The sequence below is a fragment of the Acidovorax soli genome (genome assembly GCF_014207955.1).
GTDB lineage: Bacteria > Pseudomonadota > Gammaproteobacteria > Burkholderiales > Burkholderiaceae_C > Acidovorax > Acidovorax soli_A.
This window is the reverse complement of the sequence record NZ_JACHLK010000008.1, coordinates 1-112,868: the sequence shown is the minus strand read 5'-3', so window position 1 is coordinate 112,868 and position 112,868 is coordinate 1. Positions and strand designations below refer to the sequence as shown.

The 112,868-nt window shown below is 68.6% G+C and carries 102 protein-coding genes (1 of these 102 running past the window's edge); 44 read left to right on the top strand and 58 right to left on the bottom strand.

Annotated elements, in window-relative coordinates; translation table 11 throughout:
- Nucleotides 1-324, bottom strand: partial view of an ATP-dependent DNA helicase RecG gene (gene recG / locus HNP48_RS19825; protein WP_184860217.1) — the beginning only. 1,800 nt of this gene lie to the left of the window's left edge; the window shows 324 of its 2,124 coding nt (coding positions 1-324); its start codon is at nt 322-324; its stop codon lies off the left edge, out of view.
- Between the two features lie 99 nt (nt 325-423).
- On the opposite strand from recG, the gene HNP48_RS19820 reads away from it, so the two are divergent.
- Both HNP48_RS19820 and queA read left to right on the top strand, forming a co-directional pair.
- A complete protein-coding gene (locus HNP48_RS19820) occupies nt 424-1,713 on the top strand; it encodes an HD-GYP domain-containing protein (RefSeq protein WP_184860215.1) in 1,290 nt (429 codons plus the stop codon).
- A gap of 85 nt (nt 1,714-1,798) precedes the next feature.
- Nucleotides 1,799-2,920 carry a tRNA preQ1(34) S-adenosylmethionine ribosyltransferase-isomerase QueA gene (gene queA, locus HNP48_RS19815; RefSeq protein ID WP_184860213.1) on the top strand — a complete coding sequence of 374 codons (1,122 nt, stop codon included), beginning with the start codon at nt 1,799-1,801 and terminating at the stop codon, nt 2,918-2,920.
- Here the strand turns inward: queA and HNP48_RS19810 are convergent.
- From HNP48_RS19810 to HNP48_RS19790, 5 genes are all read right to left on the bottom strand, one after another.
- Nucleotides 2,907-3,236, bottom strand: coding sequence for a hypothetical protein (locus HNP48_RS19810; RefSeq protein WP_184860211.1), 330 nt, complete (start codon nt 3,234-3,236; stop codon nt 2,907-2,909). The two genes, queA and HNP48_RS19810, sit on opposite strands and share 14 nt — an antisense overlap.
- A 298-nt stretch (nt 3,237-3,534) precedes the next feature.
- Entirely contained in the window at nt 3,535-3,780 is a 246-nt protein-coding gene (locus HNP48_RS19805; RefSeq protein ID WP_184860209.1) for a helix-turn-helix transcriptional regulator, read from the bottom strand.
- A gap of 59 nt (nt 3,781-3,839) precedes the next feature.
- Nucleotides 3,840-4,409, bottom strand: a complete 570-nt coding sequence (locus HNP48_RS19800; RefSeq protein WP_184860207.1) for a DUF2975 domain-containing protein — start codon at nt 4,407-4,409, stop codon at nt 3,840-3,842.
- Between the two features lie 105 nt (nt 4,410-4,514).
- Nucleotides 4,515-6,125 carry a gamma-glutamyltransferase family protein gene (locus tag HNP48_RS19795; protein WP_184860205.1) on the bottom strand — a complete coding sequence of 537 codons (1,611 nt, stop codon included), beginning with the start codon at nt 6,123-6,125 and terminating at the stop codon, nt 4,515-4,517.
- Nucleotides 6,126-6,133: 8 nt separating this feature from the next.
- Nucleotides 6,134-7,117 (bottom strand): tripartite tricarboxylate transporter substrate binding protein, encoded by a 984-nt coding sequence (locus HNP48_RS19790; RefSeq protein WP_184860203.1) that lies wholly within the window; start codon nt 7,115-7,117, stop codon nt 6,134-6,136.
- Nucleotides 7,118-7,281: 164 nt separating this feature from the next.
- Between HNP48_RS19790 and HNP48_RS19785 the strand changes: the two genes are divergently transcribed.
- Nucleotides 7,282-8,193, top strand: coding sequence for a LysR family transcriptional regulator (locus HNP48_RS19785; protein WP_184860202.1), 912 nt, complete (start codon nt 7,282-7,284; stop codon nt 8,191-8,193).
- Nucleotides 8,194-8,226: 33 nt separating this feature from the next.
- Here HNP48_RS19785 and HNP48_RS19780 read toward each other — a convergent pair whose 3' ends face one another.
- On the bottom strand, nt 8,227-8,943 hold the full coding sequence (locus HNP48_RS19780; RefSeq protein WP_184860200.1) for a Crp/Fnr family transcriptional regulator: 717 nt from the start codon (nt 8,941-8,943) through the stop codon (nt 8,227-8,229).
- Between the two features lie 105 nt (nt 8,944-9,048).
- Here HNP48_RS19780 and HNP48_RS19775 point away from each other — a divergent pair, with 105 nt between their 5' ends.
- Nucleotides 9,049-11,103, top strand: coding sequence for an alkyl/aryl-sulfatase (locus tag HNP48_RS19775; RefSeq protein WP_184860198.1), 2,055 nt, complete (start codon nt 9,049-9,051; stop codon nt 11,101-11,103).
- Here the strand turns inward: HNP48_RS19775 and HNP48_RS19770 are convergent.
- From HNP48_RS19770 to trpE, 9 genes are all read right to left on the bottom strand, one after another.
- Nucleotides 11,097-11,801, bottom strand: a complete 705-nt coding sequence (locus HNP48_RS19770; protein ID WP_184860195.1) for a uracil-DNA glycosylase — start codon at nt 11,799-11,801, stop codon at nt 11,097-11,099. The genes HNP48_RS19775 and HNP48_RS19770 overlap by 7 nt on opposite strands.
- 17 nt (nt 11,802-11,818) lie before the next feature.
- A complete protein-coding gene (trpC, locus tag HNP48_RS19765) occupies nt 11,819-12,619 on the bottom strand; it encodes an indole-3-glycerol phosphate synthase TrpC (protein WP_184860193.1) in 801 nt (266 codons plus the stop codon).
- Nucleotides 12,620-12,718: 99 nt separating this feature from the next.
- On the bottom strand, nt 12,719-13,192 hold the full coding sequence (locus tag HNP48_RS19760; protein WP_184860191.1) for a hypothetical protein: 474 nt from the start codon (nt 13,190-13,192) through the stop codon (nt 12,719-12,721).
- A gap of 138 nt (nt 13,193-13,330) precedes the next feature.
- On the bottom strand, nt 13,331-13,885 hold the full coding sequence (locus tag HNP48_RS19755) for a hypothetical protein (protein WP_184860189.1): 555 nt from the start codon (nt 13,883-13,885) through the stop codon (nt 13,331-13,333).
- A 35-nt stretch (nt 13,886-13,920) separates the two neighbouring features.
- Complete coding sequence (gene trpD / locus HNP48_RS19750) at nt 13,921-14,952, bottom strand: anthranilate phosphoribosyltransferase (RefSeq protein WP_184860186.1); 1,032 nt, start codon at nt 14,950-14,952, stop codon at nt 13,921-13,923.
- Nucleotides 14,953-14,977: 25 nt separating this feature from the next.
- Complete coding sequence (locus HNP48_RS19745) at nt 14,978-15,646, bottom strand: LysE family translocator (protein WP_184860184.1); 669 nt, start codon at nt 15,644-15,646, stop codon at nt 14,978-14,980.
- Nucleotides 15,643-16,227, bottom strand: coding sequence for an aminodeoxychorismate/anthranilate synthase component II (locus tag HNP48_RS19740; RefSeq protein WP_184860182.1), 585 nt, complete (start codon nt 16,225-16,227; stop codon nt 15,643-15,645). Before HNP48_RS19740 ends, HNP48_RS19745 begins: the two co-directional genes overlap by 4 nt.
- Nucleotides 16,224-16,583: a chorismate mutase gene (locus HNP48_RS19735; RefSeq protein ID WP_184860180.1), complete on the bottom strand. Its 360-nt coding sequence runs from the start codon at nt 16,581-16,583 to the stop codon at nt 16,224-16,226. The genes HNP48_RS19740 and HNP48_RS19735 overlap by 4 nt, the downstream gene beginning before the upstream one ends.
- A complete protein-coding gene (gene trpE, locus HNP48_RS19730; protein ID WP_184860178.1) occupies nt 16,580-18,079 on the bottom strand; it encodes an anthranilate synthase component I in 1,500 nt (499 codons plus the stop codon). Before trpE ends, HNP48_RS19735 begins: the two co-directional genes overlap by 4 nt.
- Before the next feature lie 367 nt (nt 18,080-18,446).
- Between trpE and HNP48_RS19725 the strand changes: the two genes are divergently transcribed.
- Together HNP48_RS19725 and HNP48_RS19720 are read left to right on the top strand one after the other, a co-directional pair.
- Nucleotides 18,447-19,037, top strand: a complete 591-nt coding sequence (locus HNP48_RS19725) for a chalcone isomerase family protein (protein WP_184860176.1) — start codon at nt 18,447-18,449, stop codon at nt 19,035-19,037.
- Between the two features lie 231 nt (nt 19,038-19,268).
- Nucleotides 19,269-20,921: a methyl-accepting chemotaxis protein gene (locus HNP48_RS19720; RefSeq protein WP_184860174.1), complete on the top strand. Its 1,653-nt coding sequence runs from the start codon at nt 19,269-19,271 to the stop codon at nt 20,919-20,921.
- A gap of 7 nt (nt 20,922-20,928) precedes the next feature.
- On the opposite strand, the gene HNP48_RS19715 is transcribed toward HNP48_RS19720, so the two are convergent.
- From HNP48_RS19715 to HNP48_RS19705, 3 genes are all read right to left on the bottom strand, one after another.
- Nucleotides 20,929-21,645: a phosphoglycolate phosphatase gene (locus HNP48_RS19715; RefSeq protein WP_184860172.1), complete on the bottom strand. Its 717-nt coding sequence runs from the start codon at nt 21,643-21,645 to the stop codon at nt 20,929-20,931.
- Between the two features lie 76 nt (nt 21,646-21,721).
- Entirely contained in the window at nt 21,722-23,188 is a 1,467-nt protein-coding gene (locus tag HNP48_RS19710; protein WP_184860631.1) for a hypothetical protein, read from the bottom strand.
- A gap of 53 nt (nt 23,189-23,241) precedes the next feature.
- A complete protein-coding gene (locus HNP48_RS19705) occupies nt 23,242-24,579 on the bottom strand; it encodes an SPFH domain-containing protein (protein WP_184860170.1) in 1,338 nt (445 codons plus the stop codon).
- Between the two features lie 230 nt (nt 24,580-24,809).
- Between HNP48_RS19705 and HNP48_RS19700 the strand changes: the two genes are divergently transcribed.
- The 3 genes from HNP48_RS19700 to HNP48_RS19690 all read left to right on the top strand — a co-directional run bounded on the left by HNP48_RS19700 (nt 24,810) and on the right by HNP48_RS19690 (nt 28,368).
- Nucleotides 24,810-25,505: a response regulator transcription factor gene (locus HNP48_RS19700; RefSeq protein ID WP_184860168.1), complete on the top strand. Its 696-nt coding sequence runs from the start codon at nt 24,810-24,812 to the stop codon at nt 25,503-25,505.
- 168 nt (nt 25,506-25,673) lie between these two features.
- Nucleotides 25,674-27,821, top strand: a complete 2,148-nt coding sequence (locus HNP48_RS19695; RefSeq protein WP_184860166.1) for a HAMP domain-containing sensor histidine kinase — start codon at nt 25,674-25,676, stop codon at nt 27,819-27,821.
- Nucleotides 27,822-27,978: 157 nt separating this feature from the next.
- A complete protein-coding gene (locus HNP48_RS19690) occupies nt 27,979-28,368 on the top strand; it encodes a hypothetical protein (protein ID WP_184860164.1) in 390 nt (129 codons plus the stop codon).
- 135 nt (nt 28,369-28,503) lie between these two features.
- Here HNP48_RS19690 and rpe read toward each other — a convergent pair whose 3' ends face one another.
- Nucleotides 28,504-29,184, bottom strand: a complete 681-nt coding sequence (rpe, locus tag HNP48_RS19685; protein ID WP_184860162.1) for a ribulose-phosphate 3-epimerase — start codon at nt 29,182-29,184, stop codon at nt 28,504-28,506.
- A gap of 29 nt (nt 29,185-29,213) precedes the next feature.
- Between rpe and apaG the strand changes: the two genes are divergently transcribed.
- The 5 genes from apaG to HNP48_RS19660 all read left to right on the top strand — a co-directional run bounded on the left by apaG (nt 29,214) and on the right by HNP48_RS19660 (nt 35,444).
- Entirely contained in the window at nt 29,214-29,621 is a 408-nt protein-coding gene (gene apaG, locus HNP48_RS19680) for a Co2+/Mg2+ efflux protein ApaG (RefSeq protein ID WP_184860160.1), read from the top strand.
- Entirely contained in the window at nt 29,618-31,603 is a 1,986-nt protein-coding gene (locus tag HNP48_RS19675) for a site-specific recombinase (protein ID WP_184860158.1), read from the top strand. Before apaG ends, HNP48_RS19675 begins: the two co-directional genes overlap by 4 nt.
- A gap of 331 nt (nt 31,604-31,934) precedes the next feature.
- Complete coding sequence (locus HNP48_RS19670; RefSeq protein ID WP_184860156.1) at nt 31,935-33,194, top strand: cation:proton antiporter; 1,260 nt, start codon at nt 31,935-31,937, stop codon at nt 33,192-33,194.
- A complete protein-coding gene (locus tag HNP48_RS19665; RefSeq protein WP_184860154.1) occupies nt 33,191-34,315 on the top strand; it encodes a YbdK family carboxylate-amine ligase in 1,125 nt (374 codons plus the stop codon). The genes HNP48_RS19670 and HNP48_RS19665 overlap by 4 nt, the downstream gene beginning before the upstream one ends.
- A 136-nt stretch (nt 34,316-34,451) precedes the next feature.
- Nucleotides 34,452-35,444, top strand: a complete 993-nt coding sequence (locus HNP48_RS19660) for a tripartite tricarboxylate transporter substrate binding protein (RefSeq protein ID WP_184860152.1) — start codon at nt 34,452-34,454, stop codon at nt 35,442-35,444.
- 127 nt (nt 35,445-35,571) lie between these two features.
- Here HNP48_RS19660 and HNP48_RS19655 read toward each other — a convergent pair whose 3' ends face one another.
- Both HNP48_RS19655 and HNP48_RS19650 read right to left on the bottom strand, forming a co-directional pair.
- Entirely contained in the window at nt 35,572-36,837 is a 1,266-nt protein-coding gene (locus HNP48_RS19655) for a glycerate kinase (RefSeq protein WP_184860150.1), read from the bottom strand.
- Nucleotides 36,838-36,888: 51 nt separating this feature from the next.
- Entirely contained in the window at nt 36,889-37,977 is a 1,089-nt protein-coding gene (locus HNP48_RS19650; RefSeq protein ID WP_184860148.1) for a tartrate dehydrogenase, read from the bottom strand.
- A gap of 114 nt (nt 37,978-38,091) precedes the next feature.
- Between HNP48_RS19650 and HNP48_RS19645 the strand changes: the two genes are divergently transcribed.
- Nucleotides 38,092-39,021: a LysR substrate-binding domain-containing protein gene (locus tag HNP48_RS19645; RefSeq protein WP_184860146.1), complete on the top strand. Its 930-nt coding sequence runs from the start codon at nt 38,092-38,094 to the stop codon at nt 39,019-39,021.
- Between the two features lie 16 nt (nt 39,022-39,037).
- Here the strand turns inward: HNP48_RS19645 and HNP48_RS19640 are convergent, their stop codons facing one another.
- Nucleotides 39,038-39,223 carry a hypothetical protein gene (locus tag HNP48_RS19640; protein ID WP_184860144.1) on the bottom strand — a complete coding sequence of 62 codons (186 nt, stop codon included), beginning with the start codon at nt 39,221-39,223 and terminating at the stop codon, nt 39,038-39,040.
- A 159-nt stretch (nt 39,224-39,382) separates the two neighbouring features.
- Between HNP48_RS19640 and HNP48_RS19635 the strand changes: the two genes are divergently transcribed.
- A complete protein-coding gene (locus HNP48_RS19635) occupies nt 39,383-40,270 on the top strand; it encodes a LysR family transcriptional regulator (protein ID WP_260420302.1) in 888 nt (295 codons plus the stop codon).
- Between the two features lie 21 nt (nt 40,271-40,291).
- Here the strand turns inward: HNP48_RS19635 and HNP48_RS19630 are convergent, their stop codons facing one another.
- Nucleotides 40,292-47,278, bottom strand: coding sequence for an ExeM/NucH family extracellular endonuclease (locus HNP48_RS19630; RefSeq protein WP_184860141.1), 6,987 nt, complete (start codon nt 47,276-47,278; stop codon nt 40,292-40,294).
- A gap of 196 nt (nt 47,279-47,474) precedes the next feature.
- On the opposite strand from HNP48_RS19630, the gene thiL reads away from it, so the two are divergent.
- The 3 genes from thiL (at nt 47,475) to HNP48_RS19615 (ending at nt 49,259) form a co-directional block, all read left to right on the top strand.
- Nucleotides 47,475-48,431 (top strand): thiamine-phosphate kinase, encoded by a 957-nt coding sequence (thiL, locus tag HNP48_RS19625; protein WP_184860139.1) that lies wholly within the window; start codon nt 47,475-47,477, stop codon nt 48,429-48,431.
- Between the two features lie 109 nt (nt 48,432-48,540).
- A complete protein-coding gene (locus tag HNP48_RS19620) occupies nt 48,541-48,744 on the top strand; it encodes a YgaP-like transmembrane domain (RefSeq protein ID WP_184860136.1) in 204 nt (67 codons plus the stop codon).
- Complete coding sequence (locus tag HNP48_RS19615; RefSeq protein ID WP_184860134.1) at nt 48,741-49,259, top strand: RNA polymerase sigma factor; 519 nt, start codon at nt 48,741-48,743, stop codon at nt 49,257-49,259. Before HNP48_RS19620 ends, HNP48_RS19615 begins: the two co-directional genes overlap by 4 nt.
- Nucleotides 49,260-49,533: 274 nt before the next feature.
- Here the strand turns inward: HNP48_RS19615 and HNP48_RS19610 are convergent, their stop codons facing one another.
- On the bottom strand, nt 49,534-50,460 hold the full coding sequence (locus HNP48_RS19610; protein ID WP_184860132.1) for a LysR family transcriptional regulator: 927 nt from the start codon (nt 50,458-50,460) through the stop codon (nt 49,534-49,536).
- A 192-nt stretch (nt 50,461-50,652) separates the two neighbouring features.
- Between HNP48_RS19610 and ggt the strand changes: the two genes are divergently transcribed.
- On the top strand, nt 50,653-52,326 hold the full coding sequence (gene ggt / locus HNP48_RS19605) for a gamma-glutamyltransferase (RefSeq protein WP_184860630.1): 1,674 nt from the start codon (nt 50,653-50,655) through the stop codon (nt 52,324-52,326).
- Nucleotides 52,327-52,356: 30 nt separating this feature from the next.
- Here the strand turns inward: ggt and HNP48_RS19600 are convergent, their stop codons facing one another.
- Nucleotides 52,357-53,505, bottom strand: a complete 1,149-nt coding sequence (locus HNP48_RS19600) for a branched-chain amino acid ABC transporter substrate-binding protein (protein WP_409362570.1) — start codon at nt 53,503-53,505, stop codon at nt 52,357-52,359.
- Between the two features lie 180 nt (nt 53,506-53,685).
- Here HNP48_RS19600 and HNP48_RS19595 point away from each other — a divergent pair, with 180 nt between their 5' ends.
- On the top strand, nt 53,686-54,039 hold the full coding sequence (locus HNP48_RS19595) for a hypothetical protein (RefSeq protein ID WP_184860128.1): 354 nt from the start codon (nt 53,686-53,688) through the stop codon (nt 54,037-54,039).
- A 35-nt stretch (nt 54,040-54,074) separates the two neighbouring features.
- Here HNP48_RS19595 and HNP48_RS19590 read toward each other — a convergent pair whose 3' ends face one another.
- Nucleotides 54,075-55,043, bottom strand: a complete 969-nt coding sequence (locus HNP48_RS19590; protein ID WP_184860126.1) for a TRAP transporter substrate-binding protein — start codon at nt 55,041-55,043, stop codon at nt 54,075-54,077.
- Between the two features lie 385 nt (nt 55,044-55,428).
- Between HNP48_RS19590 and HNP48_RS19585 the strand changes: the two genes are divergently transcribed.
- On the top strand, nt 55,429-57,213 hold the full coding sequence (locus HNP48_RS19585; RefSeq protein ID WP_184860124.1) for a pectate lyase: 1,785 nt from the start codon (nt 55,429-55,431) through the stop codon (nt 57,211-57,213).
- Between the two features lie 9 nt (nt 57,214-57,222).
- Here the strand turns inward: HNP48_RS19585 and HNP48_RS19580 are convergent, their stop codons facing one another.
- Nucleotides 57,223-58,401 (bottom strand): Acg family FMN-binding oxidoreductase, encoded by a 1,179-nt coding sequence (locus tag HNP48_RS19580; RefSeq protein ID WP_184860122.1) that lies wholly within the window; start codon nt 58,399-58,401, stop codon nt 57,223-57,225.
- 20 nt (nt 58,402-58,421) lie between these two features.
- Complete coding sequence (locus HNP48_RS19575; protein ID WP_184860120.1) at nt 58,422-59,426, bottom strand: NAD-dependent epimerase/dehydratase family protein; 1,005 nt, start codon at nt 59,424-59,426, stop codon at nt 58,422-58,424.
- 119 nt (nt 59,427-59,545) lie between these two features.
- Here HNP48_RS19575 and HNP48_RS19570 point away from each other — a divergent pair, with 119 nt between their 5' ends.
- The gene (locus HNP48_RS19570; RefSeq protein WP_184860118.1) at nt 59,546-60,430 is read left to right on the top strand and encodes a LysR family transcriptional regulator; all 885 of its coding nucleotides are present in this window, start codon (nt 59,546-59,548) and stop codon (nt 60,428-60,430) included.
- A 21-nt stretch (nt 60,431-60,451) separates the two neighbouring features.
- Nucleotides 60,452-62,419 carry a right-handed parallel beta-helix repeat-containing protein gene (locus HNP48_RS19565; protein WP_184860627.1) on the top strand — a complete coding sequence of 656 codons (1,968 nt, stop codon included), beginning with the start codon at nt 60,452-60,454 and terminating at the stop codon, nt 62,417-62,419.
- A 7-nt stretch (nt 62,420-62,426) separates the two neighbouring features.
- Here the strand turns inward: HNP48_RS19565 and HNP48_RS19560 are convergent, their stop codons facing one another.
- The gene (locus HNP48_RS19560; protein WP_184860116.1) at nt 62,427-63,833 is read right to left on the bottom strand and encodes an esterase-like activity of phytase family protein; all 1,407 of its coding nucleotides are present in this window, start codon (nt 63,831-63,833) and stop codon (nt 62,427-62,429) included.
- A 204-nt stretch (nt 63,834-64,037) separates the two neighbouring features.
- Between HNP48_RS19560 and HNP48_RS19555 the strand changes: the two genes are divergently transcribed.
- The 5 genes from HNP48_RS19555 to HNP48_RS19535 all read left to right on the top strand — a co-directional run bounded on the left by HNP48_RS19555 (nt 64,038) and on the right by HNP48_RS19535 (nt 69,364).
- Nucleotides 64,038-65,672, top strand: coding sequence for a DUF4139 domain-containing protein (locus tag HNP48_RS19555; protein WP_260420301.1), 1,635 nt, complete (start codon nt 64,038-64,040; stop codon nt 65,670-65,672).
- A gap of 38 nt (nt 65,673-65,710) precedes the next feature.
- On the top strand, nt 65,711-66,184 hold the full coding sequence (locus HNP48_RS19550) for a phosphatidylglycerophosphatase A (RefSeq protein WP_184860626.1): 474 nt from the start codon (nt 65,711-65,713) through the stop codon (nt 66,182-66,184).
- Nucleotides 66,181-66,669, top strand: coding sequence for a CinA family protein (locus tag HNP48_RS19545; RefSeq protein ID WP_184860112.1), 489 nt, complete (start codon nt 66,181-66,183; stop codon nt 66,667-66,669). The genes HNP48_RS19550 and HNP48_RS19545 overlap by 4 nt, the downstream gene beginning before the upstream one ends.
- A gap of 88 nt (nt 66,670-66,757) precedes the next feature.
- Nucleotides 66,758-67,249: a nuclear transport factor 2 family protein gene (locus tag HNP48_RS19540; protein WP_184860110.1), complete on the top strand. Its 492-nt coding sequence runs from the start codon at nt 66,758-66,760 to the stop codon at nt 67,247-67,249.
- Between the two features lie 243 nt (nt 67,250-67,492).
- Nucleotides 67,493-69,364: a patatin-like phospholipase family protein gene (locus HNP48_RS19535; RefSeq protein ID WP_184860108.1), complete on the top strand. Its 1,872-nt coding sequence runs from the start codon at nt 67,493-67,495 to the stop codon at nt 69,362-69,364.
- A 2-nt stretch (nt 69,365-69,366) separates the two neighbouring features.
- Here the strand turns inward: HNP48_RS19535 and HNP48_RS19530 are convergent, their stop codons facing one another.
- Both HNP48_RS19530 and HNP48_RS19525 read right to left on the bottom strand, forming a co-directional pair.
- On the bottom strand, nt 69,367-70,863 hold the full coding sequence (locus tag HNP48_RS19530; RefSeq protein ID WP_184860106.1) for a SulP family inorganic anion transporter: 1,497 nt from the start codon (nt 70,861-70,863) through the stop codon (nt 69,367-69,369).
- A gap of 108 nt (nt 70,864-70,971) precedes the next feature.
- Nucleotides 70,972-71,823: a UPF0149 family protein gene (locus tag HNP48_RS19525; protein ID WP_184860104.1), complete on the bottom strand. Its 852-nt coding sequence runs from the start codon at nt 71,821-71,823 to the stop codon at nt 70,972-70,974.
- 138 nt (nt 71,824-71,961) lie between these two features.
- Between HNP48_RS19525 and HNP48_RS19520 the strand changes: the two genes are divergently transcribed.
- The gene (locus HNP48_RS19520) at nt 71,962-73,701 is read left to right on the top strand and encodes an FMN-binding glutamate synthase family protein (protein WP_184860102.1); all 1,740 of its coding nucleotides are present in this window, start codon (nt 71,962-71,964) and stop codon (nt 73,699-73,701) included.
- Nucleotides 73,698-74,540: a lipopolysaccharide kinase InaA family protein gene (locus HNP48_RS19515; RefSeq protein ID WP_260420300.1), complete on the top strand. Its 843-nt coding sequence runs from the start codon at nt 73,698-73,700 to the stop codon at nt 74,538-74,540. Before HNP48_RS19520 ends, HNP48_RS19515 begins: the two co-directional genes overlap by 4 nt.
- Before the next feature lie 9 nt (nt 74,541-74,549).
- Here HNP48_RS19515 and HNP48_RS19510 read toward each other — a convergent pair whose 3' ends face one another.
- From HNP48_RS19510 to HNP48_RS19500, 3 genes are read right to left on the bottom strand one after another with little or no spacing between them, the layout of a single operon-like run.
- A complete protein-coding gene (locus HNP48_RS19510; RefSeq protein WP_184860100.1) occupies nt 74,550-75,029 on the bottom strand; it encodes a putative toxin-antitoxin system toxin component, PIN family in 480 nt (159 codons plus the stop codon).
- Nucleotides 75,019-76,311, bottom strand: a complete 1,293-nt coding sequence (locus tag HNP48_RS19505; protein ID WP_184860098.1) for a class I SAM-dependent RNA methyltransferase — start codon at nt 76,309-76,311, stop codon at nt 75,019-75,021. Before HNP48_RS19505 ends, HNP48_RS19510 begins: the two co-directional genes overlap by 11 nt.
- A 22-nt stretch (nt 76,312-76,333) precedes the next feature.
- The gene (locus HNP48_RS19500; protein WP_184860096.1) at nt 76,334-76,777 is read right to left on the bottom strand and encodes a thioesterase family protein; all 444 of its coding nucleotides are present in this window, start codon (nt 76,775-76,777) and stop codon (nt 76,334-76,336) included.
- A gap of 186 nt (nt 76,778-76,963) precedes the next feature.
- Here HNP48_RS19500 and HNP48_RS19495 point away from each other — a divergent pair, with 186 nt between their 5' ends.
- From HNP48_RS19495 to HNP48_RS19485, 3 genes are read left to right on the top strand one after another with little or no spacing between them, the layout of a single operon-like run.
- Entirely contained in the window at nt 76,964-77,452 is a 489-nt protein-coding gene (locus HNP48_RS19495) for a glutaredoxin domain-containing protein (protein WP_184860094.1), read from the top strand.
- Nucleotides 77,453-77,460: 8 nt separating this feature from the next.
- Nucleotides 77,461-78,009: a hypothetical protein gene (locus HNP48_RS19490; protein ID WP_184860092.1), complete on the top strand. Its 549-nt coding sequence runs from the start codon at nt 77,461-77,463 to the stop codon at nt 78,007-78,009.
- Between the two features lie 3 nt (nt 78,010-78,012).
- Nucleotides 78,013-78,387 (top strand): VOC family protein, encoded by a 375-nt coding sequence (locus HNP48_RS19485; protein WP_184860090.1) that lies wholly within the window; start codon nt 78,013-78,015, stop codon nt 78,385-78,387.
- On the opposite strand, the gene HNP48_RS19480 is transcribed toward HNP48_RS19485, so the two are convergent.
- From HNP48_RS19480 to argS, 6 genes are all read right to left on the bottom strand, one after another.
- The gene (locus HNP48_RS19480) at nt 78,388-79,989 is read right to left on the bottom strand and encodes an RNA polymerase factor sigma-54 (RefSeq protein ID WP_184860088.1); all 1,602 of its coding nucleotides are present in this window, start codon (nt 79,987-79,989) and stop codon (nt 78,388-78,390) included.
- 66 nt (nt 79,990-80,055) lie between these two features.
- Nucleotides 80,056-80,823 carry an LPS export ABC transporter ATP-binding protein gene (gene lptB, locus HNP48_RS19475; protein ID WP_311773843.1) on the bottom strand — a complete coding sequence of 256 codons (768 nt, stop codon included), beginning with the start codon at nt 80,821-80,823 and terminating at the stop codon, nt 80,056-80,058.
- An 11-nt stretch (nt 80,824-80,834) separates the two neighbouring features.
- On the bottom strand, nt 80,835-81,482 hold the full coding sequence (gene lptA, locus HNP48_RS19470) for a lipopolysaccharide transport periplasmic protein LptA (protein ID WP_184860083.1): 648 nt from the start codon (nt 81,480-81,482) through the stop codon (nt 80,835-80,837).
- Between the two features lie 110 nt (nt 81,483-81,592).
- Entirely contained in the window at nt 81,593-82,249 is a 657-nt protein-coding gene (locus HNP48_RS19465) for a thiol:disulfide interchange protein DsbA/DsbL (RefSeq protein WP_184860081.1), read from the bottom strand.
- Nucleotides 82,250-82,337: 88 nt separating this feature from the next.
- Entirely contained in the window at nt 82,338-82,988 is a 651-nt protein-coding gene (locus tag HNP48_RS19460; protein ID WP_184860079.1) for an SPOR domain-containing protein, read from the bottom strand.
- Nucleotides 82,989-83,000: 12 nt separating this feature from the next.
- Nucleotides 83,001-84,710 (bottom strand): arginine--tRNA ligase, encoded by a 1,710-nt coding sequence (gene argS, locus HNP48_RS19455; RefSeq protein WP_184860076.1) that lies wholly within the window; start codon nt 84,708-84,710, stop codon nt 83,001-83,003.
- Nucleotides 84,711-84,930: 220 nt separating this feature from the next.
- Between argS and HNP48_RS19450 the strand changes: the two genes are divergently transcribed.
- Nucleotides 84,931-85,284: a PsiF family protein gene (locus HNP48_RS19450; RefSeq protein WP_184860074.1), complete on the top strand. Its 354-nt coding sequence runs from the start codon at nt 84,931-84,933 to the stop codon at nt 85,282-85,284.
- Between the two features lie 70 nt (nt 85,285-85,354).
- Here HNP48_RS19450 and HNP48_RS19445 read toward each other — a convergent pair whose 3' ends face one another.
- Both HNP48_RS19445 and HNP48_RS19440 read right to left on the bottom strand, forming a co-directional pair.
- On the bottom strand, nt 85,355-85,801 hold the full coding sequence (locus tag HNP48_RS19445) for a DUF2214 family protein (RefSeq protein WP_184860072.1): 447 nt from the start codon (nt 85,799-85,801) through the stop codon (nt 85,355-85,357).
- Nucleotides 85,802-85,954: 153 nt separating this feature from the next.
- Nucleotides 85,955-87,319: a dicarboxylate/amino acid:cation symporter gene (locus HNP48_RS19440; RefSeq protein WP_184860070.1), complete on the bottom strand. Its 1,365-nt coding sequence runs from the start codon at nt 87,317-87,319 to the stop codon at nt 85,955-85,957.
- A 261-nt stretch (nt 87,320-87,580) separates the two neighbouring features.
- On the opposite strand from HNP48_RS19440, the gene HNP48_RS19435 reads away from it, so the two are divergent.
- A complete protein-coding gene (locus HNP48_RS19435; RefSeq protein ID WP_184860068.1) occupies nt 87,581-90,253 on the top strand; it encodes a PAS-domain containing protein in 2,673 nt (890 codons plus the stop codon).
- Nucleotides 90,254-90,260: 7 nt separating this feature from the next.
- On the opposite strand, the gene HNP48_RS19430 is transcribed toward HNP48_RS19435, so the two are convergent.
- Together HNP48_RS19430 and HNP48_RS19425 are read right to left on the bottom strand one after the other, a co-directional pair.
- Nucleotides 90,261-90,905 carry a response regulator transcription factor gene (locus HNP48_RS19430; RefSeq protein WP_184860066.1) on the bottom strand — a complete coding sequence of 215 codons (645 nt, stop codon included), beginning with the start codon at nt 90,903-90,905 and terminating at the stop codon, nt 90,261-90,263.
- A gap of 53 nt (nt 90,906-90,958) precedes the next feature.
- Nucleotides 90,959-91,891, bottom strand: coding sequence for a LysR family transcriptional regulator (locus HNP48_RS19425; protein ID WP_184860064.1), 933 nt, complete (start codon nt 91,889-91,891; stop codon nt 90,959-90,961).
- 171 nt (nt 91,892-92,062) lie between these two features.
- Between HNP48_RS19425 and HNP48_RS19420 the strand changes: the two genes are divergently transcribed.
- Complete coding sequence (locus HNP48_RS19420; RefSeq protein ID WP_184860062.1) at nt 92,063-94,279, top strand: malate synthase G; 2,217 nt, start codon at nt 92,063-92,065, stop codon at nt 94,277-94,279.
- A gap of 59 nt (nt 94,280-94,338) precedes the next feature.
- On the opposite strand, the gene HNP48_RS19415 is transcribed toward HNP48_RS19420, so the two are convergent.
- From HNP48_RS19415 to kynU, 5 genes are all read right to left on the bottom strand, one after another.
- A complete protein-coding gene (locus HNP48_RS19415; RefSeq protein ID WP_184860060.1) occupies nt 94,339-95,454 on the bottom strand; it encodes a porin in 1,116 nt (371 codons plus the stop codon).
- A 183-nt stretch (nt 95,455-95,637) separates the two neighbouring features.
- Nucleotides 95,638-96,774 (bottom strand): branched-chain amino acid ABC transporter substrate-binding protein, encoded by a 1,137-nt coding sequence (locus HNP48_RS19410; protein ID WP_184860058.1) that lies wholly within the window; start codon nt 96,772-96,774, stop codon nt 95,638-95,640.
- A gap of 26 nt (nt 96,775-96,800) precedes the next feature.
- On the bottom strand, nt 96,801-98,465 hold the full coding sequence (locus tag HNP48_RS19405) for an LVIVD repeat-containing protein (RefSeq protein ID WP_184860056.1): 1,665 nt from the start codon (nt 98,463-98,465) through the stop codon (nt 96,801-96,803).
- 14 nt (nt 98,466-98,479) lie between these two features.
- Nucleotides 98,480-99,535: a porin gene (locus HNP48_RS19400; protein ID WP_184860054.1), complete on the bottom strand. Its 1,056-nt coding sequence runs from the start codon at nt 99,533-99,535 to the stop codon at nt 98,480-98,482.
- A 47-nt stretch (nt 99,536-99,582) separates the two neighbouring features.
- On the bottom strand, nt 99,583-100,872 hold the full coding sequence (kynU, locus tag HNP48_RS19395; RefSeq protein WP_260420298.1) for a kynureninase: 1,290 nt from the start codon (nt 100,870-100,872) through the stop codon (nt 99,583-99,585).
- A 105-nt stretch (nt 100,873-100,977) separates the two neighbouring features.
- Between kynU and HNP48_RS19390 the strand changes: the two genes are divergently transcribed.
- On the top strand, nt 100,978-101,448 hold the full coding sequence (locus tag HNP48_RS19390; protein WP_184860052.1) for an Lrp/AsnC family transcriptional regulator: 471 nt from the start codon (nt 100,978-100,980) through the stop codon (nt 101,446-101,448).
- A gap of 147 nt (nt 101,449-101,595) precedes the next feature.
- Here HNP48_RS19390 and HNP48_RS19385 read toward each other — a convergent pair whose 3' ends face one another.
- The 3 genes from HNP48_RS19385 to HNP48_RS19375 are packed head-to-tail and all read right to left on the bottom strand — an operon-like array spanning nt 101,596 to nt 103,888.
- Nucleotides 101,596-102,012 (bottom strand): RidA family protein, encoded by a 417-nt coding sequence (locus HNP48_RS19385; RefSeq protein ID WP_311773840.1) that lies wholly within the window; start codon nt 102,010-102,012, stop codon nt 101,596-101,598.
- Nucleotides 102,009-102,917, bottom strand: coding sequence for a dihydrodipicolinate synthase family protein (locus tag HNP48_RS19380; RefSeq protein WP_184860051.1), 909 nt, complete (start codon nt 102,915-102,917; stop codon nt 102,009-102,011). Before HNP48_RS19380 ends, HNP48_RS19385 begins: the two co-directional genes overlap by 4 nt.
- A gap of 41 nt (nt 102,918-102,958) precedes the next feature.
- Nucleotides 102,959-103,888 carry an alpha/beta hydrolase gene (locus HNP48_RS19375; protein ID WP_184860049.1) on the bottom strand — a complete coding sequence of 310 codons (930 nt, stop codon included), beginning with the start codon at nt 103,886-103,888 and terminating at the stop codon, nt 102,959-102,961.
- Between the two features lie 92 nt (nt 103,889-103,980).
- On the opposite strand from HNP48_RS19375, the gene HNP48_RS19370 reads away from it, so the two are divergent.
- On the top strand, nt 103,981-104,394 hold the full coding sequence (locus HNP48_RS19370) for a VOC family protein (RefSeq protein ID WP_184860047.1): 414 nt from the start codon (nt 103,981-103,983) through the stop codon (nt 104,392-104,394).
- Between the two features lie 12 nt (nt 104,395-104,406).
- On the top strand, nt 104,407-105,336 hold the full coding sequence (locus HNP48_RS19365) for a 2-hydroxyacid dehydrogenase (RefSeq protein ID WP_311773839.1): 930 nt from the start codon (nt 104,407-104,409) through the stop codon (nt 105,334-105,336).
- A 64-nt stretch (nt 105,337-105,400) separates the two neighbouring features.
- On the opposite strand, the gene HNP48_RS19360 is transcribed toward HNP48_RS19365, so the two are convergent.
- The 5 genes from HNP48_RS19360 to HNP48_RS19340 all read right to left on the bottom strand — a co-directional run bounded on the left by HNP48_RS19360 (nt 105,401) and on the right by HNP48_RS19340 (nt 109,624).
- Entirely contained in the window at nt 105,401-105,952 is a 552-nt protein-coding gene (locus HNP48_RS19360; protein WP_184860043.1) for a VOC family protein, read from the bottom strand.
- A 39-nt stretch (nt 105,953-105,991) separates the two neighbouring features.
- Nucleotides 105,992-106,918, bottom strand: a complete 927-nt coding sequence (locus tag HNP48_RS19355; RefSeq protein WP_184860041.1) for a fumarylacetoacetate hydrolase family protein — start codon at nt 106,916-106,918, stop codon at nt 105,992-105,994.
- A 43-nt stretch (nt 106,919-106,961) separates the two neighbouring features.
- Entirely contained in the window at nt 106,962-107,918 is a 957-nt protein-coding gene (locus HNP48_RS19350) for a tripartite tricarboxylate transporter substrate binding protein (protein WP_184860039.1), read from the bottom strand.
- Nucleotides 107,919-108,022: 104 nt separating this feature from the next.
- The gene (locus HNP48_RS19345; RefSeq protein WP_184860037.1) at nt 108,023-108,607 is read right to left on the bottom strand and encodes a malonic semialdehyde reductase; all 585 of its coding nucleotides are present in this window, start codon (nt 108,605-108,607) and stop codon (nt 108,023-108,025) included.
- Between the two features lie 246 nt (nt 108,608-108,853).
- Nucleotides 108,854-109,624 carry a GntR family transcriptional regulator gene (locus HNP48_RS19340; protein ID WP_184860035.1) on the bottom strand — a complete coding sequence of 257 codons (771 nt, stop codon included), beginning with the start codon at nt 109,622-109,624 and terminating at the stop codon, nt 108,854-108,856.
- A 150-nt stretch (nt 109,625-109,774) separates the two neighbouring features.
- Here HNP48_RS19340 and HNP48_RS19335 point away from each other — a divergent pair, with 150 nt between their 5' ends.
- The 4 genes from HNP48_RS19335 to HNP48_RS19320 all read left to right on the top strand — a co-directional run bounded on the left by HNP48_RS19335 (nt 109,775) and on the right by HNP48_RS19320 (nt 112,652).
- Nucleotides 109,775-110,023, top strand: coding sequence for a cysteine-rich CWC family protein (locus HNP48_RS19335; RefSeq protein ID WP_184860033.1), 249 nt, complete (start codon nt 109,775-109,777; stop codon nt 110,021-110,023).
- 41 nt (nt 110,024-110,064) lie between these two features.
- Complete coding sequence (locus HNP48_RS19330) at nt 110,065-110,253, top strand: 4-oxalocrotonate tautomerase (RefSeq protein WP_007850839.1); 189 nt, start codon at nt 110,065-110,067, stop codon at nt 110,251-110,253.
- A 120-nt stretch (nt 110,254-110,373) separates the two neighbouring features.
- A complete protein-coding gene (locus HNP48_RS19325; protein ID WP_184860031.1) occupies nt 110,374-111,864 on the top strand; it encodes a DHA2 family efflux MFS transporter permease subunit in 1,491 nt (496 codons plus the stop codon).
- Between the two features lie 20 nt (nt 111,865-111,884).
- On the top strand, nt 111,885-112,652 hold the full coding sequence (locus HNP48_RS19320; protein WP_184860029.1) for a class II glutamine amidotransferase: 768 nt from the start codon (nt 111,885-111,887) through the stop codon (nt 112,650-112,652).
- Nucleotides 112,653-112,868 lie beyond the last annotated feature (216 nt).

The window sequence follows — 112,868 nt, the reverse complement described above, 5'->3', positions numbered from 1 at the left end:
GCGCGCCCCCACGGCCAGGGTTTTCTGGTGCGAGGGGTAGAAACTGAAAAAGCGCAGTTCGCAGGAGCCTGACGCGTCCTCGACCTGCACCAGCAACTGGCGGCGCGGGCGCAACTGCACCTCGCTGGCGGTCACGGTGGCCTCGATCTGCACCATCTGGCCATCGCGTGCGCTGGACAAGGGTGTGATGCGGGTTTCATCCTCGTAGCGCAGCGGCAGGTGCAGGGCCAGATCGATGTCGCGCACGAGGCCCAGCTTGTGCAGTGCCTTTTGCGCAACGCTGGCGGTGGAGGCTGCCCTAGGAGCGGCGGGCGTGGTGTTCAAGGGTTATCCGAAAAGACGAAGGATTCATGGGCCAAAAAGGCTAACATGGTTACCGTTTCTTACCTGGTTTCGGCAGCCCCGGCGATCTGGACAGTTTCCATGCTCAAACGCATCAGCATTCAGCATCTCACGTTGGGGATGTACCTGCACGATTTTTGCGGCTCGTGGATGGACCACCCCTTCTGGCGGGCCAAGTTCGTCCTGAAGGAGCCCAAGGACTTGGCGCGCATCAAGAGCACGTCCATCGAGGAAGTGTGGATCGACACCTCCAAGGGCCTGGACGTGGCGGCCGGCGTGCGCTCCGTCTCGCGCGAGGAGGCGGACATCCAGGTCGAGACGGATTTCAGCCTGCTGGAGAACCTGCCGCCCCTGGTGGTGGATCCCCCGCCGCCGCCAGCCCCGGCCCGGCGCCAGTCCCGCGGCAAGGCCCCGGCCAGCATGCACAACGAACTGCTGGCCGCCGCCACGATCTGCGGAGAAGCCAAGCAGGCCATGGTCTCCATGTTCCGCGAGGCGCGCATGGGCAAGGCCGTGAACCCGGAGAATGCGCGCGGCCTGGTGGAGGAGATTTCCGACTCCGTCACGCGCAACCCGGGCGCGCTGATCAGCCTGGCCCGGCTCAAAACGGCCGACGACTACACCTACATGCATTCGGTGGCCGTCTGCGCCCTCATGGTGGCGCTGGCCAAGCAGATCAACCTCAATGAAGAGCACACGCGCAGCGCCGGCATGGCGGGATTGCTGCACGACCTGGGCAAGGCGGCCATTCCCCTGGCCGTGCTCAACAAGCCGGGCAAGCTCACCGACGCCGAATTCGCCGTGGTCCAGAGCCACCCGGCCCAAGGCTATGACATGCTCAAGGAAGGCGGGGCCGTGGAGGACGCGGTGCTCGACGCCTGCCGCCACCACCACGAGAAGATGGACGGCTCGGGCTATCCTGACAAGCTCAAGGGCGACCAGATCAGCCTGATCGCGCGCATGACGGCCATCTGCGACGTCTACGACGCCATCACCTCCGACCGCCCCTACAAGTCGGGCTGGGACCCGGCCGAGTCGCTGCGCCGCATGGCTGAGTGGACCAAGGGGCATTTCGATCCGCGCCTGTTCCAGGCTTTCGTCAAGAGCATCGGCATCTACCCGGTGGGCTCGCTGGTGCGGCTGACCTCCGGGCGCATCGGCGTGGTGACCGAGCAGGGAGCGCAGTCGCTGACCTCGCCCAAGGTCAAGGTCTTTTTCTCGACCAAGTCGGGCATGCGCATCCCGCCCGACATGGTGGATCTGGCCGTTCCGGGCACCACGGAGAAAATCGTGGCGCGCGAGGACCCCGAGAAATGGAAGTTTCCGGACCTCAACGAACTGTGGTCCGGATTTTCGGGGCAGGCCTGGTAGGCGCCAGGGAACGGCCCCAGGGCGTGGGAAAATAACGCCCCTGTTTGTTTCCACCTTGGTACGGGCCCGTCCGGCCCTCAAGCACATGACCGTTCCCAGCACGCCCGCGGCCCCGCGCCATTTCACGCTCAGCGACTTCGATTTCTCGCTGCCCCCCGAACTCATTGCCCAGCACCCCGCCGCGGAACGCAGCGCCTCGCGCCTGCTGGACGGTCGCGCCGCCGAGCCGGTGGACCGCATCTTCCACGAACTGCCCGGCCTGCTGCAGCCCGGTGACCTGCTGGTGTTCAACGACACCCGCGTGGTCAAGGCGCGCATCTTTGGCGAAAAGGCCAGCGGCGGCAAGCTGGAGCTGCTGATCGAGCGCGTGCTGCTGGGCAACGAGGTCGTGGCCCACATGAAGGTCAGCAAGAAGCCCCTGCCCGGTGCCGTGGTGCACATGGCGGGCGGCCTGCACGGTGGAGGCTTCAACGCCACGCTGCTCTCGCGCTGGCCGGGCGAGGACGGCCCGCTGTTCCGCTTCGCGCTCGAAGGGCCGGCCGGCGAGACCCCGCACGAGCTGATGGAGCGCCATGGCCACCTGCCGCTGCCGCCCTACATCGAGCGCCAGCAGAACGCCGACCACGACCCCGATGCGGCCGAGGACGCCCAGCGCTACCAGACCGTGTTCGCACGCGCACCCGGTGCCGTGGCGGCCCCGACGGCGGCCCTGCACTTCGACGAAGGTGTGCTGGCCGCCCTGGCCGCGCGTGGCGTGGAGCGCGCGAGCGTCACCCTGCACGTGGGTGCCGGCACCTTCCAGCCCGTGAAGACCGAGAACCTGGCCGAGCACCAGATGCACAGCGAGTGGTACGAGGTGCCGCTGGCCACGCTGGCGGCGCTGGAGCGCTGCCGCCAGCGCGGCGGGCGCGTGGTGGCTGTGGGCACGACCACCGTGCGCACCCTCGAGTCCTGGGCACGCAGCGGCCAGGCCTCGGGCGACACCAACATCTTCATCACGCCGGGCTTTTCCTTCCAGGTGGTGGACCTGCTGCTCACCAACTTCCACCTGCCCAAGAGCACGCTGATGATGCTGGTGAGCGCCTTCGCGGGCTACGAGCGCATCCGCGCCATCTACCGCCACGCCATCGCGCAGCAGTACCGCTTCTTCAGCTACGGCGACTCGATGCTGCTGGAACGCGAACGTACGCCGCTCAGCAATTCGTGACCGCTGCGATGCGGGGCGCGGCGCCCACCTCGGGCAGCCGGTTGGCCGACGGCAGGCGCACGCAGTAGACGCCCGCCTCGCTCTCCACCCGGGTCACCCGGCCCGTGGCGTGGTTCTGCCACTCCTGCTCGGACATGGTGCCCAGGGCCCGTGGCGCCGGGCTTGCCGCCAGCGCGGCGGCCGCTGGCGTGCCGTGGCGGCGCTGCCATTCCCGCTCCTGGCGTGCGGCACGGGCCACTTCCTCCGGGCTCCAGCGCACGGCGGGCGCCTCGCGGGCATCCGAGGCGGCGGGCAAGGGAGCGGGAAGGGCCACCATGCCGGGCCCTGTGCCTTCGGGCAGCGCCAGCACAACGGGCGGGGACGCACTGCGGACTTCGCGAGCAGGGCCTGAGAGCGGCTTGGCCCCTGGCGCTTCTGCCCGGGCCACCGGCGCCTCGACCGGCGGGGCGGATGGTGGCGCAGTGATCCAGAGGACTTGCATAGATTGCCGGGGCTGTGGCACGGGTGGGCGCCCGGCCCGTTCCGGTGCGACCAGCCACCACAGCGCCGCGCCATGCAGCAGCAGCGAAGCCGCCACGGCACTGCCCAGGCGCCAGCGGCCCGGGCGAAGGCGCTCAGGACGTGGCCGCGTCGCCATCATCGGCAGCACCGCCCTCCTGCTCCACCCAGACCAGCAGGTCACCGGGCTGGCATTGCAGGTAGTCGCAGATGGCGGCCAGGGTCTCGAAGCGCACGCCCTTGACCTTGCCGCTCTTGAGCAGCGAGAGATTGGCCTCGGTGATGCCGACATGCGCCGCCAGGTCGCGCGACTTCACCTTGCGGCGCACCAGCATCTCATCGAGCGTGACGACGATGGGCATGGCGGCCACCTTTCCGGCGCATGCCCTGGAATTTGAAACGGCACGGAGCCCCTGCGCACTCAGACAAACGCATGCGACTCCTCTTGCAGGCGCTGGCCCTCGGCCATCACATGGGCCAGCAGCAGCATCATCAGGCCCACAATGAGCACGCTCATCTCGAACGAACCCACCGACAGCGCCACCTGCCCGCCGCGCTGGCCCGAGGCCAGCCAGGACAGCAGCGCGGTCACCGCCGCGCCATGCACCAGCGAGGCCACGCACATCGCGATGAAGCCCCAGCCCACGCCGCGAAAGCCGCGCACCACAGCGGGGCCGAAGACCTCGCCGCGCAGGAAGGCGCTGCAGATGCGGTGCAGACACCACACGGTGAACAGCATGGCCGCCGTGGGCAGGCACTCGATGGCCAGCCCGAGCAGGCGCCAGGTCGCGTCGATCTGCACCGGCGCACCGATGCCGACCTGCAGTGCCTGCGCGGGCAGCAGCATCTGCGCCAGGCCGCCCGGCTCGCCCCGCCCCAGCAGCAGCCAGCGCGCCACGGAAAAGCACACGCCCGCCAAGGCGCACAACAGGGTCAGCGCGTGCAGGCCACGCGACAGGCGCCGGAACGCCGGGCTCTGGATGGATGCCATGGTGCTTGCCTCATGTTTTCTGTAAAACAATAATAATATTCTGCCATACAGAAATCAGCAAAGGCAAGCGCCGGCCCTGGCACGGGCCGGCACGGGACGGACCGGTCAGAAAGCGACCGCGTGCCCGTCCTTGCGTGGGTCGGAGCCGGCGACATAGCTCTCGCCCTGGCGCAGCACCAGTTGGGCGCCGCCGAAGGCAAAGACGCCATTGCCCTCTTCCACCGAGACTTCATGGCCGCGCGCACGCAGGGCCGCGACCACGGCGGGGTCGAAGGCCGGCTCCACCGCCACGCCCTTGCCGCCCGTCACGCGCCAGCGCGGTGCGTCGGCTGCGGCCTGGGGGTTCTGGCCGTAGCGCAGCACGCGCAAGGCCATCTGCAGGTGGCCCTGGGACTGCATGGGCCCCCCCATCACGCCGAAGGCCATTTGCGGCGTGCCGTCGGCATGCATGGCAAAGGCCGGGATGATGGTGTGCGAGGGGCGCTTGCGCGGCGCCACCTCGTTGGCGTGGCCGGGCGCCAGGGTGAAGCCGTGGCCGCGGTTCTGCAGGCTGATGCCGGTGTCCGGCACGACCACGCCCGAACCGAAGCCCATGTAGTTGGACTGGATGAACGAGACCATCATGCCCGAGGCATCGGCCGCAGCCAGGTACACCGTGCCGCCGGGGCGCGGCGCTCCGTGGCCAGGGTCGCCAGCCTGTTCGGCATCGATCAGCGCGGCGCGCTGGCGCAGGTAGTCGGCATCGAGCAGGTCGCGCGGCGTCACCTTCTGCATGGCATCGATGTCGGCGTTGTACTCATGCAAGTCGGCCAGCGCGAGCTTCATGGCCTCGATGCTGGCGTGCACCGTGTCCACATGGTCCAGAGGCTGGCCACCGATGCCACGGGATTCGAGCATGCCCAGCGCCATCAGCGCGGCGATGCCCTGGCCGTTGGGCGGGATCTCGTGGACCACCGAGTCACCGAAGCGCTGGCTCACCGTGCCCACCCAGTCGGCCTGGTGCGATGCGAGATCGTCCTCGGTCATGGCGCCGCCGTGGGCGCGGGCGTGCGCCACCATCTGGCGTGCGAGTTCACCACGGTAGAAGGCTTCACCCTCGGTCTGGGCGATCAGCTCCAGCGTGCGCGCATGGGCCTCGCTGCGGAAGATCTCGCCGGCCCGTGGCGCGCGGCCGCCGGGCATGAAGCATTCGGCAAAGCCTGGTTGGGCGCCGAGCTTGGCGGCACCCAGAGCCCACAGGCGGGCAATGGTGGGCGAAACGGGGAAGCCGTTGCGTGCGTAATCGATCGCGGGTTCGGCCAGTTTCGCAAAGGGCAGCTTGCCCATGCGCTTGGACAGTGCCACCCAGGCCGAGACGGCGCCAGGCACGGTGACAGCGTTCCAGCCCGTCTCGGGCAGGCCGCCGCGCTCGGCGAAGTAGGCCGGGTTCCAGGCGGCGGGCGAACGGCCCGAGGCATTGAGGCCATGCAGTTCCTTGCCGTCCCAGACGATGGCAAAGCCATCGCTGCCGATGCCGCAGCCCGTGGGCTCGACCACGGTGAGCGCCATGGCCGCGGCGATGGCCGCGTCCACGGCATTGCCACCAGCCAGCAGCATGCGCAGGCCGGCCTGCGCGGCCAGGGGCTGCGAGGTGGAGACCACATTGCGGCCCATCACCGCGCTGCGGTTCGATGCGTAGGGAAGGGCCCAGTCCAGGCCCATGGTCGGTGCAGTCATCGGATAGCTCACTCCAGGGAGATTTTGTGCTGGCGGATCACGGTGGCCCAGCGGGCACTGTCGGCCTGCACCATGGCCGCGAACTTGGCAGGCGTGCCGGGTGCGGCGGGCTCCACGCCAAGCTTGGCCAGGCCTTCGACTACTTCGGACGATTGCATGGCCTTGGCGAAGGCCTTGTGCACGCGGTCCACCAGCTCCGGCTTGGCGCCGGCAGGCAGGTAGACACCGAACCAGGTCACCGAGGAATAGCCGGGCAGGCCCGATTCGGCCATGGTGGGCAGCTCGGGCGCGAGCGAGCTGCGCTTTTCGCTGGTCACGGCCAGGGCACGCAGGCGGCCGTTCTTGACGTGCGGCATGCCCGTGGGCAGGGAGTCGAACAGCACATGCGTCTGCCCGGCCACGAGGTCGGGGATGGCCAGGGCCGTGCCCTTGTAGGGCACATGCGTCATCTCCACACCCGCCTGGGCGCTGAAGGCGGCGGCGTTCAGGTGCACGATGGTGCCGTTGCCGCTGGTGGCGTAGTTGAGCTTGCCGGGGTTGGCCTTGGCGTAGGTGATGAGTTCGCCCACGGTTTTCACGGGCAGGGAGTTGGTGACCAGCAGCACGCTGGGTGCGTCGGCCAGGTGGGCGACGGGCGTGAAGTCCTTGCGCGCGTCGTAGGCCAGGCGCGGCATCAGGTGGGGCGAGATGGCGTGCGTGCTGCTGGTGGTCAGCAGCAGGGTGTAGCCGTCGGGCTGCGCCTTGGCGGCCTCGGCCGAGCCGATGGTGCCACCCGCGCCGGGGCGGTTGTCCACCACCATCTGCTGGCCCAGGTCCTGGGCCACGCGCTGCGCGACCACGCGGGCCACGAGGTCGGTGGCGCCACTGGCGGGGAAAGGAACGATCATGCGCACCGGCCGGTCGGGCCACTGGGCCTGGGCGTGCGCGCCCACCGACCATGCCGCAAACCATGCCAGGCCCAACAGGCCACGGCGCAGGGACGAAAGACGCATACAAAGCACTCCAGAAAGGAAAGGGGACACCGCCAAAACAGGCTTCATCTTAGGAATGTGGCAGTCGTATGACCACCACCAAATCAGCAAATGGCTTTGCCGTAACAGCAAAGCGCTTCGGTTTTTGAGATGATTGGCGGCAAACCGACCTTACAGCCCCTCCCATGCGCGCCCAGCTCCTGCAAGACACCGCCCTGCGCTACTTCCTCGAAGTGGCGCAGAGTGGCTCGCTGACCGAGGCCTCGGCGCGGTTGCACGTGGCCGCCTCGGCCTTGAGCCGGCAGATCGCGGGATTGGAGTCGCAGTTGGGCATACCGCTGTTCGAGCGGCATCCGCGCGGCATGGTGCTCACGGCGGCCGGCGAGATCCTGGCCACGCATGCACGGCGCACCGTGCTCGATGCCGAACGCGCCCTGGGCGAGATCGGCGCACTGCAGGGCCTGCGCGCGGGCCAGGTGCGGCTGGCCACCTCGGATGCCTTCGCCAACGAGCTGGTGCCGCGGCTGTGCGTGGAGTTCCAGCGCACGCATGCAGGCATCCAGTTCGAGGTGCAGTCCCTGCCCACGGCCCAGGTGCCCGATGCGGTGCGCAGCGGAACCGCCGACATCGGCCTGTGCTTCAGCCGTGCGCCGCACAAGGACATCGAGGTGGCCTACCGCCAGACCGCGCCGGTGCTGGCCCTCGTGCCGCCGGGCCACCCCCTGGCCGATGCCGCAAGCGTGACCCTGGCCCGCATGGGCCAGTACCCGCTGGCCCTGCCCCCGCCCGAGACCACCATCCGCCAGATGGTCGACATCGTCTGCAGCCGCCAGGGGCTGCAGCTCACGCCGGTGCTGGTGAGCAACCATGCCAAGACCATGCTCAACTTCGTGGCGAACGGAGGGGGGCTGTCGGTGTCCAGCGAAATCGCGGCGCGCCACCTGGTGGCCGCAGGGGCCATCGTGGCCCTGCCCATCAGCGACCAGGGCATGGACCTGCGCGACCTGGAGCTGCAGACACTGGCGGGCCGCAGTCTGCCGGTGGCGGCGCAGGCTTTTCTGGACCTGCTCAAGGAACGGCTGCCGGGGCGCTGGTAGCGCCCCCTTGCAAGGCCACCCTCCTGCGGTCGGTCAGAACCGCTCGGCGCACAGTGCCTGCCATTGCAGGATCTCGATCTCGCCCCGCTGCACGCGCAGAATGCCCCGGGCCTGCAGGCCCTGCAGCAGCTGGTTGACCGTCTGGCGCGAGATCGACAGCATCAGCGCCAGTTGCTCCTGTGTGACCTGCAGGCGGGGCTGGGCCGGCGCGTCGGCCACGCGCTCACCATAGCCGCGCGCCATGGCCACGATGCGGCGCGCCAGCCGCTGGGGCGCCGGCAGCAGGGCCAGGTCCTCGAGCGCGGCAAAGGCGGCGCGCATGCGCCCCGACATCAGCACACCCAGGTCATGCCAGTGGGCGGGGTGCCCGTGCAGCCACTCCAGCAGCGGCGGGCGCGGCACCTGCAGCACCACACACGGCTCCACCGCATGGGCATCGTGGGTGCGGGGCGACCCATCGAACAGCGCGATTTCGCCGAACCAGGTGCCGGGCCCCATGAGGGTGAGCAGCGCCTCGCGCGCGTGCTCGCTCTGCCCGCCCACGCCGGAAAAGCCGATGGCGCCTTCCACCACGGCGAACAGCCCGCCTTCCAGCGCATCGCCACGCAGAAACAGCGCTTCGCCGCTTTCCAGCCGGCGCGGGTGGGCCAACGCCACCAGTTGGTCTGCGAAGGCCGGCGCCAGCGCGCTGAACCAGCGGCCCTCGCGCAAAGCAGGCAGGTAGGCGGCGGCAGAGGGGGACAGATCCATGGCGGAGGGGCAGCGGGCTAAAAATCGGTGTCGGCTGGCCGACAGACGCCCGCAGACCGGCTGCGTATTTTCCCCTCTCCCGCCATCCTCTGGAGACACCATCGCATGCGCACTGCCCCCCATTCCACCGCCCCAGGCACCCGCCTGCTGTCCACGCTGGCCAGCGCTGCCCTGCTGGCCGCCTGCACCACCGCCCCCGTGCCGGAAGCCGCCCCCGGTGCATCCGCGGCCCGGCAAGCCACCACCGCCACGCGAGCGGCCCAGCAGGCCGCATTGGCACGGCTGCCACGCAACGACGCGCAGGCGATGGAAGACGCTCGGCGCGGGCTGATTGCGTCGGCCGACGCCTTGACCGTGCGCAATGCCCAGGGCCGCCCCATCTGGGCCATGCAGGACTACGCCTTCCTCGCGCAGGAGACCGCACCGGACACGGTGCATCCGGCCCTGTGGCGCCAGGCCCAGCGCAACCGCGTGAGCGGCCTGTTCCAGGTGACCGAGCGGCTGTACCAGGTGCGGGGCCTGGACCTGTCGAACATGAGCATCCTGGAGGGCGATACCGGCCTGATCGTGGTGGACCCGCTGATGTACACCGAGACCGCGCAGGCCGCCATGGCGCTGTACTACCAGCACCGGCCACGCAAGCCGGTGGTCGCGGTGGTGTACTCGCACAGCCATGTGGACCACTTCGGCGGCGTGCGCGGTGTGGTGCGCCAGGAGGACGTGGATGCCGGGCGCGTGCAGGTCATCGCCCCCGCAGGCTTCATGGCCGAGGCCGTGGGCGAGAACGTGATCGCCGGCCATGCCATGGGCCGGCGCGCGCTCTACCAGTTCGGCATGCTGCTGCCGCGCAACGCGCAAGGCCAGGTGGATGCCGGGCTGGGCAAGGCGGGCGCACCCGGCACGCTGGGCCTGATTGCGCCCACGCGGCTGATCGACAAGCCCCATGAGACCCTGCACATCGACGGCATCGACATCGAGTTCACGCTCACCCCCCATGCCGAGGCCCCAGCCGAGATGGTCATGTACTACCCGCAGCTCAAGGTGCTGAACATGGCCGAGCTGGCGGTGCATACCCAGCACAACCTGCTGCCCATGCGCGGTGCCCAGGTGCGCGATGCGCTGGGCTGGTCCAGGCACCTGAACATGGCCCTGCACCGTTATGGCAGCCAGGCCGAGATCCTGATCGCACAGCACCACTGGCCCGTGTGGGGCCAGGCGCGGCTGCGCGGATCACTGGCGCGCCAGCGCGACACCTACAAGTACCTGCACGACCAGACGGTGCGCTGGATGAACCACGGCTACGTGGGCTCCGAGATCGCCGAGATGCTGCAGTTGCCCGACTCCCTGGCCGAAGACGGTGCCACCCACGCGTTCTACGGCCACCTCAAGCACAACGTGCGCGCCGTGTACCAGCACTACCTGGGCTACTACGAAGGCAACCCGGCACAGCTCGAAGCGCTGCCGCCCGCGGCCGCGGCAAAGAAGACGGTGGAGTACATGGGCGGGCCCGAGGCCGTGCTGCGCCGTGCCCAGGCCGACTATGTGCGCGGAGACTACCGCTGGGTGGCGCAGGTCGCCTCGCAACTGGTGTTTGCCGAGCCGACAAACCAGGCCGCGCGCCAGCTGGCCGCCAACGCCTATGAGCAACTGGGCTACCAGATGGAATCGGCCACGGCGCGCAACGCCTTCCTGCAGGGGGCGGCGGAACTGCGCCAGGGCGTGCCGCAACTGCCCCGCCCGGGCGCCGCATCGCGCGACCTGGTGCGCAACCTGCCCTTAGAGATGTTTTTCAACTACCTCGCCGTGCGCCTGGACGCCGACAAGGCCCGGGGCCAGCACATCGTGCTCAACTGGATCTTCACGGACACCGGCGAGCAGGTGGCCCTGAACCTGGAGAACAGCGCCCTTACCCAATCGCCCGGCCTGGCGCCTGGCGCCAATGCCACGGTGCGGCTGGGCCGCGCCACACTGGACGCCATCGCCGGCCAGCAGACCACCCTGCCTGAGGCCATGCGCTCAGGCCAGCTGAAGATCGAGGGCGACGCCGGCAAGGTGGCGGCCCTCATGGGCATGCTGGACCGCTTCGAGAGCGTGTTCCCCATCGTGGAACCACGCCCGGAACGCGCTGCCGCCTCCGGCCGGCCGGCGGCGCCTCAATAGCCGTGCTGGGCGCGGAAGTCCCGCGCCTTGCCGAAGTGCCCATTGCCGATGAAAGGCACGGGCGGGCGCAGGGCCGACAGCGGCGAGGGGTGGTTGGAGGTGAGCACCAGGTGCCCGCGGTCGGCCGGGATCCAGGCGCGCTTGGACTGGGCATGCGAGCCCCAGAGCATGAACACCACCGGGCGCTCGCCCTCGGCCACATGGCGGATCACGGCGTCGGTCAGCTCCTCCCAGCCCTTGCCGGAGTGGCTCGCGGCCTGGCCCTCTTCGACCGTGAGGCCGGTGTTGAGCAACAGCACGCCGTTCTTGGCCCATTTGACCAGGCTGCCGCCGGGCTCGGGCCAGGCGGGGAAGGCGGTGCCCAGGTCGCGCTGCATCTCCTTGAAGATGTTGCGCAGCGAGGGCGGCAGCTGCACGCCGGGTGCGACGGAAAAGGCCAGCCCCTCGGCCTGGCCGCGGCCGTGGTAGGGGTCCTGGCCGAGGATGACCACGCGCACCTGCTCGGGCGGGGTCAGTTCCAGCGCGCGCAGCGGCTTGGGCGGAAAGATGGCGGCGCCCGCATCCAGGCGCGTCTGCAGGTAGGCCCGCAGTGCCTGGCCGCGGGCACCGGCGAAGAAGGCATCGACCAGCGGTTGCCAGCCGGCGGCCACGGGCCAGTCGGCCGGATCGGCGCTTTGCAGTTGGGTGGCGTCGGTCATGGGCAGCCTGCAGCGGATCAGGCGAACAGCTTGGCCAGGGCCTCGCCGGGTTCCTTGGCGCGCATGAAGGCCTCGCCCACGAGGAAGGCGTTCACGCCCGCGTCGCGCATGGTCTTCACATCGGCCGGCGAGAGGATGCCGGACTCGGTGACCAGCAGGCGGTCGGCCGGCACGTTCTTTTGCAAATCCAGCGTGGTCTGCAGCGAGACCTCGAAAGTGCGCAGGTTGCGGTTGTTGATGCCCACGAGCGGGGTCTTGAGCTGGAGGGCGCGGTCCAGCTCGGCGCCATCGTGCACCTCGACCAGCACGGCCATGTCCAGGCTGCGTGCGATGGCCTCGAAATCGGCCATCTGCGCATCGTCCAGGCAGGCCGCGATCAGCAAAACGGCGTCGGCGCCCATGGCCCGCGATTCGTAGATCTGGTAGGCATCGACCATGAAATCCTTGCGCAGCACGGGCAGCTGGCAGCTGGCGCGCGCCTGCTTGAGGTAGTCCACGCTGCCCTGGAAGAACTGCTTGTCGGTCAGCACGGAGAGGCAGGCCGCGCTCACCGTGCCGTCGCCATCGGCATAGCTCTGGGCAATGTCGGCGGGGATGAAGTCGGCGCGCAGCACGCCCTTGCTGGGGCTGGCCTTCTTGACCTCGGCGATCACGGCCGCCTGGCCCCGGGCGATCTTGGCGCGCAGCGCGCCCTCGAAGTCGCGCGTGAGCACACGGCTCTCGGCGTCGGCGCGCATCGCCGCCAGGGGCATGCGCTTGATCGCGGCGGCGACTTCTTCGTGCTTGACGGCCACGATCTTGTTGAGGATGTCACTCATGGAAAAACCTTCACGAAAAATTCAAACTGGCCATGCCAAAAATACACCACGAAGATTTCGGCACACAAGAGACCAGCATCGGCGCGGCACCGCCCCTCGCTACCGGCCTTGCACTGGCTCGAAATTCCGAAGACCAAGACGACGGTTCAAATGCTCCAAGCATTGATCAACCAATGCTTGTTCCCGCCTGGAACCCCACAGCAACGTCACGCGCGTCAAGAGAATCTTCCTGCCCACTGGCCCAGGATGCAGTATCAGGCGACAAGTGAATGTCGGACTCTTCGCTGTTGCAAAGAACTCCCAGCTTAAACGGCACCCTTCATGCAGAACGAGAGTGTCTTGCATTTTCAGGCCCCAAGGCGTGAGCGTGCGGCGTTGAAAATCCAATATCCAGCCCCGCGACTGGTTGCGCCGGAATTGATGTCGCAGTGCGATGGTTGCGCAGCCAACCAAAACCACACCAACGGACCAGAAAATGCTCCAGAGATACTGCGCCCGCAAATCCAGCGTCATCATCACCGTGGCCAGCGCCACCAATATTGACATGCCGCAAAACGGTACACCGATCGTCAACTCAGCAAGGCTACTGCCCCCGATGCTCAACGGGAGCCACGCCCTGGGTCGCTGTTCGATCAAGGCCACCCAGGCGGACAAACGGCGCAGACGTTCGAGCCCAGGAGAAGGTTTGCCAGTCACAACAAGCCCTCTGACTCAACGGGCAGGTACCAACCGGCCACCTGAACGCCGAATCCCGAGGCGTTCCACCAATTCATCCACGCACCGGTCAAGGGAGTCCATCTGCATGGACAGCGTTTCGGAATCGGAGGACTGCAGTTCCACCGCGCACAGGGTCGCTATCGGACCCGCCGCTTTGTGGCGGAACTCGACTTCGCAGGACAGTACACCGTGGTCCGGAGGGCCGGGAATGATGCCGATGGAATGTGCAAGGTCCAGTGAAATGACCGAACCGCCTCGCGCCGGCTGCAGCGTACGCTGGGTCATGTCCAGCAACCATTGCACCCGGTACGTGAAGTGCCGCACCTGCCACCAGCACATTCCCAGGCCGCTGGCAACGACCAGCGCAATGCACCACCACGCGTTGGCGATCGAGGGTTGCAGGACGAGGAGCACAACATAGCCCATCCCCCAAACGTACAGGATGTTCCATGGAGGAGCCCATGCGGGCCTCTGGTGCACTCGCTCGGGCAGGCACAGGCAGGCGTCCTCCTTCACGGCAGCCGCTAGATCATTGACGTTCCGCAACATGCGGTGCCCTTGTGCCGCCATGCGTGCTACGGCGATCAGGCCGCCAGCGCGTGCGTGCGCGTAACCAGCTGCTCCAGGCGCGCCAGCGCGGCGCCCGAGGCGATTGCGGCACGCGCCTTCTGCAGGCCGTCGGCGATGGAACTGGCCACATTGGCAGCGTACAGCGCCGCACCGGCGTTCAGGCAGACGATGTCCTGCGCGGCGCCGGGCTCACCCTTGAGCACGCCGATCAGCATCTCGCGCGACTGCTCGGGGGTGTCGACCTTGAGCGCACGGTTGCTGGACATGGACAGGCCGAAGTCCTCGGGGTGGATCTCGTACTCGGTGATCTGGCCGTTCTTCAGTTCGCCCACCAGCGTGGCGGCGCCCAGGCTGACCTCGTCCATGCCGTCGCGGCCATAGACCACGAGCGCATGCTCGGCGCCCAGGCGCTGCAGCGCGCGCACCTGGATACCGACCAGGTCGGGGTGGAACACGCCCATGAGGATGTTGGGCGCGCCGGCCGGGTTGGTCAGCGGGCCCAGGATGTTGAAGATGGTGCGCACGCCGAGTTCGCGGCGCACAGGCGCCACGTTCTTCATGGCCGGGTGGTGGTTGGGCGCGAACATGAAGCCGATGCCGACCTCGGCGATGCATTGCGCGATCGCCTCCGGCGTCAGGTTGATGTGGATGCCCAGGGCCTCCATCACGTCGGCGCTGCCGCTCTTGCTCGATACGCCACGCCCGCCGTGCTTGCTGACCTTGGCGCCGGCCGCTGCGGCCACGAACATGGAGCAGGTGGAGATGTTGAAGGTGTTGGCCCCGTCGCCGCCGGTGCCCACGATGTCCACCAAGTGCGTGCTGTCGGGCACGTGGACCTTGGTGGAGAACTCGCGCATGACCTGCGCGGCGGCCGTGATCTCGCCGATGGTTTCCTTCTTCACGCGCAGGCCGGTGATGATGGCCGCGGTCATGACGGGCGAGAGTTCGCCGCTCATGACCATGCGCATCAGGTGCAGCATCTCGTCATGGAAGATTTCGCGGTGCTCGATGGTGCGCTGCAGCGCTTCCTGGGGGGTGATGGACATGGTGAAAGTCTCCGTCTCGTCGTTGTCAGGGGGCTGGGCGGTCAGAGAACGCCAGCTTGAGGCCGAAGCCGATGAACATCGCCCCGGCGATGCGGTCGAGCCAGTGCATGCCGCGCTGCACTGCGCCCACGCGGCGCGCCATCCAGCCCGCGGCCAGGGCCCAGCCCACGTTGACAGGAATGGCGTTGAGGTTGAACAGCACCCCGAGCAGCACGAAGGCCAGGGCCTTGCTGTCCGTGCCCGGTGCAATGAACTGCGGCACGAAAGCCAGGAAGAAGATGGCGACCTTGGGGTTGAGCACATTGGTCCAGAAGCCGCCCATGAACACGCTGCGCAGCGACACGGCCGCGGCCGGCGCTGCCTGTGCCGCTGCGATGGCGGCGCCGCTGCCACCGTCGCCCGAGGCCTTGGCGAACAGCATGCGCACACCCATCCACAGCAGGTAGGCAGCCCCCACCCACTTGAGCACGGTGAAGGCCGTGGCCGACGCGGCCAGCAGCGCGCCCACGCCCACGGCGGCCGCAAAGATGTGCACGAAGCAGCCGGTGGTGATGCCCAGGCCCGCCACGATGCCCGCGCGCGTGCCCGAGCGCAGCGCGTTGGAGACGATGTAGAGCACGTCGGGCCCCGGCGTCAGATTGAGCAGCCAGCCGGCCGCGATGAACATGAGCAGTTGGTGGGTCTCGATGATCATGCCCGCGGCTCCAGGAAGTTCTTGAGCATGGCGTGGCCGTGCTCGGTGAGGATGCTCTCGGGGTGGAACTGCACGCCCTCGATGTCCAGGGTCTTGTGGCGCACGCCCATGATCTCGCCGTCGTCAGTCCATGCGGTCACGGCCAGCACCTCGGGGCAGGTGGCACGCTCGATGGACAGCGAGTGGTAGCGATTGACCGTGAACTGCTCGGGCAGGCCCGCGAAAACACCTTGCTGCGTGGTGGTGATGACGCTGGTCTTGCCGTGCATGAGCTGCTGCGCACGCACGATGGTGCCGCCAAAGGCCGCGCCGATGGCCTGGTGGCCCAGGCACACGCCCAGGATGGGCAGCTTGCCCGCGAAGTGCTGGATGGCAGCCACCGAGATGCCGGCCTCGGCCGGCGAGCAGGGGCCGGGCGAGATCACCAGCCGGTCGAGCTGGCCGGCGGCCAGGCGGGCGGCGATCTCGTCCACGGTGATCTCGTCGTTGCGGTGCACCTCGACCTCGGCACCGAGCTCGCCGAAGTACTGCACGATGTTGTAGGTGAAGCTGTCGTAGTTGTCGACCATCAAGAGTTTCATGCTGCGCTCCCTGCGGTCTGTGCGGCCGCGTCGCTGGCGTGCCCGGCGCGCAGGCGCACGAACTCGCGGTGTTCATAGGCAATGGAGGCTTCCATGACGCCCCGGTAGATGGCTTCCAGCACGTCAGGCTGGCCGCCCTGGGCCAGGGCCCGATCACGCACGCGGTCCACGATGGCCTGGATGCGCGCTTCGTCACGCACCTCTGTGTCGGCCTGCTTGATGCGCGCGGCCTGGGTCATGTAGCCCGTGCGCTGCACCAGGAGCGGCACGAGGATGTCGTCGAGCGCGTCGATCTCGCGGCGCACATCGGCCATGGTGGTGCAGTGCTGCACCTGCTCAATGCTGCGGCCGCTCATTCCAGGCCCTCCTCGACGAGTTCGGCGGCGCGCAGCAGCGCGCGGGCCTTGTGCTCGGTTTCCTTCCATTCGAGTTCGGGCACCGAGTCGGCCACCACGCCGGCGGCGGCCTGCACATAGAGCGTGCCGTTCTTCACAATGCCGGTGCGGATGGCGATGGCCACGTCCATGTCGCCCGCATAGCTCAGGTAGCCGCAGGCGCCGCCGTACAGGCCGCGCTTGGTGGGTTCGAGCTGGTCGATGAGTTCCATGGCATGCACCTTGGGCGCCCCGGTGAGCGTGCCCGCGGGGAAGGTGGCCTTGAGCACGTCGATGGCGGTCATGCCCTCGTTGAGGATGCCTTCGACGTTGCTCACGATGTGCATCACGTGGCTGTAGCGTTCCACCGCAAAGGCCTCGGTCACCTTGACGGTGCCGGTCTTGGCGATGCGTCCGATGTCGTTGCGCGCCAGGTCGATCAGCATCACGTGCTCGGCGCGCTCCTTGGGGTCGTTGGTGAGCTCGACCTCGGCCGCCTTGTCCTTCTCGGGCGTGGCGCCGCGCGGGCGCGTGCCGGCCAGCGGGCGGATGGTGATCTTCTGCCCGTCGGGCGTGCCCTCCTGGCGCACCAGGATCTCGGGGCTGGCGCCCACCACGTGGAAGTCGCCGAAGTCATAGAAGTACATGTACGGCGACGGATTCAACGAACGCAGCGCGCGGTACAGCGACAGCGGGCTTTCGGTGTAGCGCTTGTGGATGCGCTGGCCCACCTGCACCTGCATGAAATCGCCCGCGGCGATCAGCTCCTTGGCGCGGTCCACCGCGGCCAGGTAGTCGGCCTTGGCGAAATCGCGCTGGGCGGGGTGGCTCTCGGTGGGCTTGACCACGGGGGCGCTCACCGAGTACTTGAGCTGCTCCTTGAGCTCGCGCAGGCGCTTCTTGGCCTTGGCATAGGCCTCGGGCGTAGCCGGGTCGGCGTAGACGATGAGGTAGAGCTTGCCCGAGAGGTTGTCGATGACGGCCAGTTCCTCGCACTGCAGCAGCAGGATGTCGGGGCAGCCCAGGGTGTCAGGTGGGCAGGAGTTTTCGAGCTTTTTCTCGATGTAGCGCACGGCGTCGTAGCCGAAGTAGCCGGCCAGGCCGCCACAGAAGCGCGGCAGGCCGGGCCGCAGCGCGACCTTGAAGCGCTTTTGGTAGGCGGCGATGAAGTCGAGCGGGTTGCCCTCGGCGGTTTCGACCACTTGGCCGTCGGTGACGACCTCGGTGCGCGCCGCGGCGCCGAAGCCGCTGGCGCGCAGCAGGGTGCGCGCCGGCAGGCCGATGAAGCTGTAGCGCCCGAAGCGCTCGCCCCCCACCACGGATTCGAGCAGGAAGCTGTGCTTGCCGCCCTCCTTGGTGCGCGCCAGCTTCAGGTAGAGCGAGAGCGGGGTTTCCAGGTCCGCAAAGGCTTCGGCCATGAGCGGAATGCGGTTGTAGCCTTCGCCGGCCAGGCTTTTGAATTCGAGTTCAGTGATCACGGGGAGTGCTCCCAGCTGTCACAGCGCGTGAAATCCCGGCCGAATCGGCACACAAGGGGGCGCTGCGGTTCATTCAATCGGCCCCGAGAAAGGGCCACGGGTGCACGCTGGGGCCAACTGCCCAGGTGCCATCAGGCGTTCAGGCGAGCAGGCGTACGCCAGGGCCAGGCTCCCCGGTCGCTGCAACCTGTGATGAACACGTGGTGAATGAACATGGGCCAAAGTGTAGCAAAGGTCTTGGCGCTTTCGGTTTTTTCCCATGCAATCACCATGATGGACCACTCGAAAACCCTGTTGCAGCCGCGGGCCGACCTTGCAACAATTGGAAACGAACGACCGTTCTATTTTAAGAACCGAGGAGACAAGCATGAACCTGATGGAGCGATGCGCTGCATTCGCCGCCGCATGCCTGCTGGCGGGTGCCGCGGTGGCCCAGCCGATCACCGTATCCAACGTCAAGTACGAGGAAACCACCCAACTGGCCGACAGCACCCTGCAGCTCAATGGCGCCGGTGTGCGCTACAAGGCCGTGTTCAAGGTCTACACCGCCGGCCTCTACCTTGAGAAAAAGGCAGGCACCCCGCAGGAGGTCGCGGCACAGAAAGGCCCCAAGCGCATGAGCATCACCATGCTGCGCGAGATCGACTCCACCGAGCTGGGCAAGCTGTTCTCGCGCGGCATGGAGGACAACATGGACCGGGCCGCTTTCTCCAAGCTGATCCCCGGCGTGATGCGCATGAGCCAGATCTTCTCGGACCACAAGAAGCTGGTTGCGGGCGACCAGTTCCAGGTGGACTGGATCCCGGGCACGGGCACGGTGATCACGGTCAAGGGCAAGCCCCAGGGCGAGCCCTTCAAGGAACCCGAGTTCTTCAACGCCCTCTTGGGCATCTGGCTGGGCAATGCGCCGGCGGACTGGAAGCTCAAGGACGCGCTGCTGGGCAAGCCCGCCGCCTGAACCCGCGCCCCCTGCCCTCTTCCTTTCGGGAAAGCCCTAGCCGTTTCTGTCACCCGCCAGACACGGCGCCTGCCAGCCGCAGGCGTAACCTTTCAAGACCCGGCAGCCTGTGCGCGCACCACCGCAGCACGCCATGCGCCGGGCATTCTCCGCGCTACCCGCGCCCAGGAGCGACCCACCGGCCCCGTGCCTTCCGCCCCGCATCTTCGTTCGCGCCTGACTGACCACACCATGAAACACGCCAAGCTCTCCATCGGCCTGCGCCTGGGCCTGTCCTTCTCGGCCATCCTGCTCATCACCGCCCTGATCGCCGCCACCGGCATGTGGCGCATCGCCAGCTTGAACAGCGCCAGCGAACGCGTGGCCACCCAGGAAATTGAACAGCAGACCCTGGTCGAGAACTGGGCCGCCGACATCCGCCTGAACTGGGTGCGCACCGAGGCCTTCCTCAAGGCCATCGACCGCGACTACATGGACAAGCTCACGGTCGACACGCAGGCCACGGCCAAGGGCATCGAGACCAGGGTCCAGCGCATCGAGGCCCTGGTGCAGGGCGAGAAGAACCGCGCGCAGCTGGCGACCATCGCCGCGGCCAGCAAGGCCTACAACGACAAGCTCGCCGAGATCCGCGAACTGCACCGCGGCGGTGAACCCAATGTGCCCACGCTGGTGGACAAGGACCTGCGCCCCCTGGCAGACCAGTACCTCAAGGCACTGGACGACCTGCGCACGGCCATGGCCACCCAGTTGGCTGCGAGCCAGAGCGATACCGGTGCGCTGGCCCAGGCCAGCCAGGTGCTGCTGGGCGTGGGCACGCTGATCGCGGTGGCGCTGGGCGCGCTGCTGGCCTTCACGGTCACGCGCTCCATCGTGCGGCCCGTGCAACTGGGCAAGCAGGCGGCCGAGAGCATTGCCGATGGTGACCTGACCCACCCCATCACCGCCACGCGCAACGACGAGACCGGCCAGTTGCTGCAGGCCCTGGCGGCCATGCAGGAGCGGCTGGCCACCATCGTGGGCAATGTGCGCCACAGCGCCGAAGGCGTGGCCACCGCCAGTGCCGAGATTGCCTCGGGCAACAACGACCTGTCGGCACGCACCGAACAGCAGGCCTCGGCCCTCGAAGAAACCGCCGCCTCGATGGAAGAACTGGGCTCCACCGTGCGCCAGAACGCCGACAACGCGCGCCAGGCCAACCAGCTCGCGATGAGCGCATCGACCGTGGCCGTGCAGGGCGGCCAGGTGGTGGCCGAGGTGGTGGACACCATGAAGGGCATCAACGACAGCAGCAAGAAGATCGCCGACATCATCAGCGTGATCGACGGCATCGCCTTCCAGACCAACATCCTGGCATTGAACGCCGCCGTGGAAGCGGCCCGCGCGGGCGAGCAGGGCCGCGGCTTTGCCGTGGTGGCTGGCGAGGTGCGCAGCCTGGCCCAGCGCAGCGCCGAGGCCGCCAAGGAGATCAAGGGCCTGATCGGCACCAGCGTGGAGCGCGTGGAACGCGGCAGCGCCCTGGTGGACAAGGCCGGCGCCACCATGAACGAGGTGGTGGCCTCGATCCGCCGCGTGACCGACATCATGGGCGAGATCAGCGCCGCCAGCAGCGAGCAGAGCTCGGGCGTGGGCCAGGTCGGCGAGGCCATCACGCAGATGGACCAGGCCACGCAGCAGAACGCGGCACTGGTAGAGCAGAGCGCCGCCGCCGCGGACAGCTTGAAGACCCAGGCCGGCCAGTTGGTGGAGGCAGTGGCCGTGTTCCGCCTCGGCGCGGGCCATGCGGATGCAGCAACCCAGGCCGTGCCGATCGGTGCGCCGCGCGCAGCCGCCAGCAATGCCGCGCGCCTGCTGCCGGCCAGCGGTCAACGCCGCATCGCGGCCTGAAGAAACATCAGGCGCTGGCGGCCGCGAACTCCGCCAGCGCATCCACAAAGCCATCGGCATCCACGGCCCGCACGGCCTGGCCGTGGTTGTAGCCATAGGTCACAAGCACCACGGGGCAGCCGGCGGCACGCGCGGCCTGCGCATCGTTGCTCGAATCGCCCAGCATCAGCGTGCGCGCGGGCGTCGTGCCCAGGGCCTCGCAGGTCTTGAGCAGGGGCAGCGGATCGGGCTTCTTGCGCGCAAAGCTGTCGCCGCCGAAAACCTGTGCAAAGTAGCCATCGAGCCCCTTGGCCTGAAGCAGCGGCACGGCAAAGTCCGTGGGTTTGTTGGTCAGACAGGCCAGGCGCAGGCCCGCCGCCTGCAGCGCCTGCAGGCCCGCCACCACGCCGGGGTAGACCTGCGCGTACTGGCCATTGATGGCCAGGTAGTGCTTCTGGTAGCTGGCCCAGGCCGCGGGGTACAGCACCTCGACCTGCGCTGCATCGACCGCCTGGCCCTGCGATGCCAGCACATGGGCCAGCACCGAGCGCAGCAGGTGTTCCGAGCCCTTGCCCACCATGTGCTCGATGGCCTGGGCACCGATGGCCGGCAGCGCCAGCTCGCGCAGCATGCGGTTGAGTGCCTCGGCAAAATCCCCGAGCGTGTCCACCATGGTGCCGTCCAGATCCACGATGGCGGCATCCACGCGGGACAACAGGGCGGACAGAGGGGACGTTGCGGACATGCGGAGGGCTCCTTGTGTTACAGACGAAGAAAGGCCGGGCGTGGTGGCCCGGCCTGCCTGGATTTTAAAGCGTGGGTTACCGCAAGCTCAGGGTCTGGCGCTTCCACGCCGGGTCCTGCCAGCGCTGGAACAGGGGCAGTGCAGCCACATCGCCGGTCACGCGCTCGGTGGCCAGGCCTTCCAGGCGCACGATCTCGAAGCTGCGGCGGTAGCGGCCCTGGCCACGCGCCTCGCGCGCCACCAGCATCTGCTGGCCGCCAGGCACCCAGCCGGCCCATTCGGCCACACCGGTTTCGGGCGCGGTGGCGGCCGGGGGCAGCACGTCGACCAGCCAGCCTTCGGCGGTCTTGCGCATCACCCACAGCTCGCGCCAGCCTTCCAGGGGCTGCACGGCCAGGGACACGGCTGTGCCCTCGCGGTTGATGCTGGCCGAGCCGGCCCAGACCACGCCGTAGGTGCAGCGGCGCAGCAGTGGGGCCTTGGCGCCTTTTTGGGCATCGACCAGCAGCACACAGGTCTCGCCGGGAGCACCGGCCTCGGTCACGATGCCGGGGCGGCTGCCCTGGGCCGGGGGCAGGCTGGCAGGTGCCAGGGCCCAGCGCACGGCACTGACCCGCATGGCGGCGTCGTTGTAGGCGGGCTGGTCTTCATCGGGCAGGTCGTTCTTCGCGACACCGGCGAACTCGGCCAGCGCGCGCGATGCGGCTGCGGCGCTGGCAGGACCGGCGGCGTCCTTGCGCGCCTGCTGGAAGGCCAGGGCGCTCCACACGCTGGCGCGGCGCATCTGGATGCGGTTGCGCACATAGGAAGGCAGGCCGGCCACGTCCACGCGTTCGAGCACCTCGGACTGCCATTCCTGCACGCGCGCCCGTTCGTGCGCCGGCAGGTCGGGGTTCACGCACTCGGGCCGCGTGAGGGCCAGGGCGGCGCGGGCGCGCTGCTCGGCATCGGCCACGGGCATGGCCAGCACGCGGCGGAAGGCCTCGCCGTCGTAGCAGACCTGCATGCGGCCTTCGACCTCGTAGGTGGTGAAGCGCACGCCGTAGCCATTGGCCACATCGAGGTGGGCCGACAGCGTGGCCCCCGAGGCCTTGCCGGGCGTGGCGGCCGAGGCACGGCGTGCCAGGCGGTCGGCCAAGGTGCCCAGTGCATCGAAGGCCTGGGCGCCCTGCTCGCCGGCCAGCGCTTTGGCTGGGGCGGCCTGCAGGTAGGCGGCGGTGATGCCGATGCCCAGGGCCTCGGCACCGGGGGTGTCGCGCACAAAGCGCAGCACAGAGAGCAGGGCCGGCGCTTCGGCCTCGCCCTCGGCCACACGGCGCACTTCGCTGGTGCGGATGAAGCCGCCACGCTCGCGCTTGTGGTCCCAGACCTGCAGGTAGTCGAGGCGCTCGCCGCGCACTTCGAGCACCTCGCCCTGCCACAGGGCGGATTGCTGCTGGGCCGATTCGCGCGGTGCGGCGCGCAGCACGGCCTGGTCCTGCACGACGATGGCATTGCCCAGGCTGCTGGCGGGCGGTGGTTGCACCGCAGCGGTGGCGACCATGGTGGCAGCCGAAGCGACGGCCGCGACGAGGGTCAGGGTGGTGCGGTTCATGTTCATTGCTCCGTGGCTTGGGCGGCGGCGGTGTCGTCGGCACCGGTGTTGGCCTGGGCGGCGACGGCCTGGGCATTGCGGTTGCCGCCCAGCAGCGCGGCACCGATGAAGTCGCCGTTGGTCGGTGGGGGCGCGATGATGACCTGGATCTTGTCCGAGAGCTTGTCGGCCAGCGTCTTCTGGATCAGCAGCGGGTGGCGCGTGACCAGCGCGCCCTCGCGCGCCATCTGCTCGGCATTGACCTTGCCGATGCGGTCCATGCGGAAGGCCTCGGCCTCGGCCAGCTTCTGGCGCGCGTCGGCCTCGCCGTTGGCTTCGATGCGGCGGGCCTGGGCCGCGCCCTCGGCGGCCTTGACGCGGGCCACGCGCTCGGCCTCGGCTTCCAGCTGGCGCTGCTCGATCTGGCGCTGCTTGAAGGGCAGCACATGCTTCATGGCTTCTTCCTGGGCGCGGGCGGCGATGACCTGCTCGCGCGCGGCGGCCTCGGCGGCCACTTCGCGGCGCACCTTTTCGGCGCTGGCGTCCAGTTCGGTCTCCTTCACGCGCTTGTCCTTGAGCTCCAGCGTGTAGCGCATCTTCTCGGAAGCCAGCTCCTCGGCCAGCAGGCTGTCCATGCCGCGGCGGTATTCGGCGGGCAGGTCGACCTTGCCGATCTGCACATGGCGCAGCAGCACGCCGTCGGCAGCCAGGCGGGTGCGCAGCTCGGTCTCGATGATCTGCTGGATCTCGGCGCGCTTGGTGGAGAAGATCTCGCGCACCGTGTAGCGGGCGAACACCTTGTAGATCAGGCCCTGCACGGCGGGCTCGACGATCTCGGCCCCCACGTTGTCGGGCAGGCTGCCCGAACGCGAGGCCACCGTGGCCGGGTCGAGCGCATAGCGCACGCCCAGGTCCAGGCCGAAGGACAGGCCCTCGACCGACTGCAGCGGCGCGCCGCCGTTGGCCTGGCGCATCTGCTCGGGGCGGTAGGTCTGGTCACGCAGCGAGAACACGCGCACGCTGTGCAGGCCGGGCAGCACCCAGACGCTGCCATCGCGCCACTGGGTGACGGAGCCGGTGAACTGGTTCACGCGCACGCCGAGCTCGCCCTGGTCCAGGTGCTGCACGGGCGGGTTCCGGTAGACCATGGCACCCGCCGCCACCACGGCCGCGCCTGCGGCCAGGCAGGCCAGGGTGCGGCCCGAAACGCTGGGCAGGCGGCGCGGGGTGGCAGCGGCAGGCGCGGTGTCGATGGTGTCCTGCACGGCGGCGTCCAGTGTGGGGTCGGTGGGGTCGATGGGCTCGACCGGTGCGGCGTTGCGGCGCAGGGCGCGGATGATGCGGTTCCAGGTGGCTTTCATGGTGTTTCCCTCGTCAGTTCGGTGCGGTTGGTGTCTGCTCTGCGGCACCGGATTTCCGTGCTGCATTGGTGACCAATTCTTCGCATCCGCCCCGGAAGCAACAATGCGGCGGCCGCGCCAAAGCGCTCACGGCGGCCGTGCAAACGTTCCGCCCCCGGAAGAAAAACTCACACCGCCCGCCGCAGGGGGCCCGGATAATCCGTGCAGGACCACTCTTGCCCCTCAGCGCCATGACCCGCATCGCCGTGATCGAAGACGACCTGCCCACCAGCAACCAGCTGGCCGGCTGGATCCGCAGTGCGCGCAGCGGCATCGTGATCGACCAGTGGTTCACCCGCGACGAGGCCGAGGCCGCGCTGGCGCGCGAGCACTACGACGCGGTGGTGCTGGACATCGAGCTCGGTCGCGAGCGCCATGCGGGCGTGGCCCTCATCAACGCCATCAACAAGCTGCGCCAGGGCACGCCGGTGCTGGTGGTCTCGGCCATGCCGGCGGCCATCTACCGCAGCATCATGAAGGCGCTGGACGCCTGGGACTACCTGCAGAAGACGACCTTCGAGGAGGCCGATTTCATCGAGACCTTCCTCGACATCCTGCGCACCACGCAGGCGGCCACACCGGCCGCTGCCACCGCGGCCCCTGGTGATGCACTGGTGCTGGACCCGCTGTGGCAGCGCAGCCCCACCTGGCGCGGCGAGCGCATCAACCTGCCGCTCACGGCGCAGCGCATCCTGGCCACGCTGCACCAGCGCAGCGGCGAGGTGGTCTCCTACGACGAGCTGTTCGAGGTGGTCAAGAGCGGGCGCAACCGCGACAACGTGCGCAAGCACGTGAGCACCATCCGCGAGGCGCTGCGCGAGGTGGATCCGGGCTTCGAGGGCATCGAGAACGTACCCATGCGCGGTTTCCGCTGGGTGGCGAAATGAGACACCCCCCTGAGCGGCTGCGCCGCTTCCCCCCGCTCTCGCATTGCTGCGCAATGCGGGCAGGGGGACGCCGCCAGCGCGGCGGTGCGGCCCTTGCGCGGCGGCCCTGGCCTGGGCCGCGCCAGTTTCATCCGCTGCGTGCGGCGTTTTGCACGGTGGAAAATTGAAATGAAGCGCCTGCTGCGCCCCGGCCTGGAAATGCCCCGGCTCGAAATGCCGCGCCTGGGCCTGCCGGCCTTTCGCCTGCGCATCCTCGTGCGCAGCGTGTTCATCCTGCTGGCCGTGGCTACCGTGGCGCTCAGCGTGGTGCTGCTGCGCGAGGAGAAAGAGCGCGCCTGGCAGAGCTACCAGCACGGCTTTCAGCGCAGCCAGGCCGAGGTGATGGCGCGGTTGCGCCACCCCTCGGGGCAGCTGGCGCTGCTCAACTCGGCCAGCCTGGGCCAGGGCGCCACGCCGCTGGCCCCGCTGCTGCTGCCCTATTCGGCCATCGACTTCGACGACCAGAACAAGGCCCAGCAGGCGGTGGAGATGGCGGGCTGCTCGGTGCAGTACCCCGATGGCGCCTCGGTCTGCGCGGCCATCGGCAACAACCCGTATGCGGGCGGTTTCATCTACATCGTGGGCAGCTTCTATGCGGGTGAGCTGGCGGGCCGCGAGCGCGGCGCGCTGGACCTGGCGGCCGTGCACCGCGCGCGCGTGACGCTGGACATGCGCGGCACCACCAGCCGCTGGGTCGCGCCCTTCGAGGCCATGGCGCCGGCATCGGGCACGGCCGCCGGCACCCTGCCCGGCGCGCGCGGGCGGCTGACTGGTTTCGTGGACGCGGGCGGCGACCTGCTCGACGCCCGTGCGCGCCCGGTGCGCGATTTCCGCGGCTGGCTCTGGCAGAACGGCCAATGCCGCGACCTGGCAGGCGCGGTGCCCGACTGCCAGCGCCGAACCTTCTATTCCATCCGCCTGCCGGTGGAGCTGTTCCGCGAAGCCCTGTTCCGCAAGGACCAGCGCCTGGTCTGGCCGCCCGAGGACCTGGGCAGCATGCGCGTGCGCGTGGAAATGCAGGCCCCCGGCGAGGGCCCATCCCTGTTCGACAGCAACGCACCCGGCGCGCAGCCCAGTGCATCGCTCACGGACGTGACGCGCAGCCTGCTGCCCGGCGAGAAGGTGCAGGTGCGCAAGATGGGCGAGGGCGAAGAGCGTGCGCTCACCTTCAAGGGCACGGAGCTGCAGGCCGAGCCCTCGTCGCCCTGGCTGATCCGCCTGGTGAGTTGGCTGCCGCTGGACGCGCCCGATGCGCACGCCACGCCTTCGGGCCTGGACATCCTCGACACCCCCACGGGCAACTACGTGGTCACCTTCACCGGCAACCTGCGCGGGCTGGAACAGGGCCTGGCCGCCGTGGCCACGCGCATGTCCTGGTACCTGGGCGCCATGCTGACCGCGATCGCGCTGGCCTGGCTGATCGTCGAGGTCGGGCTGCTGCGCCGCGTGACCGCCCTCACCCGCCGCGCGGCCGCCGTGTCCTACAACGTGCAGGACGGGCACATCGGCCCGCGCCTCGGTGATCTGGATGTGTCGGACCTGCGCGGCTCGGACGAGCTGGGCATCCTGGCGGGCGGCCTGGCCGACCTGCTGCAACGCGTGAAGGACGATATCCAGCGCGAGCAGCTGCGCGCCCAGCAGGAGCGCGACATGTGGCACGCCGTGGGCCACGAGATCATGTCGCCGCTGCAATCGCTGATGGTGCTGCACGGCGGGCCCGGCGACCCAGGGCACCGCTATGTGCAGCGCATGCAACAGGCCGTGCATGTGCTCTACGGCACGGCCTCGCCGGCCGAGGCGCTGCAGGCGGCCGATGTGCCCCAGGGCCGGCTGGACCTGGACGCCTTTTTGCGCCACGTGGCGGACAACGCCCACTTCGCGGGCATCGCCCAGGTGGTGTACGAGGGGGGCAACACCCCCGTGGTGGTGCGCGCTGACGAGTTCGCGCTGGAGGATGTGGTGACCCACATCCTGCGCAATGCCGACCGCTACCGCCCTGCGGGCACGGCCATTACGCTCACACTCACGGCGTCGGAGTCCACGGCCAGCGCCACGCTGCACAACGTGGGGGCCACGATTGCCGAAGACCTGCTGGAGCGCATCTTCGAGCTCGGGGTGTCTGACCCCGACCTGCCCACGCCCGTGGGCGAGGGCGAACACCGGGGCCAGGGGTTGTTCGTGGCCAAGACCTACATGGCCAAGATGGGCGGCACCATCAATGCACGCAACACGGCCGACGGGGTGGCGTTCATCCTGACGTTCCAGCGGCTGGGCTGAAGTCCAGCGACAAGGCTTTGGCGCCAGGGCGGACGGTGCCGGGCGGCGCTGTCCGACAGTGCGCGGGGGGACCGGGGGCTACGCTGCACCCATACCGTTCGCACCCTGGCATGGGTGCCTCCCCCACCTGTCGCGCTCGTCGCAAGGAGCCTTTTCCATGAAACGCTTTGCCTTTGCCGCCCCCGCCCTCACCGCCACCCTGCTGGCCCTGTCCACCGCTGCCATCGCCCAGGTGCCGGCCAGCGATGCCCGGGCCCGCTACGAGCAGGAACGCCAGAAGTGCCACACCAACAACACCCAGGACAGCCTGGCCACCTGCCTGCGCGAAGCCACCAATGCGCTGGATGCCTCGCGCAAGGGCCAGTTGAGCGACCCCGGCCCGATCGCTGCCGCCAACGGCACCGACCGCTGCAATGCCTTCCAGAGCGCGCAGGAGCGCTCGGAATGCGTGCGCCGCGTCGAGAGCAGTGCCGTGAGCGGCTCGGTGGCCGGCGGCGGTGTGCTGCGCGAGTCCACGACCACCACCATCATCGTCCCAGCGCAGTGAGCGCGACGGTTGAAACTGGCACACGCGAGGCCAGTGCTCCCGCGCAAGGGCCGCCCCGCCGCGAGGGCGGCGTATCCAGCACTGGCGCTGGGAGCGTCCCCCTTCCAGGGGGAAGGCGCGAAGCGACTCAGGGGGTTACTTAAGTTCTACGCGCATGGCGTCGATGACGCCCTTGTAGTCGGGCTTGCCGAAGATGGCGCTGCCTGCCACGAAGGTGTCGGCCCCCGCATCCGCCACCCGGCGGATGTTGTCCGTCTTGATGCCGCCGTCGACTTCCAGGCGGATGTCCTTGCCCGAGGCGTCGATGCGTCGACGCACGTCCTCGATCTTGCGCAGGGCCGAATCGATGAAGCTCTGGCCACCGAAGCCGGGGTTCACGCTCATGATGAGGATCAGGTCGATGTCGTCGATCACCCAGTCCAGCACATCCAGGGGCTGGGCCGGATTGAACACCAGTCCGGGCTTGACGCCCTTGCTGCGGATGGCCTGGATGCTGCGGTGCACATGGGCCGAGGCATCGGGGTGGAAGCTGATGTAGTCGGCGCCGGCATCGGCAAAGGCGGCGGCCAGGGCGTCCACGGGCTCGATCATCAGGTGCACATCCACCGGAACGGCGGTTCCGTCAGCGGTCTTGGCATGCGGCTTGAGCGCCTGGCACACCATGGGGCCGAAAGTGAGGTTGGGCACGTAGTGGTTGTCCATCACGTCGAAGTGGATCCAGTCCGCTCCGGCGGCAATGACGTTGCGCACTTCTTCGCCCAGGCGGGCAAAATCGGCGGAGAGGATCGAGGGGGCTATGCGGAAAGGTCGGCTCATGCACCGATTGTCGCAGTTACCATTCGCCCATGCCAAAGTACCAGTTTGACGTGCAGGTGCAGCCCGAGTACCTGCCGGAGCAATCCGCGCCGGAGACGGGGGTGTTCAGCTTCGCCTACACCATCACCATCACCAACGCCGGGGAGGCCCCTGCGCAGCTGATCTCGCGCCACTGGATCATCAGCGACTCGCGCGGCCACACCGAGGAGGTCAAGGGCCTGGGCGTGGTGGGGCACCAGCCCCTGCTCAAGCCGGGTGAATCCTTCCAGTACACCAGCGGCTGCCGGCTGCGCACGGCCAGCGGCACCATGCATGGCACCTTCCACTGCGTGGGTGAGGAGGGTGAGCCCTTCGACACCCCGATCGACCTGTTCATGCTGGAGGCCATCCAGCAGGGCCCCTCGGGCCAGCCGCTGTCGGGCCGGGTGCTGCATTGAGCCGCACGCCCGACCTGGCCAGCATCCTGGCGCAACTGGACCCGGCCGCCGACACGGCCCAGCGCCACCTGTGGCTGATCGGCCTGCTCGGCTGGGTGCGCGGCAAGCGCGACTCCGTGCCGGGCGCCATCGCACGGCTGCAGCTCTTTCTGGACGCGGCCGAAGCCCGCCCCGAGGTGCAGGCCAGGCTCCAGGCCTGGTGGGCGGCGCTGGTGGACACGGTGGACATCACCACCTTGCTGGCCGACTTCGGCTTTGCGCCGCGCACGGCGCTGGCCAGCGAGGTGGCCGAGCGCCTGCGCACCAAGCTGCTGCCGGCCAGCCCCGAGACCATCGATGCGTCGGAACTGTTCATGCTGGCCCTGCCCGGGGAGTTCGATGCGCAGTGGGTGGCGGCGCTCGAGGAAGCCCAGCTCGCGCGCCTGGTGCGCCTGCTGGCCCCCACGGACACGGGCGGCGCCTCGCGCTGGCACAAGGCGCTGCTCGATGCCATCACCTACTGCGCGGGGCAGATCCTCTCGACCGGCTTTGCGCCCGAGCTGCGCCTGCGCATGAGCGAGGCGGCGCGCGAGTCCCAGCCCTTCCACGCGCTGATCCACGACGTGGAAAGCCTGCGTGTGGAGGTACTGCATGGCCTGCGCACACCCGAGCGGCTCGACGCCGCGGTGCAGCGCCTGCGCGATCGCCTGGAGGCCTGCCGCGCCGCGGCCGCCACGGTCTACACGCATTTCGAGGACAACGGCATCTCGGTGGGCCTGGTGTTCCGCCTGCGCCAGCTGCGCGAGCGCATCCTGCGCGTGCGCCTGCTGCTCGACTGCCTGCTGTCGCCCCAGCCCGCGCTGACGGCCGCCAGGCTCATGGCCAGCCTGGTGCTGGTGGGGCAGGAGCGGCGCAGCCTGCGCGCGCTGTTCGCCTCCAACTCGTCGCTGCTCGCGGCCAAGGTGGCCGAGCGCAGCGCCGAGACGGGCGAGCACTACATCACCCGCACGGGCGCCGAGTACCGCTCCATGGTGCAGAAGGCCGCGGGCGGCGGGGCCCTGATGGCCTTCACCACGCTGGCCAAGTTCGGCCTGTATGCGCTGGCACTGTCGGCCTTCTGGGGTGGCTTCTGGGCCGGCGTGAACTACGCCGTGACCTTCGTGTTGATCCAGCTGCTGCACCTCACGGTGGCCACCAAGCAGCCCGCGATGACGGCACCGGCCATGGCGGCCAAGCTCAAGGAGCTCGGGGCCAGCGATGCCATCGAGTCCTTCGTGGACGAAATCACGCACCTGGTGCGCTCGCAGGTGGCGGCTGTGCTGGGCAACGTGCTGGTGGTGTTTCCAGCCGTGCTGGCGCTGGCCTGGCTGATCGCCCAGGCCACCGGCGCACCGGCCATCACGCACCGGCAGGCCGAGCATGTGTTCGAGTCGCTGCACCTGCTCGGGCCCTCGCTGTTCTTCGCCGCTTTCACCGGGGTGCTGCTGTTCGTGGCCAGCATCATCGCGGGCTGGACCGAGAACTGGTTCGTGCTGCACCGGCTCGATTCGGCCATGCGCTACAACCCGCGCATCACAGGCCTGCTGGGCCAGGCCCGTGCAGCGCGCTGGGCCCAGTTCCTGCGCGAGAACATCTCGGGCTTTGCGGCCAACATCTCACTGGGCTTCATGCTCGGCCTGGTGCCCGCGATCGCGGGCTTCTTCGGCCTGGGGCTGGATGTGCGCCATGTGACCCTGTCCACCGGGCAGATCGGCGCAGCCCTGGCCTCGCTGGGCCCGCCCACACTGCACATGCCTGCCTTCTGGTGGGCCGTGGCGGCCATTCCGTTGATCGGTGCACTCAACGTCACGGTGAGCTTCTACCTCGCGTTCAGCGTGGCACTGCGTGCGCAGAACGTGAGCGGCGTGGACCGCTCGCGCATCTACGCCGCCATCCGCCAGCGGCTGCGCTCGGCCCCCTTGAGCTTCTTCATGCCGGGGCGGGGACGTTCGGCAACCGGCTGAAACACACGGACACCGGGCGCCCACAGCTTCTTACAAAGCTCGAAACTGTCCTACAAGAAGCCGCTGCAGCGGCAGTTAAATTAGGCGCACCCTGGCAGACCACGGTGCTTCGGCAAAACCGAAGCGGATCCTGTGGCCTTTGCCGGGTACGTTAAGGTAACGGCGCACCAGCGGCGCTCCGCTGGGTCATGGCTGTGCACCACGCCGCGCCGCACGGATGTGATCTGGCCGGTAGCGCACGGCATGCCACCACCTTCGCCGTGGCGCCATGCCGCACAAGAATCAACCCGCGGGTGCCTCCGGTGCCCGCGCCATGCAGGGGTCACATGACATGAATGAAATCCTGAGCTTCTGGGCGCAATGGCTGCGCCCCTCGGCCGGGCTCCCCACGGTGCAATGGTCCCTGCTGCTGGCCGTGGCCGCGGTGGCGGGCTACCTGTGCCAGCGCCACACGGGCCTGCCCAAGGTGGTGGGCTACTCGCTGGTGGGCACGGCCGCGGGCCTGGCCGGCTTCAGCGGCGCGCTGTGGCCACTGCAGGGCATCGGCCTGTTCCTGCTGGAGCTGGGCATTGCGCTGGTGCTGTTCGAATGCGGCGGGCGCATTCCGCTGCGCTGGTTCCGCCACAACCCCATGGTGCTGGTGCAGAGCATCGCCGAGTCGGTGCTGACCTATTTCGCCGTGTACTGGGTGCTGGTCTGGCTCAACCAGCCCACGCAGGTCGCAGGCCCCCTGGCCCTGGTGGCGCTGGCGGCTTCGCCGGCCGTGCTCACCCGCGTGGTGGCCGACACGCGGGCCGCCGGACCGGTGACGGAGCGCGCCATCGTGCTCGCCACCCTGTCCACCCTGTACGCACTGACCCTGGGCAGCGCCCGGGCCGAGCAGATCAACCGCCAGAGCCTGACGCTCATCGACACCATGTACCCGGTGATCGTGGTGCTCGGCGTCTCGGTGGTGGTGGCGGCCGCGCTGGCGCTGGTGATGCGCATGGCGCTGCGCTTCATGAGCCCCACGAGCGAGAACACCTCCATGCTGCTGCTGGCGCTGATCGCGGCCGGCACGGCCGTGGCCGCGCACATGGGCGGCTCGGCCCCGCTGGCCGCGCTGCTGGGCGGCATCCTGCTCAAGCAGGTCAACCCGCGCCCCTGGGCCTGGCCCCGGCAACTGGGCAATGCGTCCTCGCTGCTCACCATGCTGATGTTCGTGCTGGTCTCCACCGTGGCCGCGCAGGCCGACTGGAGCGGCCCGGTAGCCGGCGTGGTGCTGGCCCTGATCGCCGTGCGCCTGGTGGCCAAGGTGCTGGGCGTGGCACTGGGCAACGTGGGCAGCGGCGCGAGTTGGCGCCAGGCCCTGTGGGTGGGCGGCGCGATGACGCCCATGTCGTCCATCGCCCTCCTCATCGCCTCGCAGTTCGTGGTGGCATCGGCGTCCACCGGCCACCTGATTGCCCGTGTGGCGCTGCCCGCCATCCTGCTCATGGAGGTGCTGGGCGCCGTGATCGCCACCGTGGCCATCTACCGTGCGGGCGAAAGCTCGAAACCCTGGGCACCACTGTCGGGTAACGCCGCCAGCAGCAACGGAGACACCGCGTGAGCCTTGAAGCCTTCAACCATTCCGAACCGCTGACCTTGGGCGTCGAGCTGGAGCTGCAGCTCGTCAACACCAACGACTACGACCTCGCGCCCTATGCCGAGGACATGCTGCGCCTGATGCACAAGACTCCGCTGCCCGGCAGCGTGGTGCCCGAGATGACGAACAGCATGATCGAAGTCTCCACGGGCATCTGCCACTCGGCCAGCGAGGTGCTGGGCCAGCTCACGCCGATCCGCGATGCGCTGGTGAAAAGCGCCGACAAGCTCAACATCGCCGTGGTGGGGGGCGGCACGCACCCCTTCCAGCAGTGGCACGAGCGGCGCATCTACGACAAGCCGCGCTTTCGCGAGCTGTCGGAGCTGTACGGCTACCTGTCCAAGCAATTCACCATCTTCGGCCAGCACGTGCACATCGGTTGCCCCGATGCCAATGCCGCGCTGCTCATGCTGCACCGCATGTCGCGCTACATCCCGCACTTCATCGCGCTGTCGGCGTCGAGCCCCTATGTGCAGGGGCAGGACACGGCCTTCGACTCGGCGCGGCTGAACTCGGTGTTCGCCTTCCCGCTGTCAGGCCGCGCGCCATTCGCGCTGACCTGGGAGGACTTCACGGCCTACTTCGACAAGATGACGCGCACCGGCGTGGTCAAGAGCATGAAGGACTTCTACTGGGACATCCGCCCCAAGCCCGAGTTCGGCACCATCGAGATCCGCGTGTTCGACACGCCGCTGACCATCGAGCGTGCCGCCGCGCTGGCGGGCTATGTGCAGTCGCTGGGTGCCTGGTTCCTCGCGGACCAGCCCTTCATGCCCGAAGAGGACGATTACCTGGTCTACACCTACAACCGCTTCCAGGCCTGCCGCTTCGGCATGGATGCCGTGTACGTGGACCCCTCCACCGGCGACCACATGCCGCTGCGCGAGCACATCATGATGACCATGGACAAGATCGCCAGCCATGCCGCCATGCAGGGCGCGGCCAATGCCATGCACATGCTGCGCACCGAGACCGAGGCCGGCCAGAACGACGCACGCTGGCTGCGCGAACGCCAGCGCGAGGAACAGCTGCTGGCCGAAGTCAGCCGCCAGGCGGCGCAGCGCTTTCGCGGCGCGCCGGCCTGATTCTTCACCTCCAGTTAAAGGCGGGTTAACTTCCCGCCCGCGCGCCAGGAACCTGTGACTTCATGATGGTGCCATGCACCGCAGCAACCGACTGCGGGCTTCCCCACCCGGGGAAACACCACCAGGAGACAGGACCATGACCACCCCTCTTCGCTCGTGCGGGGCGCTGACGGCACTCGCCGCCGCCACGTTCGCCCTGGGCCTTGCCGCCCCGTTCACCGCATCTGCCCAGGCCTGGCCCGGCAAGCCCATCAGCCTGGTCGTGCCCTTCCCGCCCGGCGGCAGTTCCGACGTGCTGGCCCGCGCGCTGACGGACCGGCTCGGCCAGGCCCTGGGCCAGCCCGTGATCGTGGAGAGCCGGCCGGGTGCCGGTGCCACGCTGGGTGCGGACTATGTTTCCAAGGCCAAGGCGGACGGCCACACCCTGCTCATGGGCGCGGTGCACCACACCATTGCCACCAGCGTGTACCGCAAGCTGCCCTACGATTTCGAAAAGAGCTTCGCGCCCATCACCACGGTGGCGCTGGTGCCCAACGTGCTGGTGGTGAACGCCAAGTCCACCGCCACCGATGTGAAGGGCGTCATCGCCCTGGCCAAGGCCGCGCCGGGCAAATTCTCGTATGGGTCCAACGGCAACGGCACGGTGCAGCACCTGATCGGCACGCAGTTCGCAAGCCTGGCCGGCGTGGACCTGCTGCACGTGCCCTACAAGGGCAGTGCGCCGCTGACCACCGACCTGCTGGGCGGCCAGATCGACGTGTCGTTCGACACCCTGACCCCGGTGCTGCAGCACATCAAGGCGGGCAAGCTGCGCGCCGTGGCGGTGACCACGGGCAAGCGCTCCACCACCCTGCCCGAAGTACCCACGCTTGCGGAATCGGGCATGAGGGATTTCGACCAAGGCACCTGGTTCGGCATCCTGGCGCCGGCCGGCACACCCAAGGAAGTGGTCACGCGGCTGAACACCGAGCTCGTGAAGATCATCCAGTCGCCCGACTTCAAGAAGCGCATGGAGGAGATCGGCGCCGAGCCCATCGGCAACACGCCCGCCGAGATGGAAGCACAGATCCGCAACGACACGGCCAAGTACGCCCGACTGGTGAAGGAGGCAAAGGTCGCGATCGATTGAGAACGTGTCTACGGTCTTTTCGCGGCCCTGAAAAGACCGTAAACACGTTCTGCGGCGCACGGGAACCGGGCGCCTTGCCGCATCCACCGCACAGGGTGGCAGGCTCTCACAGGGCCAGCCCCCTGTTTCACTCGATGAGGATCGCGCGGAAGTCGTTGACGTTGGTGAGCGTGGGCCCGGTCACCAGGGCATCGCCCAGGGCCCCGAAGAAGCCATGGCCATCGTTGTCGTCCAGCCTGTCGCGGGCGTTCATGCCCAAGGCGCGGGCGCGCGCGAGCGTATCGGGCGAGAGCGTGGCGCCAGCGATCTCCTCCTGGCCGTCCACCCCGTCGGTGTCGCCGGCCAGGGCGTGGATGCCGGGTTCACCATCGAGGGCCAGCGCCAGGGCGAGCAGGAACTCCACATTGCGCCCGCCACGCCCCTGGCCGCGCAGGGTCACGGTGGTCTCGCCGCCCGAGAGCAGCACACAGGGCGCGGCCACCGGCTGTCCGCGCCGCGCCACCTGCAGCGCGATACCCGCATGCACCTTGGCCACGTCACGCGACTCGCCTTCGATGGCATCGCCCAGGATATGGGCCTGCCAGCCGGCCTCGCGTGCCACCGCGGCCGCAGCCTCCAGCGCCATCTGCGGTGTGCAGACAAAGTGGGTCTCGATCGCGGGGAGATCGGTATCGCCGGGTTTGGGCGTTTCGCCCGCGCCGCTGGCCAACAGGTCGAGTGCGGCCGGTGGCATAGCGATGCCGTAGCGGCGCACGATGGAAAAGGCATCGGCACAGGTGCTCAGGTCCGGCACCGTGGGGCCGGAGGCGATGTCGGCCGGGTCGTCGCCCGGCACGTCCGAGAGCAGCAGGTTCACCACGCGCGCCGGTGCGCAGGCACGCGCCAGCCGCCCGCCCTGGATGGCCGAGAGGTGGCGCCGCACGCAGTTCATCTCGGCAATGCTGGCGCCGCTGGCCAACAGGCTGCGGCCAATGGCCTGCTGGTCGGCCAGCGTGATGCCGGGCAGGGCCAGCGGCAGCAGCGCGGAGCCGCCACCGGAGATCAGGCACAGCACCAGGTCCTCAGCCGTGAGGCCGGCGACCTGGGCCAGCATGCGGCGCGCGGCGGCCTCGCCCGCTGCGTCGGGCACAGGGTGCGCGGCTTCGAGGATCGCTATGCGCTCGCAGGGCACGGCGTGGCCGTAGCGTGTGACGACCAGGCCCGACAGCGGGCCGGGCCAGTGGTCCTCCACCGCGCGGGCCATGGCGGCCGAGGCCTTGCCCGCGCCGATGACCACCAGCCGCCCCAGGGGCGGTGCAGGCAGGTGTGGTGGAACGCACAGCGCCGGCTGGGCGGCGGCCACTGCGGCCGCAAACATGCGGCGCAGCAGCGCCTGCGGGGGTTCCCCGTTCATCGTCGTACTCCCATTTCGGCGGCGTGCTGCCGCCCCTTGTCACAAGCCTTGTCACGCGGCCTTGCGTTCAGGCTGTGCAGCCAGGTGCGCGCAGACAGCGGCCGTCACCTGGGCCGTGGTCGCCGTGCCGCCCAGGTCGCGGGTGTGCAGGGCCGGGTCGGCCGTCACGGCTTCCACGACCGCCATCACCCGCCGGGCCGCGGCCTGCTCACCCAGGTGCTCGAGCAGCATCACCACCGACCAGAAGGTGCCCACCGGGTTGGCCAGGCCCTGGCCCATGATGTCGAAAGCCGAGCCATGGATGGGCTCGAACATCGAGGGATAGCGGCGCTCGGGGTCGATGTTGCCGGTGGGCGCGATGCCCAGGCTGCCGGCCAGCGCGGCGGCCAGGTCGCTCAGGATGTCGGCATGCAGGTTGGTGGCGACGATGGTGTCCAGCGTGGCCGGGCGGTTGACCATGCGCGCCGTGGCGGCGTCGACCAGTTCCTTGTCCCACTTCACGTCGGGGAACTCCTGGGCGATCTGCACCGCGATCTCGTCCCACATCACCATGGCATGGCGCTGGGCGTTGCTCTTGGTGACCACGGTGAGCAGCTTGCGCGGCCGCGACTGGGCCAGGCGGAAGGCAAAGCGCATGATGCGCTCGACCCCGGCGCGCGTCATCATCGACACGTCGGTGGCCGCCTCGATGGGATGGCCCTGGTGCACGCGCCCGCCGACGCCGGCGTACTCGCCCTCGGAGTTCTCGCGCACGATGACCCAATCGAGGTCGCGCGGGCCGCAGCGCTTGAGCGGGCCATCGATGCCCGGCAGGATGCGCGTGGGCCGCACGTTGGCGTACTGATCGAAGCCCTGGCAGATCTTCAGGCGCAGGCCCCAGAGCGTGATGTGGTCGGGGATGTGCGGGTCGCCGGCCGAGCCGAACAGGATGGCGTCCTTGCCGCGCAGAGCGTCCAGGCCGTCGGCGGGCATCATCACGCCGTGGGCGCGGTAGTAGTCGCCGCCCCAGCCGAAGTCCTCGAACTCGAAGCGGAAGGCCGATTGCGTGGCCGCCAGGGCCTGCAGCACCTGCTGGCCGGCGGGCACGACCTCCTTGCCGATGCCGTCGCCGGGAATGGTGGCGATCTGGTATGTCTTCATGGCGTGTCTCCGTGCATGGTTTCAATGGATGGAGCAACTGTAGGAACTCGACAACCCTTCTGCACACCCTTACATTCAAACCACCGTTAACCTGAATTCAACAATGGGGGTGCCATGGGCAAGGGAATCCAGCCGGCCGACCTGGGCTTCTTCTCGGCACTGGCCAGTGCCGGCAGCCTGAGCGCCGCCGCGCGCGAGATGGGCATCACCACGCCCGCCGTGAGCAAACACCTGGCGCTGATGGAAGCCCGCCTGGGCGTGGCACTGGTGAACCGCACCACGCGGCGCATGGGCCTCACGCCCGAGGGCGAGCTCTACCTGCAGAGCGCCCGGCGCATCCTGGCCGAGATCGATGGCATGGAAGAGCTGCTCGGCGTGTCCAAGGCCGTGCCCAAGGGCTTGCTGCGCGTGAACGCCACGCTGGGTTTTGGCCGCAGCCATGTGGCGCCGCTGATCTCGAAGTTCGTGCGCAAGTACCCGGAGCTGGAGGTGCAGCTGCAACTGTCGGTCAACCCGCCCGCGCTGACCGAGGATTCGTTCGACGTCTGCATCCGCTTCGGCGCACCGCCCGATGCGCGCGTGATCGCCCGGCACCTGGCGCCCAACCGCCGGCTGCTGTGCGCATCGCCCGCCTACCTGTCACGCCATGGCATCCCCAAGGTGCCCAACGACCTCACCAAACACAACTGCATCGGCATCCGCCAGGGCGAGGAGGCCTTTGGCGTGTGGCGGCTGTCGAACGGGCGCGGCCGCAGCGTCAATGTCGAGGCCGTCAAGACGCGCGGCAACCTCACCACCAACGACGGCGAGATCGCCGTGAACTGGGCGCTGGACGGCCACGGCATCCTGATGCGGGCCGAGTGGGACATCGGGCGCTACCTGCACAAGGGCCGCCTGGTGCAGGTGCTGCCCCAGTATTTCACGCCCGACGCGGACATCTATGCCATCTACCCCCAGCGCCACCAGATGGCGGCCCGGGTGCGGGCCTTCGTGGATTTCGCGGCCCAGGCGTTCAGCCAGCAGGCGGGCACCGTCCAGGGGTAGCCGGCGGCAGGGCAGATCAGGCGCGCCGGGCCGGGGCCCGGCCCCACCACCGGCGGATGGCGCCCAGTGAACGCACCCCGGCACGCCACAGCACGCCCGGGACACTCCACAAGGCCTCGTTGCGCAGCCGGTGTGCCTGCTGCACCACCGCCTTCTTGCGGCGCAGATGGCCGGACAGACTCCACTCTTCGTGCAGCGGCATGGCGCCCCTCCTTTCCTAGATGCGGTGACTGTAGGAAAGCCCGCACTCCCCGGAAACAGCCCGGCCTGCAAGGGCGTTTTGCACGGGCTGCAAAGCCGGCAGCGTGCCGGGGCCGCGCCCGCTACCATTGGCACGATGCGCGATATCCGCTTTGAAGACATGCACCTCTTCGTCCGCGTGGCGGACCTCGGTTCGCTCTCGGCCGTCGCGCGCGAGCGCGATGTGCCCGTGAGCCAGGTATCGCGCACGCTGGCGCGCATCGAGACCGCCTGCAATGCGCGGCTGATCCACCGCTCCACGCATGGCCTCACGCCGACCGCCGAGGGGCTGACCTTTCTCGAATACTGCCGGCGCCTGACCAGTACCCTGGACGAGCTGGAGGGCGAGTTCGCCAGCCACCAGGGCGGGCAGGCCAGCGGCTCGGTGCGCGTGGCCGCGAGTTCGGTGGTGGCCGAACACCTGCTGATCCCCAGCTTCGATAGCCTGCAGCAGGCGCACCCGCAGCTGCGCGTGGAGCTGGTGGTGGACGACCGCATGGCCGACATGGCGCGCGACGGCATCGACATCGCCATCCGCACCGGCCCGCCCACCAGCGACACGGTGGTGGCCCGACCGCTGGGCACCCTGGTGCGCCGGCTCTACGCCACGCCGGCCTACCTGCAGGCCCACGGCACGCCACGGCACCCCGACGAACTGCACCGCCACCGGCTCATCACCAACAGCGCGGTGGCGCAGCTCAACCGCTGGCCCTTCATCGTCGATGGGGAGCCGCGCGTGGTGGTGGCCGATGGGCACTGGCGCTCAGGCAGCACCGGCATCACGGCGCGCCTGGCCCTGCAGGGCCTGGGCATTGCGCGGCTGGCCACGCTGGTGGCCGAGCCGCTGGTGCAGCAAGGCGTGCTGGCGCCCGTGCTGCGCGACTGGGTGGATGAGCAGCCCTCGCCCATCCACGCCATCACGCTCACGCGCCGCCACCGCCTGCCCAAGATCAAGGCCTGCATCGACCACTGGGCACAGTGGTTCGCCAGCGGCAGCGCCCTGGCCTGAGCCGGCCAGGGCGCGTTCCGGTCACAGGAATGCAGCGGCGTCCAGGGACTGCACCACGCCCACCAGCTCGGCCAGGCCTTCCGTGGCAATCGGCAGCTTGGCCACGGCCGCGAGGAAGGCCCCCTGCGTGGCATAGGCCTTGCCCGGACCGATCAGCGACGCGAACTCCTGCACCTGCTGGGCCGTGGGGGCCACGCCCGTGACGCTCTGGAACAGGAAGTTCACCAGGCCATCGTTGCCGATGCCGGGAGCCAGCGCGTCGATGAGGGTCTGCGCCAGGGCATCCAGGCCGTTGATGCTGTCGGCCTTGTGCACCCACTGGCTCAGCACCAGGGTGTCCGGCTTCTGGCCGAAGAGGGTGTAGGCCAGGGCCAGCATCTGGCCGGTCTTGCCACCTTCGCTGGTGGCCGTGGGCAGGGCCACATCAAAGGCGAACAGGCTGCCCTGCAGCTCCACGCGCTCCACGCCCCTCATCGTGACCGGGCCCGTGGGGGTGTTGATCACCACCTTGCCGCTGCTGTCCTGGCTGATGCCCAGGCGCAGCACATCGGCCAGCGTGGCCGAGACCACGACCGTGTCCACACCGCTGCCACCGGTCACCGTGTCGGCACCACCGCCAGTGACCACGCGGGTCAGGGGCAGGTTGGGCACGACGATGGTGTCGCTGCCGGTGGAGCCCTGCAGCGTGGCCGGCTGGCCCGGCGCCGTGGGCGGGGTGACGGGAATGGTCGGCGTGGTGGGCGTGCCACCACCACCGCCGCCGGAGGCGGGCGTGCTGCCCAGGTTGAGCCCGATCAGGATCGGGTTGTGGTCGCTCGAACGGTAGGGGTCGGCGTTGAAGTAGCTGGCGTCCTGCGCATCGTTCTTGTTCTCGAGGTTGTAGTCGAGGATGGCCGGCTCCTCGGCATTGATGCCCCATTTGTATGTGCCCGTGACCTGGCTGCCCAGGCTGCCACTGGCCAGCGCATGGTCGAGCGAGCCCCACAGACCGTCGAACGAATACGAGTTGCCCGTGGACACCTTGGTGTAGCCGTTGGCGGCAAGCTTGGTGATCGGGTCTTCCTTGCCATAGGCATTGAAGTCGCCGACCAGCAGCACGTCGCTGTCGGTGGTACCCGTGGGCTTCGTGGCCAGCCAGGCCGACAGGTCCTCGGCCGCCTTCACGCGCGCCAGGTTGTTGGCCCCTTGGCCGTCGCCGGTATCGGGATCGAGCACGCTGCCCTTGGACTTGAAGTGGTTCACCACCACGGTGAACTGCTCGCCGTCGGCATTCGCCTTGAAGGTCTGCGCCACGGGCACGCGGTTGCCGTAGGTGGCCGAGAACGCGGTGTACACGCTCGGGCCGGCCACGGCCGCCTGGCCCACCGGCGTGACCTTGGCGGGCTTGTAGACGATGGCGACCATGATGGCATCGCCACCCGCCGTCGCAGCGTCCCCGGGGGCGGCACCGTTGTTGTAGGGTGCCTTGATGTAGGCATAGGTGCCAGCGCCGGCCTTGGCGTTGAGGGCGTCCACCAGCGAGTCGAGCGCACTGGTACCGTCGCCGAAGCCGTTGTTCTGCACCTCCATCAGGCCCAGCACGTCGGCATCCAGGCCCACCAGGTTCTCGACCACCTTGGCCTGCTGGCGTGCCAGCTCCGCAGCATCGGTCGCGCCGCGGCCCGACTGGGTGGAGCCATCGGGCGTGGTGAAGCTGCCCGTGCCCAGGGTCGTGAAGTAGTTGAGCACGTTGGCCGACGCGACCTTGATCTCCGCATTGCGGATCTCGGTCGGGATGCTGGCCGTGGTGGGGCGCGCATCGCCCGTGAAGTTCACGCTCTGCGTGGGCTGCACGCGGTAGCTGGTCTCGTGCGTGGCAGCGGCGGTGTCCACGAACTGGTCCACGATGCCGGTCACGCTGGCCACGCTGTCGCCTGCGCGCAGCGTGTTCGTGGCCGACAGCGGCTGGCCGCCGCGGCCGATGTGGCTGGTGGGGTTCTGCGTGCTGCTCAGGTCGTCCAGGATGATCTGGTCCTTCTTGAGGTCGGCCAGGTAGGCCGTGTTGCCCGCCACGCTGGGGGCGTTGTGCTCGGTGTACTGCTGCTGGATGGCGTCCGAGGTCAGCGTGACCTGGCCGTACTGGCCCAGGTTGTAGTTGTCGGTGACTACCAGCTTGCCGCCGTTGGCGGTGCCGGACTGCACGGTGACCAGCATGCCTTCGTAGGCTTCCCAGCTCACGGCGCTGGCCACGGGCAGGGTCACCACGGTCGCGGCGGGCAGGCCGGCATCGGCTTGCACCAGGGTGAAGTCGGTCGGCACGGTCAGCTGGGTCTGGCCCTTGTAGTCGGCCACGGTGCCCTTGATGCGGACCTTGTCGCCAATGCTGTTGGCGTCCAGGCCGGCGATGGGCGTGCCACCGTAGTAGACGAAGATGCCTTCGGAGGTGCTGGCATCGCCGTCGTAGTCGGCAGCCTCTTCCTGCACGTAGAAGCCCTGCAGGTTGGGCGCATAACCCGTCACGATGCCTTCGATGGTGACCGCGTTGCCCATCAGCAGCGCGGTGTCGCTGCTGCCCTGGATCTCGTGGATCTTCGTGATCGGCGCCTCGTCGGTACGGACCAGACCCTGGGCCGTTCCGCCGCCCACGATGGTGGTGCCGGTGGCGCCCGACAGCGTGACCGTGAAGCCCTCGTCCTGCTCGATGCTGGTGTCGCCCTGCACGTTGACGGTGATGGTCTTGGTGGTCTCGTTGGCCGCGAAATTGACGGTGCCCGATGGCAGGTTGCCGCCCGCAAAGTCATCGGCACCGGCCTGCGCCGATCCAGATCCGGTCACGGCCCAGTTCACGGACGCCGTGCCCGACTTGTCGCCTGCGCGCGTCACGGTGAAGGTGTAGGCCGTGCTGCCGCTGTTGCCCTCGGGCTTGGCGGCGTCGGTCGCGGCGATGGAGACCACCGAACCGGCATAGCTTTCGATCTTGAAGTCGTCCACCTGCCACTGCGAGGCGCTCTTGTTCGCCGACGAGGCGTACTGGAAGGCGAAGTACACGTTGGTACCGCTGATGCCCGACAGGTCGATCAGGCCCGAGGGCGTGGTCACCTGCGAGTTGGCGGCCGGGTGGGCGAAGCTGAGCTCCGTCCAGGTGGCCAGCGTGGGGTCGCCCGTGCCGCTGTAGTTGCTGGACACCATGAGCTTGAGCTGCTGGGCCGGATCGGCGAGGCCGGCATCGGCATAGCGCGTCCAGGTCGTGAAGCTCAGGAACTCGGCGCCGGTGTCATTGAGGTTGAAGGCCTTGGAGATCAGCCAGTCGTTGGCCGCCACCGTGCTGTTGTAGCCGTTGATGCTGGCCTTGCCGCTGCTGTACAGCCAGTTGACCGCGGCCGCGCTGTCGGCGTCCTTGCTGAACACGGTGAACTCGTTGAAGCCGGCCTGGCTGTCGAAGGCCTGGGTGTAGCTGGGCGCGGCGCCGGCCGGCACGGCCGGGGCGCTGGTCAGGCCTGGCGAGCCGATGTTGGCCGGCGTGCCGGTCTGGGCGAAGGCGCCCAGCTGGCCCACCACGGCCGCCTTGTAGGTCGGGTTGGTGGTGGACACGCCGTCCCAAACGGCCGAGGCCGTGGCCGTGCCTCCGAAGGCCACACCCGCGTGCTCGGCACCGGCCACCGTGCCACCGCCGGTTTTGGCCATGGGGGCCACCGTGGTGCCGCCGTTGGTGAAGGCCGTGCCGCTGTAGTTGATGGCCGTGGCCACCTGGCCGTTGGCATCCAGGATCACCACGCCATCGCCCTTGCCCAGGCCGGGGCCGCCCACGGCCACGACGGCGGTGCTGGCGTCCAGCCCCCAGGCGGCCTTGAAGGCGGTGGGGTCGGTCACTTCGCCGGCCACCACCAGCTTGCCGCCCGCGGGGATCTTGGTGCCGTTGGCAAAGGCACCGAGCTTGGTCGGGTCGGCGGCCGAGTCGGTCCACTTCCAGCCCGACAGATCGATCTCGGTGCTGCCGTAGTTGTAGAGCTCGAAGAAGTCGCCGGGCGTGGCGTTGGAATTGACTTCGGTGATCAGCAGCTTGGGCTGGGCCACCACCAGGGTGCCGGGGGAACCGATGTTGGCGGGTGTGCCGGTCTGGGCAAAGGCGCCCAGCTCGCCCACCACGGCCGCCTTGTAGGTCGGGTTGGTGGTGGACAGGCCATCCCACACGGCCGATGCCGTGGCCGTGCCGCCAAAGGCCACGCCGGCGTGCTCGGAGCCCGTTACCGCGCCGCCGCCGGTCTTGGCCATGGGGGCGATGCTGGTGCCGTTGTTGGTGAAGGCCGTGCCGCTGTAGTTGATGGCGGCCGCCACCTGGCCACTGCCGGTCAGCACCACCACGCCATCGCCCTTGCCCAGGCCGGGGCCGCCCACGGCCACGACGGCGGTGTTGGCGTCCAGCCCCCAGGCGGCCTTGAAAGCCGTGGCATCGGTGACCTCGCCGGCGACGACCAGCTTGCCGCCGGCCGCGATCTTGGTGCCGCTCGCAAAGCTGCCGAGCTTGGTGGGGTCGGCTGCGGAGTCGGTCCAGGTCCAGCCCGACAGGTCGATCTCGGTGCTGCCGTAGTTGTAGAGCTCGAAGAAGTCGCCGGGCGTGGCGTTGGAGTTGACCTCGGTGATCAACAGCTTGGGCAGCGGGGCCGCCGAGGTGGTGAAGTTCAACTGCGCGTTGCCCGACAGGCCGGCCCAGGCGTTGCCGTAGTGGTCCTGGAGGGTGCCGGCCGCGGCCTCGACGTAGTAGGCGGTGCCCACGTCCAGGTCGCTTGCGGGGTTGATGGTCACGGTGTTGAAGGCCACCGTGACCTGGGTCGTGTCGGTCGCGGCGATGGTGGCCACCACGCTGTTGTCGCTGAGCTTCTTGATCACGAAATCGCCCGTGCCACGCGCCACGCCTTCGTTGAAGCGCAGCACGATGTCGGCGGCCTTGCCCACGCTGCCGGCGTCGTCCGCCGGCGTGCTGCTGGCCAGCACCGGGCCAGTGCTGTCGCTGACATTGCCGCCGATCTGCACCCAGTTGCCCACGAACTTCTGCTGCGCGGCCGGCAGGTCCTTGGACGCCGTGGCGCCGCCCCAGGTGCTGTCGCCATTGTCCTGCAGCAACTGCACCAGGGTGCCCTGGGCCGTGCTCTGCACGTCGACGATGCTCTCGAAGCTGCCGCCCGTGCCGTCGCGCAGGGCGTCGAGGTTCACGTCCAGCTCGGTGGGGGTGGTGCCCACGCCATCCCAGCGGAACAGGCGGAAGTCGTTCGTCACTTCGGTGCTGGCGCCGCCCGAAGGACCGGCCAGGATCAGGTAGGTGCCGTCGCCCGCCTTTTCGATGGAGCGGATGCCGCGGCCGCCGAGGTTGAGTTCATGGACGGCGCTCACGTTGGGAGCAGCGCCGCCGGAGGCGTCCACCAGCCCGGCCACGGCCAGCTCCAGCACCACGGCCTTGTCGCGTGTGTTGGCATCGGTCTGCGGCGCGCGGAAGGCCACCAGCAGCTTGGTACCGTCCTGCGAGGCGGTCATGCCTTCGATGGAGAAGCCGTTGACGTTCTCGGGGATCACGCCGGTCGACGAGGCCGCGAAGCCGAAGTAGTTGGCCCCCTTGCCGTGGACATTGCCCTGGTCCCAGGCCACCAGTTGGTCTTCGAGGCCGCCGTGCTTGCCCAGGTAGGTGAACTGCGTGTCGGCGCCCGTGCCGGTGATCTTCACGGCCAGGATGTATTCGCGGTTGTTCTGCTCCGCGCCGCTCTTGTTGTTGCTGTGCGAACCCGTGAAATAGAAGGTGTCGCCGATGCGGGTACCGGCTTCCAGGTCCAACTCGCCGCCGTTGCCAAGGACTGCAGAGTAGTTCCACTCCTTGACGGCCGCCCCGCCTTCGCGGTGGTAGACGCGCAGCACGCTGGCCTCGTCGTCGCCCACTACCATCCAGTTGGCGTCGAGCGCGAGCGCGGCCGAAGCGTCGGAGCTGCCCACCGTGGTGCCGGCGTTGGGCGTGAAGGTCTGCGCGCTGCCAGCAGCTCCCGGTTCAGCAAAGTCGATCTGGAGGTTGCTCTTGGTGGCGTTGGTGACGGCGGCGGCCGAGCCACCGGTGAAGGCACCATCGGCAAAGGTGACGGTCAGGTTGTTGACGTCGCTGGCGTGGCTGGTGGCGGTGCCCGTGAAGCCCAGTTCGGCCGTGGTGGCGCTGGTGCGCGTGAGCACGGCCGTGAGGCCGGCGGGCACATTGCCCACGGTGGCGGCGGACAGCAGGCTGGCACCGTCGGTACCCGTGAAGGTCTCCCCGGTCAGCGTGATGGTGATCTTGGAGGCCGCCGACAGCTGGCCGTCGAAGGCCTGGGACTCGTTGAGGGAGCCGCTGTAGGCCAGGCCAGCGCCCACGGGCGCGGCGGCGGACGAGGTGACCGAGAGGTCGTCAATACCGATCCACTCATCGTTGCCCACTGCATTGGCCGTGATGAAGCGCAGCTGCAGCTGGGCAGCGCCATTGGCGGCAGCGGGCAGCGTGACGCTCATGGGCGTGTCCAGCGTGAGCGACGGCCCGCTGGAGGCATCGGCCAGGTAGGCCGCCGGCAGGTTGATGAAGTCGCCGGTGTTGCCCACGCGGTACTGCAGTGCCACAGCCTGTGCGGCATTGTCGGTGGTGGCATCGATGTCGCGCAGGGTGTAGCTCACCACGATGTCCTGGCGGCCCGTGGCATCGAGGTGCACCACGATGTGGGGCGCGTCGGCCGTGCCCGAACCCTGGAGCGCCACCGTCGGGTTGGCCAGGGTGCTGAAGACGCCCACGGCGCCCGTGGTGCTGGCCGTGTTCGCGTCCAGCAGGGTGGCGCTCTGGGGCGTGGCGCTGCCGTTGGCCAGCAGGGTCTGCGGATCGGTGCCCGTCGCCGTGGTGAGGTCATCACCGCGGTAGCCCACGACGGACGGCACGCCACTCCAGTCGTTGGCCGCCGTGATCAAGGAGCCAAGGTTGGTCCAGTTCTGGGAAAAGTTGCTGCTCGACAGGGCGTGGTAGACGGTGGTCATGCTCGTTTCCTCCGCGGGAGGCGGGTGGGTGGGAAGGGAAGGCGCGGGCGAAAGCGGGGTTTCGCCGCGCGGTTGCGGGGGTGGCCTCTGGGCTCGGGGCGAGCCGGGCACGAAGCGGTGACTCTAGGCAGCCTGTGTTGCAGAGATATGTCACACCAGCGTGGCGAATGCGAATGACCCACGCCACAATCGCCCCATGGGTGAATTCGATCTGATCGCACGCTATTTCACGCGGCCCGTGCGCCGCGCCGCGCTGGGCGTGGGGGACGACTGCGCACTGCTGGCGCCCGCACCGGGCATGCAGCTGGCCGTCTCCAGCGACATGCTGGTGGAGGGCCGCCACTTCTTTGCCGATGTGGACCCCGAGGCCCTGGGACACAAGGCGCTGGCGGTGAACCTGTCGGACCTGGGCGCCTGCGGTGCCCGGCCGCTGGCCTTCACGCTGGCACTGTCTTTGCCGCGCGTGGACGAACCCTGGCTGGCGGGCTTCTCGCGCGGGCTGCTGGCCCTGGCCGACAGCCATGGCTGCGAGCTGGTGGGCGGCGACACCACGCAGGGCCCACTCAATCTCTGCATCACCGTGTTCGGCGAAGTGCCTGCCGGCCAGGCCCTGCTGCGCAGCGGTGCGCGCGCGGGCGACGACATTTACGTGAGCGGCACGCTGGGCGACGCGCGGCTGGCGCTGGAAGCGCTACTGGGCCACCAGCAGATCGCCCCCGACCTGCTGGCCGCCACGCGCCAGAGGCTGGAGCGCCCCACCCCGCGCGTGGCCCTGGGCCTGGCGCTGCGTGGCGTGGCCAGCAGCGCCATGGACCTGAGCGACGGGCTGCTGGGGGACCTGTCCCACATCCTCCAGGCATCGCGCGTGGGAGCACGCATCGATACCTCACTCACCTCGGCCCTGATGGCGCACCGCAATGCCGTGGCAGACCCCGAACTGCTGCGCCAGTGCACCCTGGCCGGCGGCGACGACTATGAGCTGGCCTTCACGGCGCCGCCCGTGCAGCGCGCAGCCGTGGCGGCCGCTGCGCAGGCCAGCCAGACCCCCGTGGCACGCATCGGGGTGATCGAGGCGGAGCCCGGCCTGCGCCTGGTGGACGGGCAAGGCCGGCCGGTGGAAAACCGCTACGCCTCGTTCGACCACTTTGGCTGAGAACTTTTTTTCACGCGGCATGAATCCTTTGGCCACAGAGCCCGCTCTTGTCAGGGAAGGCGCCCCGTGCCGGCGCCTTCGCCTTCAAGATCCAAGGAGCTTTGCCGCCATGCTGTACCGCAAGAACATCACCCGCCCCGAAAGCCTGCTGCGCATCGTCGCCGGGCTGGCCCTCCTCGCCGCCAGCCTGGGCTGGCTGGGTTTCACGCCGCTTGGCCTGGTGCTGGCCGCCTCGGGTGCCACCGGCATCCTCACCGGCGTCTTCGGTTACTGCCCTGCCTGCGCCATGGTGGGCCGAAAGCCTGTGGAATGACCACCGTCGCCCAGCTGCTGCCTGCCGCGCGCGCGGGCGATACCAAGGCCATGGAGCGCCTGCTGGCGCTGGCGCGCCCGGACATCCGCCGCTATGCGCTGCGCCACTGCGCGGCCACCACGGCCACCGACGACGTGGTGCAGGAGGCGCTGATCATCGTCTACCGCCGCGTGGGCGCGCTGCGCGAGGTGGCGGCCTTTGGCGGCTGGGTCGTGCGCATCGTGCAGCGGCTGTGCATGCGCCCGGCCCTGGCCTGGCTGCGCGGCGAGCCGCTGGCGCAGGTGGAGGACCACATGGCCTGGTCGCACCGGCCCGATGACGAACTGCGCCACGACCTGGCCCTGGCCATCGATTCGCTACCGCCCCTGTACCGCGAGGCGCTGCTGCTGCGCGACTTCGAGGAGCTCACCATCGAGGAGATGGCCCAGCGCCTTGGCACCACGCGCGAGGCCGCCAAGAGCCGGCTGCACCGCGCGCGCAGCCTGGTGCGAGAGTACCTGACCCCGCCTGCGTAGCCGGTATCCGTTATCCATTGCGCTGCGCACCACCCGCGAGGCATGAAACTGGCGCGGCCAAGGCCAGTGCCCCCGTGCAAGGGCCGCCAAGCCGCGTAGGCGGCGCTTCGCTTGCGTGCACCGGGGGCGTCCCCCTCCCGACTCGCGCAGCAAGTCGAGAGCGGGGCTGAGGGCCGCGGCTCCAAGCCTGCCTGCGCAGGCTTGGACGTGCCCGAAGGGTGGCCGCCTCTGGCGGACACACCGAGGCGCGAAGCGACTCAGGGGGTGTTTCACTTCAGAAGGGCCGCCCTTCGGCGAAGTGGCGCTCGTCCAGCGCATCCGCCACGAAGTCCCGCACCCAGGTCGTGAGCTGTGACGGGCTGCGCCCCGCCAGCGACACCAGGGCGATGGGCACGCTGAACTCGGTGATCAGCGGGTGCACGGCCAGCACCGCCATTTCACCGCGCAGCACCCAGGGGTGCGCGGCCTCGCGCACACCGAGAAACACAGCGTCGCTGCGGGCGCACACGTCCAGCAGGGTTTCCAGCTGCTCGCACTCCACGGTGGTGTGCTGGCGCAGGTCCAGGTCCACGCCGTGGCTCTCCTGCACCCAGCGCACGGCCTCATCGGAGATCGAGGTGTTCAGCGTCGGGTAGGCCAGCAGGTCCTTGAGCGTCACCCGCTCCAGCCGCTGCAGCGGATGCCCCACGCGGCACACGGCGCTGCCGTGCAGGTGGCCCAGGGTCTCGGCCTGCAGGTGCGGGCTGGAGGGGAAGGAGCGTGCGTCGACGATGGCCAGGTCCATCTGCCGCTCATGCAAGGCCCCCACGAGCGCATCGCCCGAGCCATGGCGCACCTGCAGGTGCAGGCGCGGGAAGTGCTCCACCACATGCTGGATGAAGCCGCGCGACAGCGTGGCCCAGGGGCCGGCCCCGAAGCCGATGCGCAGCAGGCCTTCGGGGCCGATGTCCTCGGCCGCCACGCGGTGCAGCTCGTCCATGTCCTTGAGCAGGCGGCGTGCCCGCTGCACCACCATCTCGCCCTTGGCCGTGAGCGCAAAGGGTTTGCGCCGGCGGTCGATCAGCACCGCGCCCAGTTCCTCTTCAAGTGCCTGGATGCTCTTGCTCAGCGCGGGCTGGGTCAGGTGCAGGTTCTCCGCCGCGCGGCTGAAGGAGCCGGTCGTGGCCAGCTCGGCGAGGTGTTCGAGTTTTCTCGAGTCCATGAGTGTTTGGAATGCCGGCCCAAAAAACGTTTCATTGGACGCTCCGGCTGCACGTCCCTAGAGTCCGTAGCGCCCCCGCCCACGGGGCATTTCGGACACAAAACCATCATACGAGACACGAAAGCAGGAGACTGTGTGAACAGCGATATTTTGATTTCCCGGCGCAGCCTGATCGCGTCGGCTGCGGCCAGCATGGCCCTTTCCGCCTGCGGCAGCGGCAGCGGCAGCGGCAGCGACGATGGGGCCCGGCTCGATGGCGGCGCCATCGCGTCGAGCGACAAGTACAGCTCGGAGGCCGGCAAGGCCATCCTGCAGGCAGGCGGCAACGCGGTGGACGCGGCCGTGGCCATCGCCTTCGTGCTCGCAGTGACCTACCCCGAGGCCGGCAACATCGGCGGCGGCGGCTTCATGAACATCTTCATCGAGGGCAAGCCCTACTTCGTGGACTACCGCGAGATGGCGCCCGCAGCCGCCACCAGCGACATGTACACGCGCTTCAAGACGGCCGACGGCAAGCAGGACCCGCTGAGCAGCCTGTGGGGCGCCCAGGCCGCCGGCGTGCCGGGCACCGTGCGCGGCCTGTACGAGGCACACCAGCGCTTTGGCCGCCTGGCCTGGAAGGACGTGCTGGCGCCGGCCATCGACCTGGCGGACAAGGGGCATGTCGCCTCCAAGGCCGAGGTCTTCTGGCGCGACTACGCCATCACCAACTTCGGATCGTCGGGCTACCCTGCGAACCTGATGGAGTACTTTGGCACCATGCGCGAAGGCCAGCTGTTCCGCCAGGCCGAGTTGGCCGAAACCCTGCGCCGCATCGCGGCCAACGGATCGGACGAGTTCTACAAGGGCCGCACGGCGGACCTGATCGTCGCTGCGATGACGCAGGACGGCGGCCGCGGCATCATCACCAAGGCCGACCTCGCCAACTACAAGGTGGTGTGGCGCAACCCCCTGCCCATCGAGTGGAACGGCATGACGGTGTACACCGCACCGCCGCCCAGCTCCGGCGGCATCGCCCTGGGCCAGTTGCTGGGCATGAAGGCCGCGCTGCGCGGCACCCTGTTCGTGGGCGAGCGGCCCAACACCGTGCAGTACATGCACCTGAACGCCGAAATGCTCAAGCGCGTGTTCGCGGACCGCGCCGAGTACCTGGGCGACCCGGGCTTCGTCGACGTCCCGCAGGCGCGCCTGCTGGACCCGGCCTACATCCGCGCGCGTGCCGCCGAGGTGAACCCGCGCGAGATCACGCCCACGGAGACGGTGCAGCCCGGCCTGGCCAAGATGCACACCACGCACTTCTCGGTGGTGGACAAGTGGGGCAATGCGGTGTCCAACACCTACACGCTGAACATGGGTTACGGCTGCGGCGTGGTGGTGCGCGGTGCGGGCTTCGCGCTCAACGACGAAATGGACGACTTCGCCACCGTGCCCGGCCAGCCCAACATCTTCGGCGTGATCGGTTCGGACGCCAATGCCGTGGCACCGGGCAAGCGGCCGCTGTCGTCGATGTCGCCGACCATCCTGGTGAAGGACGGCCTGCCCACCATGGTGATCGGCACGCCCGGCGGCTCGCGCATCTTCAACGCCGTCTACCAGGTGCTGGCCAACACCTACGACTACCAGATGCCCCTGCCCGCCGCGGTGGCCAACCGGCGCTTCCACCACCAGTTGCCGCAGGGCAGGATCATGGAAGGCGAGCCGTTCTCCCCCATTCCGCCAGACCTGGCGCAGCAGCTGCAGGCGCGCGGCTACACCATCAGCACGAACTCGTTCGACACCGATATCCAGGCCATCAAGATCACCGGGCGCGATGTGATGCCGGTGTCTGATCCCCGGGGTCGTGGGTTGGCATTGATCGTGACGTGACCTGACGCGCCCTGCTGCCCGTGCGCGGGCTCAGTGGGTCCGGGATGCATCGGCCCGGACCACGGCCAGGGTGGCGCGCCGGGCATTGCGGAAGGTGTAGAGGGTCAGCAGCGGGTCCTTGCGATCGCCTTTGCCATCGAAGGCAATGCCGCCGCTCACGCCCTGGAAACCCTGCATGCTGGCCAACACAGGCAGGTAGCGCTTCGGCTCGGCAGAGCCGGCCTGCACCATGGCCTCGGCCATCAGGTTCACGGCATCGTAGGCGTAGACCGAGATGCCCTCGGCTTCGCTGCCGAAGCGCTTGCGGTAGGCGGCATGGAAGCGCTCCAGACCCGGCTGCTGGGCCTGGTCGAAGCCACCGGGCTCGGCGCACACGATACGGTTTTCACCGACTGCACCGGCGGCCAGGGGCACGATGGCATCGTTGCAGATGCCGTCACCGCCCATGAGCCGCGCGTAAAGGCCCAGCTGCTGCATCTGCAGCAGCATCGGGCCGGCGGTCGCATACATGCCGCCGATGAAGAGGACATCGGGCTTCTTCGCCTTGATGGCCGTGAGGATGGCACTGAAGTCCGTCGCCTTGTCGGTGGTGAACTGCTGGTCGACCACGGCCGCACCAGCGGCCCGCACCGCCTCGGCGAACTCGCGTGCCAGGCCCTGGCCATAGGCCGTGCGGTCATCAACGACTGCGAAGCTGCGCAAGTGCAGTTCCTTGACGGCGTAGCGGCCCAGCATGCCGCCGAGCTGCACGTCGTCGGCCACCATGCGGAAGGTGGTGGCAAAGCCCTGGCGGGTGTAGCGCGGGTGCGTGACCGAGGGCGAAATCTGGGGAATGCCGGCATCGCTGTAGAGCCGCGACGCCGGGATCGCCGTGCCCGAATTCTGGTGCCCGATGACGCCGTGGACCCGCGCATCCACCAGCTTCTGCGCCGCGGCCACGCCCTGCTTGGGATCACCGGCATCGTCTTCGGCCAGCAGTTCGAAGCGCACCTTCTGGCCGCCGATGGCGATGCCCCGGGCATTGAGCTCCTCGACCGCCATGCGCACCCCATTGAGGTTGGCCTGCCCGGCATGGGCCGCACCGCCGCTCAAGGGCGCCACGGTGCCGAGGCGAACGACGGAAGCCTGGGCATGGGCCAGGCCGCCGGCGGCCATGGCGGCCGCCGCTGCAACAATCATCGGAATTCGGGTGGTCATAGATAGCGACGCCCTCGGAGGTTAACGCAGCTGCAGCCGGCCCACCTCGGCACTTTCCCTGCCGGGTCCCGGGCAGCAAAACGGCCCCGCTGCGCAATAGTTCACGCCATGCGCCACGGGACCACGCCCCGGTACATGCAACAGGGTGCAACATCGCGCCCCATGGCCTACACCTACCTGTTCTTCCAGCCTGCGCACCTGCCGCTGTCCACCGACGAGTTGTCCCCGGACACCGTGCTGGTGCTGCGTGACATTGATCGCATCAAGCAAGGCCTCGCCCAGGTGGCCCCTGGCCTGGAGTGGGCCCTGCCCACCTGGGGCCACGCCACGGTGCTGGGCCACCAGGTGGAATTCCACCTGCCCGAGGACGTGTCCGAAGGCCCGCTGGCCATGCACTGCTCACTGCGCATCGACTACACGCCCTGGGTGCAATCGCTGTGCGACCGGCTGGGCTGGCTGGCCTTCGATGAGCGGCCCATGTGCCTGCAGCCCCACGGCCCGGCCTTCCCCGCCTGAGCGCAGGGCTGTGCGACCGATACCGGCCGCGCAGCCTACTTGGCGATGATGGTCAGCAGCTCTTCGCGCGTGGTCGGGTCGGCCATGTACTTGCTGTACAGCGGCGCCATGCGCCGCACGAAGGGCGAGATGTCCTTGACCCGCACGAACTGCGCCCCCTGCCTGGCCGTGTTCTCCAGGGCCTGGGCCACGCGCCTGTTCCACAGCTCGCGCATCAGCAGGGCCGACTGGGCACCCGCATCGGAGAAGGCCTTGCGGTCCTCGGGCGAGAGCCTGGCCCACAGTGCGCTGGACACCACCAGCGCCTCGGGCGAGATCACGTGGTTGGTCACATACACGCTCTTGGCCAGCTTGAAGTGCCCGGTGGACTCGTAGGAGGGCATGTTGTTCTCGGCGCAGTCGATGGCGCCTTGCTGGAACCCTCCCAGCACGTCCTTGAAGGGCAGGGCCACGGGTTTGGCGTCGAGCAGCCGGATCATCTCCATGAACACCTCGGACTGCTGCACGCGGATCGACGCTCCCGCGAGATCGCGGATGTTGGCCGGCGCCCGGTTGGCGCAGTAGAAGGAGCGCCCACCCCCGTCGTACCAGCCCAGCACCACGAAGCCGGCCGCCTGCAGGTTGGCGGCGAAGCGCTGCCCCAGCGCGCCGTCGAGGTGGCGGAACATATGGGCCGAGTCGGTGAACAGGAATGGCAGGTTCAGCACCTTGATGCCGGGCACCGCATCGGACAGCGGGCCGGAGCTGAACTCGGCGATGTCGATCTCGCCGCTCTTGAGCATCTGCACGGCCTTGGGCTGATCGCCCAGCGTGGCGTTGGAGAACACCTCGATCTGGTAACGGCCCTGCGTGGCGCGCGCAACCTGGGCGGCGAAGCCCTTCATGGCCTCGGTCACCGGGTAGCCATCGGGGTGGATGTTCCAGGCGCGCAGCCGCGTGGGTGCCTGGGCGTGGCTGGCCTGGCCGCACAGCAGGGCCAGGCACAGCACACCGAGCCATGCCATTGCGAATCGGATCCGTAGGTTCACAGGTCTCCCCCTTTGCCATTGCCGACGCGGTGCCCGGCCCTCAGGCTCTGCACCGTTCTACAGCGCGCCAATTCATATGACGTCATATAACTAAATTGCCATTTGCGATACCAGGCAAGGCATCCTTCACGGGATCAATGCGCTGGTTTTCAGCGGATTCTGCTGCAACATCTGCATACAAGGGCTTCGGGTAAACGCCAGCACGCCCGCGAACGGGTCTGCCGAAAATCGCACCCAAGTTGTACGACATCATCTTTCTTGATGCGCCACAGCGGCAGGACAAGAGCCCCTGGGCCGGCCTGCGACCGCAGCACACCCCGTGCCTGCCAACCCCGTTCCCAACCTTGGAGGAGACACACCCATGAAGCGCAGAGATTTTGCGATTGCCACCACCCTGAGCCCCTTGCTCCTGTCCGCGTGCGGCGGCAGTGACGCGGGGCCCGAGCCACTGACCGGCCCCCGGGCCGAGGCCGCGGCCGGTCTCAAGCGTGCCGCGCAGTACATGGACGAAGTGGTGTCCTACCAGGGGGGCTACGTGTGGTCGTACTCGCCCGATCTCAAGCAGACCTTCGGCGAGATGGAGGCCTACCGCACCATGTGCTGGATCCAGCCGCCCGGCACGCCCTCCGTCGGCCATGTCTACCTCGACGCGTACCACGCCACGGGCGATGAACGCTACTACCAGGCCGCCGAACGCACCGCACTGGCCATCGTCGCGGCGCAGCACCGCTCGGGCGGGTGGAACTACATCCACGACTTTGCGGGCGAGGATTCGCTCAAGCGCTGGTACGACACCATTGGCAAGAACGGCTGGCGGCTCGAAGAGTTCCAGCACTACTACGGCAATGCCACCTTCGACGACGCGGGCACGGCCGTGGCCTCGCAACTGCTGCTGCGCATGTTCGTGGAAAAGCGCGACCTGCGCTTCTATGGCCCACTGCTGCGCGCCATCGACTTCGTGGTGCAGTCGCAGTTCGGGCCCGAGTACGGCATTGCCGACGGGGGCTGGCCGCAGCGCTTCCCGCATTTCCCGGGCGCCGTGAGCAGCATGCCGCTGCCCAACCCGCAGCAGGTGCCTGCGGGCGCGCGCGTGGGCATGGCCGATGGCGACTACACGCTGCACGTCACCTTCAACGACGATGTGATGGGCGAGAACATCAAGTTCCTCACCCTGTGCGTGACGGCCCTGGGAGAGACGCGCCTGATCGGCAACATCCAGCGCGCCATGGAGTGCATGCGGCTCATGCAGCAGCCCGGGCCCCAGGCCGGCTGGAGCCTGCAGCACCTGTCGCGCCCCACGGCCGGGCGGCCCGCGGGCGCACCGGCGGGCGCGCGCAGCTACGAGCCGCGCTCGCTGGCCACGCACACCACGCAGACCAACATCCGCCAGTTGTTCAACTACTTCCAGCTCACGGGCGACAAGAAATACCTGGCCCGCATTCCGGAAGCCATTGCCTGGCTCAAATCCTGCCCGCTGCCTGCGGACGCGGCCACGGTCAACCCGCTGCTCGGCGGCGGGCGCACCCATCCCACCTTCGTGGAACTGGGCACCAACGACGGCCTGTACATGCACCGCTACGGCTCCAACATCCACAACGGTGCCTACTACGCGGACAAGGACTACACCAACACCATCAGCCACTACTCGGCCGGCCGGCAGATCGACATCGCCGGGCTCGAATCAACCTACCAGTCGCTCAACCGCATGGGCGACGCGGCGATCGCCGACATGGTGGCGCGCTCGCCCCTCAAGTCCACGGGGGCCACACGCGCCTTGCCGCGCTACTTCTCGATCCGCGAGGTGGACTTCCCCGACCTCTTCGCCGGTGCCACCATGCCCACGCCGGTGGTGCCCGACAGCGAGGTGCAGACGCTGCTGGCCGAGCTGGGGACCAAGAACTACTGGACCTCGGCCGTGCCCGAGATCGTCAACAGCTACCGCGGCGATGGACCCACGACGCCCTATGCCGGCACGGCCTACCGCAGCAAGCATGTGGGCGATGTGTACGACACCTCGCCCTACCCGGCCGACAATCCGCCCGAGATCGAGCCCTATGTGAAGCGCGACAAGCCGCAGTTCATCGTGACCTCGGAATGGATACGCCGCATGGGCCGGCTCATCGCCTACGTGGCACCGCAGGCTTGACGTTGAGCCTCAGGCCTGCAGCAGGCGCGCCAGCGGCCGGCGCGGCGTGGCGGGCACCTCGCCCTGCGGGTAGCCCAGGCGGCACAGCATCTGCACCGTGGGGTCGCCCGCCTCTTTGGGTGCACCCCGGCCCAGCACCAGTTGGTGGGCGCGTTCATAGTGCGGCGCCATCTCGGCAAACTCCTGCAGCGCCTGGCTCATGGGGTGCATGCCCACACCGAGCTCGGTGGCCTTGAGCTGCAGGCGCACATAGGCACGGCCCGCCGCGACCTGGTCGGCACGGGTGTTGCCGCCGGTCAGCCAGACGAAGCCCATGGCCGTGCGGCTGTGGCCCTCGAAGCGCTCTGCCGCGGCCTTGTAGCCGGCGCTGCCCTGGGGTGGCGCTACCGTGCGATCGAACATGCCAAAGGCCGTGAGCGCCCGCACGAAAGGGCTGTTCAGCGAAATGCCATCGCGGTGCGCCAGGATCTCGGACGGGCCTACGCGCGTGAGGCGTATGCTTTCCATCATCGTGCGCGGTGTCCCGATCTCCACCTGGGCCGACTGCCAGCACAGCGCACGCAGCGGATCGAGCCGGGCCGGGTCCACGGTGCCACCGGCCTGCAGATGGCCCGGGCGGGAGGCGCTCGCGAGCAAGGCCTGCAGCAGTTCGGGCGACACGGGGCGCGCCAGGTCGTAGTCCACCTTGGGCGTGCGCCGGCGCAGCACCTGGGTGAACAAAGGATCGGCCTGCCCACCCGCCTTGAGCACCACGCGCGCCACGGGCCGGTCATCCCATGCGCTCAGTTGCGCAGGCAGCGGCCCTTGCGGCCACAGCGTGACCTCGCTGGCCATGCCCTGCTGGGCCAGCGCCAGCACCAGCAGCTCCAGGAAGGCACCATGGCCGATCAGGATCTGGCGGCCCAGCGGGTCGGTCTCGGGCAGCACGCGCTCACGGTCGGTGCGCAGGGTGATCACGCCCTCTTCGCGCAAGTCCACCACCCAGGGCTGCAGGTTGTGCGGGTTGGGCGCGGTGATGGCGTAGGCCACGGCACGGCGGCGCAGATCGGTTTCGCCCACGGGCCCCTGCCAGGCCTCCACGGCCTGGGCAGGGTAGTGCGGGCCCGAACTGCAGGCGGCCAAGGGAGCGATGACTGCGGCGGCGATGGTGCCACCGCCAGCCAGGCGGATGAAAGTACGGCGTTGCATGGTGGATGTCTCCTTGCGGTTCATGCCAGGGCGGCGGGGGAAGGGATCGGGGCCAGCAGCCCCAGGTCATGGAGCGCGCGGCGCACCGCAAGCTCGAACGGGGTGTGCGGCTCGGTGCCGATGAGCGCCACAAGGCGCGCGTTGTCCAGCCGGTGCGGGGTGCTCCAGAGGTAGCGCACATCGGCCAGGGCGGCATAAGTGGGCAGCACCAGGCCGGCCACGCGCAGCAGCGGCCAGGGCAGCTGGCCCACGCGCACGGCAGCGGCATCGGGCACCCAGCCCTGCTCGGCCGCCACGGCGGAGAGCGCCTGCACCCAATGCTGCGCCGTGACCTGCTGGCCGGCAAAGTGCAGGGTGTCGAAGGCGGCCAGGTGGTGGCGCGCCTCGGCCACCTTCACCAGGGTGCGGGCCAGATCGGGCAGGTAGGCCCAGGGCCGGCTGGTGTCCAGGGGCCCCGGCCAGGTGATGCGGCCCCGGGCCAGGTCCTTGGCGATGGCCAGGTCCAGCCAGCTGCCCGAGCCGCTGCCGAAGAAGTCGCCGGCACGCAGCACCACAGCGCGCATGGCACCATCGCGCGTGGCGGCCTGCAGGCGCTGCTCCAGGTGGATGCGCATGCGGCCCTTGAAGTCCAGTGCCGTCTGCGGCGTGTCCTCGCGCAGCACGGGCGGCATGGCGCGGCCATAGTTGTACACACTGCCCGGCAGCATGAGCGTGGCGCCCAGCGCGCGGCTGACGTCGATGGCAGCGTCCATGAGCCCGGGCGCCTGGGTGCGCCAGGCCCGGTGGGTGTAGGCCGGGTTCATGGCATGCACCACGGCCTGGGCCCCCTGCGCATGGGCCACCAGGGCCGGCGTGTCCTCGGGCGCGGCGGCAATCCATTGCACGCCGGGCACGGCCGGGCCTGTGGCGCCTGGGCGCACCTGGGCACGCACCTGCCAGCCGGCCTGGGAAAACGCATGGGCGGCGGCAAGGCCCAGGCGCCCGCGGGCGCCAAGGATGAGGACGGTGGATGCAGCATTCGTCATGGACTGGCTCCTGAAAAACAAGGGATGGAAGCGATTGTGGAAATACGTCCGCCGTTACACAATTGGCTAACCATCCATAGCAGCAATGCAAAAATGAATACCTTTCACGGGGACCGCCGATGCAACAGCGCTTTGACTGGGGCCTGATCCAGTCCTTTCTGGCTGCCCTGGACCAAGGCAGCCTGCTGGGCGCTGCGCGCGCGCTGAACGCGAGCCAGCCCACCATAGGCCGCCACATTGCCGAGCTGGAGTTGCAGTTGGGCGTGGTGCTGTTCGAGCGCACGGGGCGCGGCCTGCTGCCCACGGAGACGGCCTTGCGCCTGGCGGAGTCGGCCCGCGCGATGCAGACTGGCGCCGACCAACTGGCGCGCAGCGTCTCCGGGGCCGAGGCGGGCGTCAGCGGCACGGTGCGCATCACGGCCAGCCAGCCTGTGGCCTGCATGCTGCTGCCACCCCTGCTGGCCCGCATGCGGATCGAGCTGCCCGAGGTGCAGGTGGAGCTGGTGGCCAGCAACGAGGTCACCAACCTGCTGCGCCGCGAGGCCGACATCGCCCTGCGCATGGTGCAGCCCACGCAGGCCAGCCTGGTGGCCAAGCGCATCGGCAAGGTCACGCTGGGCACCTATGCCCACAGCGACTACCTGCGCCGCCGGGGCACACCGCGCCAACCGGCCGACCTGATGCAGCACGACGTGGTCGGCAACGACCGCCAGGGCGACATCGCACGCGGCTTCGCGGCCATGGGCTTCCCGGTGGAACGCCAGCAGTTCGCGCTGCGCACCGACGACCTGATCGCCTACTGGCAGGTGGTGCGCAGCGGTCTGGGCATCGGCTTCGTGGCCGACTACATGGCACGCACCGAGCCCGACCTGGTGGCCCTGCTGCCCATGCTCAAGCTGCCCGAGCTGCCCATCTGGCTCACGGTGCACCGGGAGATACGCACCAACCAGCGCATCCGGGCGGTGTACGATTTTCTGGCCCAGGCCGTGCCCGACGCTCTGTAACCCACCCCTCTGCCCATGACCATGCACCACCTTCTGCGCCGATTCGCGGCAAGCCTTCTCGCCGGTCTCCTGGGTGCGGCAGCGCCGGCCATGGCCGCCGACACCGCGAGTTTCGAGCCCGCGACCAGCACGCTGCGCCTGCCCACCCTGCAGCTCGATGCCGGCGACCGCTACCGCGATGTGGTGGTGCGCCTGCTCGATCCCGGACAGTTGCGGGTGGACGATCCGAGCGTGGGCGCCGAGCTGCAGTACCTGACCACGGGCAGTGTGCTGCGCCTGCCCCAGGTGGTGATCGGCACGGCCACCTACCCCAAGGTCAGCCTGACCCGGCCAGGGCTGGAACTGCTCTCCGTGGGCGGGTTGCTGCCGCCCCCGAGCGCGGCGGACGCGAGCGTGCCGGGGGCCGTCAGCACGCCCTTTCCCACGCTGGAGAACATCTCGGTGGAATGGGCTTTCACCGGCGATGCCAACCGCAATGCCGTGGTCGGCGTGCGCTACCGCGTACAGGGCAGCAGTGCCTGGCTCGCCGGCATGCCTCTGCGCCGCATCCACAACGAGACCTCGGACCAGGGCCGCACCTGGCCGCTGCGCCACTCGGGCAGCCTCTTCGACCTGGCACCGGGCACCAGCTACGAGATCGAACTCACGCTCACCGACCCCGATGGCGGCAGCACCGTGCGCACCACCACGGCCACCACGCGCAGCGTGCCCATGCCGGCGCCCGGCGCTGTGGTCAAGCCCGCCACGCCAGCCACCCTGGCCGCTGTGCTGGCAGCGGCGAATGCCGGCGACATCGTGGAACTGGGGGCCGGGCGCTACAGCAGCTTCAGCGTGGGGCGCAGCGGCGCGCCGGGCCGGCCGCTGGTCATCCGCGGCACCCCGGGCGCCGTGGTCGAGGGCGAGATCAGCGTCTTCAACCAGCGCCATGTGATGCTGACCGAGCTGGCCCTGAACGGCCGCGTGCGCTTCAACGGCACGAACGATTTCAGCATGACGCGCAGCACCGTCAACGCCACGGCGGCGCTGGGCGGGCACGGCATCATCACCTTCACGCGGGCCGAGAACGCCTACATCGCCGACAACACGGTGACCGGCACAGTGGTCTGGTCCGAGGCGGCGCTGGGCGTGTCGGGCGGCAACGCGGGCGAGGGCATCCTCGTGACGGGGCCGGGCCATGTGATCGCGCACAACCGCGTGGCCCGCTTTCGCGACAACATCTCGCTGCTCGAAGACGGCGAGGCCGTGGACCAGTACAGCATCGACATCCTGAACAACGATCTCTCCGAAGCGGCGGACGATGGCGTGGAGGCCGACTTCTGCATGCACAACTGCCGCATCCTGCGCAACCGGCTGACCAACGTGTTCATCGCGCTGTCGTCACAGCCCGGCCTGGGCGGGCCCACCTACTTCGTGCGCAACGTGGTCTACAACGCCGTGCATGTGGCCTTCAAGCTCTACCGCAGCAGCTACGGTGACGTGCTGCTGCACAACACCGTGGTCAAGAACGGCGATGCACTGGGCATCTACGCGGGCGCCACCGTGGGCCGGCTCTACGCGCGCAACAACCTGTTCATCGGCGGGCCCGGCGGCACCTACGGCGGCTACTCCAGCGGCACCGGCCGGGTGCTGTCCATCGCCGACCTGGACGTGAACAGCGCCGATCTGGACTACGACGCCTACGGTTCCAACGCGGGCAGCTTCACCGGGCGCTGGGGCGCCACCAGCTTTGCCAGCCTGACGGAGCTGCGCGCGCGCACCACGGAGCGCGCCGCCGTGCAGGTGGGCATGGACTCCTTTGCGGCCGCCCCCGTGTTCCCGGGCGCGCCGCTCACGCTGTACAACGTGCCCGACCTGCGCCTGCAGCCCGGCTCCCCTGCCGTTGATGCCGGGCAGCGCATCCCCAACATCAACCAGGGCCACCAGGGCAGCGCGCCCGATGCAGGCGCCTACGAGCAGGGCCAAGCCCTGCCGGTGTACGGCCCGCGCTGAAGCGCGGTCAATACAGCGGTGCGATGGGCTTGACCACGTACAGCATGTTGCTGTCGGCCTTGCCGTCGTACAGGTACTTCTGCTTGATGCCGCCCAGGTTGTCCGGGGCGATCACAAAGTCGGCGTCGTTGAGGATGGCCAGGCGGTTCGCGTCGATGACCCACATGCCTTCGAGCTTGTCGTGCGGGTACTTCTGCGAGGCGATGGCGTCGTAGGCCAGGGTCTTGGCGACGGGCCGGATGCCCAGCGCGGCCAGTTGCGCCCAGCCCGCGGCATAGTTGTCGGCCGTGCCGCCATCCTTGACCACCAGCTCCAGCGTCTTGCCGTCCACCAGCAGACCGTTGGCGGCGTGCACCGAGAGCGCGGCGTTGGCGCTGCGCAGGGCGGCGTTGGAGCGGTCCACGTTGGTCGCCTGGCCAAGGTCGATCTTGTAGATGTTCTTGCGCACCACGCCCGTGTCGATGCCGTAGAACTTGGTGTCGCGCTCGACCACCAGGAAGCTGGTGGCGGAGAGCGCCACGATCTCGGAGTTGGCCAGGCCGGCCGCATCCTGGCGGTACAGGTACTGCGCCGTGGCGCCGGTCTCGATGTTCACCGTGACGATGCGCGTGAGGTTGATGCTGCCGACCGCACTGGTCGGGTTGTACAGGTTGGACTGCATCATGCCCACCAGCGTCTTGCCGTCGGGCGTGATGGTCAGGCCTTCCATGCCGCGGTTGGGCCAGCGCGTGGACAGTTCGGCCGGCAGGGTGCGGCCAGCCTTGTTGCGCGGGTCGGCCGCAAAGGGGTTGATGCGCTCGATCTCCTTGCCCGTGGCGTCGAAGTGCACGATGTGCGGACCGTACTCATCGCTGATCCAGAACGTGCCGTCCTTCAGGGCCACGAGGCCTTCGGAGTCCAGGCCGCTTTCGTCGAAGCCCTTGACGCCGTCGCCATCGGGGTCCAGCGAGACGACGCTGCCGTCCAGGTTGTAGGGCGTCTCGCCGGTGCCGCCGAATTGGCTGTTGGGCAGGCCGGTGATGGGGCGGCCTTTGGGGTCCTTGAGCAGGATGGTGCTCACGAGCTCGGCCTTGCCCTCGGGCGTGAGCTTGAACAGGCCGATGCGGGGCGTGTATTCCGGCGTGATGAAGATGATGCCCGAGGGCGTTCGGGTCGGCTCGGTGGCGGCGTTCGGGCCGCGGTCGCTCAGGCCGTAGAAGTAGCCTTCCAGCGTGGGGTGAGGAGCCAGGGAAGAGCCGTAGCTGCCGTTGCGCAGCTCGGTCTTTTCGGCGTTGGCCACCTTGCCCATCACCTCGTAGGGCAGGCTGGTGCCGCTGGCACCCGGAAACTGGAACCCGTCATCGGAGCCGCCACAGGCGACCATGCCCCAACCCAGGGCGACGATGGACAGGGCACGGGGAACAAAATGCTTCATGCTTGTTGGAGTGAGAATGGAAGGCTCATCCAGCATATGAAGGCTGCGTGACAATCCCATGAATCCACCAAGGTCGGTTCGGCAGCGACCCCGCTGGCCCTGCACCCGCCGATGACTGACCACATTTGGGATACAAACACGGAAATCCGCGCCCCGGCCATCGGCGCCCCACCACAGGAGGATCTCTTGAACCCTTCCACCGGCATGACACGCCTTGTTGCCACTCTCTGCGCCAGCCTGCTGCTGGGTGCGGCCGGCAGCGCGCTCGCGCAAGACACCAGCAGCTCGCGCATCGCGCGCGTGACCGTCTATTCCGGCACCGCCACCGTGGAACGCGTGGCCAGGGTGGCGGCGGGTGCGCGCAGCTTCACCTTCAGCTGCCTGCCCGCCTCGCTGGATGCACAGAGCCTGCAGATCAACGCCGACGCCAGCGTGCGCGTGGGCGAGTTCAATGTGCTCACCGAAGACCGCGACGTGGCACCGGCCTGCAGCAGCCCGCTGGACGGCCGCATCCGCGACCTGGAAGACCAGATTGCCGCGGTGAAGGCCGAATCGGGCGGACTGCAGCTGGTGGACAGCTACCTCAAGGGCGTGGCGGGCGGCAGGGCTGCCGGCGATGACGCTCCAGGAGGCCGTGCGTCCGCCCCCACGCCGGCGCAGATCACCGCCATGGCCGAGGTGCTGCGCAAGTCCGGTCAGGACGCACAGGCGCGCACCCACCAGCTCCAGCGCAAGCAGGAAGCGCTGGAACTGGCCTTGAAGCCCCTGGTGGCCGAGCGCAACCGCGTGGCCAGCCAGCGTGCGCGCGTGGTGTCGGTCAGCATCAACCTCGCGGCCGAGCGCGAGGGCGAGCTGCGCCTGTCCTACCAGGTGCGCGGCCCGGGCTGGCAGCCCAGCTACCGGGCCACACTGGATGCGGCCAAATCCACCGTGCTGCTGGAGCGCCAGGCCCTGGTCGCCCAGAACAGTGGCGAGGACTGGAGCAACGTGCAGCTCACCCTGTCCACCGGCCAGCCCGGCCGCGCCACCCAGGGCCGCCTGCCGCGCCCCTGGACGCTGGATGTGCTGCCGCCCCCCCAGCCCCAGGCAAGCCCCGCCCCGGTGATGGCCATGGCGGCGCCTGCGGCAGCGCCTGCCCCCGTGGCACGATCGCGCGACATGGCGGAAGAAGCCATGCCCAGCTTCGAGGTGAGCACCACCGACAAGGGCTTTGCCACCGAATTCGCCGTGCCCCAGCGCATCACCGTGCCCTCGAGCGGGCAGCGCGTGACGCTGGCGCTGGGCAACCACAGCGCGGCTGCCACCCTGCTCACGCGCACCGCCCCCGCGGTGGAAGACGTGGCCTACCTGGTGGCCGAGGTCGCTACACCTCCCGGCGTGTGGCCGGCGGGCGCCGTGGGCCTGTACCGCGATGGTGCCTTCGTCGGCACCGGGCGCCTGGACTTCGGCGCGCCCAGCACGGCCCCGACGGGCAGCACCAGCCTGTCGTTCGGCAAGGATGACCTGGTCACCGTGCGCGCCGAGGCCCCGCAGGACCTGACCAGCGCCACGGGCTTCACCGGTTCGCGCACCGAGCGCCGCACGCGCCGCGCCTACAGCGTGGAAAACCGCCACAAGACCGGCATCACGCTGCAGGTGCTGCATGCCGCGCCGGTCTCGCGCAACGAGAAGATCGAGGTCGAGTCGCGCTACCAGCCGCAGCCGGCCGAGGCGGCGTTCAACCGCACGCCGGGCACGGTGGCCTGGCAGCAGCCGCTGGCGGCGGGCGCCACGGCGCAATTCAGCGCCGAACACACCATCCGCTATTCCAAGGATATTCAGTTGCAGGAACGCCAGTGATTGCCCCCGCTGTACCACGCCGTGCCACAGCGGCCTTCATGTTCTCGCACCCGGCCCACTGCATTGCGCTGGGCTTTGGTGCTGGCCTCTCGCGCATTGCGCCCGGTACCGTGGGCACGCTGTGGGCCTGGCTGGCCTTTCTGGCGCTGCAGCAGTGGCTGAGCCCCCTCTACATGGGCATCCTGATCGCCGCCAGCACCGTGGTCGGTTGGTGGGCCTGCACGGTGGCCGCACGCAACCTGGGCATCGCCGACCCCGGCAACATCGTCTGGGACGAGGTGGTGGCCTTCTGGCTGGTGCTGTGGCTGGCCATGCCCATGGGCTGGTGGGGGCAGTTGGTGGCGTTTGCGCTGTTCCGCTTCTTCGATGCCGCCAAGCCGGGCCCCGTGGCCTGGGCCGATGGCCTGTTCAAGGGCTTTGGCTGGCGTGGCGGCTGGGGCATTCTGTGGGACGACTTCGTGGCCGCCTTCTGCACCCTGCTGGTGATCGCGCTGTGGAGGTTCTGGCAATGAGCGGTACGGCAAACCAGCACGACCTGCTCGCCGACATTGCGGCCCGCCTGCTCGCCCGTGGGCAGATGCTGGCCACGGCCGAGAGCTGCACCGGCGGCATGATCGCGGCGGCCTGCACCGACCTGTCGGGATCGAGCCAGTGGTTCGAGCGCGGCCTGGTGAGCTACTCCAACGAGGCCAAGGCCGAGCTGCTGGGCGTGCCGCCCGGGCTGATCGCGGCGCACGGCGCCGTGAGCGAGCCGGTGGCCCGTGCCATGGCGGCTGGCGCGGTGGCCCATTCGCGCGCGCAGGTGGCCGTGGCTGTCACGGGCGTGGCCGGCCCCACGGGCGGCAGCCCCTCCAAGCCCGTGGGCACGGTCTGGTTCGGCTGGGCCGTGGATGGCGCCGTGTACACCGAGCTGCAGCAGTTCCCGGGCGACCGCGCCGCCGTGCGCAGTGCCACCGTGGCCCATGCACTGCAGCGCCTGCATGGCTACCTCACCTGAGCCTGCGGCCGCGTCGCGCAGGCGCCAAACTGCCTGCACAACGCCGGTGTAGCATCGGCCCGCCACTGCCCCAACGGAGCCTCCATCCATGCACCCCAACGCCCAGACCCTGCAGCGCTTCTACACCGCCTTCGGCCAGCTCGACCATGCCACCATGCAGGCCTGCTATGCGCCCGACGCAACCTTCGACGACGAGGCCTTCTCGCTCAAGGGGCGCGAGCAGATCGGCGGCATGTGGCGCATGCTGGCCACGGCCACCAGCAAGAACGGCCGGGAGCACTGGAAGCTCGAATCGAGCGGCATCGAAGCCGACGACAAGACCGGCCGCGCGCACTGGGAAGCGCACTACCTCTTCAGCGCCACGGGGCGCAAGGTGCACAACATCATCGACGGCACGTTCACCTTCACGCCCGAGGGCCTGATCGCCACGCACCGCGACCGCTTCAACTTCTGGCGCTGGTCGCGCCAGGCCCTGGGCACGCCCGGCCTGCTGCTGGGCTGGTCGCCTTCGCTCAAGCGCAAGGTGCGCAGCACGGCCGCCGGCAACCTGGCGAAATTCCTGGCGCAGGAAAAGAAGTAGGAACCTGTTGAGGGTCTGGCTGGGGATCACCAGCAGGTTCTCAGCACAGAACGTGCATTTGTTCACGCCGGCCGCGCCCACCACCCCAATGGGGTGGGGCGCCGCGCTGATGCGTCCCTAGAATCCGCGGCTTCGCACGCTGCGGGCAGGCCCCTCCGGCCGGGTGCCCGCAGCCACCTGGAATCTCCTCGGTCCCCAAGCTGCGCCTGCGCGGAGCCGGCCGATCCCCCTGCTGCCGCCGCCATGTCGCCTTTCACCGCCACCCAGAACCAGCTCCTGATGGAGCACCTGCGCAGCTTTCTGCAGGGCATGGAGCCCGACGCCCTGGAGCTGCTGCGCGCCCATATGGAGTGGGTGGAGATCCCCGGCGGCGGTACGCTGATGAACCAGGGCGATCCCGGCGAGTCCATGTACCTCACCGTGAGCGGCCGCCTGCGCGCCTATGTGCGCGGCGACGATGGCCAGCAGCGCCGCGTGGCCGACATGGGGCGCGGCCAGGCCATCGGCGAGATCAGCCTGTTCACCGACGCACCGCGCGCCGCCACCGTCGTGGCGGTGCGCGACTCGGTGCTGGTGCGGCTGACCAAGCCGGTGTTCAAGACCTTGTTGGCCAGCAGCGCGCAGCTGTCCATGGCGCTCACGCGCCAGGCCATCGAGCGCCTGCAGTCGCGCTCGGCCAATCCCGCGATGGAGCGCCCCGTGGCCATGGGCCTCTTGCCCATCAGCGCCGGGGTGGACCTGCAGGGCTTTGCCGTGAAGCTCGCGCGCCAGCTCGGCGCCCCGGGCAAGGTGCGCGTGGTGGATTCGGCCACCGTGGACCGCGAGCTGCAGGACCCCGGCATCGCCCAGCGCGAAGGGGCCGATGCCTCGGCCAACCGGCGCATCGCCATGCTGCTCGACGAGATCGAGGCACGCAACGACTTCGTGCTGCTGCTGGCCGACGCCGAGCCCACGCCCTGGACACGCCGCGTGAGCCGGCACTGCGACGAGTTGCTGCTGCTGGCCGATGCCTCGGCCGAGCCCGCCATCCACCCCATCGAGGCGCAGTGCCTGGCCCAGCGCGCGCCGCTGACCGAGGCGGCCGAGATCCTGGTGCTGCTGCACCCGGCCGACGCCCGTTGCCCGCGCCATACCGAGCAGTGGCTGGCGCGCCGCACGGTGGCCGACCATGTGCACGTGCGCCCGGCGCTGGAGCGTGACATGGCGCGCCTGGCCCGCATCCAGAGCCGCACGGCCGTGGGCCTGGTGCTGGCCGGCGGCGGTGCGCGCGGCTTTGCGCACCTGGGGGTCTACCGCGCGCTGCTGGAGCAGGGCGTGGAGATCGACTGCGTGGGCGGCACCAGCATCGGCTCGGTGATGGCCGCCTACGTGGCATCGGACCAGCCGCTGGAGGCGGTGATGGCCAACGCACGCGAGGCCTTTCGCACCAACCCCACGGGCGACTTCAACCTGCTGCCCATGCTCTCGCTGATCAAGGGCCGGCGCCTGCGCCACATCCTGGACCAGGCCGTGGGCCGGCTGGTGGGATTTCCGGCCCGGGTGGAGGACCTGTGGAAGAACTACTACTGCGTGGCCACCAACTACTCCCGCGCCTGCGAGCAGGTGGTGCGCCAGGGCAGCCTGGTCAAATCGCTGCTGGCCAGCATCTCCATCCCCGGTGCGCTGCCGCCCGTGGTGCATGAGGGCGACCTGCTGTGCGATGGCGGCACGTTCAACAATTTTCCCGTGGACGTGATGCGCGGCATGCGCGGCGTGGGCACGGTGATCGGGGTGGACCTGAACTTCCGCAAGCCCCGGCAGATCGACCTGGACGATGTGCCCAGCAGCTGGGCCCTGCTGCGCGACAAGCTGCGCCCGCGCGCGCAGCGGCGCTACAAGCTGCCCTCGCTGGCCAGCTACCTGATGACGGTGACCATCCTGTACAGCATGTCGCGCCAGCGCCAGTCGCAGCAGCTGACCGACCTGTACTTCAACCCGCCCATGGAGCGCGTGGGCATGCTGCAGTGGAACCGCTTCGAGCAGATCGTGCAGCAGGGCTATGCGCACGGGCTGGATGTGCTGGGCCGGATCGAGGCGGCAGGCCGTGCGCACGAAGCGGTCCAGGCCACGCCCTGACCTCAGCCAGCGCGCGGCTCCGCCCCCAGCCGGTCCACCAGCACGGCGCTGGCCTGGTTGAGCCCCGTGACCTCGACGGTGCAGCCATGGTGCTGCAGCCGCTCGACCACCTTGTCGAGCGCCGCCACGGCCGTGATGTCCCAGAAATGCGCACCCGACACGTCGATGCACACCGCGCGCCCTTGCGCGCCCAGGGTGTCGAAAGCGTCGATGAAGGCGTCGGCCGATGCAAAGAACACCTGGCCCGTGACCTGCCAGGTGCGCGTGCCGGCGGCATCGTCGTCATGCGCGCTCACGCGCAGCATGCGGGCGACCTTGGCAGCAAAGAACACGCCGCTGAGCAACACGCCCACGGCCACACCGGCCGCCAGGTTGTGCGTGAACAGCGTCACTGCCACCGTGGCCAGCATCACGGTGCTGGACAGGCGCGGGTGGCGCACCAACGCACCCAGTGATTTCCAGTCGAAGGTGGAGGCCGACACCATGACCATGATGGCCACCAACGCAATCACAGGCACCTGCGACACCCAGGGCTTGAGCACCACCATCAGGATGAGCAGAAACACCCCCGCGAACAAGGTGGACAGGCGTCCGCGCCCGCCGTACTTCACGTTGCCCACGGCCTGGCCGATCATGCCGCAGCCCGCAATGCCGCCGAACAGGCTGGCCGCGACATTGGCCACGCCCAGGCCCGCGCATTCGCGGTTCTTGGAGCTGGGCGTGTCGGTCATCTCGTCCACCACGGCAGCGGTCAGCACCGATTCGAGCAGGCCCACCATGGCAATGGCCAGGGCAGGCAGCGCGATGATGCGCAGGGTGTCGAGCGCCAGCGGGACCTGCGGCAGGCCCAAGGCGGGCAGCGCATCGGGCAGACGCCCCAGGTCCGCCACCGTGGGCAGCGCCAGGCCCATGCCCGAGGCCAGCAGCGTGAGCAGCACCACACAGATCAGCGGTGAGGGGATCGCCGTGAGCGCGCGCCAGCCCAGCCGCAGGCCCAGCCAGGGCAGGCCGTAGATGGTGGCCAGGCCCAGTGCCAGCATGGCCCAGGTGGCCGCACCCGCGCCGGAGAGGTGCGGCAGTTGCGCCGAAAAGATCAGGATGGCCAGCGCATTGACGAACCCGGTGCGCACCGAGCTGGAGACAAAGCGCACCAGCACCCCCATGCGCAGCAGCCCGAAGGCCAGCTGCACCAGGCCCGCGAGGATGCCGGCCGCCAGCAGGTACTGCAGCCCATGCGACTGCACCAGCGGCGCCGCCACCAGGGCGACGGAGCCGGCCGCGGCCGAGACCATGGCCGGGCGACCGCCCACGAAGGCGATCACCAGGCTGATGACGAAGGAGGCAAAGAGCCCCACCGACGGGTCCACCCCCGCGACAAAGGAAAAGGCGATGACCTCGGGGATCAGCGCAAAAGTGGCGACGGCGCCCGCCAGCAGTTCACGTGGAATGCTGACCGGGGCCCATTCGGCGCGCAGCCGGGACAGGACGGAGGAAGGCATGGCAGGCCGCACGCGCAGACGCACGGTCACAGGGAAAAGGGGAAAGACCTGCGCAAGAAACGCACCGGCCGGCGCGTGGCCGCGCGCCGGCAGGTCAGGGCAGGCCGTTCAGCCGGCGCCGTGGCACTTCTTGTACTTCTTGCCGCTGCCGCAGGGGCAGGGGTCGTTGCGGCCGGGTTCGGGGGCCTTGCGCAGGGTTTCCACGCGCGGGCCCAGGCTCTTCCAGACCTGGCGCAGGTCGTACACTGCCCAGATGGCCTCGCCGAAGGCCTCCACACGGGCCTGGCTGGTGCTGGGCGGGCCGTTCTCGTCGAACATGCAGACCTCGGGCTTGCCGGTGTCGTCCTCGGTCAGGGCAACAATGCTGTCCAGCGCATCGTTGATCCATTGGGCGGCCTCCTTGTCGCGCGGGGCGGCCCAGTCCTCGGGCCAGTTCTCCACGGCGAACATGAATCCCAGGGCCCAGATCTGGCCGAACGAGGGAATCTCTTCCTCGTCCGAATCCATCTCGGCGCGCTGTTCCTCGGTCAGGCTGGCCACCGCGCCGCGCATGTCCATGGCCTCGGGCTGGTAGGTGCGCTCGTCGTCCAGGCGGTCGACCTTGGCATCGAGCTGGTGCACCACCTCGTCCCAGCGGCGCGTCCACAGTTCCAGGAAGCGCGCCTGCTGGGCGGCATCGGCAAAGGCTGGCAGCAGGGGCAGGGGCTCGCCCTCGGCGACCTCGAGCTCGGCGCCGTCGCCCAGCAGCATGGGCAGGTACTCGGCCGGCGCGATGGGCCTGCGGCTGCAGACCACGGCGGCCAGGAAACCGTCGCAGAACTCCCACTGCGGGATTTCCTCCCCGCGGGTGCGCAGGTCGTCGAGAATATTGTCGATTTCTTCCAGCTCGTCCGGGCCCAGGGCAGGTGCCAGGGCGGCGGTTTCAGGGTCGGCTTCGGGTTTTTCGGTGGATTCGGTCATGGCGGGGCTCCGTGGACGGGTGCTGGAGGCAAACTTTTACTTTTATGATGGGCCCGGGGGCGAGCGCGGCAGCGCCACCCGGTGCAAAGGCGGCAGTGTAGCCCTCCCGCCACGCCCGCCAAAAAACCAGGACAAGCCATGCTCCACCAACTCAATTCCCTGTACCCGGTGCGCTACACGGCATTTGCCCTGTGCGTGCTGGGCCTGCTGCTGGCGCTGTTCGCCCTGGTGGCGTTCGGCGTGGGCCTGCCGCTGGTGCTGGTCTTCGGGGTCCTGGTGGCTGTGGGCGTGTACGACCTGCGCCAGACGCGCCACGCCATCCTGCGCAACTACCCGGTGATCGGCCACTTCCGCTTCATGCTCGAGTACATCCGGCCCGAGGTGCGCCAGTATTTCATCGAGAGCGACAGCGAGGCGGCGCCTTTTTCGCGCGCCCAGCGCTCGCTGGTCTACCAGCGCGCCAAGGGCGAGCCCGACAACCGCCCCTTCGGTACCCACCTGGACGTGGGCGCGCATGGCTACGAATGGGTCAACCATTCCATGGCGCCTACGCAGCTCACCTCGCACGACTTCCGCGTGTGGATCGGCGGCAGCCCCGATGCGCCCTCCCCCTCGGTCTCGCCCTGCACCCAGCCCTACCATGCCAGCGTGTTCAACATCTCGGCCATGAGCTTTGGCGCCTTGTCAGCCAATGCCGTGCTGGCACTGAACAAGGGTGCACAGCAGGGCGGCTTTGCGCACGACACGGGCGAGGGCTCGATCTCGCAGCACCACCGCGTGCATGGCGGCGACCTGATCTGGGAGATCGGCTCGGGCTATTTCGGTTGCCGCAACGACGACGGCAGCTTCAGCCCCGAGCGCTTCGCCGCGAACGCGCAGGACCCGCAGGTCAAGATGATCGAGCTCAAGCTCAGCCAGGGCGCCAAGCCGGGCCATGGCGGGGTGCTGCCCGCCGCCAAGGTGACGGCCGAGATCGCCGCTGCGCGGGGCGTGCCCATGGGCAAGGACTGCATTTCGCCCTCGCGCCACAGCGCCTTTTCCACGCCGGTGGAGATGATGCAGTTCATCGCGCGCCTGCGCGAGCTCTCGGGCGGCAAGCCCACGGGTTTCAAGTTCTGCCTGGGCCACCCCTGGGAATGGTTCGGCATCGTCAAGGCCATGCTGATCACCGGCATCACGCCCGACTTCATCGTGGTCGATGGTGCCGAGGGCGGCACCGGTGCCGCGCCCGTGGAGTTCAGCGACCATGTGGGCGCGCCGCTGCAGGAAGGCCTGCTGCTGGTGCACAACACCCTGGTGGGCGTGAACCTGCGTGATCGCGTGCGCATCGGCTGCGCGGGCAAGGTGATCACGGCCTTCGACATCGCGCGCATGATGGCCCTGGGCGCCGACTGGTGCAACGCCGGGCGCGGCTTCATGATGGCGCTGGGCTGCATCCAGGCGCAAAGCTGCCACACCGGCCACTGCCCCACGGGCGTGACCACGCAGGACGCGCAGCGCCAGCAGGCCCTGGTGGTGCCCGACAAGGCCTCGCGCGTGGCGCAGTTCCACCGCAGCACCCTGCATGCGCTGCAGGAGCTGGTGCAGGCGGCCGGACTGCAGCACCCCAAGGACATCACGGCCCACCACATCGTGCGCCGCATCAGCGACACCGAGGTGCGCCTCTTGTCCAACCTGATCACGCGCATGCAGCCGGGCGCGCTGCTGGGGCCGCTCGATGCCCAGCACAATGTGTTCCGCCTGTACTGGCCGCTGGCCAGCGCGCACAGCTTCGCGGCCAGCGAGCCGGCGCTGGAGCCTTCGGTGCCCCACCATGTCGAGGTGGCCCACGCGGCCGTGGCCGCCGTCGGCGACCTGCCCGCCAACGCCGCCGTATGACGACGATGGACGCAGGCCAGGCCCCTGAAACCACCCCGGGCAACAGCAGCATCATCGACTACGCCGCCTACCTGCGCCAGCAGCTCGCGCTGCAGCAGTTCAACGTGGCCAGTTACCGCCTGGGCGACGAGCAGGTGTGGCTCAAGAAGGCGGGGGCGCCGCATGGCATGGGCCGCTACCGCGCCATGGCGGCACTGGCGGCCCTGCTGCGCCTGGAGGTGCTGCGCCCTGTGCCCAACCGGGGCGGGAACGAGGCCATCGCCACCGAGGTGCGGCGCCTGCGCGACCTGCAGGCGCGGGGCCTGCGCGTGCCCACCGTGCTGGCCGCGCAGGAAGACGGCTTTCTGATGCGCCACCTGGGCCGCCCGGCGCAGCAGACGCCCTCGCTGGGCAACGAGATCGACCATGCCGTTTCCGCCGGACCCGCCGCCGTGCTGGCCCTGTGGCAGCAGGGCCTGGCGGCGATTGCACAGGTGCATGCGGCTGGCACCTGCCTGAGCCAGGCGTTTGCGCGCAACCTCGTGCGCTGCCCCGATGGCGTGGTGGGCTACATCGACTTCGAGGACGACCCGGCCGGCGTGCTGCCGCTGCCCGTGTGCCATGCGCGCGATGCGCTGTGCTACGCGCATTCCACCGCCATCTACCTGCGCCTGGTGGGTGCGCTCGATGATGCCCGTGCGCTGTGGGCGGCCTGGGTCGCCGCCGGCAGCCCCGAGCTGCAGGCCGTGATGGCCAGCAGCGTCGGGCGCATGGGCTGGATGCGCCACCTGCCGCAAAGCCGCAAACTGGGCCGCGACATGCAGCGTGTGCGCGCGGCCTACGACCTGCTGGGGCCCTGAGCCTTTCGCTCAGGCGATGGCGGGCGCAGCCTCCAGCACCAGCGCCGTCGCCACATGGGCATCGAGCAGCAGCAGGCGCTTGCGCATGCAGATCACGGCCTTGTCCTTGCTCAGCAGGATGGCGCGGTGCGCGGCCGCCAGGTCGATGAACTTCTGGTCATCGGCGTCCTTGCAGACATAGGCCACACGCGGCGCAATCTCCACCAGGCGCGCCTGCGCATCGAAGCCGGCCAGCACCTGAGTGGCATCGACCTGGTAGTAGTCCATGCGGCCCACGATGTGCGGATAGGCCAGCACGCGCTCCAGTTCGTCGCGCATGACCTGCGTGGCGATCCAGGCCAGGCGCCCCTCGGCCAGCAACTGGCGCAGCGGCGCGGTGGCGAGGTCGGAGAAGATCAGCAGGTCCAGCGCGACATTGGTGTCCACCACCACCGGGCGCGCGGGCTCGCCGACAGGTGCCTCGGCCGGCAGGGAGAGCTCAACCCGCATCGCGGGGTCCGTTGCCAGGGGCCTTGGCGGCGGCGCGCTCGCGCACCGCACCCTTGACCATGTCGAAGCGGAACATGCGGCACTCGATGGGGCCGTTCCACATGGGCACCCGGCGCGATTCCTTCAGGCGCATCTTGCCGGGCAGCTTGAGGTCGGGCGTGAGCATCCAGGCCGTCCAGCCCGAGTAATTCTTCTTCCAGTGGCTGGCCAGCTGGCTGAAGAATTCGCCGCCGTCGTCGGTGTGGGCCGCCTCGCGGCCCACGCTGGCCCCCTGGGCGCGTTCGGCCGCGCGCTCGTTGGCATTGCGGCCGGCCGATCCGGCGGCGGCAATGCGCTCGCCGTAGGGCGGGTTGAGCAGCATCACGCCCGGTTGCTCGCAGGGCGGCATGCGCTGCAATGCATCGCCGCCGCGCAACTGCAGGGCTTCGGTCACGCCGGCACGCTCGGCATTGCGCTGGGCAAAGTCCACCATGCGGTGGGCCACATCGCTGCCGAACACCGGCACGGGGCTGGGGCGGATAGCGCTCTCGGCCTCGGCCTGCATGGCCGACCACACATGGCCCTGGAAGGGCAGGAGCTTCTCGAAGGCAAAGCGGCGCAGCATGCCGGCCGGGATGCGGCAGGCGATCTGCGCGGCCTCGATGGCAATGGTGCCGCTGCCGCAGCAGGGGTCGTACAGGGGCACGGGGTCATCGCCCAGCGGGTCCCAGCCGCTGGCGGCGATCATGGCTGCGGCCAGGGTCTCCTTGAGCGGGGCGTCGCCCTTGTCCTCGCGCCAGCCGCGCTTGAACAGCGGCTCGCCCGAGGTGTCGATGTAGACCGTGGCCTCGTCGGTGGTCAGGTGCAGGTGGATGCGCACATCGGGCCACTGGGTATTCACGTCGGGCCGCACGCCCGTCTTGTGGCGGAAGCGGTCGGCCACCGCATCCTTCACGCGCAGGCCGGCGAAGTTCAGGCTCTGCAGCGGGCTGTGCTGGGCGGTAACCTCCACCTTGAAGGTCTGGCGCGTGGTGAACCAGATCTCCCAGGCCACCTCGCTGGCGATGCCGTAGAGGTCGTTCTCCGAGCGGTAAGGCCGGTGCGCCAGCTGCACCAGCACGCGCTGCGCGAGGCGGCTGTGCAGGTTGAGCAGCAGCGCGTGGCGCCAGGAGGCGCGCAGCAGCACACCGCCGCGCCCGACCAGCAGGTCCTGGCCCGTGAGGCCGGTGATGGCGTGCACCTCGTCGGCGAGGTAGCCCTCGACACCGGCGGCGCAGGGAAGAAAGAGTTGGAGTTGGTTCATGGCACTGGGCGACAGGATACGCTCATGCGTGGGATGCGGCACGCGCCAGCAGCAGCTGGCGGATGGATTCGGGGATGGGCGCCACCTTGCGGTCGCTGCGGCCGATGAAGACGATGCCCACCTTGCCGCGCGCCACTTCGCGGCCCGAGGTCTTCTCGGTCATGCGAAAGACGAGGTCGAAGCCATAGCGGTTGAGGTCGGCCGGCGCCATGTCCACGCGCATGGTCTCACCGTGGAAGCCTTCGGACTTGTACTGCGCCACGATGTCGCCCACCACGGTGGACAGGCCGCCCACATCGGCCTCGGGGTAGCCCAGCGACTGGAAGAAGCGCACGCGCGCCTCGGACACCAGGCTCAGCAACTGCGCGTTGTCCAGATGCCCGCCCTGGTTGACATGGCTGATGTAGATCTGCAGTTCGGTGGAAAAGCCGAAATGCGCGGGAAGGTCGAAAACGATGCGGGCCATGGCGCGGAAAAACAGGAGATCGGAAAAAGGCAGCGAACCGGGGACGTTGACGCCCTGCGGAGAAGCCCGCCAAGGGGCATCGGGGGCTGCGAGGGTGCCCCATACGGGTGAGGCATGGCCCCAGCGGGCCGCGGGGCGGCAGAAGTCTCTTATGCTCCCGGGATGCCGATTTTACCCGGAGCCCCCATGCACACCCTGCGCTGCAGCCTGATCCTCGCCCTGGTGGTGGCCGCGCTCACGGGCGCGGCACATGCCCAGACGCTCTACAAGTCCGTGGACCCGAATGGCAAGGTGGTCTACAGCGACCAGCCGCCTGCGTCCGGTTCGGCGCAAAAGACCATGAAGCTCGAGGCCCCGCCCATCAGCGTGGTTCCGGGCAACCCGCTGCCGCCGGCCACGCCCGGCCAAGCGCCCGCGGATGCCCAGAAAGCAGCCCAGCCGCGGGGCGAGGTGACGCTCTACATGGCCACCTGGTGCGGCTACTGCAAGGCGGCCAAGGCCTACCTGGGCGGCAAGGGCATTGCCTACCGGGAGTTCGATGTGGACACACCAACCGGCAAGGCCGCCTTCGCGCAGATCGGTGCGCGCGGCGTGCCGGTGCTGCTGACCAATGGCCAGCGGGTGAACGGTTTCAGCACCCAGTCCTACGACGCCGTCTTTGCCAAACGCCCCTGAAGAGCCCCATGTTCCGTACCGCCCTTGCATCGATGGCCTTTGCGCTGTGCCTGCCCGTTCTGGCCGAAGAACTGCGTGTTCCCCTGCCCGGCCGCGATGACCTGGTGATCGACCTGCCCGCCCCCTGGCGTGCCCAGGTACGCCGCCCGCATGCGGAGTTGCCGCCTTCGGTGGCCATCAGCGGCCCGGACGCCAAGGCCTTGCAAATGCTCATCACCCCCATCTGGCCCGTGGGCAGTGCGCCCAAGGCCCCCACGGCCGACGAGCTGCGGGCGCTGGTCCAGGCGGGGGCTGCCCGAGCCCGGCCCAAGGCCGTCGAAAGCGAGCTGCCCCTCCAAGAACTGGGCGCCCCGGGCAAGACGGGCTACTACTTTTCGGCCACCGACCGCGCGCCCGAGCCCGATGGCTACAAGCACCTGACCCAGGGCGTGCTGGGCATGAACGAGCTGCGCGTGACCTTCACGGTGCTGGTCAACGGCGCACCGCAGGAGCCCACGGCCCAGGCGCTGGAATTGTTGCGCTCGCTGCGGCGTGCGCCGGCGACGAAGGCGCCCTGACCGATGGCTGCGCCTCCCGTTCTCGGCACCGTGATGGTTTATGCCCGCGACATGCAGCGCAGCGCGGCCTTCTACCGCACGCACTTCGGTTTCGAGACCACGGGCGAGGTGGTGGAGGGCTTGATCGAGCTGCACGCCCCCGGTGGCGGGGCCGGCATCCTGGTCCACCAGGCGGCCAAAAGTGTGAAGCTGGGCCAGGCGGGCGTGAAGCTGTGCTTCCATGTACCGGACGTGGAAGCCTTCAAGGCCCAGGCACGGGCGCAGGGACTGGAATTCGGCCCCACGCACCAGGCCAGCGGCTATGCCTTCGCCAATGCCAAGGACCCGGACGGCAATGCCGTCAGCATCTCCAGCCGGGCGTTCCGGCAGGGCACGTGATCACAGTGCCTTGCGCAGGTTGGCGGGCGCGATCTTGAGCGCTTCGCGGTACTTGGCCACGGTGCGGCGTGCGCATTCGATGCCCTGCTCCTTGAGCATCTCGGCGATCTGGCTGTCCGACAGCGGCTTGGCCGGGCTTTCGGCGGCGACGAACTGCTTGATGAGGGCGCGCACGGCCGTGCTCGATGCATTGCCGCCGGTCTCGGTACCCAGGCCCGAGCCGAAGAAGTACTTGAGCTCGTAAGTGCCGATGGGCGTGGCCATGTACTTGGCCGTGGTCACGCGGCTGATGGTGGACTCGTGCAGGCCCAGTTCATCGGCGATGTCGCGCAGCACCAGCGGGCGCATGGCCAGCTCGCCATGGGTGAAGAAGCTCTTTTGCCGCTCCACGATGGCGCGCGAGACGCGCAGGATGGTGTCGAAGCGCTGCTGGATGTTCTTGATGAACCAGCGCGCCTCCTGCAGGCGCTGCTGCATGGCCTGGTGGCCTTCGCCGCCCTTGTGGCCGCGCAGCGCGCCGGCGTAGATGTCGTGCACGCGCAGGCGTGGCATCACGTCGGGGTTCAGCGCCACGATGAAGTGGTGCTGGCCATCGCGGCCATTGGCACGGCCGGCCTTGCGCACGATGACGTCGGGCACGATGATGTTGCGCTCCACATCGACGAACTTGCGGCCCGGGCGCGGCTCCAGCCGGGCGATCAGGGCCATGGCGGCGCGTGTGCGCTCCTCGCCATCGCCGCACAGCTGCGTCAGGCGGCGGATGTCGCGGCGCGCCAGCATCTCCAGCGGCTGCTGGCACACGCGCAGCGCGGTCTGCACGGTGTCGGGGTCGGCATCGCTGTCTTCGTCGGCCGCCAAGGCCGAGAGCTGCAGCGTGAGGCACTCGCCCAGGTTGCGCGCGCCCACGCCCACGGGCTCCAGGCTCTGCAGCAGGCGCAGAGCCACGGTGAAACGGTGCACCAGCTCTTCGATCTGCTCCAGGTCGTCGGGCCCGGCCAGGGCGATGGCCAGCTCTTCCAGCGGCTCTTCGAGGTAGCCGTCGTCGTTGAGCGATTCGATCAGGAAGCGCAGCGCGGCGCTGTCCACCTCGGACAGGCGCAGCGACAGGGCCTGGCGGTGCAGAAAGGCGGTCAGCGATTCGTGCGAGCGGGCCAGCTCGGTGGCATCGGCCTCATCGCCTTCGCCATCGTTGCGGTTGCGGGCCGGCGCATCGCCGCCCCACTCGGCATCGTTGGGAGACATGTCGACGGTGCCATCCCCGCTCCAGTCGGGCTCGTCGCTGGCGCTGCTGCCCAGTTCCGCATCGCCCTGGGGCGTGTCGGCCACGGACTCGCTCGGCGTGCTGCTGCCCGGGGCGTTGGAGTAGACCGCATCGTCGGAGCTGTACTCATCGGGCTGGGCCGGCGCATCGGCCGTGTCCACGCCGAATTCCTCGCGCGGGGCTTCATCGGCATTGCGTTCGAGAAACGGGTTTTCGTCGAGCATCTGCTCGACCTCCTGGCCCAGCTCCAGCGTGGACAGCTGCAGCAGCCGGATGGATTGCTGCAGCTGCGGCGTGAGCGCCAGGTGCTGCGATACGCGCAGCGACAGGCCGGGCTTCATCGCGCGTCCCTCCGGGACTGCAGCGAAGGCGGGTGGGCAAAAAAGGGCGTCCGTTCCATCGTGGGGCTACATGCGGAAGTGTTCACCCAGGTAGACCCGGCGCACTTCGGCGTTGTCGACGATCTCGGACGGGGTTCCCTGGGCCAGCACGTGGCCGTCGCTGATGATGAAGGCGTGGTCGCAGATGCCCAGCGTCTCACGCACGTTGTGGTCGGTGATGAGCACGCCGATGCCGCGTGCCTTCAGGAAGCCGATGATGCGCTGGATCTCGATGACCGCGATGGGGTCGATGCCGGCAAACGGTTCGTCCAGCAGGATGAAGCGCGGCTGCGTGGCCAGTGCGCGGGCGATCTCCACACGGCGGCGCTCGCCGCCCGACAGGGCCAGCGCGGGCGAGGCACGCAGGTGCTCCACGCGCAGCTCGGTCAGCAGGGCCGTGAGGCGCTCCTCGATCACGGCACGCGCCAGGGGCTGGCCGTCCTCGCCACGCTGCAGCTCGAGCACGGCGCGCACGTTTTCCTCGACCGTGAGCTTGCGAAAGATCGAGGCCTCCTGCGGCAGGTAGGACAGGCCCAGGCGCGAGCGCCGGTGGATGGGCATGTGGGCCACCGAATGGCCGTCGATGCGGATATCGCCGGCATCGCTGCGCACCAGGCCGACGATCATGTAGAACGAGGTGGTCTTGCCCGCGCCGTTGGGGCCGAGCAGCCCCACGACCTCGCCCTTTTGCACGACCAGCGAGACGTCCTTGACGACCTTGCGGCTGCCATAGGACTTTTCGAGGTGGTGCACCTCCAGCCGGCTTTCCGCCGGAGATGCGGCGACGGTGTTCACGGCAGCCTCGCTCACTTGGCGCCGCCGAGGGTGCTGCTGGGGCGCAGGGTGGTGCCGGAGGCCGGTGCGGCCGGGGCCGCGGCACCGGCCGGTGTTTCCTTGGGCGACAGGATGGCGCGCACGCGGCCACCGGGTGCGGGCGCGTCGCCCGCGGCATTGGTGCTGCCGCGCGGCTTGGCATCCACGGTGAACACATCGGTCAGGTTGTTGTAGACGATGACCTGGCCCGTGATCTCGTCGGTCAGCGTGGATTCGCGGAAGCGCCGCAGCTCGGCCCGGGTGATGAACTTCACGTTGTCGGCACGGCCGTCGTATTCGATGACTTCGCTCTCGCCTTCGATGAACTCGTCGGGCGCGCCCGGCAGGGTGTCGCGCTTCTGGCGGAAGAAGGCGCGCTTGCCCGGCTCGGCGGTGACCACGCCGAACTGGTAGCCGTCCGCGTCCTGGCGCACATCGAGCCGCGCACCGCGCAGCACGATGGTGCCCTTGGTCATGACCACCCGGCCAGTGAACACGCTGGTCTGCTTGAGCTCATCGTGGCGCAACGCGTCGGCCTCGATGTTCATGGGCTTGTTGCGGTCGGCCTTTTCGGCATGGGCCGCGGTCTGGACGACAGCCAGGGCCGCGAGGAGGAGGGTCGGGAGGATGCGGTAGTTCATAGGGCACGAATCTTGCAGATCATTGTAGCCACCCGTGGCGACACCCCATGAAAAAAGCCCGCATGCGCGGGCTTGGGTTGGCGGCAGGAGGTCGTCCTGCCAGGCCAGGGTCAGGCTTTGCGCGCCACACCCGCCAGTTGATCCACCACCTGCAGCACCACGGACATGCTGCCCGCCATCGTGCCGTCGGTGTAGTAGCGGCCCGCCACACCCATCGAGGGCACGCCTTCCACGCCGTAGGCGTCCTGCAGCTGCGAAGCACGGCGCACCTGGTTGGAGACCGTGAACGAGCTGTAGATTTCCTTGAACTTGGCCACGTCCACGCCCTGCGTGGCGATCCAGGCCATGATCTCCTCGTCCTTGGCGAGCTTGACCTTCTCGACGTGGATGGCGCGGAAGACCCGGGCGTGCAGCTCGCCGACCTTGCCCATGCCTTCGAGCGTGTAGTACAGCTTTTGCAGTGGCACGAAGCTGGCATTGAAGGCCACGGGCACACGGCGGATGGAGAGCTCCTTGGGAGCGGCCTTGATCCAGGCTTCCAGCGTGGGCTCGAAGGCATTGCAGTGGGGGCAGGCGTACCAGAAGAATTCGATCACATCGACCTTGCCGGCCGGTGCATCGGGCGTGAGCGGCTTGTCGAGCTTGCGGTAGTCCTTGCCCTCCTTGAACTGGCGCGCCTGCGCAAGTGCGGGGGTGGCCACGGGCAGGGCCAGGGCGGATGCAGCCACGGCAGAGGCGGCAGACAGGGAAAACTCGCGGCGTTTCATGAAAAAGACACTCCTTGGTCTGGTGTTGGGGGGTGTGAGCCACGCCCCTTGAAAAAGTTCAGGCGGACAGCGCGGCCCGCCTGCACCGTCAGCGCTGCACCCGCACCAGGGCGGATTCCACACCGGTGGTGTCCAGCTTGTCCTTGAGCTGGGCGGCGTCGTCGCGCTTGGTGAAGGGCCCCACGCGCACACGGAACACCGTGCGGCCGTTCTGCTCACGCTCGCTCACACGGGCCTCCCAGCCCAGCATGGCCAGCTTGGCACGCTGCGCGTCGGCATCGGCCTGGGTGCGGAAAGCACCCGCCTGCACGAAGTAGTCGAAGGGGTCGGCGCTGTTGCCCGGCGCCGCAGCGGCCTTGGCGGCTGCCAGGTCGCCCAACGGGTCGGCGCTGCCGGGCTTGGCGGCGGCGGCCGGCTTGGCCGAAGAGGCCGCGGCGGCCACGGCAGGCGCCGAGGCGGTGGGCGCGGGCGCAGGGGCCACCCCGGCCGTGGCAGGGGCCGACGCTGCAGCCGCAGGCGGCCGCGCCGGGTTCTTGCCGTACAGCGGCGAGTTCGGGTCCCAGTTCTTGTTCTTCTGCGCTTCGGCGGCGTCCTGCTCGGTGCCGCGCGCGCCGCCCTTGTTCAGGAAGGGCACGGGCACCTTGGTCACGTACACGGCCACCGCCAGCGCGGCACCCAGGCCGAAGATCACGCCCACGATAAAGCCGATGATGGTTCCGCCCAGTTGCTTTTTCTTCATGGTAGTGGTTGCTTACATTCTGGCCGGAGCCGATACGCCCAGCACAGCCAGGCCATTGTGCAGTACCTGCGCGGTCGCGGCGACGAGGGCCAGGCGCGCGCGCTTGACGGTTTCGTCGTCCACCAGGATGCGCTCGGCGTCGTAGTAGCTGTGGTAGCTGGCCGCCAGGTCGCGCAGGTAGAAGGTCACGTCGTGCGGCGCCTCGCCCTCGGCGGCAGCGGTCAGCATCTCGGGGTACTTGGCCAGTTGCAGCATCAGCGCCTGGGCCTGTGGGCCTTCCAGGGCGGACAGGTCCACGCCCTGGAGCGAGGCCACATCGCCGCCGCCCTGCTCGGCCCAGCTGCGCAGCACCGAGCAGATGCGCGCATGCGCGTACTGCACGTAGTACACCGGGTTGTCGTTGTTCTGTGCCACGGCCAGGTCCACGTCGAAGGTGTACTCGGTGTCGGGCTTGCGGCTGAGCAGGAAGAAGCGCACCGCGTCCTTGCTGGTCCACTCGATCAGGTCGCGCAGGGTCACGTAGCTGCCCGCGCGCTTGCTGATCTTGACCTCTTCGCCGCCCTTGACCACGCGCACCATGGTGTGCAGCACATAGTCGGGGTAGCCCTGTGGAATGCCCACCTCGGCCGCCTGCAGGCCGGCGCGCACGCGCGCGATGGTGCCGTGGTGGTCCGTGCCCTGGATGTTCACGACCTTGGTGTAGCCGCGCTCCCACTTGGCGATGTGGTAGGCCACGTCGGGCACGAAGTAGGTGAAGGTGCCATCCTTTTTGCGCATGACACGGTCCTTGTCGTCACCGTAGTCCGTGCTCTTGAGCCACAGGGCGCCGTCCTGCTCGTAGGTCTTGCCGTTGGCCACGAGCTTGCCCACCGTGGCCTCGACGCGGCCGCTGGTGTACAGGCTCGATTCGAGGTAGTACTCGTCGAACTTCAGGTTGAAGGCCTGCAGGTCCTTGTCCTGCTCGTTGCGCAGGTAGGCCACGGCGAACTGGCGGATCGATTCCACATCGTCCACGTCGCCGCTCGCGGTGTATTCGCGGTCATCGGCCTTGACGGTCTTCTTCGCCAGAAAGTCGTTGGCGATGTCCTGGATGTAGTCGCCGTTGTAGAAGGCCTTGCTGGCCGGGTTGTCGGGGTCGGTGGGCCAGCATTCGTCGCCGGGCTTGAAACCCTTGGCGCGCAGCTGGGTGCTGTGGGTCAGCGTCTGGATCTGCACGCCCGCGTCGTTGTAATAGAACTCGCGGTGCACACCCCAGCCCTGCGTGGCGAACAGGTTGCAGATCGCATCGCCCAGCGCGGCCTGGCGGCCATGGCCCACGTGCAGCGGGCCCGTGGGGTTGGCCGAGACGAATTCGACCAGCACCTTGGCGCCGCGGTCGGCCTGGTAGCCGAAGCGCTCGCCGGCCGACAGCACCTCGCGCACCACCTCCTGCTTGGCCGCAGGCTTCAACCGGATGTTCAGGAAGCCGGGGCCGGCGATCTCGATGGCAGCCACCCAGCGCGTGAAGGCCGGCGTGGCCTCGAGCGCGGCCTTGAGCTGCTCGCCCAGCGCGCGCGGGTTGAGCTTGAGCGGCTTGGCCAGTTGCATGGCCGCCGTGCAGGCGAAATCGCCGTGCGCCGCCACCTTGGGGGATTCGAACGCCGCCTTGGCGCCCGCGCCAGGGGAAAGGGTGTCCAGCTCGGCCGCGAGCGCGGCCAGCAGATCGTGTTTGACAGAGAGCATCGGGGGATTTTACGGGGCCGGCCAGGAACGCCCTGGCCAGGTGTATGGCCCACGCCACCAAATCCGGCCCTGGCGGGCCCGCAAGGCGCTGCGTCTTCGCAACAGATCGTAAAGAATTCTTGCCGCCGGGCGCGCGTGTCAGCGCCGGCCGATGCCCGTACGTTGTAATCGGGCAATCCGATGTGGATTGCATCGGATGCCCTTACCACCGGAGCACTACATGAAAAAGCTTCTCTCCCTGACGGCCCTGGGCCTGGTTCTCTCGTTCGGCGCGGCGCATGCTGCCGATGCCCCTGCAGCCCCGGCCAAGGCCGCTGCACCGGCTGCAGCCGCCACCCCGGCAGCGCCAGCGGCCTCTGCCGCCGCAGCGCCCACCAAGCAGCAGACCAAGATGGCCACCTGCAACGCCGAAGCCGGCGACAAGAAGGGCGATGAGCGCAAGGCCTTCATGAAGACCTGCCTGTCCAACAAGCCCGCCACCCAGCAGGACAAGATGAAGACCTGCAACGCCGAAGCCGCCGGCAAGAAGGGCGACGAGCGCAAGGCCTTCATGAGCGACTGCCTCAAGAAGTGAAGCCCTGAGCGGGACGGCCCGCCAGCCAAGACCAGCCCGCCCGGCCCGCTGCCCGGCGGGTTTTCTTTTGCTACCAGCCGCGGGCCCAGAACACCGCGATCACGGCCACCACGGGGATCACATGGGCCTGCAGCATCACCAGGCGGCGCACGCGGGCGACCTCGGCGGCATCGGGCAGGCTGCCGTTGGCACGCAGCTGGCGCAACCAGCGGCGAAAGGCGATGGTCGGGAAGATGGAGACGATGGCGATCGCCACCACCAGCGTGATCTTGAGGTGGAACATGGGCTGGGAGATGTACCAGGACATGCCCTTGACGCCGAAGAACACGCGCGCGAGCCCCGTGGCCACCAGCACCATGGCCGAGGCGGCGTAGATGGCGTCCAGCCGCGCCAGGCGCTCCACCACCGCGGCGTTGAGCCATTCGGTGCGGCACAGCGCCGCCTGGCTCGACAGGAACACCACCAGAGTCAGTATGGCCACTATGTGCAGGGCGGCCAGTACGGCTTCGAGGGTCATCGCAGGTCCTTTGCTTGGGTCGTTTCGCGGCGATTGTGCGCGATGAACAGCCCGTGCGGGCAGGCGCCCTGCCCGGCACCGGCAACCGCAGGCAAAAAAGGGGCACGCCCTTGCAGGCATGCCCCGTCGCCCCCCGCCAGGGGCCGTCCGCGATCAGGCCGCAGGACGCGCCAGGGCCGCCACGTCGGCAGGCACCACCGGCGCCGGAGAAGCCGTTGCGACCTCCGGCAGCGGATGGCCGTCGAGTGCAGCGTTCAGGCGCTGGTAGTCGAGTGCGTTTTCCCAGCGCGAGACCACCACCGTGGCCACGGCATTGCCGATGAAGTTGGTCAGCGAGCGGCACTCGCTCATGAAGCGGTCCACGCCCAGGATCAGCGCCATGCCGGCCACGGGCACTTCGGGCACCACGGCCAGGGTGGCCGCCAGGGTGATGAAGCCCGCGCCCGTCACGCCCGCCGCGCCCTTGGAGCTGAGCATGGCCACGAGCAGCAGGGCGACCTGGTGGCCCAGCGTCAGCTCGGTGTTGGTGGCCTGGGCGATGAACAGCGCAGCCAGCGTCATGTAGATGTTGGTACCGTCCAGGTTGAAAGAGTAGCCCGTGGGCACCACCAGGCCGACGACCGACTTGCTGCAGCCGGCCTTTTCCATTTTTTCCATCAGCGAGGGCAGCGCGGATTCGGACGACGAGGTGCCCAGCACCAGCAGCAGCTCAGCCTTGAGGTAGCGGCACAGCTTGAGCACCGAGAAGCCGCACAGGCGCGCCACAAAACCCAGCACCACCAGCACGAAGAGCAGCGAGGTGACGTAGAAGGAACCCACCAGCCAGGCCAGGTTCACGAGCGAGCCCAGGCCGAACTTGCCGATGGTGAAGGCCATGGCGCCGAAGGCCCCCAGGGGCGCGGCCTTCATGACCAGGGCCACCACCTTGAACACCGGCGTGGTCAGCGCTTCGAGGAAGTTGAGCACCGGGCGGCCGGCCTCGCCCACCATGGCCAGGCCGATGCCGAACAGCACGGCGACCAGCAGCACCTGCAGGATGTTGTCGCCGACGAAGGGGCTGACCAGGGTCTTGGGAATGATGTCCATGGCAAAGCCGGTGAGCGTCATCTCGTGCGACTTGGCCACGTAGGTCTTCACGGCCGTCTGGTCCAGGTCGGCCGGGTTGATGTTCATGCCCGCGCCGGGCTGCACCACGTTGGCCACCACCATGCCGACGATGAGCGCCAGCGTGGAGAAGAACAGGAAGTAGGCCATGGCCTTGCCGAACACGCGGCCCACCGAGGAAAGCTGCGACATGCCCGCGATGCCGGTCACGATGGTCAGGAAGATCACCGGGGCGATGATCATCTTCACCAGCTTGATGAAGGCGTCGCCCAGCGGCTTGAGCGCTTCGCCATAGGCCGGTTCGAAATGGCCCAGCAGCACCCCGAGGACGATGGCGAGCACCACCTGGAAGTACAGTTGGCGGTAGAACGGCAGGTGCACCGGTGGGGTGGCCTGGGCAGGAATGGCGTGCATGGGGGACTCCAGAAGTCACGGAAACCGCACCAGCGGGGTGCGTCGAGGCTGCCGTTTGTACCGCTGCACGCCGTTTCAGCAGATAGCTAATTGGTAGTAGTCGCGGGCGCTCCCATAGGGAGAACGCCCGCGGGACCTAGTGGAAATACTTATCCCCGCAGAAGCTGCGGCACACTCGCAGGCGCACCGCGCCGGTGCGGACAGCCGCCCTCTTCCTGCCGGCTGCGCACCGAAAAACGCCTGCGGACACCCGCCCCTGCCATGCCCCTGCCCCATCGCCGCAAGTTCTGGACCGTGCTGATCCTGCTCGCCGGCATGGCGGCCAGCATGTTTGTGGCCGGGCAATGGGCCTGGCAGCACTCGCTCCACGAAGAGAGCGACAGCGTGCAGCGCCAGCTGGCCCTGTACGGGCAGACGCTCGGCCAACGCATCGACCGCTACCGCACCCTGCCCGAGGTGCTGGCGCTGGACGCGCAGTTGTACGAAGCGCTGAGCCGGCCCCAGAGCCCGGCCGAGGTGGACGGGCTCAACCGCAAGCTGGAGCGCGCCAACGGCGCCAGCCAGTCCTCCACGCTGACCCTGATCAACCGCGAGGGCCTGGCCGTGGCGGCCAGCAACTGGCGCACGGCGACGAGCAACGTGGGCGTGGACTACAGCTTTCGCCCCTACGTGCAGCAGGCCCTGGCGCTGGGCAGCGGCAGCTTCTACGGCATCGGGGTGACGACGGGCGAGCCGGGCTACTTCCTGTCGCAGGCCATCCGCAACGCACAGGGTGAACCGCTGGGCCTGGTGGTGATCAAGATCGCGCTGCAGGAGCTGGAGCGCGAGTGGCTGCAGACCGAGGACATCGTGCTCGCCTCCGACGCGCATGGCGTGGTCTTCCTGGCGAGCCAGGATGCCTGGCGCTACCGGCTGCTCGAGCCCCTGTCCGATGCCGAGCGGCGCGAGCTGGCCACCACGCGCCAGTACTCCGACCAGCCGCTGCGCCCGCTGGACTACCGGGTGGACGAGCACATGGACAACGGCGGCCGCCTGGTGCGCCTGCAGACCGCCGACCTGCCGGGCGCGCCCGGCCGGCTGCTGTGGCAGACCCAGCCCCTGCCCGGCACGCCGTGGCAGCTGCACCTGGTGCACGAGACCCACAGCAGCGTGGCCGACAGCCGCTGGGCGGCCGCAGCCGGCGGCGGTGGCTGGCTGGCGCTGGCGCTGCTGGTGCTGTTCGTGCGCCAACGCCAGCGCCTGGCCGCGCTGCGCCAGCGCAGCCGCCAGGAGCTGGAGACCGTGCTGCAGCAGCACGCCCAGGAGCTGCGCACCGCGCAGGATGGCATCGTGCAGGCCGCGCAGCAGGCGGCGCAGCAGACCGACACCGGCCTCTCACGCAGCCTGGAGCACCTGCCGCAAGGCGTGGTCATCATCGATGCCGACCTGAACCTGGTGGCCTGGAACTCGCGCTATGTGCAGCTGTTCCGCTACCCCGCCGACCTGATGCAGGTGGGCCGGCCCATCGCGGACCTGCTGCGCCACAACGCGCGCCGCGGCCTGCTGGGCGCAGGGCCGGTGGAGGACTCCATCGAACGGCGCCTGTCGCACCTGCGCAGCGGCCTGCCCCACCTGCACGAGAGCGCCAAGGGCGACGGCACGGTGCTGGAGATCCGCGGCAACCCGCTGCCCGAAGGCGGCTTCGTGACCAGCTATGCCGACATCACGAGCTACAAGAACGCCGCGCGCGAACTGCGTTCGCTGGCCGATGCGCTGGAGCAGCGCGTGGCCGACCGCACGCGCGACCTGGACGCGGCCCGGCGCGAGGCCGAGCAGGCCAACCGCTACAAGACGCGCTTTGTGGCGGCCGCCGTGCACGACCTGCTGCAGCCGCTGAACGCCGCGCGCATGTTCACCTCGCTGCTGCGCGGCCACCTGCATGACGAGGCCGGCCGGCATGCGGCCGACAGCATCGACGGGGCCCTGGCCGCGCAGGACGCCATCCTCAACAGCCTGCTCGACATCTCGCGCATGGAGTCGGGCCAGCTCGAGGTGCGCATCCACGACGTGGCCCTGGGCCCCTTGCTGCAGGTGCTGGCGCACAACTTCGGCGTGCTCGCCGAGAGCCAGGGCCTGCAGCTGGCGTGCGTCCCCACGCGCCAGGTGGTGCGCACCGACGAGAACCTGCTGCGCCGCATTGTGCAGAACTTCGTCTCCAACGCCATCCGCTACAGCCGGCGCGGGCGCATCGTGGTGGGTTGCCGGCGCGTGGGCGACAGCCACCTGCGCATCGAGGTGCACGACCAGGGGCCGGGCATCCCCGAAGCGCTGCAGCGCGAGATCTTCGAGGAGTTCCGCCGCCTCGACGAAGGCCGTGCCGACGACCGTGGCGCGGGCCTGGGCCTGGCCATCGTGGAGCGCCTGGGCCGGCTGCTGGGCCACCCTATCGGGCTGCGCTCGCAACTGGGCCGGGGCAGTGTGTTCTGGGTGCTGGTGCCACTGGGCGATGCGGCCGCCGTGCCGCAGACCCCGGCGCCCGCGACCACGCAGCAACCGCCCGAGGACGCACCGCTGCACGGCAGCAGCGCCTGGGTGATCGAGGACGACGGACCGACCTGCACGGCTACCCGGGCCCTGCTGGAGCGCTGGGGCTGCCAGGTGCCGCTGGCCGGTGGCGCGGCCGAGGCGCTGGACCAGGCCCTGCCCGGCCAGGCGCCCGAGCTGGTGCTGCTGGACGTGAACCTGGGGGCCGGCCACCACGGCCCGGACGTCTATGCGGCCCTGTGCCAGCGCTGGGGCCAATCGCCCGCCGTGATTTTGGTGACGGCGGAGCGCGATGCCACGCTGCGCCGCCAGGCCGCCGAGCGCGGCTGGGGCTTTCTGGCCAAGCCGGTGCGTGCGCCCGCACTGCGTGCGCTGATGAGCCAGACCTTGCTGCGGCTGCGCGAGCGCTGAGCCAGCCTCAGGCGGAAGCGGCGTCTTCCGTCTCCAGGCCCTTGACCAGCACCGCAGCCTGGGTGCGGCTGTGGCAGGCGAGCTTGCGCAGGACGGCGGTGACATGCACCTTGACGGTGTTCTCGGCCAGCCCCATCTCGGCGGCGATCTGCTTGTTGAGCAGGCCATCGGCCAGGTACAGCAGCACGCGGAACTGCTGGGGCGTGAGCTGGGCCAGGCGGGCGGCGAGTTCGGCATCGGCCTCGGAACGCTCGGCCGCCATGGGCGGGAACCAGCTGTCGCCGGCAAGCACCGCCTCGATGGCCGCGCCCATGGCCTCGGCGGGTGCGGACTTGGGGATGAAGCCCACCGCGCCGAACTGCTGGGCCCGGCGGATCACGCGCGGGTGGTCGTTGGACGAGATGATCACCACGGGCAGCTCCGGGTACTCGCCACGCACATGCAGCAGGGCCGAGAAGCCGCGGGCGCCGGGCATGCTCAGGTCGAGCAGCACGAGCTCCACCTCGGGATGCTCCTGCAGCGCCGTGCCCAGCGTGGCCGCACTGGCCGCCTCCAGCGTGCGGAACTGGGGCAGGCGCTCGCGCAGCACATGCAGCACGGCGGTACGGAACAGGGGATGGTCATCGGCGACCAGGAGCGTGGGCTCGGACATGGAGTGCACAGTCTGCCACGGCCGGCACCGTGCATCCAGGCGCAAGACCCTGGTCAGGGGGCCGGCATGCCGCGCCAGAACGCGGGCTGCGCGTAGTGGTGCTTGAGGAAGTCGATCCACAGCCGCACGCGCAGCGGCATGTGCTTGCGCTGGGGGAAGACCACGTAGATGCCATTGGGCGGTGCGGCAAAGTCCTCCAGCACCTCGACGAGGCGGCCGGCGGCGATCTCGGCCTCCACCTCCCAGGTGCTGCGCCAGGCAATGCCATAGCCGGCCAGGCACCAGTCGTGCAGCACCTGCCCGTCGGAGCAGTCGAGGGGACCGCCGGGCTTGAGGTGCACGACCTCGGTGCCGCCGCCTTCGAGCGGCATGCGAAAGGCCCAGCCCCGTGTCTGCGAGGCCTCGCTCGACAGGGTGAGGCAGTCGTGCGAGGGCAGCTCGCCCGGGTGGCGCGGCGCCGGGTGGTGCTTGAGGTAGCCGGGCGTGGCCACGCACAGGCGCCGGTTGTCGGCAATGCGCACGCTGACCAGGGAGGAGTCGGGCAGGTCGCCCACGCGCACCGCGCAGTCGAAACCCTCGCCCGCCAGATCGACCACGCGGTCGCTGAGGTTCAGCGAGATCGTCACGTCCGGGTGCTCGGCGCGAAAGCGCGGCACCAGCGGCGCCACATGGCGGCGGCCAAAACCCGCGGGGGCCGTGATGCGCAGGTGCCCTGTGGCCTTCACGCCGCCTTCGGACACGCTGGCTTCGGCGTTGGCCACGTCGGACAGCAGGCGCTGGCAGTCCTCCAGAAAGGCACTTCCCTCGTGCGTGAGGCTGATGCGCCGGGTGGTGCGCACCAGCAGCTTGACGCCCAGGTGTTCTTCGAGCGCGTCCAGCCGGCGGCCCATGATGGCCGGCGCCACCCCTTCGGCCTTGGCGGCGGCGGTCAGGCTGCCGCGCGTGGCAACCGAAACAAAGGATTCAAAGGCCTTGAGCTTGTCCATGGCGTGGATCCAGAAGGTAGGCGGGCGGTGGGGCCCTCATTTTTGCGAAAAAGTCATTGGTTTCCAGCTTTTGAGCATATTTATATCGACAAACATTTGCAATACAGTGTGCCCATGGCCTGCCATGGTGGGCCCTGCTTTTGTCCACATCCAACCGCCCGAGGCACTCCCATGACCGACCGCACTTCCATCCACGGCCTGCAAGTGGCCACCTCCCTGTTCCGCTTCGTCGAAGACAAGGTGCTGCCCGGCACCGGCGTGGACAGCGCCGCCTTCTGGAAGGGCTTTGACGCCATCGTCGCCGACCTGGCACCGCGCAACATCGCCCTGCTGGCCGAGCGCGACCGCCTGCAGACCGAACTGGACACCTGGCACCAGGCCAACCCCGGCCCCATCACCGACATGGTGGCCTACCGCGGTTTCCTGGAAAAGATCGGCTACCTGGTGCCCCAGCCCGCCAACGTGCAGGCCACCACCGCCAATGTGGACGACGAGCTGGCCACCCAGGCCGGCCCGCAACTGGTGGTGCCCATCCTGAACGCGCGCTACGCCCTGAACGCCGCCAACGCGCGCTGGGGCAGCCTGTACGACGCGCTGTACGGCACCGATGCCATTCCCGAGACCGACGGCGCCGAGAAGGGCAAGGGCTACAACCCGGTGCGCGGGGCCAAGGTGATCGCCTTCGCGCGCCAGGTGCTGGACGACACGGCACCCCTGGCCAGCGGCTCGCACAAGGATTCGACCGGCTACCGCGTCGAAGGCGGCCAGCTCGTGGTCTCGCTGACCAACGGCGGCAGCACGGGCCTCAAGGACGCCTCGCAGTTCAAGGGCTACCAGGGCGATGCGGCAGCCCCTTCGTCGGTGCTGCTGCAGCACAACGGCCTGCACCTCGACATCCAGATCAACCGCAGCACGCCCATCGGCCAGAGCGATGCGGCCGGCGTGAGCGACCTGGTGCTGGAAGCGGCCCTGTCCACCATCCTCGACCTCGAAGACTCCGTCGCCGCCGTGGACGCCGAAGACAAGGTGCTGGGCTACAGCAACTGGCTGGGCATCATCCAGGCCACGCTGACCGAGCAGGTCGCCAAGGGCGGCAAGACCATCACGCGCGGCCTGAACGCCGACCGCGTGTACACGGCCCCCGATGGCAAGGCCGGTGGCGTGCGCCTGCATGGCCGCTCGCTGATGTTCCTGCGCAATGTGGGCCACCTGATGACCAACCCGGCCATCCTGTACACCGATGCCCAGGGCAAGCAGCGCGAGATCCCCGAAGGCATCATGGATGCCGTGGTGACCACCACCATCGCGCTGCACGACCTGCAAGGCCACGGTGCCAATGGCATCCGCAACTCGCGCAAGGGCAGCGTCTACATCGTCAAGCCCAAGATGCACGGCCCCGCCGAAGTGGGCTTTGCCAGCGAGCTGTTCGGCCGCGTCGAACAGCTGCTGGGCCTGCCCGCCGACACCGTGAAGCTGGGCATCATGGACGAAGAGCGCCGCACCAGCGTGAACCTCAAGGCCTGCATCGCCGCGGCCGCCAGCCGCGTGGCCTTCATCAACACCGGCTTCCTGGACCGCACCGGCGACGAGATGCACACCGCCATGCTGGCCGGCCCCATGATCCGCAAGGGCGACATGAAGACCAGCGCCTGGATCCAGTCGTACGAGAAGAACAACGTGCTGGTGGGCCTGTCCTGCGGACTGCGCGGCAAGGCACAGATCGGCAAGGGCATGTGGGCCATGCCCGACCTGATGGCCGAAATGCTCAAGCAGAAGATCGCCCACCCCAAGGCCGGCGCCAATACCGCCTGGGTGCCCAGCCCCACGGGCGCCACGCTGCACGCGCTGCACTACCACCAGGTCAATGTGGCCGAGATCCAGATCGGCCTGGAAAAGACCGACGTGAACGCCGAGCGCGACAACCTGCTGACCGGCCTGCTCACCGTGCCCGTGACGGCCACGCCCCACTGGTCTGACGCCGAGAAGCAGCAGGAGCTGGACAACAACGCCCAGGGCATCCTGGGCTATGTGGTGCGCTGGGTGGACCAGGGCGTGGGCTGCTCCAAGGTGCCCGACATCCACAACGTGGGCCTGATGGAAGACCGCGCCACGCTGCGCATCAGCAGCCAGCACATGGCTAACTGGCTGCGCCATGGCGTGGTGACCGAAGCCCAGGTCAAGGAGACCTTCGAGCGCATGGCCGCCGTGGTGGACGGCCAGAACGCCGGCGACCCGCTGTACCAGCCCATGGCCGGCCACTTCGGCACCAGCATGGCCTACCAGGCTGCTTGCGACCTGGTTTTCAAGGGCATGGCCCAACCCAGCGGCTACACCGAGCCGCTGCTGCATGCCTGGCGCCTGAAGCTCAAGGCCGCTGCCGCCGCCTGAGCCCCAACCAGCGCCACGACAACGGCACCTTCGGGTGCCGTTTTTTTTGGGGCTGCGGCTCAGAAGCGGTGGGTGATGCCGATGCCCAGGCCCGAAGGGTCCTGCCCTGGCTTGAGGCCGGCGATGCCGTTGGCCGACAGGTTGTAGGCCGCCGTCGCGCCATTGGTGATGCGCGTGTAGGCCGCCCACAGGTCCGTGCGCTTGGACAGGCGGTAGGTGTAGCCCAGCGAGACCTGGCGCGCGCCCGAATCGCTGCCCGGGACGCCGATGCCGCCCACGGCGCTGCTGGCATGGCCCCGCGCCGCCTGGGCCTGCACGTAGGACAGCGCCAGCTCCTGCCAGTCGTCGAGCTGGTGCGTCACGGCCACCTGCCAGGCGCTGCGCCGCAGGGACTCGCCGGGCGCGGGCTCGTAGCGCAACTGCTCCCAGCTGCCGCGCAGCCGGGTCCGCCCGAAGGTGTAGGCCAGGGCCAGGCGGTGGGCATCGTCGCGGCTGTGCGCGCCGAAGTAGGCGCGGTGCAGCTCGTAGCCCCAGGCCGCATAGAGCGGGCCATCCCGGTAGCTGAGCAGGCCGCTGAACATGTCGGGGGAGGACTGGTCGGTCTTTTCCTCCGGCAGGGCATAGGCCAGCCGCAGCGACCAGGCCCCCAGGGCCGGCGACCAGTACTGCAGCAGGTTGGGCTGGCGCCGGTCGAACGAGGCCGGGGACTGGCCATTGGCCGCCGTCGCGAAACCGTTGCCCATGATGGAGTTGGAGGCGAATATGCCGGCCGTAAAGGGGTCGATGGCATACACCGAGGCAAAGCGCAGCGGTGCCTCCCATTGCCCCAGCACCAGTTCGCCGGCCGGGGTGGAGAGCCCCACCGCCGTGTTGCGCCCGCTGAACGGCCCGTCGCCGGTGTCCACGCGGACATTGCCCTCGAACTGGGCCCAGGCGGCCATGCCGCCGCCCAGGTCCTCCCGGGCCCGAAAGCCCAGCACCGACAGGTTGTTGGACAGCCGGTTGGCGCGCAGGGCCGCAGCACCCGCGGTGCCCGATGCGCGCACCTGCTCCACGTCGACCTTGAGAAAGCCATAGAGGCTGACCCGGTTGGCGTCCGCCGGCTGGGCCAGCGCGGCAAGCGGCAGGGCCGCACAGCCCGCCAGGGCCAGTGCGCGATGCATGGAAGAGTTCATAGAGGTCCTCGTGGTTGGTGATTTCTTTTCAATGGATACCCAAACATGTTTAGGTATACCAAAAACATCAATTGCGAGCAATGGAGGATCCACCCTCTTTCCCTTGCGCCCCTCCAGGCAAAAAAAAGCCTCCATGCCGCAGGACATGGAGGCCAACCTTGGACGCTCGCGGGCCGCGGCGAGTCAGCGCACCACGCCGATGGCCTCGCGCTGGCCGGCCTTGTAGGTGTACAGGGTCAGCGCGCCGCCCTGCAGGTCGCCCTTGGCGTCGAAGCTGATGCTGCCCGTCACGCCCTGGTAGCCCTTGGTCTGCGCCAGCACCGGCAGGTACTTGGCAGGCTCGTAGGAGCCAGCCTTGACCATGGCAGCCACGATCACGCCGACCGCGTCGTACGAGTACGGGGCGTAGACCTGCACCTCGTTGCGGGTGGTGGCCTTGAAGCGCGCGCGGAAGTCGTCCATGCCCTTCTTCTGCGCGCCCTCCACGCCGCCGGCTTCGGCGCAGACCACCTGGCCGTCGGCCATGTCGCCCGCGGCGAGCTTGGGCAGCTCGGCCGTGCAAACGCCGTCGCCCCCGACGAAGCGGGCCTGGATGCCCAGCTGCTTCATCTGCCGCAGCATGGGGCCGGCCACCGAATCCATGCCGCCGAAGAAGATCACATCGGGCTTCTTCGCCTTGAGGCTGGTGAGGATGGCCATGAAGTCCGCCGCCTTGTCGGTGGTGAACTCGTGGCCCACGATGGCGCCGCCCGCGCTCTTGGCGCCCTTCTCGAACTCGGCGGCCACGCCCTGGCCATAGGCCGTGCGGTCGTCGATCACGGCAATGCTCTTGCCCTTGAGCACGTTCACCGCGTACTTGCCCAGGGTGCCGCCCAGGTGCACGTCGTCGGCCACCACACGGAAGGTGGTCTTGTACCCCTGGCGCGTGTACTTGGGGTTGGTGGCCGAGGGCGAGACCTGCGCGATGCCCGCATCGCTGTAGATCTTGGACGCCGGAATGGTCGTGCCCGAGTTGAGGTGGCCGACCACGGCATGCACCTTGGCATCGACGAGCTTCTGTGCGGCCGCCGTGCCCTGGCGCGGGTCGCCTGCGTCGTCCTCGCCCTGCAATTCGAGCTTGACCTTCTTGCCGCCGATGACCACGCCCTTGGCGTTGAGTTCATCGATGGCCATGCGCGCGCCCAGCTCGTTGTCCTTGCCCAGGTGGGCGATGGGGCCGCTGGTGGGGCCCACGTGGCCAATGCGCACGACGTCTTGCGCACTGGCGCCCACGCCCAGCAGTGCGAGCGTGGCGCCGATCCAATATTGGCTGTATGGCATGAGTATTCCTTTTTCTTCTGGCAGAGTCACAGGCCGGACTTGGGAGCCCCGAGCAGCGGCGAGGACACGGCATAGGCGCCGTGGTTGGTGAAGACCCAAATCAGGTTGCGGTCCCATTCGATGAACACGCCATGCGTCTGGTCACCGAAGTGCTGGTTGACCTTGGGGTCGACGGTCGGGGGCACGAAGTAGCCCGCGATCTTCGGCTCTGCCGGGTTGCTCACGTCGAAGATCTGCGCACCCGCGTTGTAGAAGGCGTAGACCAGGTACTTGCCGCTCGGCGTTCCCGGCTGGTGCCAATACCCGCTGCGCTTGGGCCCGAAGCTGCCGCGGCGCTGGCAGTAGTCGGTGAAGGGCGCGCCCTGGGGAGGCGTGGGGCGCGGCAAGGTCGCCAGGATGCGCGGCTTGGCCGGGTCCTTCACGTCGATCGCATAGATGTCCTTGTAGGGCTCGTAGCAGTCCTCGTTGAGCGGGTAGCCGCTGAAGTAGACGACGCCGGTCTTCTCCACCTGGCTCACGTCGATGTTGTCGCCTTCGGTGCCCGCCTGGCTGACCGGCATGTCCAGGTGGCCCACGCGCTTCATCGCACCGGGGTTGGACACGTCGATCACGTGAAAGCCCATGCCGCCCATGGCCGCGTAGCCGTACTTGCCCCCCTTTTCGGGATCGCGCGGGATGAACAGCGGCATGCGCGCGCCCATCCACGCGGTCTTCTTGCCCACGCGCGGGTTCTTGCGGTACTCGGCCTCTTCCCCCGTGCGCGCCCCCGGCACCCACCAGGTCGACAGCCGCTGCGGCTTGCGCGGGTCGCTCAGGTCGAAGGCCATCTGCGCGGGGTTGTAGAGGAAGTTGGCGTATTCCTGGTTGGCAAAGCTGTCGTCGGGCGCACCCGAGACGAACAGGTACTTGCCGCCCCAATACACCGGCACGTCGCCGCAGCCGGAGCCCTGCTGCGGGAACTGGTCGGCCACGGCCTTGCTGTCCAGCGGCAGCTCGGAGAGCTTCTTCCATTGCGCGGGGTCGGGGCTGCCCACTTCGAACACGCGGAAGCCGCGCAGGATGGGCTGCTGGCGGATGGTGTCGATCTTGGCCTTCTGCTCGGGCTTGTACTTGTTCTCCAGGATGCCGAAGCGCGTGACCTCATAGCACTGCACGGCGACATGCTTGCCCAGTTTCTCGTTGAACTGGATGGTGAGCGGACCGAAGGGATGCTCGTTGCTGCCCCAGGCCCATTTCTTTTCGGCCACCTTCTTCGCCGCGCGCGGGTCGGTGATGTCGAACACCTTGTAGAACGACTTCTCGTGGATCACCATGTAGCGCCGGCCCTCCATGTCCACCGTGGTCTGCCACGAGTGGTAGGGGCTGCCCAGCATGTCGGGGTAGCGCGCCTCGACCTTGGTGTTGTGCAGGTAGCTGTTCTGGTCCAGGTAGTCGAGGCTGCCCTTGAAGGGGTGGGTGCCGCCGATGCCCGGGGCCTCGGCCGGGTGCCGGAAGGCGCCGCTGGCGTCCAGGCCGTAGCTGCCCGCGGCCGGCCGCGCCGGTTCGCCGGGCGTGCCCTTGGCTTCTTCGCGCTCTTCCTTGACGGGTAGCCGTGCCGTGCCTTCGGGCGGCGGCACGATGGTCTGGGCCAGTGCGGGTGCGACCAGGCCGGCGCTCAGCAGGCAGGCCAGGAGGGTGGTGGTGGGCTTCATGTTCGTTCGCTCCTTCAGAACTTGTGGCGCATGCCGATCTGCACGCCGCGCGGGTTTTCGTTGGACAGGGGGGTGGCGTGGTTGAAACTCACCGGAAAGCGCAGCTCCGAGTCGCGTGCGTGGTGCACCGCACCCACGATGGTGTACAGGTCGGTGCGCTTGGACAGGCCGTGCAGGTAGCCGGCCACCCAGCTCGTGGCATCCGACAGCGCGGCGTTGGGCCGGTCGTTCTTGCGCACCACGCTGGCGAACACGCGCTGCAGCGCATTGAATTCGTAGCGCAGGCCCAGCTGCACGTCGTTGCCCTTGGAGGCAAAGCCGACATAGGGCGGGTAGGCGTAGTAGCCGTTGTAACGGTGGTAAAGGAAGGTCAGGTCCAGCGGACCCATGGAGTACACCCCGCCCAGGTAGTGGTCACTGGAGTGGCGCATGCGCTCGGGGCTGTCCAGGTCGCGGCGGTACTGCCGGTCAAAGGCGGCCATCAGGTACAGGTCCTTGTTCCAGTAGTCGACGGCGATGCTCGTGGCCTTGGCGTCCTTGCTGCCATCCTCGCGGCCGAAGGTGGTGCCGATGCGCGCCTGCAGGTTGGCCACGCGCGGTGAGGTGTAGAAGATCCCGTTGCTTTCGCGCCAGGGCGCGAAGTACAGCAGGGTGTTGCTGATGGGGCTGTAGTCGCCCGAGAAGGTCGGGTCGATGTAGCCGTACATCTCGGCCGAGGGCAGGTCGCGCCGGCCCGCGCTGAGCTCGCCCCATTCCTTGCTGCCCAGGGCGACATAGGTGTGGCGCGGCGATCCGGCCTGGCCGGAGTCCGCGCGGAAGGTCAGCTCGTGCACGGCGGTGGCCTTGAGCCCGCCGCCCAGGTCCTCGACCGACTTGAACTGCAGGCGCGAGGTGTTCAGCCCCCCCGACACCAGGCTGCGCTGGGTGCCGCCGCCGGACTTGGCGATCTCGAGATTCAGATCGACGAAGCCGGACAGCGTCACCTGCGCGAGCGCAAGCGTCGGCGCGAGGGCCCAGGCCGCGATGGCGGCGGGCACGCAGCGTGCGATGGTGGTGTTCTTTCGATTCACGTTCTTTGTCTCCTCTTTTATGGTGGTAATGGTCTGCAGGACGGGAATCAGGTGACGGCCTTGCGGGCCATGAACTCGGGCTTGCGCCAGTCGCCTTCGGCCATGACGCTCTTGAGCGCGGCGACAGCGTTCCACACGTCGCAATGGCCCAGGTACAGCGCGGCAAAGCCGAAGCGCAGGATGTCGGGTGCGCGGAAATCACCGATCACACCCCGTGCGATCAGCGCCTGCACGATGGCGTAGCCCTCGGGGTGCGTCAGCGAGACCTGGCTGCCGCGCAGCGCGGGATCGCGCGGCGTGGCCAGGCCGAAGCCGTGGGCGCCCAGTTCCTGGTCCACCAGCGCGATGAACAGCCCGGTCAACGCCACGCTCTTGGCACGCAGGGCCTGCAGGTCCACGCCGTCGAAGGCCGTGAGCGCGGCCTCCAGCGCAATCAGGCCGAGCTGCGGCGCCGTGCCCACGAGCATGCGGTCGATGCCCGGTGCGGGTTCGTAGCCGTGGGTGAATGCGAAAGGCCGTGCATGGCCGTGCCAGCCCGTGAGCGGTTGGCGCAGCCCCTCCTGGTGGCGCCGGGCCACGAAGGCGAACGACGGCGCCCCGGGCCCGCCATTGAGGTACTTGTAGCCGCAGCCCACGGCGAAATCGACCTCGCAGTCGTTGAGCGCGCAGGGCATGGCGCCTGCGGTGTGGGCCAGGTCCCAGATCACGAGCGCCCCCACCTCGTGCGCGCGACGCGTCACGGCGGCCATGTCATAGGCCTGGCCGCTCTTGTAGTTGACATGCGTGAGCGCGAGTACGGCCACGTCTTCGTTGAGTGCGGCCAGCACCTCGTCGGGCTCCACGGCACGGAACTGCGTGCCGGTGATCTCAGCCACCCCCTGGGCCACGTAGGCGTCCGTGGGGAAGTTGCCGCGCTCGCCCAGCATCAGACTGCGCCCGGGCCGCATGCGCAGCGCCGCCACGAGCAGCTTGAACAGGTTGACCGAGGTGGAATCGGCCACGATGACCTCGTTGTCCTCGGCCCCCACGAGCCGGGCAATGCGCGCGCCCACGCGCTGGGGCGCGGGGTACCAGTCGGCGTCGTTCCAGGAGCGGATCAGCCCAGTGGCCCACTCCTGCTCGATGGCCCGGTGCATGCGCGCCGGCACGGCGCGCGGCATCGCCCCCAGGGAGTTGCCATCCAGGTAGATGACGCCCTCGGGCAGTTGAAATCGTTGCCGCACGGATGCCAGGGGGTCGGTGGCGTCACGTGCCAGGCAGTCCTCCCATGTGATGGGAGTCGCACCCCGGATGTCGGCGGCTTCATCTGGAATACCAGAATGTATTTTTGTATTCATGGAAGTAGTCTATGCCGTGACTGCCGAAATTTCTTTGCAATTTCGCCCCCGTTTCAGGGGGAGCAGGTCTAGACATTCCCGCCATCCGCACTTTCAGGAAACGCCATGCCCATTGCCCTCGACGCCACCGACCGACTGCTGCTCAACGCCCTGCAGGGCGATGCGCGGCTCACCTCCTCCGAGCTGGCCGAACGTGCCCACCTCTCCCAGTCGCCCTGCTGGCGGCGCGTGAAGCGGCTGGAAGACACGGGGCTGATCAGCGGCTACAGCGCCCGGCTGGACCGGCGCGCCCTGGGCTGGGGCGTGATGGCCTTTGCCACCATCACCATCGACAGCCAGGACGAGGCGCTGTCGCTGGCCTTCGAGGCCACGGTGCGCGATATTCCCGAGGTGGTGATGTGCCACGGTGTCTCGGGCCCCGAGGACTTCGTGCTGGTGGTCGTCGCGCAGGACCTCGATGCCTACTCGGCGCTGATGCAGCACAAGCTGCGGCGCCTGCCCGGTGTCAAGCATGTACGCACGAGCTTTTCGCTGCAGGAGGTGAAGGCTTTGCAGGGGATGCCGGTGCCGGCGTGATGTGAAGCACCCCCTGAGGCGCTGCGCGCCTTCACCCCTCTCTCGACTCGCTGCGCGAGTCGGGAGGGGGACGCCCCCGGTGCGGCGGGGCGGCCCTTGCGCGGGGGCACTGGCTTGGGGCGCGCCAGTTGCTTACACCGTGGGCGGCTACTGGCTACTGGCTACTGGAACGCAGGCCACGGCCTTGATTTCGACCACCATGTCGGGGTGCGGCAGGGCGCGCACGACCACGGTGGTGCGCGTGGGGGCTTCGCCGGGAAAGAAGGCGCCGTAGGCGGCATTGAAGGTGGCAAAGTCCTCGGCGCGCACCAGGAAGGCCTGCATGTCCACGCAGTCGGCGAGGCCCGCCCCGCCCGCCTCCTGCACGAGCGCATCGATGGTCTGCAGCACGCGGCGGGTCTGTGCGGCCACGTCGTGGCGCACTCCGTCGCCCTCGCGCAGGACACCGTCGATCTCGCCGCTGGGCAGGCGTGCACTGACGCCGGCGATGAACACCAGATCACCGGTCCGCCGCCAGCGCGCGTAGGCACCCAGCGGGCGCGGCAGGGCGGCAGCCGCCGTCACGGGCGCTCCATGCGGAAGCCGGCCTGGGTGAGCTGCGCGCACAGGCCTTCGGCCCAGGCCGCATCGGCCGGCACGAAGGGCGGGCGCACATGGCGCCAGCCTTCATCGCCGAACGCCCGGGCCACCACATGCTTGAGCGCGGGGATCATGGGGTGGGCCTGGAACAGGCTGCGCACCCCCTTGAGCTGCGCCTGCAGGGCCTCGAACCCCGGCGTCCCCCAGGCCTGCAGTGCCTGCGCAATGGCGCCTGGCTGCACGTTGGCGGTGGCCGAGATGCAGCCTGCCGCCCCCAGCGGCAAGGCCTTTTCGAGCAGCGCCTCCGATGCGGGGAAGACCTCGAACCCCGGGAACTCGCGCAGCATGCGCTCGGTGTTGGCCCAGTCGCCCGAACTGTCCTTGATACCGGCCACGGTGCCGGGGTAGGCCTTGAGGAGGCGCTCGATCAGCGTGCAGCTGATGGGCACGCCCGTGAACTGGGGGATGTGGTACAGGTAGAGCTTCAGGCGCTCGGAGCCCACGGCTTCGATCACCTGCGCATAGTGGGCAAACAACCCGTCATCGGTTGCAGGCTTGAAATAAAAGGGCGGCAACACCAGCGCGCCGGCACAGCCCAGCTCGACGGCGCGGCGGGTCAAGGCGACGGTCTCGGGCACCGAACACAGGCCCGTGCCGGGCACCATGGCACTGGCCGGGATGCCGGCATCCACCAACGCTTCGAGCAGTTCGATTTTTTCGGGCAGGCTGAGCGAATTGGCCTCGCTGTTGGTGCCGAACACGGCCAGCCCGGCACCCTGCGCCACCAGCCAGCGGCAAAACGCGATGAACGCCGGCCGGTTGACGGACAGGTCGGCATGGAAAGGCGTGAGGGCCGGAGCGAGGACCTTGAGGGGGCGGGTGCTTTGCATGGTATGGGTGCGCAGGGGAGTGGAGAAGGGGTCGGGGCGTGTCAGCGCGCTGCGTGCATGAAGTCGAGCAGTTGCGGGCCCAGGGTCTCTTCGCCGCTGTTGAAGTGGGCGACGATGGACGTGTGGTTGTGCCGCGGCAGAACGGCAAAGCGCGTGGGTGCCGTGCGCCCGCTGGCCAGGGCGCGGGCGTGGAACTCCCGGCCATAGCGGTCGAGGTGGGTGTTCTCGTACTGCGCCACGGCAATGAACAGGGGCACATTGCTCTGGCCCGCGTGGCTGGCGGGCGAGCGCTGTTCGTACAGCGTGGTGTCCTCGCCGAAGTAGGCGCGCACCCCATCGGCATTGGGGTTGTCTGGCAGCACGTCCGCACGCAGCCGTGCGCTGACGAGCAGGGCCCCGGCGATCTCGGCCGGTGTGAGGCGCTCGGCCAGCGCCGGGTCGAACAGTGCACTGGCCACATGCGATCCACCGGCCGAATGGCCCATGAGGAAGATGCGCCCCGCATCTCCACCAAAGCGCGCGATGTGCGTGCGCACCCAGCGGGCGGCGGCCACCACGTCGGTGGCGCCGCCCGGGTACGCGGTGTGTGGCGCCAGCCGGTACTCCACATTCACCGCCACGCAGCCCTGGCGCGCAAACCAATAGGCCACGTTGTCGTAGATGGCGCCATTGGCACTCTTGCTGCCGCGGATGAAGGCCCCGCCATGGAAGAAGACCAGCACATCGCGCGCCTCCCCCGCCCAGGCGCTGCGGCTGTACACATCGAGCACCTGGCGTGGTGCAGCGCCATAGGGCAGGTCGCGGGCCACCTCGATGCCACGGTTGTCGGCCTGCAGCACCAGGGGCGTATAGGTGCGCACCACCAGGTCGCGGTGTCCGTTGATGTCCTCGGACCAGCGCGGCCCGATGCCATCGAGCACGGCCTGGTCCTGGGCACTGAGCGATCCGAAGGGCTGCGATGCGTTGTTCATGCCAAAAATTATACACATCGATGCTTTGGTATACCAAATGAAATTTAATTCACTATACTTTCCATGTCGACATACACAACAGGAGAAATCACATGGAAAAGCTCAGGCACATCGCCCTGTCGGTCAGCGACCCCGAGGCCGCAGCCCAGTTCTTCGAGCAGGCCTTCGGCATGACCCGCGCGGGCCGCGCCATGCGCGGCTGGTACATGACCGACGGCGTGATGAACGTGGCCTTGCTGAACTTCAAGGACGAGGCGGTTCCCGGCTACGAGAAGCTCAAGGACGTGCGCGGCGTGATCCACTTCGGCATGTGGGTGGACAACCTGGAGGAGGCCGAAAAGCGCGTGGTCGCCGCAGGCGGCACCTACCTCACAGGCCGCAAGGAGACCGACCCCAACGTGTTCTACGAGGTGAAGTACCGCACGCCCGACGGCATCGTTTTCGACATCACCGAGTCCGGCTGGAAGGGGGCGGTCAAAGAGGTGGCGCCGGCCACCGCGGGCTGAATGGAGCGCAGCGTGCAGCAGCGTCCCCACATCCTGGCGCTGATCCCGCTGCCTGCGGTCACGCGGGCAGCCCTGGCCAACCTCTACACCGTGCATGACGCGACGGCCACCCCACCCGTGCCCTGGGAAGACATCGCTGCAGTGGTGACGAACGGCACCACGGGCCTGTCCGCTGCGCAGATGGAGCGGATGCCGACGCTGCGCATCGTCTGCGCCTTCGGTGCCGGCCATGAGGCGGTGGACCTTGCCGCCGCGGCACGGCGCGGCGTCACGGTGGCCAACGCCCCAGGCGCCAACGACGAGACAGTGGCCGACCATGCGCTGGGTTTTCTGCTCGCGCTCAGCCGGGGCTACGGCGCTCTCACCTCAGCCGTGCGCGCGTGTGGCTGGCATGGCCTCAGGGCAGCGCGCCCGACGCTCCATGGCGCCACGCTCGGCATCATCGGCATGGGCCGCATCGGGCAGGCCATTGCCCGGCGCGCCGTCGGCTTCGGCATGCAGGTGTGCTACTGCACACGCAGCCCGGGCAACGGCCTGCCCTACCAGCACGAGCCCAGTCTTCTCGCGCTCGCCAGCGCGAGCGACTACCTGGTGGCCGCCTGCCCAGGCGGCGCATCCACCCACCACATCGTGGACGGGCCGGTGTTGGCGGCCCTCGGTCCCGAGGGTTTCTTCGTGAACGTGGCCCGGGGCTCGGTGGTCGATACCGATGCCCTGGTGCAGGCCCTGCGCACCGGCGGCATTGCCGGTGCGGGCCTGGATGTGTTCGAGTACGAGCCCGAAGTGCCTGCGGCGCTGCGTGCGCTCGACAATGTGCTGCTCACGCCGCACATGGCAGGCCGCTCGCCGGCCTCCCAGGCGGCACAGACCACGGTGCTGCTGGCCAGCCTGGCGGACTGCTTTGCTGGGCGCGTGCCGGCGACGGCCATCGCCCCCTGCTGAGGACCTGTAAAGCCAAAGGCGGTACCCCTCGGGAGCACCGCCTTTTTCCTCTCTCTGTGACCGCTCAGGAGGCCTTGTCCCCCCCGGTCTTTGAAGCCACCAGATGCGGTGGTGGGGGCACGACGAAGCGTTCGAGCCGGTACTGGTCAAAACTCTCCAGGTTGCGCTCCCAGACCTCGGCCTGGTGCCGGCCATCCTGCGGGATCTGCGTCATGTCGCAGTAGACCTCGACGTTGTTGCCATCGGGGTCCTTGAACACCAGGAAGAGGTTGTTGCCCGGCCCGTGGCGGCCGATGCCGCGCACGATTTCCACACCGTGCGCCTGCAGCACCCGCACCGAGCGCTCCATTTCCTCCAGGCTGTCGATGAGGTAGGAGAAATGTTCCAGACCCGGCCGCGAGTAGCGCGGCAGGTCGTTCAAGTCCGGCGAGTCGGCGGGCAGCTGCGCGAGCGCGAGGTCATGGTGGTCCGTCCCGGCGCGCAGAAAGACCATGTTCTCGCCAATCCAGTCCGAGACTTCGAGGCCCAGCACCTCGGTATAGAACCTGGCCGACTTCTGGATATCGCGCACCATGAGCACGATGTGCCCGAGGCGGCGGGGTTTGAGCTTTTCCATGGCGAACTCCGTTGCGTGTGAATCTGTGGCGCGCGCTGTTCAGGGCGCTGCCGTGACATGGTTCTCGATGGAGCCGATCTGCGCGATCGAGGCCACCATCACGTCGCCCGGCTTGAGGAACAGGCCACGCCCCATGCCCACGCCCGTGGGCGTTCCCGTGGCGATCAGGTCGCCCGGCTTGAGCGTAAGGATGCTCGACAGGTAGGCGATCTGTTCGGCAATGTTGAAGATCATGCCCTGGGTGCTCGCATCCTGCATGCTCTCGCCGTTGACCGTGAGTTGCATGCGCAGGTCCATCGGGTCCCCCACGCAATCGCGGGGCACGAACCAGGGACCCAGCGGCGCGAAGGTGTCGAAGCTCTTGCCGCGGAACCAGTCGTGCGAGAAGGGGTAGTCCGTGCGGCGCGTGAGGTCGCGGGCGCTGATGTCGTTGATCACCGTGTAGCCGGCGATGTGCGCGTAGGCATCCTCCTGCGCAATGTGCCGGCCACCGCGGCCGATGACCACCGCCAGCTCCACCTCCCAATCGAGCTTCATCGTGCTCGCGGGCATGACGACGGCACTCTTCGTGGGCGTCACGCTGGTCTCGGCCTTCATGAAGATATAGGGCGAACTCTCGCTGCGCGCGGCCAGTTGGGTGCCCATCTCCGCGGCATGCTCGTAGTAGTTGGAGGCCGTCGCGAAGATGCGGGCGGGCGCATAGGGAACGGCCAGCGCCCCCTCTTGCCGCGGCAGCTGGACGCGCCCCAGGCGGATGGCCAGCGCAGCCGATTCCAGGGCCTGGAGCGTGGCGGCGGATGCATCCCACTGCGCCAGCAGCCCCCAGAGGTCCACGGGCACGGCCGGTGCGGCGGGCGTGACCGCCTGCACGGCGGCTTGCGCATCGTAGATCACATTGTCGACCACCAGGCCCATGCGCGGCGACGAGCCTCCCGCCATGTAGGTGGCAATTCCAAACCAGTTCATTGCAGTTTCCTTCCTTGAATTCATGCAGCTGGGGACCGCGGCCTCATTCGGCGCGGATCCCGGAGTTCTTGAGCACCTTGCCCCACATCAGCAGCTCGCGCTGGATCTGTGCACCGAATGCGGCGCGGGGGGTGAACAGCGGCACCACGCCCGCTTCTTCGAGCTTTTGCACGGCCACGGGGTCGTCCTTCATGCGCAGGACCTCGGTGGCGATGCGGTCGAGCACCTCCGGCGGCGTGCCGGCGCGGGCCACGAGGCCATTCCAGGTAGTGACTTCATGGCCGGGAAAGGTCTCGGCGATGGTCGGCACATTCGGCAGTTCCTTGGAGCGTGTGGCGCTGGAGATGGCAAGCAAGCGGATCTTTCCCCCGTTCGCCTGCGAGATCACTTCGGACGGGCTGGCCGAGTACATGTCGATCACGCCGCCCAGCAGGTCCGTCATGGCCGGCGCCCCGCCCCGGTAGGGGACATGCACCATGTCGATCTCGGCCCGTTTGGTGAAGATGTAGGCCGACAGGTGGGTGAGGGCCGCCGTGCCTCCGCTGCCATAGCTGAGCTTGCCGGGTTGCTGTTTGGCCAGGGCCACCAGTTCCCCCAGGTTCTTCACCGGCAGCGCGGACTTGGTGGCGATCACGAAGGCGTTGGCACCGATGTTCACCACCGGAGCGAAGTCCTTGGCGGGGTCGTAGTTGAAGTTCGGGTTCACGAAGGGCGCCGTGACCATCTGCGTGGCCGTGGCCATGAACAGCGTGTAGCCGTCGGCCGGGGCCCCGAGCACCTGCTTGGCGGCGATGAGACCCGAGGCCCCGGGCCGGTTGTCCACCACCACGGACGTGCCCAGCGCCTTGGTGAGGTGGCTGGCCGTAAGGCGCGCGATGGTGTCGGTGTTTCCCCCCGCGCCGAAGGGCACGATGATGGTGATGGGCTTGGCCGACCAGGTCTGTGCGAAGCCGGTGGCGGCACACAAGGCCAGGGCGATTCCTGCGAGTGCTCGGTACATTGTCATCCTTTCGTTTTTATTTGGTATACCAAGAATACACAATAAAATACACAACTTCAACGAGTGCTATCCCTCACTGCGGGCAATGCAGGAGGTGTCCCGGCCTACAGCACCGAGCAGGCCTGCTCGAACGCCAGCCGCGGCAGCCGACCGAAAAGCCTGGCGGAATCGCCCTGCCCCAGGTTGCACAAAAAATTCACGCGGCAGCGGCCGTCCGGGAAGAAGGTCTGGTTGACCAGTGCTTCGTCGAAGCCGGACATGGGGCCGCAATCGAGCCCGAGCGCCCGGGCGGCCAGAATGAAGTAACCGGCCTGCAGGGTGGCGTTGCGAAACGCCGTGGTCTCGGCGTGGCGCTCGTCACGGGCGAAGCTGCTGTACAGGCCAGGGTTGTGCGGGAACAAGGCCTCGGCATGCTCGTGGAAGCGCCGGTCATAGGCCAGGATGCAGGTCACGGGCGCCGAGGTCGTCTTGGCCACATTGCCCGGGCTGAGTGCGGGCAGCAGGCGCGCCTTGGCTTCGGGGGTGGCCAGGAAAAGGATGCGCTGGGGTGAGCAGTTGGCGCTGGTCGGCCCCCACTTCACCAGGTCATACAGATCCCGCAGCAGTGCCTCGGGCACCGGTCTGTCCAGAAATCCGTTGTGCGAACGTGCGCCATGAAAAAGCGCATCCATGCCAGCCTTGTCGAGCATCACCACATCCTTGCCGAAGTTGAACCGTGCGAGCGACTCCGTCGGGTGCCGGCCCCGCCACGGCCGAACAGCGCGCGCGCAAGCCGCAGAAGGATGGCGCAGGGCATGCCAGCGGCCCATGGCCTGGCAGCCCGGCCCGCGACACAGGGACGCAACGCGTGCAGGCCGGCACAGCACCTTTCGGAGAAGCTGCTGCGATTCTAGGTGAATTTCATCGTTTGGTATACCAAACGATCTGTGGGTACTTTATCCTTCGGACTTTTTTGCCCGGCGTGCACGGGCGGGGGCGATGGCTTTCACCGCGGGCGCGGCTTTCGGCCGGCCACGCTTGCCCGCCGGTGGCGCAGGAGGGGCTTGCTCCACGGCGCCTTCGGCTTCCTTCGCCTGGCGCAGCGCCCGCAGCGCGGCATTGCCCAGGTGCGCGTTGTGTGCGCGCATGGCCAGGTAGGCCTTCTCGCCATGGCCCTCGGCAATGGCGTCGACGATCTCCTTGTGGGCATCGTGCGATGTCACCAGGCGGTCCGTCTCGGCCGGGTGGTATTGGCGGTAAGGGCTCAGGCGATCGCGGATCTCGCCCACCATGCTGCTGATCACCGCGTTGTGCGCGCCTTCGAGGATCAGGCGATGCAGCTCGCGATTGGCCTCGAGGTACTTGTCGAGGTCACCCGCTGCCACGTACTCGTTGGAGCGCTCATGGATGTAGCGCAGTTCGGCTTTTTCCATGGTGGTCATGGACTCGGCAGCCAGGCGCGCGCACATGGCCTCCAGCTCGCAGTCGGCATGCAGGATCTCCGCCAGCTCCTTGACGCTGATTTCCATGACGACCACGCCGCGCATGGGCAAGAGCTGGGTGAGCCCGCGCGCCGCCAATTGGCGCAAGGCCTCGCGCACGGGGGTGCGCGACACGTTGAAACGCTCGGCCAGCACGCGCTCGTCGAGGCGGGTGCCGGGCTTGAACTGGCCGCTGATGATCAGCTCGGAAATCTGGGACTGGACTTTGGCAGCAATGGTGGACATTGTATTTTTTACCCTTGCAAGTGCGTTCCATTCTAGCCAGCTGCACACCAGCGCGGCGCGGGCTGAACCGGGCATCTGCCCCAAGTCAAAGGGTAAGGGTCGTGGGCAGATGCCCCGCCAGGCACGGGCAGCGCCTACACTGTGCAGGCCATGTCCCACGACGCCCTCGCGCCCACCGGCCCGTCCCAGTGCCCCCTGTGCGGCCAGCCCAACCAGTGCGCAGTCACGGCCGGCCGCCCCATAGAAGACTGCTGGTGCATGCACACCCCGGTATCGCCCACGGCACTGGCACGCCTGCCTGCCGGGCAGCGGGGCCTCACTTGCATCTGCCCGGTGTGTGCGCGCGAGCCCACCGGCAGTGCGGCAGCGGCCGGGCCTCCGGCCCCTCAGCCGATATGATTTGCGGTTTGCACAACCCTTTTTCCTGAAGAAAGCACACCATGCCCACGTACCACGTCGAAATGATGGAAGGCCGCACGGTCGAACAAAAGCGCAAGCTGGTCGAAGAGATCACGCGCGTGTCCGTGGAGGTGCTGGGCGGCTCGCCCGAATCGGTGGACATCCTGATCACCGACATCAAGCGCGAGAACTGGGCCACGGGCGGCAAGCTGTGGTCCGAACGGACCTGACCTCTCCCTGAGGCATTGCGGGGCTGCCCTCACCTGGCGGCCCTCGCCTGGATCGGCAGCTCCCAACGAGGATGCTGCGATCCTTCGCAATCGACTGCACAACGCCCTGCATCCTGAGCCATGACAACCCCGTCTTCTTCCGGCTCCCTTGCCGCGCTGCGCGAGCGCCATGGCGAGCGCTACCGCTGGCTGCTGCTGCTCTCGGTCATGGTCGGCACCATGGCATCCATCATGTCCTCGACCATCGTGAACGTGGCGATTCCGGACATGAGCCACTACTTCACGCTGGGCCAGGAGCGGGCCCAGTGGGTGACCTCCGGCTTCATGGTGGCGACCACCGTATCCATGCTCACCACGCCCTGGCTGCTGTCGCGCTATGGCTACCGTGCGACCTATGTCGGCGCCATGCTGCTGCTGCTGGTCGGCGGCATCGGCGGCGGGCTGGCGCGCGACTTCGGCCTGGTGCTGCTGGCCCGTGTTGCCGAGGGGCTGGCCGCTGGGGTGGTGCAGCCCATCCCTGCGGTCATCATCCTCTATGCGTTCCAGCCCCATGAGCAGGGCCGCGCCAGCGGCATCTTCGGCATGGGCGTGGTGCTGGCGCCGGCCATCGGCCCCAGCATTGGCGGGCTGCTGGTCGATTGGTTCGGCTGGCGCTCGATCTTCTTCATGGTGGTGCCGCTGTGCCTGGCATCGATCTGGCTGGCCTACAAGTTCGTGCCCGTGACCGCACCGGGCGGCGTGGCCGCCAACCGCAACGGCGAAGCCCTGGACTGGCGCGGCCTGGCACTGGGCACGGCCGGCACGTTGTGCCTGCTCAACGGCCTGGTGGCGCTGCATGGCGGCACCCTGCACGAGGCCATTCTGCTGCTCGCCGGCGCGGTCGTGGCCACGGGCCTGTTCATCGGCTGGCAGCGCCGGCAACTCCAGCAGGGGCGCAAGCCGCTCATGGACCTGCGCCTGTTCCAGTACCGCCAATTCGCCATGGGCAGCGTCGTGGCCTTCATCTACGGCACGGCGCTGTTTGGCTCGACCTACCTGCTGCCGGTGTTCATGCAGCTCGGGCTGCAGCTGTCGGCCTCACACGTGGGCACCATCATGCTGCCTGCGGGCTTTGTACTGGCCATCACCATTGCCATAGTGGGCCGCCTGGCGGACCGGCAGCCCACACACCTGCTGGTGAGCATCGGCCTGGCGCTGCTGGCGCTGTCCTTCGGACTCATGGTCGTGGTGGGCCTGGGGTCTCCGCTGTGGATGCTGGTGGTGTTCGCCATCCTCGGGCGCATCGGGCTGGGTTTCATCCTGCCTTCGCTGAATCTGGGCGCCATGCGGCCGCTGGACAAGTCGCTGATCTCGCAAGGTTCGAGCACCATCGGCTTCCTGCGCATGCTGGGCGGAGCGGCCGGGGTGAGCCTGTGCGGCATCGTGCTGGAGTGGCGCATGGGAGCGCATGGCGCGTCGCTGGCCGCGGGTGCCAGCAACCCGGCGCGCATCGCGGCCTTCGGCGAGACCTTTCTGATGTTGACCGCCCTGTGCGCGCTGGCCATGGTCGCGGCCTGGCAGCTGCGCCAGGCACCTGCCCCAACGCCATCGGAGTCCGCCCCGCCGCGCTAAGCTCCGGTATCCTTGCAGGCATGTGCCAATTGCTTGGAATGAACTGCAACACCCCCACGGACGTGACCTTCAGCTTCACGGGGTTTGCGCAGCGTGGGGGCAACACCGGCGACCATGCGGACGGCTGGGGCATCGCCTTCTTCGAGGACCGGGGCCTGCGGCATTTCGTGGACCACCTGCCGGCCGTGGATTCGCCGGTCGCCGAGTTGATCCGCCGCTACCCGATCAAGAGCCGCAATGTCATCGCCCATATCCGCAAGGCCACCCAGGGCCTGGTGAGCCTGCAGAACTGCCACCCTTTTGTACGCGAACTCTGGGGCCGCTACTGGGTCTTCGCGCACAACGGCGACCTCAAGGACTTCCGGCCGCGCCTGCATTCGCATTTCCATCCGGTGGGTGACACGGACAGCGAGCATGCGTTCTGCTGGATCATGCAGGAGCTGGCCAAGTCCCATGCCAGCGTGCCCAGCATTGCAGAACTGACCATCACCCTGAAGGAACTGGCCGCGCGCATTGCGCCGCATGGCACTTTCAACTTCCTGCTCTCCAATGGGCAGGCGCTGTGGGCCCATGCATCCACGAACCTCTACTACATCGAGCGCAAGCACCCGTTCAGTGAGGCACAGCTGTCCGACGAGGACGTACGCATCGATTTCGCCACCCAGACCACCGCCACGGACCGCGTGGCCATCGTCGTGACAGCCCCGCTCACGGTGAACGAGGAGTGGACAGCGTTCAGCAAGGGCGAATTGCTGGTCTTTGTGGATGGGCAGCGGCAGGGCTGCTGACGCGAGGGCGATCAGGATCCGGAGATCACAAGGGGGCTGCGGCCCCCTTTTTTACGGTATTGAACAAGACCGACGTGCTTTTCGCGGACCCAAAAGACAAAACCCCTCAGTCCGCTAGGAACTGAGGGGTTTTGAGGGCTGTAAGAGCCTGACGATGACCTACTTTCACACGGGAACCCGCACTATCATCGGCGCAAAGTCGTTTCACTGTCCTGT

Coding starts and splice junctions, on each gene's coding strand:
- HNP48_RS19820 (WP_184860215.1), top strand. CDS start 424: ATGCTCAAACGCATCAGCATTCAGCATCTCACGTTGGGGATGTACCTG.
- queA (WP_184860213.1), top strand. CDS start 1,799: ATGACCGTTCCCAGCACGCCCGCGGCCCCGCGCCATTTCACGCTCAGC.
- HNP48_RS19810 (WP_184860211.1), bottom strand. CDS start 3,236: ATGGTGGCCCTTCCCGCTCCCTTGCCCGCCGCCTCGGATGCCCGCGAG.
- HNP48_RS19805 (WP_184860209.1), bottom strand. CDS start 3,780: ATGCCCATCGTCGTCACGCTCGATGAGATGCTGGTGCGCCGCAAGGTG.
- HNP48_RS19800 (WP_184860207.1), bottom strand. CDS start 4,409: ATGGCATCCATCCAGAGCCCGGCGTTCCGGCGCCTGTCGCGTGGCCTG.
- HNP48_RS19795 (WP_184860205.1), bottom strand. CDS start 6,125: ATGACTGCACCGACCATGGGCCTGGACTGGGCCCTTCCCTACGCATCG.
- HNP48_RS19790 (WP_184860203.1), bottom strand. CDS start 7,117: ATGCGTCTTTCGTCCCTGCGCCGTGGCCTGTTGGGCCTGGCATGGTTT.
- HNP48_RS19785 (WP_184860202.1), top strand. CDS start 7,282: ATGCGCGCCCAGCTCCTGCAAGACACCGCCCTGCGCTACTTCCTCGAA.
- HNP48_RS19780 (WP_184860200.1), bottom strand. CDS start 8,943: ATGGATCTGTCCCCCTCTGCCGCCGCCTACCTGCCTGCTTTGCGCGAG.
- HNP48_RS19775 (WP_184860198.1), top strand. CDS start 9,049: ATGCGCACTGCCCCCCATTCCACCGCCCCAGGCACCCGCCTGCTGTCC.
- HNP48_RS19770 (WP_184860195.1), bottom strand. CDS start 11,801: ATGACCGACGCCACCCAACTGCAAAGCGCCGATCCGGCCGACTGGCCC.
- trpC (WP_184860193.1), bottom strand. CDS start 12,619: ATGAGTGACATCCTCAACAAGATCGTGGCCGTCAAGCACGAAGAAGTC.
- HNP48_RS19755 (WP_184860189.1), bottom strand. CDS start 13,885: ATGTTGCGGAACGTCAATGATCTAGCGGCTGCCGTGAAGGAGGACGCC.
- trpD (WP_184860186.1), bottom strand. CDS start 14,952: ATGTCCATCACCCCCCAGGAAGCGCTGCAGCGCACCATCGAGCACCGC.
- HNP48_RS19745 (WP_184860184.1), bottom strand. CDS start 15,646: ATGATCATCGAGACCCACCAACTGCTCATGTTCATCGCGGCCGGCTGG.
- HNP48_RS19740 (WP_184860182.1), bottom strand. CDS start 16,227: ATGAAACTCTTGATGGTCGACAACTACGACAGCTTCACCTACAACATC.
- HNP48_RS19735 (WP_184860180.1), bottom strand. CDS start 16,583: ATGAGCGGCCGCAGCATTGAGCAGGTGCAGCACTGCACCACCATGGCC.
- HNP48_RS19725 (WP_184860176.1), top strand. CDS start 18,447: ATGAACCTGATGGAGCGATGCGCTGCATTCGCCGCCGCATGCCTGCTG.
- HNP48_RS19720 (WP_184860174.1), top strand. CDS start 19,269: ATGAAACACGCCAAGCTCTCCATCGGCCTGCGCCTGGGCCTGTCCTTC.
- HNP48_RS19715 (WP_184860172.1), bottom strand. CDS start 21,645: ATGTCCGCAACGTCCCCTCTGTCCGCCCTGTTGTCCCGCGTGGATGCC.
- HNP48_RS19710 (WP_184860631.1), bottom strand. CDS start 23,188: ATGGTCGCCACCGCTGCGGTGCAACCACCGCCCGCCAGCAGCCTGGGC.
- HNP48_RS19705 (WP_184860170.1), bottom strand. CDS start 24,579: ATGAAAGCCACCTGGAACCGCATCATCCGCGCCCTGCGCCGCAACGCC.
- HNP48_RS19700 (WP_184860168.1), top strand. CDS start 24,810: ATGACCCGCATCGCCGTGATCGAAGACGACCTGCCCACCAGCAACCAG.
- HNP48_RS19695 (WP_184860166.1), top strand. CDS start 25,674: ATGAAGCGCCTGCTGCGCCCCGGCCTGGAAATGCCCCGGCTCGAAATG.
- HNP48_RS19690 (WP_184860164.1), top strand. CDS start 27,979: ATGAAACGCTTTGCCTTTGCCGCCCCCGCCCTCACCGCCACCCTGCTG.
- rpe (WP_184860162.1), bottom strand. CDS start 29,184: ATGAGCCGACCTTTCCGCATAGCCCCCTCGATCCTCTCCGCCGATTTT.
- apaG (WP_184860160.1), top strand. CDS start 29,214: ATGCCAAAGTACCAGTTTGACGTGCAGGTGCAGCCCGAGTACCTGCCG.
- HNP48_RS19670 (WP_184860156.1), top strand. CDS start 31,935: ATGAATGAAATCCTGAGCTTCTGGGCGCAATGGCTGCGCCCCTCGGCC.
- HNP48_RS19660 (WP_184860152.1), top strand. CDS start 34,452: ATGACCACCCCTCTTCGCTCGTGCGGGGCGCTGACGGCACTCGCCGCC.
- HNP48_RS19655 (WP_184860150.1), bottom strand. CDS start 36,837: ATGAACGGGGAACCCCCGCAGGCGCTGCTGCGCCGCATGTTTGCGGCC.
- HNP48_RS19650 (WP_184860148.1), bottom strand. CDS start 37,977: ATGAAGACATACCAGATCGCCACCATTCCCGGCGACGGCATCGGCAAG.
- HNP48_RS19645 (WP_184860146.1), top strand. CDS start 38,092: ATGGGCAAGGGAATCCAGCCGGCCGACCTGGGCTTCTTCTCGGCACTG.
- HNP48_RS19640 (WP_184860144.1), bottom strand. CDS start 39,223: ATGCCGCTGCACGAAGAGTGGAGTCTGTCCGGCCATCTGCGCCGCAAG.
- HNP48_RS19635 (WP_260420302.1), top strand. CDS start 39,383: ATGCACCTCTTCGTCCGCGTGGCGGACCTCGGTTCGCTCTCGGCCGTC.
- HNP48_RS19630 (WP_184860141.1), bottom strand. CDS start 47,278: ATGACCACCGTCTACCACGCCCTGTCGAGCAGCAACTTTTCCCAGAAC.
- thiL (WP_184860139.1), top strand. CDS start 47,475: ATGGGTGAATTCGATCTGATCGCACGCTATTTCACGCGGCCCGTGCGC.
- HNP48_RS19620 (WP_184860136.1), top strand. CDS start 48,541: ATGCTGTACCGCAAGAACATCACCCGCCCCGAAAGCCTGCTGCGCATC.
- HNP48_RS19615 (WP_184860134.1), top strand. CDS start 48,741: ATGACCACCGTCGCCCAGCTGCTGCCTGCCGCGCGCGCGGGCGATACC.
- HNP48_RS19610 (WP_184860132.1), bottom strand. CDS start 50,460: ATGGACTCGAGAAAACTCGAACACCTCGCCGAGCTGGCCACGACCGGC.
- ggt (WP_184860630.1), top strand. CDS start 50,653: ATGGCCCTTTCCGCCTGCGGCAGCGGCAGCGGCAGCGGCAGCGACGAT.
- HNP48_RS19600 (WP_409362570.1), bottom strand. CDS start 53,505: ATGATTGTTGCAGCGGCGGCCGCCATGGCCGCCGGCGGCCTGGCCCAT.
- HNP48_RS19595 (WP_184860128.1), top strand. CDS start 53,686: ATGGCCTACACCTACCTGTTCTTCCAGCCTGCGCACCTGCCGCTGTCC.
- HNP48_RS19590 (WP_184860126.1), bottom strand. CDS start 55,043: ATGGCATGGCTCGGTGTGCTGTGCCTGGCCCTGCTGTGCGGCCAGGCC.
- HNP48_RS19585 (WP_184860124.1), top strand. CDS start 55,429: ATGAAGCGCAGAGATTTTGCGATTGCCACCACCCTGAGCCCCTTGCTC.
- HNP48_RS19580 (WP_184860122.1), bottom strand. CDS start 58,401: ATGCAACGCCGTACTTTCATCCGCCTGGCTGGCGGTGGCACCATCGCC.
- HNP48_RS19575 (WP_184860120.1), bottom strand. CDS start 59,426: ATGACGAATGCTGCATCCACCGTCCTCATCCTTGGCGCCCGCGGGCGC.
- HNP48_RS19570 (WP_184860118.1), top strand. CDS start 59,546: ATGCAACAGCGCTTTGACTGGGGCCTGATCCAGTCCTTTCTGGCTGCC.
- HNP48_RS19565 (WP_184860627.1), top strand. CDS start 60,452: ATGCACCACCTTCTGCGCCGATTCGCGGCAAGCCTTCTCGCCGGTCTC.
- HNP48_RS19560 (WP_184860116.1), bottom strand. CDS start 63,833: ATGAAGCATTTTGTTCCCCGTGCCCTGTCCATCGTCGCCCTGGGTTGG.
- HNP48_RS19555 (WP_260420301.1), top strand. CDS start 64,038: ATGACACGCCTTGTTGCCACTCTCTGCGCCAGCCTGCTGCTGGGTGCG.
- HNP48_RS19550 (WP_184860626.1), top strand. CDS start 65,711: ATGTTCTCGCACCCGGCCCACTGCATTGCGCTGGGCTTTGGTGCTGGC.
- HNP48_RS19545 (WP_184860112.1), top strand. CDS start 66,181: ATGAGCGGTACGGCAAACCAGCACGACCTGCTCGCCGACATTGCGGCC.
- HNP48_RS19540 (WP_184860110.1), top strand. CDS start 66,758: ATGCACCCCAACGCCCAGACCCTGCAGCGCTTCTACACCGCCTTCGGC.
- HNP48_RS19535 (WP_184860108.1), top strand. CDS start 67,493: ATGTCGCCTTTCACCGCCACCCAGAACCAGCTCCTGATGGAGCACCTG.
- HNP48_RS19530 (WP_184860106.1), bottom strand. CDS start 70,863: ATGCCTTCCTCCGTCCTGTCCCGGCTGCGCGCCGAATGGGCCCCGGTC.
- HNP48_RS19525 (WP_184860104.1), bottom strand. CDS start 71,823: ATGACCGAATCCACCGAAAAACCCGAAGCCGACCCTGAAACCGCCGCC.
- HNP48_RS19520 (WP_184860102.1), top strand. CDS start 71,962: ATGCTCCACCAACTCAATTCCCTGTACCCGGTGCGCTACACGGCATTT.
- HNP48_RS19515 (WP_260420300.1), top strand. CDS start 73,698: ATGACGACGATGGACGCAGGCCAGGCCCCTGAAACCACCCCGGGCAAC.
- HNP48_RS19510 (WP_184860100.1), bottom strand. CDS start 75,029: ATGCGGGTTGAGCTCTCCCTGCCGGCCGAGGCACCTGTCGGCGAGCCC.
- HNP48_RS19505 (WP_184860098.1), bottom strand. CDS start 76,311: ATGAACCAACTCCAACTCTTTCTTCCCTGCGCCGCCGGTGTCGAGGGC.
- HNP48_RS19500 (WP_184860096.1), bottom strand. CDS start 76,777: ATGGCCCGCATCGTTTTCGACCTTCCCGCGCATTTCGGCTTTTCCACC.
- HNP48_RS19495 (WP_184860094.1), top strand. CDS start 76,964: ATGCACACCCTGCGCTGCAGCCTGATCCTCGCCCTGGTGGTGGCCGCG.
- HNP48_RS19490 (WP_184860092.1), top strand. CDS start 77,461: ATGTTCCGTACCGCCCTTGCATCGATGGCCTTTGCGCTGTGCCTGCCC.
- HNP48_RS19485 (WP_184860090.1), top strand. CDS start 78,013: ATGGCTGCGCCTCCCGTTCTCGGCACCGTGATGGTTTATGCCCGCGAC.
- HNP48_RS19480 (WP_184860088.1), bottom strand. CDS start 79,989: ATGAAGCCCGGCCTGTCGCTGCGCGTATCGCAGCACCTGGCGCTCACG.
- lptA (WP_184860083.1), bottom strand. CDS start 81,482: ATGAACTACCGCATCCTCCCGACCCTCCTCCTCGCGGCCCTGGCTGTC.
- HNP48_RS19465 (WP_184860081.1), bottom strand. CDS start 82,249: ATGAAACGCCGCGAGTTTTCCCTGTCTGCCGCCTCTGCCGTGGCTGCA.
- HNP48_RS19460 (WP_184860079.1), bottom strand. CDS start 82,988: ATGAAGAAAAAGCAACTGGGCGGAACCATCATCGGCTTTATCGTGGGC.
- argS (WP_184860076.1), bottom strand. CDS start 84,710: ATGCTCTCTGTCAAACACGATCTGCTGGCCGCGCTCGCGGCCGAGCTG.
- HNP48_RS19450 (WP_184860074.1), top strand. CDS start 84,931: ATGAAAAAGCTTCTCTCCCTGACGGCCCTGGGCCTGGTTCTCTCGTTC.
- HNP48_RS19445 (WP_184860072.1), bottom strand. CDS start 85,801: ATGACCCTCGAAGCCGTACTGGCCGCCCTGCACATAGTGGCCATACTG.
- HNP48_RS19440 (WP_184860070.1), bottom strand. CDS start 87,319: ATGCACGCCATTCCTGCCCAGGCCACCCCACCGGTGCACCTGCCGTTC.
- HNP48_RS19435 (WP_184860068.1), top strand. CDS start 87,581: ATGCCCCTGCCCCATCGCCGCAAGTTCTGGACCGTGCTGATCCTGCTC.
- HNP48_RS19430 (WP_184860066.1), bottom strand. CDS start 90,905: ATGTCCGAGCCCACGCTCCTGGTCGCCGATGACCATCCCCTGTTCCGT.
- HNP48_RS19425 (WP_184860064.1), bottom strand. CDS start 91,891: ATGGACAAGCTCAAGGCCTTTGAATCCTTTGTTTCGGTTGCCACGCGC.
- HNP48_RS19420 (WP_184860062.1), top strand. CDS start 92,063: ATGACCGACCGCACTTCCATCCACGGCCTGCAAGTGGCCACCTCCCTG.
- HNP48_RS19415 (WP_184860060.1), bottom strand. CDS start 95,454: ATGAACTCTTCCATGCATCGCGCACTGGCCCTGGCGGGCTGTGCGGCC.
- HNP48_RS19410 (WP_184860058.1), bottom strand. CDS start 96,774: ATGCCATACAGCCAATATTGGATCGGCGCCACGCTCGCACTGCTGGGC.
- HNP48_RS19405 (WP_184860056.1), bottom strand. CDS start 98,465: ATGAAGCCCACCACCACCCTCCTGGCCTGCCTGCTGAGCGCCGGCCTG.
- kynU (WP_260420298.1), bottom strand. CDS start 100,872: ATGAATACAAAAATACATTCTGGTATTCCAGATGAAGCCGCCGACATC.
- HNP48_RS19390 (WP_184860052.1), top strand. CDS start 100,978: ATGCCCATTGCCCTCGACGCCACCGACCGACTGCTGCTCAACGCCCTG.
- HNP48_RS19380 (WP_184860051.1), bottom strand. CDS start 102,917: ATGCAAAGCACCCGCCCCCTCAAGGTCCTCGCTCCGGCCCTCACGCCT.
- HNP48_RS19375 (WP_184860049.1), bottom strand. CDS start 103,888: ATGAACAACGCATCGCAGCCCTTCGGATCGCTCAGTGCCCAGGACCAG.
- HNP48_RS19370 (WP_184860047.1), top strand. CDS start 103,981: ATGGAAAAGCTCAGGCACATCGCCCTGTCGGTCAGCGACCCCGAGGCC.
- HNP48_RS19360 (WP_184860043.1), bottom strand. CDS start 105,952: ATGGAAAAGCTCAAACCCCGCCGCCTCGGGCACATCGTGCTCATGGTG.
- HNP48_RS19355 (WP_184860041.1), bottom strand. CDS start 106,918: ATGAACTGGTTTGGAATTGCCACCTACATGGCGGGAGGCTCGTCGCCG.
- HNP48_RS19350 (WP_184860039.1), bottom strand. CDS start 107,918: ATGTACCGAGCACTCGCAGGAATCGCCCTGGCCTTGTGTGCCGCCACC.
- HNP48_RS19345 (WP_184860037.1), bottom strand. CDS start 108,607: ATGCTCGACAAGGCTGGCATGGATGCGCTTTTTCATGGCGCACGTTCG.
- HNP48_RS19340 (WP_184860035.1), bottom strand. CDS start 109,624: ATGTCCACCATTGCTGCCAAAGTCCAGTCCCAGATTTCCGAGCTGATC.
- HNP48_RS19335 (WP_184860033.1), top strand. CDS start 109,775: ATGTCCCACGACGCCCTCGCGCCCACCGGCCCGTCCCAGTGCCCCCTG.
- HNP48_RS19330 (WP_007850839.1), top strand. CDS start 110,065: ATGCCCACGTACCACGTCGAAATGATGGAAGGCCGCACGGTCGAACAA.
- HNP48_RS19325 (WP_184860031.1), top strand. CDS start 110,374: ATGACAACCCCGTCTTCTTCCGGCTCCCTTGCCGCGCTGCGCGAGCGC.
- HNP48_RS19320 (WP_184860029.1), top strand. CDS start 111,885: ATGTGCCAATTGCTTGGAATGAACTGCAACACCCCCACGGACGTGACC.